Source organism: Psychrobacillus sp. FSL H8-0510, from assembly GCF_038008345.1.
Classification (GTDB): Bacteria; Bacillota; Bacilli; order Bacillales_A; family Planococcaceae; genus Psychrobacillus; species Psychrobacillus psychrotolerans.
Genome location: NZ_JBBOYZ010000001.1, coordinates 3,460,288 through 3,575,630 on the forward strand (window position 1 = coordinate 3,460,288; position 115,343 = coordinate 3,575,630).

At 36.4% G+C, this 115,343-nt stretch carries 122 protein-coding genes, 2 riboswitches and 2 other annotated features (2 of these 126 only partly in view); of the genes, 42 read left to right on the forward strand and 80 right to left on the reverse strand.

Going from position 1 to position 115,343, the window contains the following annotated elements:
- Window positions 1-865 carry the 3' portion of an inorganic phosphate transporter gene (locus tag MHI40_RS17565; RefSeq protein ID WP_340763784.1) on the forward strand. Its footprint begins 134 nt before the window's first position, so the window shows 865 of its 999 coding nt (coding positions 135-999); the start codon falls outside the window, past its left edge; its stop codon occupies window positions 863-865.
- A gap of 71 nt (window positions 866-936) precedes the next feature.
- On the opposite strand, the gene MHI40_RS17570 is transcribed toward MHI40_RS17565, so the two are convergent.
- Window positions 937-1,569 (reverse strand): pentapeptide repeat-containing protein, encoded by a 633-nt coding sequence (locus MHI40_RS17570; protein WP_340763786.1) that lies wholly within the window; start codon window positions 1,567-1,569, stop codon window positions 937-939.
- 105 nt (window positions 1,570-1,674) lie between these two features.
- Between MHI40_RS17570 and MHI40_RS17575 the strand changes: the two genes are divergently transcribed.
- Entirely contained in the window at window positions 1,675-3,804 is a 2,130-nt protein-coding gene (locus MHI40_RS17575) for an MMPL family transporter (protein ID WP_340763788.1), read from the forward strand.
- Window positions 3,805-3,965: 161 nt separating this feature from the next.
- Here the strand turns inward: MHI40_RS17575 and MHI40_RS17580 are convergent, their stop codons facing one another.
- From MHI40_RS17580 to MHI40_RS17615, 8 genes are all read right to left on the reverse strand, one after another.
- Window positions 3,966-5,519: a histidine kinase N-terminal 7TM domain-containing diguanylate cyclase gene (locus MHI40_RS17580; RefSeq protein ID WP_340763790.1), complete on the reverse strand. Its 1,554-nt coding sequence runs from the start codon at window positions 5,517-5,519 to the stop codon at window positions 3,966-3,968.
- A 172-nt stretch (window positions 5,520-5,691) separates the two neighbouring features.
- Complete coding sequence (locus MHI40_RS17585) at window positions 5,692-6,297, reverse strand: alpha/beta hydrolase (protein WP_340763791.1); 606 nt, start codon at window positions 6,295-6,297, stop codon at window positions 5,692-5,694.
- 57 nt (window positions 6,298-6,354) lie between these two features.
- On the reverse strand, window positions 6,355-7,395 hold the full coding sequence (locus MHI40_RS17590; protein WP_340763793.1) for a beta-carotene 15,15'-monooxygenase: 1,041 nt from the start codon (window positions 7,393-7,395) through the stop codon (window positions 6,355-6,357).
- Window positions 7,396-7,527: 132 nt separating this feature from the next.
- Entirely contained in the window at window positions 7,528-8,700 is a 1,173-nt protein-coding gene (locus tag MHI40_RS17595) for an MFS transporter (RefSeq protein ID WP_093537481.1), read from the reverse strand.
- A 119-nt stretch (window positions 8,701-8,819) separates the two neighbouring features.
- The gene (locus MHI40_RS17600) at window positions 8,820-9,197 is read right to left on the reverse strand and encodes a YobA family protein (RefSeq protein WP_340763795.1); all 378 of its coding nucleotides are present in this window, start codon (window positions 9,195-9,197) and stop codon (window positions 8,820-8,822) included.
- A 13-nt stretch (window positions 9,198-9,210) separates the two neighbouring features.
- Complete coding sequence (locus MHI40_RS17605; protein ID WP_093537479.1) at window positions 9,211-9,684, reverse strand: hypothetical protein; 474 nt, start codon at window positions 9,682-9,684, stop codon at window positions 9,211-9,213.
- 154 nt (window positions 9,685-9,838) lie between these two features.
- Window positions 9,839-10,777, reverse strand: coding sequence for a dipeptidase (locus tag MHI40_RS17610; protein WP_093537478.1), 939 nt, complete (start codon window positions 10,775-10,777; stop codon window positions 9,839-9,841).
- A 27-nt stretch (window positions 10,778-10,804) separates the two neighbouring features.
- Complete coding sequence (locus MHI40_RS17615; RefSeq protein WP_340763798.1) at window positions 10,805-11,305, reverse strand: DinB family protein; 501 nt, start codon at window positions 11,303-11,305, stop codon at window positions 10,805-10,807.
- Window positions 11,306-11,446: 141 nt separating this feature from the next.
- On the opposite strand from MHI40_RS17615, the gene MHI40_RS17620 reads away from it, so the two are divergent.
- Entirely contained in the window at window positions 11,447-11,821 is a 375-nt protein-coding gene (locus tag MHI40_RS17620) for a nucleotide excision repair endonuclease (protein WP_093537476.1), read from the forward strand.
- A 173-nt stretch (window positions 11,822-11,994) separates the two neighbouring features.
- On the opposite strand, the gene MHI40_RS17625 is transcribed toward MHI40_RS17620, so the two are convergent.
- The 3 genes from MHI40_RS17625 to MHI40_RS17635 all read right to left on the reverse strand — a co-directional run bounded on the left by MHI40_RS17625 (window position 11,995) and on the right by MHI40_RS17635 (window position 14,085).
- Window positions 11,995-12,987: an NAD(P)/FAD-dependent oxidoreductase gene (locus MHI40_RS17625; protein WP_340763801.1), complete on the reverse strand. Its 993-nt coding sequence runs from the start codon at window positions 12,985-12,987 to the stop codon at window positions 11,995-11,997.
- Window positions 12,988-13,048: 61 nt separating this feature from the next.
- Complete coding sequence (locus MHI40_RS17630; protein ID WP_093537474.1) at window positions 13,049-13,438, reverse strand: thiol-disulfide oxidoreductase DCC family protein; 390 nt, start codon at window positions 13,436-13,438, stop codon at window positions 13,049-13,051.
- A 161-nt stretch (window positions 13,439-13,599) separates the two neighbouring features.
- Entirely contained in the window at window positions 13,600-14,085 is a 486-nt protein-coding gene (locus tag MHI40_RS17635; RefSeq protein WP_340763804.1) for a TraR/DksA C4-type zinc finger protein, read from the reverse strand.
- A 263-nt stretch (window positions 14,086-14,348) separates the two neighbouring features.
- On the opposite strand from MHI40_RS17635, the gene MHI40_RS17640 reads away from it, so the two are divergent.
- Both MHI40_RS17640 and MHI40_RS17645 read left to right on the forward strand, forming a co-directional pair.
- Complete coding sequence (locus MHI40_RS17640; protein WP_093537472.1) at window positions 14,349-14,975, forward strand: YfbR-like 5'-deoxynucleotidase; 627 nt, start codon at window positions 14,349-14,351, stop codon at window positions 14,973-14,975.
- Window positions 14,976-15,062: 87 nt separating this feature from the next.
- Entirely contained in the window at window positions 15,063-15,707 is a 645-nt protein-coding gene (locus MHI40_RS17645) for a GntR family transcriptional regulator (RefSeq protein ID WP_340763807.1), read from the forward strand.
- Between the two features lie 252 nt (window positions 15,708-15,959).
- On the opposite strand, the gene brnQ is transcribed toward MHI40_RS17645, so the two are convergent.
- The 8 genes from brnQ to MHI40_RS17685 form a co-directional block, all read right to left on the reverse strand.
- Window positions 15,960-17,315, reverse strand: a complete 1,356-nt coding sequence (gene brnQ / locus MHI40_RS17650; RefSeq protein ID WP_340763809.1) for a branched-chain amino acid transport system II carrier protein — start codon at window positions 17,313-17,315, stop codon at window positions 15,960-15,962.
- 420 nt (window positions 17,316-17,735) lie between these two features.
- Window positions 17,736-18,095: a Na+/H+ antiporter subunit G gene (locus MHI40_RS17655; protein WP_093537469.1), complete on the reverse strand. Its 360-nt coding sequence runs from the start codon at window positions 18,093-18,095 to the stop codon at window positions 17,736-17,738.
- Window positions 18,073-18,357, reverse strand: coding sequence for a Na(+)/H(+) antiporter subunit F1 (locus tag MHI40_RS17660; RefSeq protein WP_093537468.1), 285 nt, complete (start codon window positions 18,355-18,357; stop codon window positions 18,073-18,075). The genes MHI40_RS17655 and MHI40_RS17660 overlap by 23 nt, the downstream gene beginning before the upstream one ends.
- On the reverse strand, window positions 18,357-18,839 hold the full coding sequence (locus tag MHI40_RS17665) for a Na+/H+ antiporter subunit E (RefSeq protein WP_093537595.1): 483 nt from the start codon (window positions 18,837-18,839) through the stop codon (window positions 18,357-18,359). Before MHI40_RS17665 ends, MHI40_RS17660 begins: the two co-directional genes overlap by 1 nt.
- Before the next feature lie 17 nt (window positions 18,840-18,856).
- Window positions 18,857-20,341: a Na+/H+ antiporter subunit D gene (locus tag MHI40_RS17670; protein WP_340763813.1), complete on the reverse strand. Its 1,485-nt coding sequence runs from the start codon at window positions 20,339-20,341 to the stop codon at window positions 18,857-18,859.
- Window positions 20,334-20,672, reverse strand: a complete 339-nt coding sequence (locus MHI40_RS17675; RefSeq protein WP_093537466.1) for a Na(+)/H(+) antiporter subunit C — start codon at window positions 20,670-20,672, stop codon at window positions 20,334-20,336. The genes MHI40_RS17670 and MHI40_RS17675 overlap by 8 nt, the downstream gene beginning before the upstream one ends.
- A gap of 3 nt (window positions 20,673-20,675) precedes the next feature.
- A complete protein-coding gene (locus MHI40_RS17680) occupies window positions 20,676-21,101 on the reverse strand; it encodes a Na(+)/H(+) antiporter subunit B (protein ID WP_093537465.1) in 426 nt (141 codons plus the stop codon).
- Entirely contained in the window at window positions 21,088-23,499 is a 2,412-nt protein-coding gene (locus tag MHI40_RS17685; protein ID WP_340763817.1) for a Na+/H+ antiporter subunit A, read from the reverse strand. Before MHI40_RS17685 ends, MHI40_RS17680 begins: the two co-directional genes overlap by 14 nt.
- A 340-nt stretch (window positions 23,500-23,839) precedes the next feature.
- Here MHI40_RS17685 and MHI40_RS17690 point away from each other — a divergent pair, with 340 nt between their 5' ends.
- A complete protein-coding gene (locus MHI40_RS17690; RefSeq protein WP_093537463.1) occupies window positions 23,840-24,523 on the forward strand; it encodes a histidine kinase in 684 nt (227 codons plus the stop codon).
- 46 nt (window positions 24,524-24,569) lie between these two features.
- Here the strand turns inward: MHI40_RS17690 and MHI40_RS17695 are convergent, their stop codons facing one another.
- Window positions 24,570-25,778, reverse strand: a complete 1,209-nt coding sequence (locus tag MHI40_RS17695) for an MFS transporter (protein ID WP_340763820.1) — start codon at window positions 25,776-25,778, stop codon at window positions 24,570-24,572.
- 144 nt (window positions 25,779-25,922) lie between these two features.
- On the opposite strand from MHI40_RS17695, the gene MHI40_RS17700 reads away from it, so the two are divergent.
- The gene (locus tag MHI40_RS17700; protein WP_340763822.1) at window positions 25,923-26,630 is read left to right on the forward strand and encodes a DUF421 domain-containing protein; all 708 of its coding nucleotides are present in this window, start codon (window positions 25,923-25,925) and stop codon (window positions 26,628-26,630) included.
- An 81-nt stretch (window positions 26,631-26,711) separates the two neighbouring features.
- Here MHI40_RS17700 and MHI40_RS17705 read toward each other — a convergent pair whose 3' ends face one another.
- Complete coding sequence (locus tag MHI40_RS17705; protein ID WP_340763824.1) at window positions 26,712-27,488, reverse strand: alpha/beta fold hydrolase; 777 nt, start codon at window positions 27,486-27,488, stop codon at window positions 26,712-26,714.
- A gap of 4 nt (window positions 27,489-27,492) precedes the next feature.
- Complete coding sequence (gene nagZ / locus MHI40_RS17710) at window positions 27,493-29,136, reverse strand: beta-N-acetylhexosaminidase (RefSeq protein WP_340763825.1); 1,644 nt, start codon at window positions 29,134-29,136, stop codon at window positions 27,493-27,495.
- A gap of 146 nt (window positions 29,137-29,282) precedes the next feature.
- Here nagZ and MHI40_RS17715 point away from each other — a divergent pair, with 146 nt between their 5' ends.
- Entirely contained in the window at window positions 29,283-29,441 is a 159-nt protein-coding gene (locus MHI40_RS17715; RefSeq protein ID WP_340763827.1) for a hypothetical protein, read from the forward strand.
- Between the two features lie 47 nt (window positions 29,442-29,488).
- On the opposite strand, the gene MHI40_RS17720 is transcribed toward MHI40_RS17715, so the two are convergent.
- Window positions 29,489-30,079, reverse strand: a complete 591-nt coding sequence (locus MHI40_RS17720) for a histidine phosphatase family protein (protein WP_340763828.1) — start codon at window positions 30,077-30,079, stop codon at window positions 29,489-29,491.
- A gap of 115 nt (window positions 30,080-30,194) precedes the next feature.
- Here MHI40_RS17720 and MHI40_RS17725 point away from each other — a divergent pair, with 115 nt between their 5' ends.
- Complete coding sequence (locus MHI40_RS17725; RefSeq protein WP_340763830.1) at window positions 30,195-30,950, forward strand: MerR family transcriptional regulator; 756 nt, start codon at window positions 30,195-30,197, stop codon at window positions 30,948-30,950.
- Between the two features lie 274 nt (window positions 30,951-31,224).
- On the opposite strand, the gene MHI40_RS17730 is transcribed toward MHI40_RS17725, so the two are convergent.
- Complete coding sequence (locus MHI40_RS17730; RefSeq protein ID WP_340763832.1) at window positions 31,225-31,653, reverse strand: NUDIX hydrolase; 429 nt, start codon at window positions 31,651-31,653, stop codon at window positions 31,225-31,227.
- A 20-nt stretch (window positions 31,654-31,673) separates the two neighbouring features.
- Entirely contained in the window at window positions 31,674-32,003 is a 330-nt protein-coding gene (locus tag MHI40_RS17735; RefSeq protein WP_340764582.1) for an MGMT family protein, read from the reverse strand.
- 152 nt (window positions 32,004-32,155) lie between these two features.
- Here MHI40_RS17735 and MHI40_RS17740 point away from each other — a divergent pair, with 152 nt between their 5' ends.
- Window positions 32,156-32,479: a PadR family transcriptional regulator gene (locus tag MHI40_RS17740; protein ID WP_093537455.1), complete on the forward strand. Its 324-nt coding sequence runs from the start codon at window positions 32,156-32,158 to the stop codon at window positions 32,477-32,479.
- Window positions 32,472-33,518: a DUF4097 family beta strand repeat-containing protein gene (locus MHI40_RS17745; RefSeq protein ID WP_340763834.1), complete on the forward strand. Its 1,047-nt coding sequence runs from the start codon at window positions 32,472-32,474 to the stop codon at window positions 33,516-33,518. The genes MHI40_RS17740 and MHI40_RS17745 overlap by 8 nt, the downstream gene beginning before the upstream one ends.
- Before the next feature lie 272 nt (window positions 33,519-33,790).
- Here MHI40_RS17745 and MHI40_RS17750 read toward each other — a convergent pair whose 3' ends face one another.
- The gene (locus tag MHI40_RS17750; RefSeq protein WP_340763837.1) at window positions 33,791-36,880 is read right to left on the reverse strand and encodes an efflux RND transporter permease subunit; all 3,090 of its coding nucleotides are present in this window, start codon (window positions 36,878-36,880) and stop codon (window positions 33,791-33,793) included.
- A gap of 99 nt (window positions 36,881-36,979) precedes the next feature.
- On the opposite strand from MHI40_RS17750, the gene MHI40_RS17755 reads away from it, so the two are divergent.
- Both MHI40_RS17755 and MHI40_RS17760 read left to right on the forward strand, forming a co-directional pair.
- The gene (locus tag MHI40_RS17755) at window positions 36,980-37,822 is read left to right on the forward strand and encodes a TetR/AcrR family transcriptional regulator (protein WP_340763839.1); all 843 of its coding nucleotides are present in this window, start codon (window positions 36,980-36,982) and stop codon (window positions 37,820-37,822) included.
- Between the two features lie 93 nt (window positions 37,823-37,915).
- Window positions 37,916-38,491 carry a hypothetical protein gene (locus MHI40_RS17760; protein ID WP_340763841.1) on the forward strand — a complete coding sequence of 192 codons (576 nt, stop codon included), beginning with the start codon at window positions 37,916-37,918 and terminating at the stop codon, window positions 38,489-38,491.
- 78 nt (window positions 38,492-38,569) lie between these two features.
- Here the strand turns inward: MHI40_RS17760 and MHI40_RS17765 are convergent, their stop codons facing one another.
- Both MHI40_RS17765 and MHI40_RS17770 read right to left on the reverse strand, forming a co-directional pair.
- Entirely contained in the window at window positions 38,570-39,589 is a 1,020-nt protein-coding gene (locus MHI40_RS17765; protein ID WP_340763842.1) for an STAS domain-containing protein, read from the reverse strand.
- A gap of 112 nt (window positions 39,590-39,701) precedes the next feature.
- A complete protein-coding gene (locus MHI40_RS17770; RefSeq protein ID WP_340763844.1) occupies window positions 39,702-40,553 on the reverse strand; it encodes a GNAT family N-acetyltransferase in 852 nt (283 codons plus the stop codon).
- A 68-nt stretch (window positions 40,554-40,621) separates the two neighbouring features.
- Between MHI40_RS17770 and aroD the strand changes: the two genes are divergently transcribed.
- Entirely contained in the window at window positions 40,622-41,377 is a 756-nt protein-coding gene (aroD, locus tag MHI40_RS17775; RefSeq protein ID WP_340763846.1) for a type I 3-dehydroquinate dehydratase, read from the forward strand.
- Between the two features lie 104 nt (window positions 41,378-41,481).
- On the opposite strand, the gene MHI40_RS17780 is transcribed toward aroD, so the two are convergent.
- Window positions 41,482-42,903, reverse strand: coding sequence for a stalk domain-containing protein (locus MHI40_RS17780; protein ID WP_340763848.1), 1,422 nt, complete (start codon window positions 42,901-42,903; stop codon window positions 41,482-41,484).
- Between the two features lie 129 nt (window positions 42,904-43,032).
- Between MHI40_RS17780 and MHI40_RS17785 the strand changes: the two genes are divergently transcribed.
- The 4 genes from MHI40_RS17785 (at window position 43,033) to asnB (ending at window position 49,088) form a co-directional block, all read left to right on the forward strand.
- Window positions 43,033-43,932, forward strand: a complete 900-nt coding sequence (locus tag MHI40_RS17785; protein ID WP_093537446.1) for an ABC transporter ATP-binding protein — start codon at window positions 43,033-43,035, stop codon at window positions 43,930-43,932.
- Window positions 43,925-45,163: an ABC transporter permease gene (locus tag MHI40_RS17790; RefSeq protein WP_340763849.1), complete on the forward strand. Its 1,239-nt coding sequence runs from the start codon at window positions 43,925-43,927 to the stop codon at window positions 45,161-45,163. The genes MHI40_RS17785 and MHI40_RS17790 overlap by 8 nt, the downstream gene beginning before the upstream one ends.
- A 285-nt stretch (window positions 45,164-45,448) precedes the next feature.
- A complete protein-coding gene (locus tag MHI40_RS17795) occupies window positions 45,449-47,134 on the forward strand; it encodes a methyl-accepting chemotaxis protein (RefSeq protein WP_340763851.1) in 1,686 nt (561 codons plus the stop codon).
- A gap of 109 nt (window positions 47,135-47,243) precedes the next feature.
- Complete coding sequence (gene asnB / locus MHI40_RS17800; RefSeq protein ID WP_093537443.1) at window positions 47,244-49,088, forward strand: asparagine synthase (glutamine-hydrolyzing); 1,845 nt, start codon at window positions 47,244-47,246, stop codon at window positions 49,086-49,088.
- A gap of 112 nt (window positions 49,089-49,200) precedes the next feature.
- Here the strand turns inward: asnB and MHI40_RS17805 are convergent, their stop codons facing one another.
- A complete protein-coding gene (locus MHI40_RS17805; RefSeq protein ID WP_340763853.1) occupies window positions 49,201-50,325 on the reverse strand; it encodes an N-acetyldiaminopimelate deacetylase in 1,125 nt (374 codons plus the stop codon).
- 11 nt (window positions 50,326-50,336) lie between these two features.
- A complete protein-coding gene (gene dapD, locus MHI40_RS17810) occupies window positions 50,337-51,050 on the reverse strand; it encodes a 2,3,4,5-tetrahydropyridine-2,6-dicarboxylate N-acetyltransferase (protein WP_093537441.1) in 714 nt (237 codons plus the stop codon).
- Between the two features lie 435 nt (window positions 51,051-51,485).
- Here dapD and abc-f point away from each other — a divergent pair, with 435 nt between their 5' ends.
- Both abc-f and MHI40_RS17820 read left to right on the forward strand, forming a co-directional pair.
- Window positions 51,486-53,141, forward strand: coding sequence for a ribosomal protection-like ABC-F family protein (abc-f, locus tag MHI40_RS17815; protein WP_340763854.1), 1,656 nt, complete (start codon window positions 51,486-51,488; stop codon window positions 53,139-53,141).
- Window positions 53,142-53,306: 165 nt separating this feature from the next.
- The gene (locus MHI40_RS17820; protein WP_340763856.1) at window positions 53,307-53,729 is read left to right on the forward strand and encodes a DUF4395 domain-containing protein; all 423 of its coding nucleotides are present in this window, start codon (window positions 53,307-53,309) and stop codon (window positions 53,727-53,729) included.
- A gap of 151 nt (window positions 53,730-53,880) precedes the next feature.
- Here MHI40_RS17820 and MHI40_RS17825 read toward each other — a convergent pair whose 3' ends face one another.
- The 5 genes from MHI40_RS17825 to MHI40_RS17845 all read right to left on the reverse strand — a co-directional run bounded on the left by MHI40_RS17825 (window position 53,881) and on the right by MHI40_RS17845 (window position 57,672).
- A complete protein-coding gene (locus MHI40_RS17825) occupies window positions 53,881-54,255 on the reverse strand; it encodes a DUF5412 domain-containing protein (RefSeq protein ID WP_340763858.1) in 375 nt (124 codons plus the stop codon).
- On the reverse strand, window positions 54,252-54,704 hold the full coding sequence (locus tag MHI40_RS17830; RefSeq protein WP_340763860.1) for a hypothetical protein: 453 nt from the start codon (window positions 54,702-54,704) through the stop codon (window positions 54,252-54,254). Before MHI40_RS17830 ends, MHI40_RS17825 begins: the two co-directional genes overlap by 4 nt.
- Window positions 54,705-54,814: 110 nt before the next feature.
- Window positions 54,815-55,534: a YebC/PmpR family DNA-binding transcriptional regulator gene (locus MHI40_RS17835; protein ID WP_093537437.1), complete on the reverse strand. Its 720-nt coding sequence runs from the start codon at window positions 55,532-55,534 to the stop codon at window positions 54,815-54,817.
- A 100-nt stretch (window positions 55,535-55,634) separates the two neighbouring features.
- On the reverse strand, window positions 55,635-56,063 hold the full coding sequence (locus tag MHI40_RS17840) for a DUF1801 domain-containing protein (protein WP_340763864.1): 429 nt from the start codon (window positions 56,061-56,063) through the stop codon (window positions 55,635-55,637).
- Between the two features lie 22 nt (window positions 56,064-56,085).
- A complete protein-coding gene (locus MHI40_RS17845) occupies window positions 56,086-57,672 on the reverse strand; it encodes a DUF2339 domain-containing protein (RefSeq protein WP_340763866.1) in 1,587 nt (528 codons plus the stop codon).
- Window positions 57,673-57,827: 155 nt separating this feature from the next.
- Here MHI40_RS17845 and MHI40_RS17850 point away from each other — a divergent pair, with 155 nt between their 5' ends.
- A complete protein-coding gene (locus tag MHI40_RS17850; protein WP_093537434.1) occupies window positions 57,828-58,217 on the forward strand; it encodes an NUDIX hydrolase in 390 nt (129 codons plus the stop codon).
- Between the two features lie 75 nt (window positions 58,218-58,292).
- Window positions 58,293-59,156, forward strand: coding sequence for an AraC family transcriptional regulator (locus MHI40_RS17855; RefSeq protein ID WP_340763868.1), 864 nt, complete (start codon window positions 58,293-58,295; stop codon window positions 59,154-59,156).
- Window positions 59,157-59,579: 423 nt separating this feature from the next.
- Here MHI40_RS17855 and MHI40_RS17860 read toward each other — a convergent pair whose 3' ends face one another.
- Window positions 59,580-60,524, reverse strand: a complete 945-nt coding sequence (locus tag MHI40_RS17860) for an ABC transporter substrate-binding protein (protein ID WP_340763870.1) — start codon at window positions 60,522-60,524, stop codon at window positions 59,580-59,582.
- Window positions 60,525-60,528: 4 nt separating this feature from the next.
- Window positions 60,529-61,068, reverse strand: a complete 540-nt coding sequence (locus tag MHI40_RS17865) for a hypothetical protein (protein ID WP_340763872.1) — start codon at window positions 61,066-61,068, stop codon at window positions 60,529-60,531.
- Window positions 61,069-61,237: 169 nt separating this feature from the next.
- Window positions 61,238-61,425, reverse strand: a riboswitch (cobalamin riboswitch).
- A gap of 93 nt (window positions 61,426-61,518) precedes the next feature.
- Between MHI40_RS17865 and MHI40_RS17870 the strand changes: the two genes are divergently transcribed.
- Entirely contained in the window at window positions 61,519-61,986 is a 468-nt protein-coding gene (locus MHI40_RS17870) for a VanZ family protein (protein WP_340763874.1), read from the forward strand.
- A 7-nt stretch (window positions 61,987-61,993) separates the two neighbouring features.
- Here the strand turns inward: MHI40_RS17870 and MHI40_RS17875 are convergent, their stop codons facing one another.
- From MHI40_RS17875 to MHI40_RS17890, 4 genes are read right to left on the reverse strand one after another with little or no spacing between them, the layout of a single operon-like run.
- Entirely contained in the window at window positions 61,994-62,320 is a 327-nt protein-coding gene (locus MHI40_RS17875; protein WP_340763876.1) for a nucleotide pyrophosphohydrolase, read from the reverse strand.
- Window position 62,321: 1 nt separating this feature from the next.
- Window positions 62,322-62,645 (reverse strand): hypothetical protein, encoded by a 324-nt coding sequence (locus MHI40_RS17880; RefSeq protein WP_340763879.1) that lies wholly within the window; start codon window positions 62,643-62,645, stop codon window positions 62,322-62,324.
- Between the two features lie 19 nt (window positions 62,646-62,664).
- Window positions 62,665-63,123 carry a methyltransferase domain-containing protein gene (locus MHI40_RS17885; protein WP_340763881.1) on the reverse strand — a complete coding sequence of 153 codons (459 nt, stop codon included), beginning with the start codon at window positions 63,121-63,123 and terminating at the stop codon, window positions 62,665-62,667.
- 54 nt (window positions 63,124-63,177) lie between these two features.
- A complete protein-coding gene (locus MHI40_RS17890; protein ID WP_340763882.1) occupies window positions 63,178-63,684 on the reverse strand; it encodes a GNAT family N-acetyltransferase in 507 nt (168 codons plus the stop codon).
- A gap of 222 nt (window positions 63,685-63,906) precedes the next feature.
- Here MHI40_RS17890 and MHI40_RS17895 point away from each other — a divergent pair, with 222 nt between their 5' ends.
- Window positions 63,907-64,755, forward strand: coding sequence for a DegV family protein (locus MHI40_RS17895; RefSeq protein ID WP_340763883.1), 849 nt, complete (start codon window positions 63,907-63,909; stop codon window positions 64,753-64,755).
- A 10-nt stretch (window positions 64,756-64,765) separates the two neighbouring features.
- On the opposite strand, the gene MHI40_RS17900 is transcribed toward MHI40_RS17895, so the two are convergent.
- The 4 genes from MHI40_RS17900 to MHI40_RS17915 all read right to left on the reverse strand — a co-directional run bounded on the left by MHI40_RS17900 (window position 64,766) and on the right by MHI40_RS17915 (window position 70,955).
- Window positions 64,766-65,515 (reverse strand): GNAT family N-acetyltransferase, encoded by a 750-nt coding sequence (locus tag MHI40_RS17900; protein WP_340763885.1) that lies wholly within the window; start codon window positions 65,513-65,515, stop codon window positions 64,766-64,768.
- Window positions 65,516-65,587: 72 nt separating this feature from the next.
- Window positions 65,588-66,835, reverse strand: coding sequence for a threonine--tRNA ligase (thrS, locus tag MHI40_RS17905; protein ID WP_445678332.1), 1,248 nt, complete (start codon window positions 66,833-66,835; stop codon window positions 65,588-65,590).
- A 5-nt stretch (window positions 66,836-66,840) separates the two neighbouring features.
- Window positions 66,841-67,066: a binding site (T-box leader), on the reverse strand.
- A 37-nt stretch (window positions 67,067-67,103) separates the two neighbouring features.
- Window positions 67,104-67,329: a binding site (T-box leader), on the reverse strand.
- 53 nt (window positions 67,330-67,382) lie between these two features.
- Window positions 67,383-68,723 carry an FAD-dependent oxidoreductase gene (locus MHI40_RS17910; RefSeq protein ID WP_340763887.1) on the reverse strand — a complete coding sequence of 447 codons (1,341 nt, stop codon included), beginning with the start codon at window positions 68,721-68,723 and terminating at the stop codon, window positions 67,383-67,385.
- Between the two features lie 195 nt (window positions 68,724-68,918).
- Window positions 68,919-70,955, reverse strand: a complete 2,037-nt coding sequence (locus MHI40_RS17915) for a catalase (protein WP_340763889.1) — start codon at window positions 70,953-70,955, stop codon at window positions 68,919-68,921.
- A 162-nt stretch (window positions 70,956-71,117) separates the two neighbouring features.
- A riboswitch (SAM riboswitch) is annotated at window positions 71,118-71,217 on the forward strand.
- A 103-nt stretch (window positions 71,218-71,320) separates the two neighbouring features.
- On the opposite strand from MHI40_RS17915, the gene MHI40_RS17920 reads away from it, so the two are divergent.
- The 5 genes from MHI40_RS17920 (at window position 71,321) to MHI40_RS17940 (ending at window position 75,639) form a co-directional block, all read left to right on the forward strand.
- Window positions 71,321-72,484, forward strand: a complete 1,164-nt coding sequence (locus MHI40_RS17920; RefSeq protein ID WP_340763891.1) for an acyl-CoA dehydrogenase family protein — start codon at window positions 71,321-71,323, stop codon at window positions 72,482-72,484.
- Window positions 72,485-72,503: 19 nt separating this feature from the next.
- Window positions 72,504-73,355, forward strand: a complete 852-nt coding sequence (locus MHI40_RS17925) for a transporter substrate-binding domain-containing protein (protein ID WP_340763892.1) — start codon at window positions 72,504-72,506, stop codon at window positions 73,353-73,355.
- A gap of 81 nt (window positions 73,356-73,436) precedes the next feature.
- On the forward strand, window positions 73,437-74,144 hold the full coding sequence (locus MHI40_RS17930) for an amino acid ABC transporter permease (RefSeq protein ID WP_340763894.1): 708 nt from the start codon (window positions 73,437-73,439) through the stop codon (window positions 74,142-74,144).
- Window positions 74,145-74,156: 12 nt separating this feature from the next.
- A complete protein-coding gene (locus MHI40_RS17935) occupies window positions 74,157-74,870 on the forward strand; it encodes an amino acid ABC transporter permease (protein ID WP_340763896.1) in 714 nt (237 codons plus the stop codon).
- A gap of 13 nt (window positions 74,871-74,883) precedes the next feature.
- On the forward strand, window positions 74,884-75,639 hold the full coding sequence (locus tag MHI40_RS17940; protein ID WP_340763898.1) for an amino acid ABC transporter ATP-binding protein: 756 nt from the start codon (window positions 74,884-74,886) through the stop codon (window positions 75,637-75,639).
- A gap of 190 nt (window positions 75,640-75,829) precedes the next feature.
- Here MHI40_RS17940 and fabI read toward each other — a convergent pair whose 3' ends face one another.
- The 4 genes from fabI to MHI40_RS17960 all read right to left on the reverse strand — a co-directional run bounded on the left by fabI (window position 75,830) and on the right by MHI40_RS17960 (window position 80,380).
- Window positions 75,830-76,609 carry an enoyl-ACP reductase FabI gene (gene fabI / locus MHI40_RS17945; protein ID WP_093537418.1) on the reverse strand — a complete coding sequence of 260 codons (780 nt, stop codon included), beginning with the start codon at window positions 76,607-76,609 and terminating at the stop codon, window positions 75,830-75,832.
- Window positions 76,610-76,801: 192 nt separating this feature from the next.
- Complete coding sequence (locus tag MHI40_RS17950; protein ID WP_340763901.1) at window positions 76,802-78,514, reverse strand: GMC family oxidoreductase; 1,713 nt, start codon at window positions 78,512-78,514, stop codon at window positions 76,802-76,804.
- Between the two features lie 23 nt (window positions 78,515-78,537).
- The gene (locus MHI40_RS17955; RefSeq protein ID WP_093537416.1) at window positions 78,538-79,278 is read right to left on the reverse strand and encodes a gluconate 2-dehydrogenase subunit 3 family protein; all 741 of its coding nucleotides are present in this window, start codon (window positions 79,276-79,278) and stop codon (window positions 78,538-78,540) included.
- 199 nt (window positions 79,279-79,477) lie between these two features.
- Complete coding sequence (locus MHI40_RS17960) at window positions 79,478-80,380, reverse strand: MerR family transcriptional regulator (RefSeq protein WP_340763903.1); 903 nt, start codon at window positions 80,378-80,380, stop codon at window positions 79,478-79,480.
- Between the two features lie 154 nt (window positions 80,381-80,534).
- Between MHI40_RS17960 and MHI40_RS17965 the strand changes: the two genes are divergently transcribed.
- The 4 genes from MHI40_RS17965 (at window position 80,535) to MHI40_RS17980 (ending at window position 84,328) form a co-directional block, all read left to right on the forward strand.
- Window positions 80,535-80,990, forward strand: a complete 456-nt coding sequence (locus MHI40_RS17965) for a hypothetical protein (RefSeq protein WP_340763905.1) — start codon at window positions 80,535-80,537, stop codon at window positions 80,988-80,990.
- A gap of 124 nt (window positions 80,991-81,114) precedes the next feature.
- Window positions 81,115-82,185, forward strand: a complete 1,071-nt coding sequence (locus tag MHI40_RS17970; RefSeq protein WP_093537415.1) for an ABC transporter permease — start codon at window positions 81,115-81,117, stop codon at window positions 82,183-82,185.
- Window positions 82,186-82,189: 4 nt separating this feature from the next.
- Window positions 82,190-82,888 carry an ABC transporter ATP-binding protein gene (locus MHI40_RS17975; protein ID WP_093537414.1) on the forward strand — a complete coding sequence of 233 codons (699 nt, stop codon included), beginning with the start codon at window positions 82,190-82,192 and terminating at the stop codon, window positions 82,886-82,888.
- Window positions 82,889-83,152: 264 nt separating this feature from the next.
- Window positions 83,153-84,328, forward strand: a complete 1,176-nt coding sequence (locus MHI40_RS17980; RefSeq protein WP_340763906.1) for an aminotransferase class I/II-fold pyridoxal phosphate-dependent enzyme — start codon at window positions 83,153-83,155, stop codon at window positions 84,326-84,328.
- A 69-nt stretch (window positions 84,329-84,397) separates the two neighbouring features.
- On the opposite strand, the gene MHI40_RS17985 is transcribed toward MHI40_RS17980, so the two are convergent.
- From MHI40_RS17985 to MHI40_RS18040, 12 genes are all read right to left on the reverse strand, one after another.
- Entirely contained in the window at window positions 84,398-86,065 is a 1,668-nt protein-coding gene (locus MHI40_RS17985) for a diguanylate cyclase domain-containing protein (protein ID WP_340763908.1), read from the reverse strand.
- A gap of 97 nt (window positions 86,066-86,162) precedes the next feature.
- Window positions 86,163-87,548 carry an MATE family efflux transporter gene (locus MHI40_RS17990; RefSeq protein ID WP_245762704.1) on the reverse strand — a complete coding sequence of 462 codons (1,386 nt, stop codon included), beginning with the start codon at window positions 87,546-87,548 and terminating at the stop codon, window positions 86,163-86,165.
- A 160-nt stretch (window positions 87,549-87,708) separates the two neighbouring features.
- Complete coding sequence (locus MHI40_RS17995) at window positions 87,709-88,059, reverse strand: hypothetical protein (protein ID WP_340763910.1); 351 nt, start codon at window positions 88,057-88,059, stop codon at window positions 87,709-87,711.
- 92 nt (window positions 88,060-88,151) lie between these two features.
- Window positions 88,152-88,628 (reverse strand): glutathione peroxidase, encoded by a 477-nt coding sequence (locus MHI40_RS18000; protein WP_340763912.1) that lies wholly within the window; start codon window positions 88,626-88,628, stop codon window positions 88,152-88,154.
- Between the two features lie 5 nt (window positions 88,629-88,633).
- On the reverse strand, window positions 88,634-89,071 hold the full coding sequence (locus MHI40_RS18005) for a MarR family winged helix-turn-helix transcriptional regulator (RefSeq protein WP_340763914.1): 438 nt from the start codon (window positions 89,069-89,071) through the stop codon (window positions 88,634-88,636).
- Between the two features lie 19 nt (window positions 89,072-89,090).
- Window positions 89,091-89,513: an organic hydroperoxide resistance protein gene (locus MHI40_RS18010; RefSeq protein WP_093537408.1), complete on the reverse strand. Its 423-nt coding sequence runs from the start codon at window positions 89,511-89,513 to the stop codon at window positions 89,091-89,093.
- Between the two features lie 133 nt (window positions 89,514-89,646).
- Window positions 89,647-90,168, reverse strand: a complete 522-nt coding sequence (locus tag MHI40_RS18015) for a tubby C-terminal domain-like protein (protein ID WP_340763917.1) — start codon at window positions 90,166-90,168, stop codon at window positions 89,647-89,649.
- A gap of 181 nt (window positions 90,169-90,349) precedes the next feature.
- Window positions 90,350-91,252 carry an NAD-dependent epimerase/dehydratase family protein gene (locus MHI40_RS18020; protein WP_340763919.1) on the reverse strand — a complete coding sequence of 301 codons (903 nt, stop codon included), beginning with the start codon at window positions 91,250-91,252 and terminating at the stop codon, window positions 90,350-90,352.
- Window positions 91,249-92,208, reverse strand: a complete 960-nt coding sequence (locus MHI40_RS18025; protein ID WP_340763921.1) for an NAD-dependent epimerase/dehydratase family protein — start codon at window positions 92,206-92,208, stop codon at window positions 91,249-91,251. The genes MHI40_RS18020 and MHI40_RS18025 overlap by 4 nt, the downstream gene beginning before the upstream one ends.
- 165 nt (window positions 92,209-92,373) lie before the next feature.
- Window positions 92,374-92,937: a hypothetical protein gene (locus tag MHI40_RS18030; protein WP_340763923.1), complete on the reverse strand. Its 564-nt coding sequence runs from the start codon at window positions 92,935-92,937 to the stop codon at window positions 92,374-92,376.
- Between the two features lie 49 nt (window positions 92,938-92,986).
- Window positions 92,987-94,240, reverse strand: coding sequence for a glycosyltransferase family 4 protein (locus MHI40_RS18035; RefSeq protein WP_445678333.1), 1,254 nt, complete (start codon window positions 94,238-94,240; stop codon window positions 92,987-92,989).
- 69 nt (window positions 94,241-94,309) lie between these two features.
- A complete protein-coding gene (locus MHI40_RS18040) occupies window positions 94,310-94,669 on the reverse strand; it encodes a DUF4183 domain-containing protein (protein WP_340763925.1) in 360 nt (119 codons plus the stop codon).
- 164 nt (window positions 94,670-94,833) lie between these two features.
- Here MHI40_RS18040 and MHI40_RS18045 point away from each other — a divergent pair, with 164 nt between their 5' ends.
- The 3 genes from MHI40_RS18045 (at window position 94,834) to MHI40_RS18055 (ending at window position 97,135) form a co-directional block, all read left to right on the forward strand.
- Window positions 94,834-95,205 carry a DUF4183 domain-containing protein gene (locus tag MHI40_RS18045; protein WP_340763926.1) on the forward strand — a complete coding sequence of 124 codons (372 nt, stop codon included), beginning with the start codon at window positions 94,834-94,836 and terminating at the stop codon, window positions 95,203-95,205.
- A 288-nt stretch (window positions 95,206-95,493) separates the two neighbouring features.
- The gene (locus MHI40_RS18050) at window positions 95,494-96,117 is read left to right on the forward strand and encodes a DUF1796 family putative cysteine peptidase (protein ID WP_340763928.1); all 624 of its coding nucleotides are present in this window, start codon (window positions 95,494-95,496) and stop codon (window positions 96,115-96,117) included.
- Window positions 96,118-96,169: 52 nt separating this feature from the next.
- Window positions 96,170-97,135, forward strand: a complete 966-nt coding sequence (locus MHI40_RS18055; protein ID WP_340764586.1) for a polysaccharide biosynthesis protein — start codon at window positions 96,170-96,172, stop codon at window positions 97,133-97,135.
- Window positions 97,136-97,201: 66 nt separating this feature from the next.
- Here the strand turns inward: MHI40_RS18055 and MHI40_RS18060 are convergent, their stop codons facing one another.
- The 11 genes from MHI40_RS18060 to MHI40_RS18110 all read right to left on the reverse strand — a co-directional run bounded on the left by MHI40_RS18060 (window position 97,202) and on the right by MHI40_RS18110 (window position 106,598).
- Window positions 97,202-98,104 carry a DMT family transporter gene (locus tag MHI40_RS18060; RefSeq protein WP_093537402.1) on the reverse strand — a complete coding sequence of 301 codons (903 nt, stop codon included), beginning with the start codon at window positions 98,102-98,104 and terminating at the stop codon, window positions 97,202-97,204.
- A 108-nt stretch (window positions 98,105-98,212) separates the two neighbouring features.
- On the reverse strand, window positions 98,213-99,658 hold the full coding sequence (locus MHI40_RS18065) for a hypothetical protein (protein ID WP_340763929.1): 1,446 nt from the start codon (window positions 99,656-99,658) through the stop codon (window positions 98,213-98,215).
- Between the two features lie 121 nt (window positions 99,659-99,779).
- The gene (locus MHI40_RS18070) at window positions 99,780-99,992 is read right to left on the reverse strand and encodes a hypothetical protein (protein ID WP_340763931.1); all 213 of its coding nucleotides are present in this window, start codon (window positions 99,990-99,992) and stop codon (window positions 99,780-99,782) included.
- A gap of 53 nt (window positions 99,993-100,045) precedes the next feature.
- Window positions 100,046-100,510, reverse strand: coding sequence for a YndM family protein (locus MHI40_RS18075; protein WP_340763933.1), 465 nt, complete (start codon window positions 100,508-100,510; stop codon window positions 100,046-100,048).
- A gap of 31 nt (window positions 100,511-100,541) precedes the next feature.
- Complete coding sequence (locus MHI40_RS18080) at window positions 100,542-101,477, reverse strand: cytochrome c oxidase assembly protein (protein WP_340763935.1); 936 nt, start codon at window positions 101,475-101,477, stop codon at window positions 100,542-100,544.
- A gap of 6 nt (window positions 101,478-101,483) precedes the next feature.
- Window positions 101,484-101,903 (reverse strand): DUF2243 domain-containing protein, encoded by a 420-nt coding sequence (locus MHI40_RS18085; RefSeq protein ID WP_340764588.1) that lies wholly within the window; start codon window positions 101,901-101,903, stop codon window positions 101,484-101,486.
- Between the two features lie 478 nt (window positions 101,904-102,381).
- Window positions 102,382-103,353: a hypothetical protein gene (locus MHI40_RS18090; RefSeq protein WP_340763937.1), complete on the reverse strand. Its 972-nt coding sequence runs from the start codon at window positions 103,351-103,353 to the stop codon at window positions 102,382-102,384.
- Window positions 103,354-103,420: 67 nt separating this feature from the next.
- Window positions 103,421-104,197: a hypothetical protein gene (locus tag MHI40_RS18095; RefSeq protein ID WP_340763939.1), complete on the reverse strand. Its 777-nt coding sequence runs from the start codon at window positions 104,195-104,197 to the stop codon at window positions 103,421-103,423.
- 45 nt (window positions 104,198-104,242) lie between these two features.
- A complete protein-coding gene (locus MHI40_RS18100) occupies window positions 104,243-104,659 on the reverse strand; it encodes a hypothetical protein (RefSeq protein WP_340763940.1) in 417 nt (138 codons plus the stop codon).
- Window positions 104,660-105,498: 839 nt separating this feature from the next.
- Window positions 105,499-106,056 carry an isochorismatase family protein gene (locus MHI40_RS18105; RefSeq protein ID WP_340763942.1) on the reverse strand — a complete coding sequence of 186 codons (558 nt, stop codon included), beginning with the start codon at window positions 106,054-106,056 and terminating at the stop codon, window positions 105,499-105,501.
- Between the two features lie 23 nt (window positions 106,057-106,079).
- Window positions 106,080-106,598, reverse strand: a complete 519-nt coding sequence (locus tag MHI40_RS18110) for a GNAT family N-acetyltransferase (protein ID WP_340763943.1) — start codon at window positions 106,596-106,598, stop codon at window positions 106,080-106,082.
- A 332-nt stretch (window positions 106,599-106,930) separates the two neighbouring features.
- Between MHI40_RS18110 and MHI40_RS18115 the strand changes: the two genes are divergently transcribed.
- Window positions 106,931-107,221, forward strand: coding sequence for a YiaA/YiaB family inner membrane protein (locus MHI40_RS18115; protein WP_340763945.1), 291 nt, complete (start codon window positions 106,931-106,933; stop codon window positions 107,219-107,221).
- A 41-nt stretch (window positions 107,222-107,262) separates the two neighbouring features.
- On the opposite strand, the gene MHI40_RS18120 is transcribed toward MHI40_RS18115, so the two are convergent.
- Window positions 107,263-107,811, reverse strand: a complete 549-nt coding sequence (locus tag MHI40_RS18120) for a histidine phosphatase family protein (protein WP_340763947.1) — start codon at window positions 107,809-107,811, stop codon at window positions 107,263-107,265.
- Between the two features lie 215 nt (window positions 107,812-108,026).
- Between MHI40_RS18120 and MHI40_RS18125 the strand changes: the two genes are divergently transcribed.
- The 3 genes from MHI40_RS18125 (at window position 108,027) to MHI40_RS18135 (ending at window position 109,999) form a co-directional block, all read left to right on the forward strand.
- Window positions 108,027-108,572 carry a GNAT family N-acetyltransferase gene (locus MHI40_RS18125; protein WP_340763949.1) on the forward strand — a complete coding sequence of 182 codons (546 nt, stop codon included), beginning with the start codon at window positions 108,027-108,029 and terminating at the stop codon, window positions 108,570-108,572.
- A 117-nt stretch (window positions 108,573-108,689) separates the two neighbouring features.
- Window positions 108,690-109,073 carry a potassium channel family protein gene (locus tag MHI40_RS18130; protein ID WP_340763952.1) on the forward strand — a complete coding sequence of 128 codons (384 nt, stop codon included), beginning with the start codon at window positions 108,690-108,692 and terminating at the stop codon, window positions 109,071-109,073.
- 146 nt (window positions 109,074-109,219) lie between these two features.
- Window positions 109,220-109,999: an ABC transporter substrate-binding protein gene (locus MHI40_RS18135; RefSeq protein ID WP_093537387.1), complete on the forward strand. Its 780-nt coding sequence runs from the start codon at window positions 109,220-109,222 to the stop codon at window positions 109,997-109,999.
- Between the two features lie 218 nt (window positions 110,000-110,217).
- Here the strand turns inward: MHI40_RS18135 and MHI40_RS18140 are convergent, their stop codons facing one another.
- Both MHI40_RS18140 and MHI40_RS18145 read right to left on the reverse strand, forming a co-directional pair.
- Window positions 110,218-110,523: a DUF3817 domain-containing protein gene (locus MHI40_RS18140; protein ID WP_093537386.1), complete on the reverse strand. Its 306-nt coding sequence runs from the start codon at window positions 110,521-110,523 to the stop codon at window positions 110,218-110,220.
- Window positions 110,524-110,547: 24 nt separating this feature from the next.
- Window positions 110,548-110,889 (reverse strand): zinc ribbon domain-containing protein YjdM, encoded by a 342-nt coding sequence (locus tag MHI40_RS18145; protein ID WP_340763957.1) that lies wholly within the window; start codon window positions 110,887-110,889, stop codon window positions 110,548-110,550.
- Between the two features lie 151 nt (window positions 110,890-111,040).
- On the opposite strand from MHI40_RS18145, the gene MHI40_RS18150 reads away from it, so the two are divergent.
- A complete protein-coding gene (locus MHI40_RS18150) occupies window positions 111,041-111,190 on the forward strand; it encodes a hypothetical protein (RefSeq protein WP_175454042.1) in 150 nt (49 codons plus the stop codon).
- A 163-nt stretch (window positions 111,191-111,353) separates the two neighbouring features.
- Here the strand turns inward: MHI40_RS18150 and MHI40_RS18155 are convergent, their stop codons facing one another.
- The 3 genes from MHI40_RS18155 to MHI40_RS18165 form a co-directional block, all read right to left on the reverse strand.
- Entirely contained in the window at window positions 111,354-112,961 is a 1,608-nt protein-coding gene (locus tag MHI40_RS18155; protein WP_340763961.1) for a thiamine pyrophosphate-binding protein, read from the reverse strand.
- 149 nt (window positions 112,962-113,110) lie between these two features.
- The gene (locus MHI40_RS18160; RefSeq protein WP_093537383.1) at window positions 113,111-113,743 is read right to left on the reverse strand and encodes an FMN-dependent NADH-azoreductase; all 633 of its coding nucleotides are present in this window, start codon (window positions 113,741-113,743) and stop codon (window positions 113,111-113,113) included.
- Window positions 113,744-113,873: 130 nt separating this feature from the next.
- Entirely contained in the window at window positions 113,874-115,025 is a 1,152-nt protein-coding gene (locus MHI40_RS18165; RefSeq protein WP_340764590.1) for an MFS transporter, read from the reverse strand.
- A 98-nt stretch (window positions 115,026-115,123) separates the two neighbouring features.
- On the opposite strand from MHI40_RS18165, the gene yeiL reads away from it, so the two are divergent.
- On the forward strand, window positions 115,124-115,343 hold the beginning of the coding sequence (gene yeiL / locus MHI40_RS18170) for a transcriptional regulator YeiL (RefSeq protein ID WP_340763965.1). It continues 446 nt past the right edge of the window; only the first 220 of its 666 coding nucleotides appear in the window; it begins with the start codon at window positions 115,124-115,126; the stop codon falls past the right edge of the window.

Here is a 115,343-nt window from a genome sequence, read left to right on the forward strand (position 1 = left end):
AGTATTAATGGCAGCTGCTATGAACTTTGTAGGTGCTTTAACCTTTACGGGAGTTGCTAAAACAATAACAAAAGATATTGTAGATCCTTTTGCTCTGCAAAATGGCTCGCTAATCATTTTAGCTGCATTACTCTCTGCAATTATCTGGAACCTAGTTACTTGGTATTACGGAATTCCTTCCAGTTCGTCACATACGTTAATCGGCTCTATTGCCGGTGCTGCAGTGGCATCTTCTGGTTTTGCAATATTAAACTGGGAAGGTTTCATAAAAATCATTCAAGCATTACTTATTTCACCATTTCTAGCCCTTGCTGTCGGATTCTTAATGATGTCATTATTTAAAGTAATATTTAAAAACGGGAGTTTATATGGGACAAACAAGAAGTTCCGTATATTCCAAATTGGGACTGCTGCCCTTCAATCCTTTACGCATGGTACAAATGATGCGCAAAAAGCAATGGGGATTATTACGATGGCTTTAATCGCTGCAGAATGGCAAACAAATGACGATATTCAATTATGGGTTCGAGTTGCTGCAGCTACTGCAATGGGACTTGGTACTTCTATTGGTGGTTATAAAATCATTAAAACTGTTGGTGGTAAAATCATGAAAATACGTCCTATTAACGGAGCGGCAGCTGACTTGTCTTCTGCAATGATTATTTTCGGAGCTACCACTATTCATTTACCAGTTTCCACTACACATGTTATATCCTCTGCTATTATGGGAGTTGGATCTGCTCAACGTGTGAAAGGTGTAAAATGGGGAGTTGCGAAAAAAATTGTTTTAACATGGATTATCACTTTACCAATTTCCGCTGTAATGGCAGGCATTATTTTCCTAGCATTAAATTTATTCTTTTAATATAAAAAATGATCCTTTGTCTTTTTGGACAAGGGATCATTTTTTGTTCATTAGAACTCTCCTAAAACAACTTATTCTTTAATTTGTAAACCTAATGATTTAGCAAAGCCGATTGCTTGTTCTGTGGAGACAGTACAACCTTGCATTTTATCCAATGATACGGTTAGTTGTTCGTATGTATTCGAGCTTAAGTCTACACCGTTTAGAGCTGTGCCATTGAAATTTGCTTCATTTAATTCACAGCCTTCAAAATTTACTTTATCAAACGTCGTCTCTATAAAATCTGCACGATTGAATGACGTTTTAGTGAAGGAGACTTTTTTCAATTTGGAAAAACTCAAACTTACATAGTTGGCAACCGTGTCTACCACTTTTACATCCGTCATCCTGCTTTGTGATATGTTAGCTCCTACTAACTTCGAACTAAGAAATTCTACACGATGGAATACAGCATTCCCAAAATCCACATTGGATAAGTCACACTTTTCAATAATACAATCAATAAACTCTACTTGTTGAAATCGAACACCTTCCATAGAGATATCCCGAAAATGTATTTGATCGAAAACGATTTTATCTTCTTGCTCCTCGTCTAACTCTAGCTTAGTGACCAATCCATCTGATACATAATAATCTTCCAACAGTGCTTGTCGCACATCTAGCTCTTGTAATGATTTTGATATTTTTGGTACTGCTATCTTCAATGAAATCCCTCCTGTGGAATTGCTCTTCATATTCTACCATTATATTAGTATTTTAGTCTTTGTTTGCTTTACAATGTAACTAGGTTTTAATGGAGGAGGAATTACATGAAAGGCTTGTCTAAAATAGTGACTCGTCACTATAAGGTAATACTAGGTATTTGGTTATTATTATTTGCCGCTTTAGCTGTATTAGCTATTCGTTTGCCTGGTCTATTGGAAGGTGATGGATTTAGTACCGATGGGGAACACGCAGAGGTAATGGAAGAATTAACGAAAACATTTGATTTTCCTGCTGAGTCCCTTTTCGTGGTTTTTGACCAAACATCCGATGATACCATCAAAGAAACGTTACAGGAGATAGAAAAACTTGAGATTGCAGAATCTATTCAATCTCCTTTAGAGGATGACTCTTTATATAAAGATCACGTAGCCTATGCCATGCTTCACTTCGACTCAGATGCCGATATGACAGGTGCAGTCGATGACATCAGAGAAACTATTGACGGGGAGAAAGGCGTTACGTTAACTGGTGGTGCGGCAATTAACAAAGATATTAATAGTGCTAGTCAGAAAGACTTAGCGAGTGCAGAGGCAATTGGATTACCAATAGCAATTATTGTATTACTTCTTGCGTTTGGTAGTGTCGTTGCAGCATTTATCCCACTTGCTATAGGAATTGTCACAGTGGTATCCGCTTTCGGTGTGATGACCTTATTTAGTGAGACGATGGATTTATCCATTTTTGTTATGAACATTATTCCAATGCTCGGATTGGCATTAAGTATTGATTTTGCTCTACTACTTATCAATCGCTACAAAGAGGAACTTGCCAAGAATTCCACAATCGACGCTGTACAAACCGCTATCCAAACTGCTGGTAGATCCATCATCTTCTCAGCAATTTGTGTATTTATTGGTTTGGGAGCTATGCTCGTTATGCAAGTAGAGATATTCCAAAACATTGCACTTGGTGGAATGCTTGTCGTAACGATTGCAGTACTTTCGTCTATTACTTTGCTTCCTTCTATATTAATGCTATTAAAAGAACGTATAAACAAATGGACAATTATTCGTGTTAAACCAGGTGCTACAACTAAATGGCGTAACTTCGCTTCATTTGTCATGAAGCGTCCCGTGACATTAATACTTGTCGCACTAATTTTGTTAGGTATCGGAATAATTCCTGTGAAGAATATGGAATTGACAATTCCACAGGTCGATTCACTTCCAAAAACTTATGATTCTAGACAAGCATATGAACTAATGGACCAAGAGTTTGGTCTAGGTGATCAATCGACTGTCTATATGATTGCTGAGAGAACAGATGGCTGGGATAGTACTGCTGGCTTAGAAGACATTAAAAAAATTGAAGAGAGACTACTTGAAGATAATAATGTCACGACGGTTGACACTATCTTCACAGCAAGTGAGATCCCAACTGTAGAGCAGTGGGAACAGAGTCTAATGGTTCCAGAGGTGGAAGCACAGCTCACACCATTACTTGATACTTTTGTTCAAGACAACAAATTACTAGTACCAGTAACCTTAAACTTAAATGGATCTTCCAATGAAGCACAAGATTGGGCACGAGAGTGGTCTGAAAAAGATTTAGGTGTCGACTTTAAGCTAGGGGGCCAACCTAAATTCAACCAAGAAATTTTCGATGAGATATTTGATAAAGTTGGATGGTTATTAGCGATTATTTTAGGCTCTACTTTTATCATCTTGATGATTGCATTCCGTTCCATTTTAATACCATTGAAAGCAATCATTATGAATATTATTGGTCTTGCATCGACTTTTGGAATTCTCGTCTATATATTCCAGTACGGTCACTTTGGAATCGAGGAAACTACAATTGCATTAATTATTCCTGTTATTGTATTTAGTCTCGTATTTGGTTTAAGTATGGACTATGAAGTTTTCTTAATCTCCCGCATTCAGGAAGAATACATGAAGCATCAAAATAATACTTTGGCAACCGTTGACGGTTTGACCTCAACAAGTAAGATTATTACATCCGCTGCCTTAATCATGATTGTTATTACAGGGGCTTTTGCATTTACTGAGGTAATGCCTGTTAAACAAATTGGTGTCGGCATCGCAATTGCCGTAGCGATTGATGCTTCCATCATCAGGCTATTACTTGTACCAAGTCTTATGAAACTATTTGGCAAATGGAATTGGTGGCTACCTTTTAGAAAAGGACCTTATAAAGCCAAAAAGCTTCATTAATAGTTGCAGTTCACTTATGTCGAGCACCGTAAAAAAACGGTGCTTGTTTTTTTAAAAAGGTTCTATTAAAGAAAAAAGGTTATACCCATCTAAAAAAGCCTAGTTCATTATGAACTAGGCTTTTGCTGATGTACACTTAACCTTTTGAAGAGTTATGTATACTAAAATTCTACCAAATGTTCGTTTGCCTCATAAATCTCCACTCGGTTTCTACCTTTATGTTTGGCAGCGTATAATGCTTGGTCAGCTTCTCTTATTAGTTGTGGGATGGAGTAGCTATCGTTCCATACTTCTAGCATAACATTAGATATACCAAAACTTGAAGTCACGACAATTTCCTCCCCATTCACAATGGTAGAATTCTCTGCAATTGCTTGTCTAATAATATTCGCTCTATTCGTCGCTTCCATTAAAGAGGTTTCCGGCATACAAATAACGAACTCTTCTCCGCCATATCGTCCTATACAGTCTTTCACTAACAAGTATTCCTTTACTACGCTTGTAACACGAGTCAACACCCTATCCCCTGCCTCGTGACCAAACGTATCATTTATCCTCTTAAAATAGTCAATGTCAAACATGACAACGGAAATACTTCCGCCACTCCTCATTAACTTATCAAAAATCATTTCTGATTTTCTCATAAAAAATGTGCGATTAAATATCTGTGTTAATCCATCCATACTTGCTAATTGTTTTAGTTTTTCTTCCATTTGCACCTTTTCCGTAACATTTACAAACGTAATAATTTTACCTACCTGTAATCCACTTTTATTTATCACCTCTGAGAAATTTACACGGAAGTGTGTAGCTCGACCTTCTAAGGTGCTAGTATAGTCACACTCCACTTCTTCATCTAAATTTGACCAAAGTATAGGATTTTTACTAAGAACTTCTGCAATTGGTTTACCAATATGATGTGCCATTATATTCGGAATGACATTGAGTATAGCTTTATTAAAATCGACGACCACCCTGTTTTGATTTAATACTATTATGCCCTCTGTTAAACTCTCAAATACACTTTCTCTAGCAATAGGTGCCACATTGAACATTTTCAATGATAAAAGAGCCACACCGTGAAACAGAAAAGTAATACTCAAAGATATTGGTCCAACATCAATTCCATTACTTGAACCATTTAGATAAAAGTAATTCGCTATTATCGGAGTAAGTAATCCCGCCACCATCAATGCAGTTTGCATACGAAACAAAAACAAAGACTTACGGTATTCCTTTAGCAATACCAGGATGGATATTGTTAAGCATAATAATAGGGAAATAGCATGAACATAAAACCAGGGCCCCCATTCTAACTCTAAAACAGGGAATGGACCATTATTATTAATCCTCATCGATTTATAATAAAGATGATGTAGGTCATTTGTTTGCATCATAAATACCGTAGTGATCGGAATAACGAAAAGTGTATATATCCAGGTTTTAATTTTGTATCCAACATACTCCAAACACATGAACAGGACAAATACTGGTATAAAAGGCATTGCAAGATACTCGATCCCAAGCCAAAATTTCATCTCCGTTAAGGAGGTACTTGCCAATTCAAAAGCATAAGCAAATGTGAAAATCGATGATAAGAGTGTAACTTTAATATAAGATTGTACACCTGGAGCATCCTTAGCTTTTACTCGTAGAAAAAAGCTAAGAAACAAACTTATTGTACCTGCCAATATGACGATCAGAATGTGTGACAAGAATATTTCTCCATTTCCATTTTATTCATTTAATAACATTTATTATATATAAATTATAAACGCCTGACTAGAGATGATTACGGGTAACTGTCATCTTTTATTATCAATATATCTTCACTTTTAACCAATAAAAAAGCCAAACAGAACAATACTTTCTGCATGGCTTTATTTATTAGAATTTGGACTGGTACCATTGTTTCGCCGCTTGCACTTCATCTTGTGTTAATTGATGACCGTAGGCATGCCAGTATAATTCTACCTCTGCTCCTACTCCTTGCAATAAGTCCCGTAGATCCTCTGACTCTGTGGCTGGACACATATGATCATTCTTACCAGCACCGATGAATACTGGTGTTTCTTGCATTTCTGGGATTTCTACACCACGTCTAGGAACCATTGGATGATGAAGAATAGCACCTTTTAATACATTTTCAAATTCAAATAAAAGATTAGCTGCAATATTAGCGCCATTCGAATAACCAATAGCTACTATATTATCTCGATCTATTTCATATTTTACAGCTGCATCATCGATGAAACGTTTTAACTCTTCCGTTCTTAGCTGAAGATCCTCTAGATCAAAGACCCCCTCTGCTAAGCGTTTGAAAAATCGGGGCATGCCATTCTCCAATACATTGCCACGGACACTTAAAATACTCGCAGCTGCATCTATTTCTTTACCTAAACCTACTAAATCATGCTCATTTCCACCTGTCCCGTGTAAAAGTAAAAGTGTCGGTCTAGAGGAATCTTCCCCTTTATAAAATACATGGTTCATATTATAACTCCCTCTCAATTATCTTGAATTTGAGATAATTATAACGGATGCTTATTTCTAGGTCAAACTATTAGGATCGTCCCGATTCGAGAGGATTAATTTTAGTTGCTCTGGTTCATCAATCCTAATAGCAAATTCCGAAATGCTTTTTTTCATACCCATGAACATAGTTGTCTCAATAGGATTGCTCAGGTGAATAATGGCATCTGGTTCAACAGTCTCAAAATCTTTATAAACAAACTGTACTGTATGCTTATTTGGAACTTTTGCTCCCCACTCAACTTCATGTATCAGATTAAGCGGGACAATAATTCTAGTGCTAAGCCCTTTAGAGATATATAGATTCCCATTTTTCACTTCCAACGGGTGTAATTTCATAATTTGAATTTCTGCTATAAAAAAAAGTACTGAGTATATATTTAAGGTTAATAATATTATTGAAAGAACGATAGATTTATCATGTAACCACCAATGGAGCCCTATTGTCTCGATTACAATTCCATGGATCAACATCAAGTGGAAGGCTACTGCACTGTTTTTTTTATGCATTGTTACAACACCTTCGTGTTGAGGGGCTTTCTTCTTCCACGTAAAAAACGCATAATATAGCATTAAAAGCTCCGACATGAGAACCCGAATTAATATATTTTTAGTCACTACTTTTTCGACTGCAGGAAGTAAACTGTACAATGCTTTCTCATTCATTTGTTTCATCTGCAATCGAATCTTGGGTATTTTCCAAATGACTAAAAAGATTAAGGCTATTTCTGCGACTATTAAGAGTATCTCAATTGTGATACCAGCATATAGTATTCCAGTAAACGGAGTGAACAATTCGTTGGGTATGAGTAATCTTGCTATAACTAATCCTGCTACCATTATTCCAATAGTTTGCTTGATAGATAATTTAAAAGCTACAAACATTAAAAGTGGCACGATAATGGCTAAATCAATTAGTGATCCTACTACAGCTCCAGTATTTAGTTGTATAGAGAAAAAGTCTAGAACTGTGGACTGATAAATAAGAAAATTGCTGGAAAGAACTAGGAAAAGTAAAGCAACGGCCATGTTTGCGTATTTGTTTTTACGATAAACCATAAAATCCCCTCCCTTATATATCCTTTCTTAAATTATATATTTCTTTTCACCTGGAAATCTATAGCAATATTCTAAATAATGGCACACTTTAATGACAAAAAAGCTGCTCCCTCATTTTAGGAGCAGCTTCTCTTAAGCTATTTTCTTTGGACCCTTCCAAATAATAGAACCAATCGTTGTAATTACTAGTACAATAAGTCCTAACACGAATGGATAAATAATATTCACATCATATAATGCCCCAGCAAGCAATGGTCCCAGAACATTCCCTATACTCATATACGCATTGTTCATACCCATCGCAAATCCTTGCTCATTTCCAGCTAATTTAGAGATTAAGGTTGTCAGCACAGGACGCAGAATCGAAGTGGACAAGAAAATAATCATCGTAATGACAAAGAAAAATGCATAGCTAGAAATTAGAATAGACAGAAGGAAGCCAAATGCTGCTACGCCTAGAAAAATTCTTAACACATTTGCTTCACCGAAACGTCTAACAACTTTATCCACCACGAATACTTGAATTATTACACTTACTATTCCAGTGGCTGTGATCATCCACGCAATATCCTGTGGTGAGGCAGCAAACTGATCATCAACAAACAGTCCTAGCACCGATTCATAAGCAAGTAGTCCAAAGCTCATCACTAATGTAATAACAAGTGGGATGAAGTAAGGCTTTTTAAATGATTGAGCAATCTCTTTTACCATAGTTTCAGATTTACCATCTGGTGTTACTACATCCGCTGGTTTACTTTCTTTCAGTACTAAGGTAGAAAAGATTACCGCAACAACTCCAACTAGCGCAGAAATTAAAAGCGGCATTTTTAAGCCGAATTCCGCTAAAAACCCACCAATCCCAGGTCCCACTACTATACCTAAGGACATGGCCGCAGATATTAAACTATTTCCTTTAGCACGTTGTTCCATAGTGGTGATATCCGCTACATATGCAAAAATAGCAGGCACCAATAACGCAGCTCCAACTCCACCAATTGCACGCGAAACATATAAAACTCCGATAGAATCCGAGAAATAAAACACAAACATCGACAATGCTAGTCCGCTTAAACCTGCTATAATCATAATTCTTCTTCCGTACTTATCAGCCCATTTACCTGCAATCGGAGACATAATAAGTTGCGCTCCAGCAAATATAGAAATCATTAGACCAGCTGCTATCCCACCTTGATCGATAGATTTTAAATAGGCTGGCAAAATAGGAATAACAATTCCAAAACTTGCAATAGCTATAAACATATTAATCATTAATATAAATAATTTCTTTCGTTGTTCTTTCGTCATCCTATCCCTCTTTCTTCCATCATACTAATACATAAGGAATAGATTAACATGATTTATTCTCATAAACAACAAAGCTACCTTACACCAAGAAAAACTGGTGGAAGATAGCCTTGTTTTATTTACTCATTTAACTTTTCAATCGTTCTTGCAGTCCCTTTAGCAGAATATGATTCGTTGAGAGTAGTATATCCAACCCTCACTTCATCATGTAACTTTAGTCGACTACGCTGATCCATCGCCAAAGAAAACCATATAGCATCTTTACCAGCTTCTAATGCCTCTTCTACCGACATAATTTTTGCATCGTCAACTGATAAACCACTAATTACTAAAACAGAAGTATCTTGCATATCGATAATAATTCCCTCTGTAAAACTTGTCGGTTGTTGAGGTTGATTTGGATTATCTTCAAAAAATTGCATGATAAAATAAAAGCTAGCACCAATCGCTGTTAATAGAATGGCTATTAATATTCCTACCGTATATTTCCCTCTCATAGTAGGAACCTCCTTATCTTTTGCTGTCTAGGCGGAAGCCTTCTGCTAATAGATAAGTTTTTGCTTCGCTGTATGAACCAAAGCTTTCTTCTAAGTTATATCCATGATAGATATTCCATAGTGTATCTTCTTGTAATAATGTTAGTGTAGAATCTTCTTTGTTTTTCCACACTTCTTCTATTTCTTCATCTTGCAGCTCTTCTTCCTCTGTTGAAAGATAAGCAATCGAATCTTTAATAATTGCTCTAAGTTCATCAGCAGAAGCTTCACGAATATTCAACAATCCTTTGTCATCAGCTTCTTCATATTGAGGAAGATCTCCTACATAAACAAAGCCATTTCCATTCGGATGGAGATGATAAACAACTGTTGTTTTTTCATATAAGCTCTTTTCGTAATGATAATTTACTCGTTTCATCGATACTTCTTTACGAACTAGCTCCGAAAATTCTTGGATAATTAATTCTTTTTCTTCAAATGTTAACATGCGATTCCTCTTTCTATACGTTTTTTCATTTACCTAGTATAGCACACTCTTTACCCTCTTCGCGTCCACCATTCTGCTAAAATAACGAAACAAATAACAACTCCAATCACTACTGCAAAAAACCAATCGGGTAAACTCCCCAAACTTATACCTCCTAACTAATGCCCATCACAAATCGTTCGAAATTCTGTGATGTGATTCCTACGACTTCCTCTGTTGTATAGGTTTCTAATAACTTCATAACTAAATTTTGTGTTTTGGATGCATCCTCTAATCCTAAAATAACTTCACTGATCCCGTCAAAATCAGAACCTAATCCTATCAAATGCTTACCACCTAGTGAAACAATATGTTCAATATGTTTTACTAAGTCCTCTAACCCTACTACTGACTTTTCTGCACCATTTATAAAAGGTGGGTAATACACCACATGGATTGGACTATTTCTGGCAATAAGTGCATTTATCTGTTTGTCGTTTAAATTTCTGGCTGAATCACATAGAGTCCTGCTATTAGAATGACTTGCCATCAACCATTTTGCTTTAGGAAGAACATCCCAAAAAGATTGTTCGCTCAAATGGGAGACATCCACAATTACTTTTTGCTCGTTCAACAAAGACAGGACCTCTTCTCCAAATGGTGTTAATCCTGTACCCGATTCTTCGAAAGAACCATCTGCTACTTTGTTTGCTCCGTTCCAAGTAAGACCTACTAACTTCACTCCATGGGACAAGAGTAGTTTTAGCTTATAGAGGTCCCCACCTATCATATCTAATCCTTCTAGAGATAACACGGCCCCAATCTGTCCATCCTTTAATGTTTTAAGTTGTTCCCACTCATATATTGGAATGATGTTGTCATGCTTTCCTACAATTTCCGTGTGGAAAAATTCAATTTGACGAATTGCCTCCAGGAATAGTTGTTCCTTAGGAAAGCCTTCAGAGACAAATACAGCAAAAACTTGAAGAGCTATTTCCCCAGCTTCTAAATTTTTTTTACTAGCTTGTAGTTTGGGGGAGTCAACAAATGACATAGGACCCTCTGCTTTCGCTAATTTATACAGCACATCACAATGTAAATCATAAACTTTCATTTCATCCTCCTAAATCTCGAACTTCTATCATTCCGGTGCTTCTTCACCAAATGCTAACCATTCGTCTTTCGATGGTCCGTACATTCCCGGCACCGTTAATCCCGCTTGTCGCATTAATATCGTCATCTGCCCACGGTGATGAATTTGGTGTTGGATCAAAGTTTGCAATACGGTCGCAATGGTCCATTGCTCCCCGTACATATCTTTTTCTACTAACAGGCTCTCATCCGTCCATTGTTCCTTCATCGGCTTTACGATAGAATCTCTAGACTTTCTGTAGGCATCCGACATTTCCTTCACCGTGGAAGGTTGAGGAGTTTCATGTGGAGTTGCCGAAAACTGTAATCCTGTTCTGCCGATCATTTCATCGATACTTGTAACGAGATGCCATGCAATTTTCCCAAGTGTCCGACCGTCTTCATTTACTCTTTGTTGTAACGACTCATCTGTCAGTGCTTCCAAAATTTTCAGGGTAGAATCACTTTCATGCTGCCAATCCATTACAAAGTCTTCTAGATTTCTAATCATGACCATTCCTCCAAATTATATGATGTAATTTATTTCGTCATTAGTTTAAAATTATCCTGCTGTAGGTAAAATACCTTTCGAATAGATATTGCAGTGCAGTTCTGATATACTTAAGGATAGACAATAAGAGGACGTGAGCGAATGATCAAAATTGAATTACCAAAACCAACTGTAACAATCACACAACGTGAACAAGTACTAAAAGAGGGCGAACTAGAAATTCCAGCAATTCATGGATTTATCGACTTTCATCAAATCCCTCGTGATAAAGGTGGCATTTTCTTTTTCTACAATAAGAATAATGAACTTTTATTTGTAGGTAAGGCTCGTAAAATTAGACAGCGTATTAAAAAACATTTCGAAGATAATGTCTCGCCAATGATTAAACATCGTGATGAAGTGTACAAAATTAGTGTTTGTATCGTAGAAGAGGCAATGGATCGCGAAATTTACGAAACATATGCAATCAATACTCAAAAAGCGAAATACAATATCGATAAAGCGTTTTTTAAATAAGATGAAATCCCATGTTCTTCTATTGAAGAGAACATGGGATTTTTTTATTTGTCTAGCTCCAGCACCTAGCCCCTCGAGTCGCTTCAGGGCCCACAGGATGTGGGTCAGTCAGTCGTTGCGACACGATGTCGCGAACCTAGACTGACTTCCAATACATAGGCGTTTGCGCTTTTCTACTTTACTTCTTCAAAGATACTTGTGCTGTGCTTCGGCTGAACGCGTGCTTTTGGATCAATGAAAGCTTTAATATGGCTGATAGCAATTGGAACCTCACCAAATCCTACAGCAATCAGCTTTACTTTCCCATCATGTGTGGATACATCGCCAGCTGCGTATATACCTTCTACACTAGTTTCCATTTTTCCATTGACTACTACTGAATTTTTTTCCATCTCTAAACCCCATTCTTTTAAGGGGCCGAGGGATGCAACATTTCCGTAATTCACTAGAACATGGTCTACGGAGATTGTTTCCTCGATTTTGTCTTTGCCAACAATCACGACTTCATTAACCTTTTCCCCATCACCTATTACTTCTTTTATGCCATAAGGTGTTTTTATCTTGACCGTAGAGTTTTGGAGTTGTTGAATGGTCATCTCGTGAGCAGTAAATTGCTCTTTACGATGACAAATAGTTACACTCGAAGCAACCTCTTCCAACATTAATGACCAGTCGAGTGCAGAATCTCCTCCACCCAATACAAGAACATCAGAATCTCTAAATTCCTCCAAGCTTCTCACTTTATAATGAAGGTTTTTGCCTTCATAATCAGCAGCACCTGGAACATTTAACTTACGTGGTTGGAAAGAGCCAATTCCTGAAGTTAATAAAATCGTCTTAGAATAATGCACATTCTTATCCGTAGTTAGCGCAAAATAATCCGGTAATTTTTCTAGTGCTATTGCTGTTTCCTCTAAGCAAATCGTTGGATTACTATAGGCCGCCTGCTCTTCTAAATTAGCCACTAAATCTTTTGCTAAAATTTTCGGAAGACCACCAATATCATATATATATTTATCAGGATAGAGCTCCATCAATTGTCCACCTAGTTGTGGGAGACTATCAATAATCTTTACTTTTAAGTCACGTAACCCACCATAGAAGGAAGCAAACAGACCTGTGGGACCTCCACCAATAATCGTTACATCGTATAATTCGCCATCCATGTCATTTCACCTCATACCTATTTATATATATTATTTGTTGCATACCATAAAGCATTAATTACTATAAAAAACGCTTTCTTATCTCGGGAGGTGGAATCATACAGCTATCTTTTTTCCCAAACCATGCATAACGATTTTTGGCTATAAATTTATATGCTACATCACGAAGAGGTTTAGGAGTTGCCTTTAGCATATATAAATAGCTCCAAAGTCCATTTAAATGTTTGCTAATATGAAGTGCAGCATCTGAAGAATAATACACCTTATGTTGGTCAATAACTATTATACTATCCATACTATTAGGTACTTTATATTGATGTTTAAGCGTTTCCCCAATATCACTTTGCTGAGCTGCAAATTGAAAATAGCCCTTCGGATCTCGTTTAATAATAAACTGGACACTTGCATCACAAAAATTGCATTCTCCATCAAACAAAACGATAGCTGCCATAGGATTCCCTCCTTTCCCCTAGTGTACTATAATGACCTCTGAAAAGCGCTTAATCGGTTTCTAAATTACACATATTAAGTAAAGTTTCACGCTATACGTTTTCCTCTCTAGACAAAAAAAGATGCCCAAAAGTCCAGAAGGAACTAATAGGACACCTCTATTCATTGCTTGTCTTGTGGCGTATCAGAAGAACCGACTTCTTCTAGTACCTCAAAGCTGTTAGAATAATCACGAAGTCTATCGTCTTCATCTTCTACCGGTTGATCCGTAGTGGAATTTAAGAGTGATTCTTCTACTGGTCGAATATCTTCATTGACCTGTTGATGAGCATGCTCTACACATGTCAGAGCTGTAGGAACAGCTTCTAAACGAGCAAGCGGGATTTCTTCACCACACTCTGTACATTTCCCGTAAGTACCTTCCTCGATAGCTGCCAAGGCCTTTTCAATATCTACCATTTCTTCATCGAAGTGTCTATTTAATGCCAGTCGAGTATGCTGATCAGTTAAATCTGTCGCATTATCCGCTGGATGGTTATCATAATTGGATAACTCAGTAGTCTCGAATTCTTCTTCATTTTGCTTTTGATGTTCTAATTCTTTAAAACGTTTTTCCAATGTATTTTTTAATTTATCGTATTTTGTCATTTAAATTCCTCCTTGGGTTATTTAAGGATTACCCAAAAATCAGTGAAATAAAACAACTTACCTGTTTCTATTTAATCCGCAAACAACATTTAACAACTATTAAATTTTCGGTTGGACGTTTAGAAAACAGCTTTTCGTCTATATAATCAATTAGTTGGATTCAGGAATCTAATGCTAAGTAATTTTTCCCCTTCAATTCAGAGTGTTTTAGTATGGTATTTTTTATTTTTCCAGTATGATTAATATTAAGGGAGTGATTGTTAATGGGTATACATAAATTTTTTATGAGCATGAATGATTTAGAAAGAATTATACGATGTCCTGGACGTTTTAAATTTGAAGAGCATAATGTAGCTGCGCATTCATGGAAAGTTTCACAATACGCTATGTTTTTTGCGACACTAGAAGAAAATAATGGTGCAACGATTAATTGGAAATCCCTTTATGAAAAGACAATTAATCACGATTTTGCTGAAATTTTCATCGGAGATATTAAAACACCTGTGAAGCACGCGTCTCCCGAACTTAAACAAATGTTATCGCATGTAGAAGAAAAAATGATGGAGAAGTTCATAATGGATGAGATTCCAAAAGAATTTCAACCCATATTTTTTGACCGCATGAAAGAAGGAAAAGACGAAACTATTGAGGGTCGTTTACTTGAATTAGCAGACAAATTAGATCAAGTATATGAAGCTTTTGCTGAATTACAACGAGGAAACACGGATATTGAATTTGTGAATATGTACGAAACTGCCTTAAGAAAAATTCTCCATATCCCGTTAGAAACTAGTATCAGTTATTTTAAAGAGGTAATTATGCAAGACATTATGAAGGAAAAATCAGTCATTGATGTAAAATCTATTACTGTACAATTACTTGTAGAATAATTTTTTCCATTTTTATACGATATATTGTATAATTTGTTGTATACTATTTTGGAACTATTAAGACAATTGAAGGGGGGGAATCTTTTCATGCCTATTCCTGTTAATCACACTAAACCTGTTCGTACAACTGCTAAGTTACACGCTTTTAACCAGTTACAACAATGGATTATCGACGGAACATTACAACCAGATGAAAAGCTTAATGATATTGAACTTGCACAAGCCTTGGGAGTTAGTAGAACGCCTATTCGAGAATCCTTACAACTTTTAGAGTCTCAAGGTTTTGTTACCATGCAACCAGGAAGAGCAACTCAAGTCACACCCGTTGAAAAAGAAGATATAAATAATCTATTGCCTCCATTGGCAGTATTACAAGCACTTGCGGCGGAGCTTGCAACTCCCCATATGGATGAAGAAATTCTCAGTCTACTAGAAGAAAAAAACAGACAATTTTCCGATGCTCTCCAAGAGAAAGAATTTACTACTGCTCTAAGAGTAGATGAAGAGTTTCATCAGCTCATTGTTGATACAGCTAATAATCCATACATACATTCCATGGTAGAAATGCTTCAAGCACATGTTCGCAGATTATTTTATTATGAAAAAATTGTTTTGCGAGAATACTCCGTTATCCAACATGAAAAACTAATTTCTGCATTCCGCGACAAAAATACGCAGGAACTCGCAGAAGTGATGCGCGCAAATTGGATTTATACTATTGAAGAATTTTAAAAAGAGATAGGTAAACTTATAGATTACGGGTGAACCAATAAGACACCCGACTTCTTTTTGTCCAAATCTATTCCTAACGTTTGCAAAAGGCTTTGAAAAGGAATTTCTATATGATTATCGAGTGAATTTTTAGGGCTAATGGTTATTTGTGAATTGTCACAAATAACAACAGCCCTTTTTTTCAGTTGGAAACAGAAAAAGTGATCAGAAAAGTTGTTGTTCACAACTTTTCTGATCACCTTTTTATCATACTTAAACTGATTTTACTTCCTTTTTTTCAAACCTTGCGATGACACCTGTCACTAGCGTTACTATTACAAATGGTATTAACCATCCTAAACCAACACTATAAAACGGTAATACATCCTCGTAAAAATCTACGATTGGTTGTAGCCATCCATAATACTCAATGTCTAATGAGCCGCAAAGAGCTTTGAAGCCATCTACAATACTTATTAAGAACGTGACGAACATTACACTAACATATACAATTCTCGCATGATTAAACAGTGGCGATAGGAAAGTTAAGAAAATAAGCACTATTGCTAATGGATACAATAACATTAATACAGGAATAGAATACGTAATAATATTAGATAATCCAAAGTTTGCAATAATACATGTAAATATACTAAAGAAAATAACAAATGCTTTATAACTAATCTTAGGCATTAATGTGTGGAAGTATTCACCACATGCAGTAGTTAACCCGATACTTGTAGTTAAACAAGCTAAGAAAATAATTACGGATAAAAGTATAGCACCAAATGAGCCAAAGTAATGCTCTGATGCAGCACTTAATACTGGCCCCCCATTAGCAAATAGACCATATTCGTTCACACTAGTAGCCCCTAAGTAGGCGATGCCAGCATAGATTAAACCTAAAAACAAAATGGCAATCCCACCTGATTTGGCAGTCGCAACTAAAATTCCCTTAGTTGATGTTACGCCCATAGATCGAATTGCTTGAATAACGATAATACCAAATACCAACGAGGCTAATGCATCCATCGTATTATAACCTTCCGTAAACCCGGTCATAAATGCATTTGATACGTAATTCCCTTGTGGCGCTTCGAAGCTACCCATTGGCTTAATAATTACAAATATCAATAAGAAGAACAATCCTATTATTATTCCTGGAGAAAGATATTTCCCAACATTGTCCACAATTTTAGTGGGATTCAATGACAGTAGTAACGTAAGTCCGAAGAAAAGAATTGTAAATATCAATAAACCAATTTGTGCATTATCTTGACTCATAAATGGTAAAATTCCAATTTCAAATGAAACAGCACCTGTTCGTGGTAGAGCGAAGAATGGTCCTATTGTTAAGTAAAGTATTGAAGTGAAGATAACCGCAAAGACAGGATGGACTCTACTAGAAAGCTCTTGCAAGTTTTTACTTCCCGAAAATCCCATTGCTAAAGTTCCTAAAAATGGCAACCCAATTCCTGTTAGTAAAAAACCAGTGATTGCTATCCAAACTTGTGTCCCGGCATTTTGTCCTAAACTTGCTGGAAAAATTAAATTCCCTGCTCCAAAAAATAATGCAAACAGCATAACTCCAATCACTAAATGATTAGAAAATGACAATTTGTTTTTCATTTTGTTGTTCCCCCTGTGATAAGAAATAATCATTTCTTTTGTTTTCTGGATGTTTTGTTATGAATGCTATACAAATGATTTGTTCTAATCACGTAAGTATGCAATATATCAATGTTGATAATACTATGGAAATTGGTAGAATGCAATATATTACTCGAAATTAATTGAACATTTATTTTATTTAAACAAATTAATTTATTTTGGTAATCATATTTTCAGTGAGGAGTTTTGACTATAGATTCCTTGTATATCAACGAATCGCTCACTTGACTCTTGATTATGAAATTACTTTCCTTCCGCAAATATTAACAATAATTACCATATTTTTTAAGGCAGATACACACAATATTCAAACTCCAAATCTATTGTCTTACTAAAAAAGCTATGCAATCGGAGAACTCTCCCACTGCATAGCTTTTACTATTTATCCTCAGGGAACAATACCTCTTTTAAAGCATCATCAGAAGAATTTTCCGTTAACTTTACTTTAGATCGATACGCTGCCCGGGTAAGCAAGTGCCCTGATACAGGAGCAGTTAAAAACACAAATAATATACCGAGTATTAGACGAACGCTTATTAAGTTCTCACTAACCCAAAAGTATATAAAGGCACCAGTTAGAGATAATAATACTGCTACAGTTGAGCTTTTAGTAGCTGCATGTGAGCGAGTATAGACATCTGGAAGACGTATAATACCGAAAGCACTAATTACACTCATGACACTTCCCAAAAAAATGATAATTACCGCAACGTACTCAATTATCTGACTTATGTTCAATGATAGCGCCCCTTTCAATATACTTAGAAATGGCAATTGTACTTATGAAAGCAAGTATACCAAGTATAAGAATGGCCTCTAAAAAAGCCTTAGTCTTCAAGACAATTGAAATAATAGCGATCATCGATATTAAATTTACACCAATCATATCCAATGCTACTGCTCTATCTGGCATAGAAGGACCTTTAATGATTCGAAAAAGAGCAATTGCAATAGAAACTGCAAATAGAGTTAATGAGATCAACAGTATTTTTTCTACCATTAGCGGGTCACCTCCATAATTGCTTTTTCAAATTTAGTAATCGATCGCAATACATCCGCTTTAGACTGCTCTATATCCATTGCATGTATATAAAACATATTTCCTTCTGGGTTAACTTCCATCACAACAGATCCTGGAGTTAAGGTTAACAACATTGCTAACGTGGTAATTTCCCAGTCCCCTTTAAGTTCTGTCTTATAAGTGAAAATCCCTGGCTTTAAATCCCAGCGAGGATTTAATATTTGCTTACTTATCAACAAACTAGACTGAGCTAACTCGGATATAAATATGAAAACTAACTTAATAACCGAGAATAATCTCTTCAAATAAAACTGGGTTCCAAAAAAGCGATGCATTAAGAAGATGATGAAGATACCTACGATGAAACCACTAAAAAACGTCGTTAGTCTCAGTTCATCTTCGTCCTGTAACGTTGTCCACAAAAATGCAATGAATAGGTTTAGTAAAAATTGTGCAGGCATATTTCTCACCTCTCCCATTACTTATCCCCTCCCATTACTGCATCAATATATACAGATGGATTAGATAGAGTATGAGCTGCATCAGCTACATAACCGGATAGAAACTCTGCTCCTAAACCTAAAGAAATCGTCGCTATTCCCAACAAAACGATTGGGATAATCATTCCCATCTTCATTGGTTTTTCATCTTCTAGACTAATAATAGTTTCCCCAAATATTGTATTTAAGAAAATTCTAAGAAGTGAATATAACACAACAATACTCGAGAGAAATGCTAGCGTTAGAAGTACGTAAGATCCTGATTCAATAGCACCTTGTCCAACTAATATCTTACCCACAAACCCACTTAACGGTGGAATACCTGCCAATGAACAAGTGACAAGGAAGAACATCCATCCAAATAGAGGATAATTTCGTATGAGTCCACTCATTTCATCAATTTTAGACTTTCCAGTCAAATAAATCATTGTACCAGCTAGCAAAAATAACATTGCTTTTGCAATCATGTCATGAATTATATAGTAAATAGACCCTGCAATAGACGTTTCCGTTCCAACCGCCAGGCCAATTAGTATAAACCCAACAGCAATTACTACATTATAAGAAACGATTAAACGGACATCCTTAAAAGCAATGGCTCCGATACATCCCACAATTAGTGTAATTCCTGCCATTATCCCAATCAGTGTTTGGGATATTAATGGGTCATGGTAGAAGATGAGTGTGAATGTACGAAAGAGTGCATATATCCCCACCTTTGTCAGTAAAGCTCCAAACAAAGCAGCAACTGCAGTCGGTGGCACAGAATAAGATCCAGGGAGCCAAAAGAATAATAATAATCCCGCTTTTAAACTAAAGACAATTAAAAACAAAATACTAATGGTAGTAAGTAGAGGTCCCTGCCCTGCCTCCGCCACCCTTTCTGATATATGAGCCATATTTAAAGTACCAACCGTACCATACAAATAGGCTAGAGCTACTAAGAAGAACCATGAAGCTAGAATATTTATCACTACATACTTAATCGATTCTCTTAGCTGAGGCTTGGTCCCACCTAAAGTAATTAATACATATGAAGCTAATAACATTACTTCGAAACAAACAAATAAGTTAAACAAATCGCCTGTTAAAAACGAACCATTAACTCCTGCAACTAAAAATAAGACAAATGGATAGAAGTACATTTTTTCATGTCTTTCTCCTATAGAAGAAAATGCGTGGATTAGACAGATTGCTGTAACTATACTCGCCGTCAGTACTAGTAACATCGCAAAGGAATCTGCGACAAATAGTATTCCAAAGGGAGGTTGCCATCCTGCAAAATCTAGTCGAATAATTCCATCTGTCTGAATTCTATTTAAAGTAAATATACTTACCACAGCAATACCAATCATCGTTATTAAACAAATTGCACGTTGTAATTTCACATATGGTCTTAAAAACACTAAAATAATTCCAACCATAATTGGAATGATCAACGGTAATACAATTAAATTATTCATTTTTTGCCCCTCTCAATTCATCGAGATCTTCCGTACCCACATCCTGATAGGTACGGTAGGCTAGTACAAGTATGAAAGCTGTTACTGCAAAGCTAATCACGATAGCAGTTAATATTAATGCTTGTGGTAAAGCATCTGCATATGGTGCATCTGCTTCCTTCAGTAAGGGAACGTTACCTTGCTTTAACCCTCCCATTGTTAATATGAGCAAATGGACGGCATGTGAAAACACAGCTGTCCCTAAAATTATCCGAATTATATTTCTGGAGAGGATTAGATATGTGGCAACCGCAACTAGAATCCCTATTAACATAATTATTAATGTTTCCATTCGTTATCCACCATCCTCACTTATGCTTAAAATAATCGTTACTAATACACCGACAACTGTTAAAGCTACACCTGCTTCAAATATGGTCACCGTTGTCAGTTCTGTTACACCGAAAATCGGTAAATCAAAATAGGCAAAGGTTTGGGACATAAATGGAACTCCAAATAATATAGACCCAAAGCCTGTGGCTGTTGCGAGTAATACACCAACTGCTGCAACATATTTAAAATCTAACGGAAGACTCTTCTGTACTGTTTCAATATCTGTAGACAAGTATAGGAGTACAATGGCACTTGCTAACACTAGTCCACCTATAAATCCGCCACCGGGTGTATTATGACCTGAAAGAAATAAATACACACCAAATGTCAAAATGATAAATACAACAATCCTACTAATTGTCCGGAGTATGACATCATTGATCTTCAATGTTTTCATCCTCCTTTTTTGCTCTAAGCTTTATCATGGAGTACACACCTAAACCTGCTATAAATAGGACTACCACCTCAAGCATTGTATCAAAGCCACGGAAATCTCCCAATATAGCATTTACAATATTGGCTCCTCCAGCTAGTTCATAAGCATTCTCAAAGTAACTTGAAATTGGATCGAATTGATTGAAATCTACAACTGACAATCCTACTAAAACAACTACTAAGCCCACTGCCACAGATATTATTCCATTGATCCCTTTTGTACGTTTGGAAAGCTTTTCCTTCTTCCAATCTGGCAAGTGAGAAAAAGCTAATAGGAATAAGGCAGTAGTTACAGATTCTACGACTAACTGAGTTAAAGCTAAATCTGGTGCTCGGAAAATAACAAAAAAGATAGCGATAGAGTATCCTAATACTCCATTCAATAAGGTCGCTGTCATACGTGATTTTGCAAATAGCATTGATACTGCAGCAACCGCCATAATAGCCACTAAGCATACTTCATACACTCTAAATCCTGCATTTGTTGAAATATCGAATGCAAACGCTCTTGAATAAAACAAGTAACCACCTACGGTCACTATAAAGAATACGAATATATATAGTAAATAATGTCGTAATAATCCGTTCATATATCGATTAGTAATGAGATTAGATTTGCTCACTGCAGAAGCCAAAAAGTTACTATAAAGTGCATTAAATGTAAATCGCGAAGAAAACAATCCATAGATTGGTTTCCACAATTTAAGAAATTTAAAGAGAATTGCACCTACTATAATAACTCCAATAGTCATGAGTAATTCAGGATTTACTCCATGCCAAGCCGATATTTTTGGAGTTAAATCTGCTGAATCTCCAAAAGTAGGATAAATACTACTCATCGCAGGTTGCAATATATATTGACCTAATAGATTTGGAAAAAGGAATATACCAATAACTAAAGCGGCAAGAATCATTGGAGATATTAACATTCCAATTGGAGCTTCGTGAATAGGTTTGTCCAGTTTCTCTGGCTGAGGTTTCCCAAGAAATGCTTTAAAAATAATTATCATACAATATACAAATGTAAACACACTAGCAATCCAAGCTACAACTGGGAATATAATTCCAAAAGATGACAGATCAAAGATATCCACATTCATAATATGAACAGTTGCCGCAAAGAACATTTCCTTACTTAGGAATCCATTAAATGGCGGTAAACCAGCCATCGACAAACTTCCTATTAATGCTACCGTAAATGTAAAAGGCATTAATGTCATTAATCCACCAAGTCTTCGAACATCCCTTGTTCCTAACTCGTGATCGAGAATTCCTACTACCATGAACAATGCACCCTTAAAGGTTGAGTGATTTATCAAGTGAAATAAAGCAGCAAATGTTGCTTGCGTGTACAGTACTGAATCCGCCGAATAGCCAAACTGCAATGCTATTGAACCTAAACCAAGCAAACTCATGATGAGTCCTAGCTGACTAATAGTAGAAAAAGCTAGTAATGCTTTCAGATCAGTTTGTTTCACTGCATTAAAAGAACCCCAAAATAGAGTAATCATCCCGACTATACTCACTACCCAAAACCAAACCTCATCAGCTCCAAAAACTGGTGTGAAACGAGCCACCAAATATATACCTGCCTTAACCATCGTAGCCGAGTGTAAGTAAGCACTAACGGGTGTTGGCGCCTCCATGGCATCTGGCAACCAAATATGGAAAGGAAATTGTGCTGATTTCGTAAAAGCTCCTAGCAATATTAAAATCATCGCAGGTATGAACAAAGAGTGGTCACTAAACTCACTTATACTTGAAATTATTTCTCGAATACTGAAAGAACCAGTCATTGTATGTAGCATGATAAATCCAACTAACATAGCAATTCCACCGCTTACTGTGATTAACATTGCTTTTTGTGCACCGTATCTCGATGCTTGTCGATGATTCCAAAAAGCGATTAACAGGAATGAGGAAACACTTGTTAATTCCCAAAAAACATATAACACCATTAAGTTATCAGAAAAGACAACTCCAAGCATGGCTCCCATAAATAATAATAAATAACAATAAAAGTGTTGTAAGGATTCTTTAGATGAAAGATAAAAAATGGAATATAAAATAACTAAACTTCCAACACCCGTAATTAAGAGAGCGAAAATCATACTTAATCCATCTAAATACGTCGTGAAGTTGAAATCTAATGTGGGAATCCATTCATATGTATGGACATAAGTTTTACCACTTGCTACCGAGGGAATTAGCCTAGCAAGTATGACGAATAAAACAAAAGGTACAATTAACACAAACCATCCAAGGTGAGCCTTTTTAAATCGCCTGTATGTAAAAGGCAGAAGTGCGGCCACGATAAATGGGATTAATATTACTAAATTTATAGAAAACAAATTTTAACCTCCTATTGGTTAAGCAAGAATTAGGATTGAGTGTGGGGGGAAATACTTTTTCTAACTATAAGCTTGACTATCCTAACAACTAGTAGCATAATAGGATTCCATATGAGACCCTTCAAAATACATTAGTATTTAGGATATTTAACTTGCTTGTAAAAATACTTGAAGCATATTATGTATAGAATTGAAGTAGTTATGTTACTATACATGCACTTAATAATTATACATGAATGTAACGTACAACGCACTTTTAGTGTTTTGAAGCATATAATCTAACCCGATAAAATTACTCGAAAAATATATATAGGAATACAAAAAAGAGGTGTGTACAACCGTGAAACGCGTAAAAGGTCGAATGGATGAGAGTATACTTGTCTGCGTATACTACGGACCAAATGGAGAACGACTAATTAGAAGAGGACATAAGATGGCAAGTATGTTAGATTGTCCACTCTATATTCTAACAGTTGATCCCCTTCCATATGATGCATTCAATGCTGAGAAATCTGGGTATATTGAACATTGGAAAGCTTTAGCTGAAGAGTTAGAAGTGGAAGAATTTATCATTCGTGACAACGAGAAACGTCCTTCACCAAAAGTTATTCAAGAAGTTGCTCATGGATTAAATATAACTCAAATTATAATAGGACAAACTGCACAAAGTAGATGGGAAGAAATAACAAAGGGATCATTCATGAATGTCTTATTAAAAGAAATTCCTTTTGTTGATTTCCATGTGGTTTCAGTGGCTCGCTACATTAAAGATGAAGAAGATGGCATCTTCGAAAAAGGAGTCCGTGCTTATTTGGTTACAGACGGAGAGTCTTACAAAGTTTCTTTCACTTGTGCGAAGAATATGTGCCAAGAAGGAATTTTCTTCAAAGAAATTGGAACTGATTTTGATAATGGCATTTTCAAATTTATGCATAATAACAAAATGCATCAAGTTCATATACAAGAAAATCTTGTTACTGACCCAACTCAAGTTCCAGACAGTTGCAGCTTAAAAGCAAGATAAAAAGGAAACTCTTAGAGTTTCCTTTTTATTGTTGTTAGAAAGCACTTTAACTGGACATCGTTATTTTTCGGTCCTTCGGTAACGCCAAAGCCACTAATCCTATTATGGGCAATGTAGATACGACAATCATCGTCGTATAAACGCCTATATAATCCATCAATATACCAATTACTACTGCTCCTATTGCCCCCATACCAAATGCCAGGCCTACAGTTAAACCAGCCATCGTACCTATTTTACTCGGCACTAGCTCCTGTGCGTAGACTACAGTAACAGAGAAGCTTAGCATGATGAAAAATCCAATCGCAATAAGTAATAATATAATTGCCCAAACAGGTACATAAGGCAGTAGTAGACATAATGGAATAGGGACGGCCATCGACAATATAATGACATTGCGTCTACCCATCCGATCTGCCATTGGTCCACCAAATAATGTCCCAACAGCTCCTAATGCAAGGAAAACAAAGATAATTAACTGCCCTTCTTTAATGGTCATGCCATAGTTCTTCATCAAATGGAAAATATAAAAGTTGGTCATATTGGTCACATAAAAAGATCGCGCAAAAATTATTACCATAAGAAGCGCCAAAGCCACACCAATTTGTTTTTTAGTTAGTGCAGGGAGTGAAGAAAGAAGCGTTCTCTTTCGGTTGGAAAGTTTCTCTTCCTCCAACTGTTTTTTATACCAAGCAGAAATCTTAGCCAAAAGAAATATCCCGACTGCCGCAACTACCAAAAAAAGTGCTGCTCCTTTTTGACCTAAAGGTACTAATATAAAAGCGCTAATAAGTGGCGCAAGAGCTTGTCCAGAATTCCCCCCCACTTGATAAATTGATTGTGAGAGACCTCGCTTTGAACCCGCTGCCATAAAGGACACCCGCGAACCTTCTGGGTGAAATACTGCTGAACCCAACCCCAAAAATATGACCGATACGAGAATCATCCAATATTGTGGCGCTAGTGCTAATCCTGCCATTCCAACAAAGGAGCTCATCATTCCAAGTGGCAATGCATAAGGCATCGGTTTTTTATCACTTATGTACCCTACAACCGGTTGGAGGAGTGAGGCAACAATATTTAATGCGAATGAAATGAGCCCTAATTGGGTAAATGTAAGCCCTAATTCTAATTCCAATACAGGAAACATCGCAGGAATTACTGCCTGCAACGTATCATTAAATAGATGACACACACCTATTGCGAACATTATAGGATAAACTGGATTGCCCATTTTATGTTTCTCTTTAGACATACACTCACATTCTTTCTTCATATTAACGAATAAAGTTATTATAGCGTAAATTTGACAAATTAATTAATAATGAGTGGAATAACGACTTAATTCATGGAAACACTAAGTTCTAAGTTGAACATGAAATGAGGTTAAAGAGAAAATATGGATACCTTTTTCGAGATGAACTTTTGGGAAATGATTTTGAGATCCACTCTTTCCTTTATTGCTTTGCTGATATTAGCAAGAATATTAGGAAAGAAACAACTGAGTCAACTCACATTTTTCCACTATATCACCGGTATAACAGTTGGTTCTATTGCCGCAGAGATTGCCTCTCAACATGAAACACCTTTTCTTGATGGGTTGATTTCACTTATTTGGTGGACATTACTTACTTGGTTAATGAGTTATGTATCATTGAAAATCCCTAAAATTCGAACAATGATTGATGATGAACCTACCATTATCATAAAAGATGGTGAAATTAGTGTGAAATCTTTAAACTCAGCACGTTTACATACGGACGATTTACTAATGCTGCTAAGAGAGCAATCTATTTTTTCTATCCAAGATGTACATTATGCTGTCCTCGAAACAAACGGTCAACTTAGCGTCATGAAAAAGGTTGGTCAGCAGGGAGCAACCAAGCAGGATGTAAAAGTACCTCTTACTCTTCCTTTATTCATACCCTCTGAAATTATAGCGGACGGCAAAATTGTACAAAAGAATCTACAAGAATTAGATTTAACCGAAGAGTGGGTTATGAAGAAACTGAAAAAGCATGGGGTTGACTCGGTAAGTGACGTGTTTTATGCACAGATACAAACAAATGGCTCGTTGTATATTAGCTTAAAAGATAATGGCATATAAAATAATCTTCATACGTCATTAGTAAATGTTTTAAAAGAAACGACAACAAGTGACATAATCACTTGTTGTCGTTTCTCTTTATTACGCTTGATTTAAATAACTTAGAATGGCACTACTCAACTTTTCTGGTGCCTCATACATACTCATATGACCTGCACCCTTTATAACTACATGTTTGAAGTTTTCGCCACTTGCTGTAAATGTCTTGTCTGCAGGAATAAGTTGATCACTTTCACCAGCTATTAATAGTACGGGTAACTTAGTATTCGCCAAAACTTCAGTACGATCCTTCCTTACTTTCATCGCGTTAAGTGCGTCTTTTGCCCCTTCTGGACTAGTTTCGTAGCCAATCTTCTTCACCTTTGTAAGAGACTGTCTATGAGTTTCTACATTTTCTGGGGCAAACAGCTTCGGAACCAGACCATCTATGAAAGGATCGATACCATCTTTGTCTATTTTACCTGCTGAAGCAGTTCTCCCTTTCTTCGCTTCTTCCGAATCCGGAAAACCTGTGGAATGAATCAATGAAAAGCCGTTTAAATATTGACTATAGCTTTCTGCGAATGCCAGTGTAATATAACCTCCGAGTGAATGGCCAAGCATCGTCACCTTCTCTATTTTCAGTTCTTCTAAGAAACGCTTTATAACGGATGCATATTGGTCAATATCTAGCACACCATCATGATTCTTCGATTCTCCATGACCAGGAAGGTCAATAGCAATTACTCTATAATCAGCAGAAAGTTCGTGGATTACTTCATTCCAATATTCAGCGCTTCCACAAAACCCATGGATAAATAGTAATACTTCTCCTTGACCTTCTTCTATATAAGCAATGTTTGAATTAGTAGTCTTCATAAAGTCATCTCCCTAGTATCTCATTAATCGATTGGTTCAACTCTTGAATGTTTACCCCATCTAGTTGTGTATTACTCAAATTATATTTCTTTTTTATAGAAAGAATTCTGTTCACACTTTCATCAATTCTTTGTTCGGAAATTTCTCCTGTTTTTACCGCTTGGAGAATTGCATCTTTCGCTTTAATAACATTTGCATAGTCATGGGCTACTAACACAATGTCATTTCCAGCTTTAACTGCGGATACTGCTGCTTCTCCTATCTCAAATGTATTTACGATTGCTTTCATCGTCATATCATCTGTGATAATAATCCCCTCGTAACCTAATTGTTTCCTCAAAATACCCTTAATAATCTTCTCAGATAAAGATGCCGGATATGTAGGGTCAATTTTAGGTAGCAAAATATGACCTGTCATTACAACTTCTGTCCCTTGATTTATAGCTTTTTTAAAAGGTATTAACTCTAAGCCCTGTAAATCCTTTAAACTCTTTTGAACGATTGGAAGCTCTTTGTGAGAATCTACTGCAGTATCCCCATGTCCTGGGAAATGCTTTATAACAGGAATAACTTGCTCACTCTGAATACCTTCCATCGTTTGTATACCTAGTTCACTTACCTTCTGAGCATCTTTGCCAAAGGAACGGTCTCCAATTATAGGATTTTCTGGATTGCTATTTATATCAAGAACAGGTGCAAAATCTAAGTTAAAGCCAAATGCACTTAATTGTTTCCCTAAAAGCTTTCCGATGCCATAAGAAAATGATGCGTCATTTCGAAATCCAATTTCTTCGTTTGTTGGTAGTTTAGTTAACTCTGGCAGCCTCGATATTCTCCCACCTTCTTCATCAATCCCTAAAAATAATGGCACTTTATTATTAGAGTTTTCTTGTTTGATGGCGTTTAGTAAAGTAACTGATTGATTGGCTTTCTTTAAATTGTCCTTGAACAAAATAATACCGCCGACTTGATGTGTAGATATAATTTTCTCTGTTTCATTGGTCATGACTTTCCCTTTTATACCTGCAAATATCATTTGACCCACTTTTTCTTCTAGACTTAAATCGGATAAAGAGACTTCTTTATCTTCTTTCACTTCCGTGAATACGGAAATGTGATGAACAGTTGGATTAGGATTTTCTTTCGATGGCTTCGGCAATATCCATTTCATTTGAAAGTCTTCAGTGACGTTATATATAAGTATCGTTTGATCTACTTGATCGTCTTTATAGCTTCTAATATCGTCAGGCTCACCTTTAATAGCTATAATATCTTCCAGATGTATTTGTTGTATCTCGGTGGAACTAGAGCGTATATCAAACACAATCTCGGATTGATGACCAACCGTTACATTGTTTAACAAAAATTCTTCATAAATAGCACTACCATTCTCACTTTTCCGCTCTGGGGCTCCCCAGAGTTCACGCACTTTTTGAATGTTGGTTTCTCCTATGATAAAAGGCGTATTAATCGTTTGCCCCTTCTCCGCTAGTTCGAACAATAGGGATACAATGGACACCGTATCCGAAGACACCTCCAATGACACGTCCTCTTGAATTTTGTTCTCCTCCTTAGATTCTTTAAGCATTACAAATACGGCAATTACCAAAAAGAACAGAAGAAGTATTAACACTTTCTTCGTCATCATAAAAACCTCCAAACAAATGATGATGTAATCTCTACTTCCATAAGCCTAACCAATATATCGTTAATTTAACTGCATTATGTTTGATATATTTGTATTTCTCCAATATAGTACTAGATAAATACTAAAACTAGAAAAGAGGAATAGTTATGTCCATTAAAGATGCTATGATATGTGATATAGAAACGGGTATTTGCGGACCAGCAGAAACAGAGGAAGGTAATTCTGTTATAGGGCTAGTCGACTTAACTAACCTTTCTCCTAATAAGAATCCTGACCCAATTGAACAATTAGAAAAAGACAAATAAATAACCTAAAACGCCCTTCAGTAGTAAGTACTTAAGGGCGTTTCCTATTATCGTACTTCCTTCACCTCTAAATGCTTCATACAATTGTATAAATGACAAACATTTACGTCATCCTTGAGTTCTACAATTGTAATGGCAGTGTTACCGATATCCCGAGAAAATTCACCATCTGGAACTAAAGCGTATAATAATCTACTGATAAAGCCTCCATGACTAACTACAAGTACTCTTTGACCTAAATGTTTTTCCTTTATTTCTTCTATAAAGGACATTCCACGAGATATAATTACATCTTCCGCTTCAAACCCCAGTTCTAAATCCCTCCAGGCCGGTCCCCACTTTGCAATCCGTTCCTCTTCAGTCGTACCTTCTATAATACCTCCGCCAATTTCCCCTAAGCGTTTATCTTCGTAAAAGTCGACTCTTGGATATTTCTGCGCTATAATTTCAGCTGTTTTTTTCGCACGGATGAGCGGACTTGTATATATAACGTCCCACTCCTCGTTCTGTATTCTTGTTGCTGCGCGCTCCGCCATACGTATTCCTTCCTCATCTAACGGTATATCTGTGTTTCCCTGCGCTCTACCTTCTTTGTTCCAAGCCGTAACGCCATGTCTTACAAACCCTATCGTTGTCATGAAATTTCCCCCTTACTTATTGTTTCATTATACTCAAAGTAAAATAGTTGAACAAATATCGCTTGACCTTCACGCAACGTCAAGGTTTAAGCTAAATGTATGAGGAGGTAATGAAGTGGAATACACAGTACAAACGCTTGGGCAGCTTGCTGGTATTAGTACTAGGACACTTCGGTATTATGATGAAATTGGTCTGCTTAAACCCGCACGTATCAATTCATCCGGCTACCGTATATACGGGGCTACTGAAGTAAATCGTCTGCAGCAAATTCTGTTTTATCGCGAACTTGATGTAAGTTTAGATACTATTAAAGCAATCCTAAATTCCCCTACATTCGATGGAACTACTGCACTTAAACAACATCGGGAGAAATTACTAGAAAAAAGAGCACAATTAGACGCACTTATCAACAATGTGGATAAATCGATTGAACATACGGAAAGGAAGGCAAACATGACAGATAAAGAAAAATTTGAAGGCTTTAAACAAAAGCTTATCGATGAAAATGAGGGAAAATACGGAAAAGAAATACGAAAAAAATACGGAGAAAATGCTGTAAGCTCATCTAATGCAAAAGTAAAAAATATGACCGAAGAGCAGTATGCAGAAGTACAGAAGTTAGAGGAGCAACTGTTTACCAACTTAAAAGCTGCTATGAAAAGCGGAGATCCTGCCGGGGAACTAGCTCAAAAGGCAGCAGATTATCATAAACAGTGGCTTTGCTTTTACTGGGATCAGTACTCTAAAGAAGCTCACGCTGGCCTAGCTGAAATGTATGTCGCAGATGAACGTTTTACAGCTTATTACGATAAAGTACATCCAGGTGCAACTAAATTTTTACGAGATGCAATTGTAATTTATATAAAGTAAAGCTTCAAACAGTGGGGTTTATTTATCCCCACTGTTAGTTAGTTAAACCAATCGGCTTGTATGGGTAGTTGTCTCGTACCTACGTTTTATTACTTTTCGACCAATGTGGATATCCTCTGAATAACTTATCTATACCATAAACACCAACCAGTAACAAAAAGAAAGCTATGATATAATTGAACAAACTTTTCTCTATATCGAGGATATTTAATGAATATAGAAAAACAACAGCCCAGATAATTATTAATCCAATTTTAATACTATCCAACCTCCTTTAGTTTGGAAGTTCATCCATCGCGTTTTTTATTACTTTCTCTATTATGTGGATATCCTCTGGATAAGCTAAATCCAAGGTTTGAATTTCCTCCAGTGACTTCCAAGCAATGTCATGAATAAACTCATCTGGATCCTGCATCGTAATTTCTCCACTTATAATCTCTACTAAAAAGTATTCTACAGAATAGGAAATCCCATGTTCACTTATAACACCATTTTTGTTATGTATTTTATCCAATGTTTTTACTACAAATCCCGTTTCCTCTACAAATTCCCTTATACAGCATTCTTCTATCGTTTCATCCTCTTCAAGCGTCCCAGATGGAACTGTCCATTTCTTCTCTTCTCCTGGAGCCGCTTGAAGTACCATCAACACTTCCTTCTGTTCGTTTACACAAATACCAGCCGCACCTTTCCAGCTAAACATTAGCATTCACTCCCTCTCTCTTATATCCAATCTTCCTCCGCTACATTAAGATCATAACGTGATTCCTTCAAATCCACACGTCCATTGGCAAGGAATTTGACCCCTTCTTCTTTTAACATGACTTTTTGTGAGTATGCCGATTCTTCATCAGCTATCACAATCTCTCCTTTTGCATTAATAACACGATGCCAAGGAAGATTATAATTGGCGCTCATGGAGTGTAAAACGCGAACTACCTGTCTTGCTCCTCTAGGACTTCCTGCAACTTTTGCAATCTGGCCATACGTCATTACCTTTCCTTGCGGGATAGACTTTATAATTTGAATTGCTTTTTCAGTAAAAGGATTCATCATGCAACTCCTTTCATTTCAACTTATTATAACTGACAATTTATAAAATTATAACTATATTTAGTCTAGTACCTTGCATAAGATAATACCGTATGTTATATTCTATCCAAGGTACTGCACATTAACTAGTAGTGTCAGGGGGGAAAGAAAAGATGAATATTCAATTTAAAAAAGGAGTATTAAATTTATGTGTGCTTGTTTTATTGGATAAGCAAGATCGGTATGGATATGAGCTAGTTCAAAAAATATCCGATCAAATCTCAATATCGGAAGGATCTGTCTACCCATTGTTAAGACGATTGACGAAGGAAGGCTATTTTACAACGTATTTACAAGAGTCCACAGAAGGACCCCCTCGTAAATATTACAAGCTAACTGACTTAGGTCGCTCCTACCTACATGAACAAATAATAGAATGGCAAAGTTTTACTAACGGTGTAAATAATCTAATTGAAGAGGGTGTAAAAAATGACTGAGCAACAATTTTTATATGAATTAGAACTTGCATTAACAAGCTTACCTGCTGAGGAAAGAAATGATATTCTTTCTGATATTAAAGAGTATTTCTCGAATGGAAGAGAAGATGGAAAGTCTGATAGGGAAATCGCAGCTTCTTTAGGATCTCCAAAAGAAATTGCAGAGGAGCTTTCCGAAAACCAAATTCAAATTCCAGATAAAATTACACCGAGCAATAAAATCATTAAAGTACCTCATGCAAATTTCTCGAATGTAATGATGGATATCGACTTCGGTTCATTACACGTGACCTCTTCAGATACTGAGGAAGCAACTATCGAGTTAGTGGGAGAAAACGACAAATTACAATTGACAGCTGAAGTAGTAAACGACACATTATCGATTCGGTTAAAAACTAAAAAGTATAAATTTTTTAGTTTTATATTCTTAATAAAAGAACTGAGAGTAAACGTTGCTCTACCTAAAAAACTGTATACGACTGTAATCATGAAAACCGATAATGGTCGTATTCGCGCAGAAAAAATACTCGGGAAGAATATTAAGATAACATCAGATAACGGCAGTATTGGACTGAAAGAATTTGCTGCAACTATTCTAGAAGCAGAAACGGACAATGGACGGATTGAGATGGAGAAAATTCAAGCTGATAAACTTACCGCTGAAACGGATAACGGCAGAATAGAACTTCAAAATATTGATGCGGAGCAAGTTCACACGGAGACCGATAACGGTAGAATTATGATGCAATATGTTAACGGCAGTATTACTGGAAAAACAGATAATGGTAGAATCGAGCTATTAACTACTAGCTTGGATCGAATGATTGATTTGGAAACGGATAACGGAAGTATATTAGTAGAAACAGAAACAGATCCTACAAATGTATCGATTCATACAAAAGTGGATTATGGCAAAATAAGTGTGTTCGGCGAAAAAAATTCTCGCACTGTATTTGGTGCAGGTGCAAACAAAGTACGCCTTTCTTCAGATAACGGAAAAATAATAGTTGAGAAGAAGAAAGTACCTATGTTTGAATGAACAAAAGGAGGAGATTCGTGACTAACGTCATGGATTCTCCTCCTTTTATATATTGGAAGTATTAAACGATTCTAACGAACAAGATCAATTCCCCAACTAAACTGTTCAACATTCCAGCTAAAGACAATTTTTTAATGAAAAAAACCCTTCAAGACAACGAATGTCTTGAAGGACTTTGAAATAAAACTTTTCTATTTGTCCAGACTTCAACGCCTAGCCCCTCGAGTCGCTTCACACTTGCGGGGCTTGCAAAGGCGCTTGTGCTTTTCTTGTTAGTTTTCTTCTACTTCTTTACGGTTTTTCTTGAATAATTTCGATAAAATCTCATAAACGATTGGTACAACAATTAATGTTAATAACGTTGAACTTGTTAAACCACCGATTACCGTAATACCAAGACCTTTCGAGATTAATCCACCGCCACCTGAACCTATTGCTAACGGTATTAATGCACCAATCGTTGCGATTGCTGTCATTAAAATTGGACGAAGACGAGTTGCCCCAGCTTCCAGAATTGCATCACGCATACTCATACCATCACGTTCCATATGAATGATTCGGTCCACTAATACAATTGCATTTGTTACTACGATTCCTATTAACATGAGCATACCCATCATTACCGATACAGAAATAGTTTCTCCTGCGATCAATAACCCAACGAATGATCCGATAACTGCAAACGGTAAAGAGAATAGGATAGCAAACGGTGCTACACCCTCACGGAATGTTACAACTAAGATAAAGTAAACAATTGCGATAGCCGCAAGCATTGCAATTCCAAGTTGTGTAAACGTTTCTTCCATGTCAGCTGCTACACCAGCAACACCAACTTCAACACCCTTAGGTAAGTCTAATTTATCAATTGCTTTATCTACTTCAGATGTTGCGACTGAGATATCATCTCCAAGGATTGTTCCTGCTACAGTTGCATAATACTCCCCTTTACTACGTGCAAGCGTATTAAGCGTTGTTCCTTCTTCTACTGTTACAAGCTCAGAAAGAGGCATTGTTGTTCCCAATGCTGTAGGAATTTCTGTAGCTAAAATATCATCTACAGACTTTGGTTGTTCTGCTTTTTCTTGTTGAACTATTACATCTAATGTATTGCCTTCTTTTTCAATAGTCGTCAATACATCTTTTGTATTTGTTGGACTTAACATCATGACAATTTGGCCTGTCGTTAAGCCATATTGTAGTAATTCATCCTGCTCTACTTTGAATGTATATTCAACATAAGCATCTTCAGTACTAGAAGAAACGTCTTCTAAACCGTCATTTTTACTCATTACATCTTCTACCATTTTTACAGCTTCATCTAATTTGTTTAAATCTTCACTATAGAATGTGTAGCTAACTTCATTTGAAGACATTGACATAGCGGAGAAGTTTTGGCTCTTCCACTCGCCTGATTGCTCAAGATTAAATACGTATTCTTCAATTTCTTCACGAGCTCCTGGGAAATCTTCCATTTCTGGATCGAAGATAAGGTACATTAATGCACCACCTGCTCCGCCACCCATCATCGCAGCCGCTGGATCTATACTATCGCTATCTGTTACAGACAGTTGAAGAATATCGATATCTTTACGCTTTAATAACTCTTCTTCTACTGCAGCAACGTTTGCTAATGTATCATCTTTTAATTCACCAGCTTCTGGTGTATACGTTAAATACATAACCTTTTCTTCTTCACTTCCTAAGAAGCTAAAACCGATTAATGGAGTTAATGCTATACTTCCAGCCAGTAAAACGATAGAAACAATTGAAGTAATTACTTTATGGTTTAGCGTCCATTCCAATATACGCTTATAACCATTTGCTAGCTTACCAGCCTCTTTATGATTACTTTCTTTCTTCTCACCATATAATTTCTTCTTAAATAAGAAGTGAGACAATGCTGGAACGATTGTAATTGCCACAAGTAAGGATGCCAAAAGTGCAAACGACATCGTTAATGCGAAAGGTAAGAACAATTCTCCGACCATGCCACCAACAAATAGTAACGGTGCGAATACTGCAATCGTAACTAAGGTAGAAGATAGTATTGGTTTGAACATTTCAATAGTCGCTTCACGTACAAGTGCACGACCTGATAACTTCTCATCTTTTAAGTGAATACGACGATAAATATTTTCCACTACTACAATGGAGTCATCTATTACCCGTCCTATCGCAACTGTAATAGCCCCGAGGGTCATAATATTTAAAGTAATATCCATCCAGTTCAATAATAGTAATGCCATGAATATAGAAACTGGTATAGATATGATTGAAATTACCGTAGATTTAAAATCACGTAAAAACAGTAATATGATTAATACAGCAATCAATCCACCAAATAAAGCTTTTTCAATCATTGTAAAGACCGACTCTTCAATTGGCTCACCTTGGTCTAACGATATATCAATAACAAGACCATCAATATTTTTTTGTTCTTCTTTAATCAGTTCTTTCACGCTATTAACAACATCAACTGTATTTGCTTCCTGCCCTTTAACAATCTGAACAGAAATTGCATCTTCTCCGTTTGTACGGGATACAGATTGAACTCTTCCTACTTCTTCAATAGTAGCAATATCACTAAGTTTCACAAATGGAGATGGATTTGTTGCTGATGGTGTTACTGGAATCAGCATTTCTTTTAACTCATCTGAAGTCATGAATTTACCATCTACAGAAATAGCTTCTTCGCCTTCTTCAAATTCATAAAGGCCTAGTGAAACAGCTAAATCACTTGCTTGAATCATTTGCTTGACGTCGTCTGTTTTTAAACCCAACTCAGTCATTTTTGCTTCATTATAGGTAAGCTCAACTTCCTCGATATGCTGACCTGCAATAGTTGCAGAGGCTACTCCATCGATTTTCTCGATTTTAGGAACTAAAAGCTCTGAAACTGTAGATGTTAACTCTACAATGTCCTCTGATTTACTACTAACGCTTAACGCCACAACAGGCATCATATTCAAGCTAATAGCAGTGACGATTGGCTCCTGTGCACCTTCTGGTAATTTAACAGCTTCCAATGCAGATTTTAAAGCTCGATTTGCTTCGTCCATATCTTCGCCATACTCGTACTCTACTTGAATACTAGCCATATTAGAGTTCGAATTTGAATATACAGATTTTACACCTGCTAGGTTTTCTACTGCTTTTTCTAAAGGCATGGATACGTCTTCCATAACCTGCTCAGGTGTTGCACCTGGATAGACATCCATAACCATTAAATACGGAATGGAAATATCCGGAATTGTTTCCATGTTCATACGTGTTCCAGAATAAATACCCGATACAGTAATAATAATTGTAAGTAACCATACCGCTAATTTATTTTGAAGAACAAAATTGACTAAACCTTTCACACTTACACCTACCCCTAATTGACTTTAATTTCTCAATTACTTATAATAATGACTAATTAGTCAGTTGTCAACAATATGAACTAGGAGCGATTGTTTTAAATGGGTAAAAAACAGTTAATTATGGAAAGAGCATTAGAGCTTTTTGCAGAACAAGGATTCGAACCAACCTCTGTTCAACAAATTACAGAACGTTGCGGTATTTCTAAAGGAGCATTTTATTTGTCTTTTAAATCTAAAGACGAATTGATAGTAGCATTAATCGATCAATTTATGAGTCAAATGATTTCAAATACTGACTACCAGGTCACTAACATGCAAAATAATGAATTATCATTATATAATTTTTACTTTACAATGTTTCAAGCCTCCCAAAAACATTCAAATTTCGCTAAAATTTTAATGAAGGAACAGTCACATTCTTTTAATAGCGAGCTTGTATTAAAGTTTCATGATTATGATAAGTTATTAGAGAAAACTATCCTAACCATGACAGAAAAGTTATTTGGAGAAAGAATCGAAAATACCAAATATGATTTAGTCTATTGTATTAAAGGTTTTATAAGTATCTATTCAGAGTTGATATTATTCAACAATGTTCCGGTAGATTTGGAACAACTTGCACAATCTTTAGTTGAAAAAACAAATTTACTTGCATCCGAGGTCACCATTCCATTTGTCACTAAAGAAATTTTTCAGCTCAGACGGTTGTCTAAAACAGAAATTACAAACGATCAATTGTTAGAAGTTCTAGAACAAAGTTTAAATGAAGCGGAAGAACCACTTGAACAAGAGTCTCTGAGTTTGTTAAAACAGCATTTATTGGAGCCCTCTCTTAGTCCCGCCCTAGTAGAAGGCCTGTTAAAAAATATTCAAGATTACCCTAATTGTAAATGGATTGCATTTTTGCTTCGTAATTATTTAAAGTTAAACTCTATTAAATAAGCATGCTTTATTGGAGATTATTACAAGGTTCGTACTGACATAAATCGGGTATTTTATACACAACACTTCAAATAATAAGAGAGTTGCGATAAAATGTTTGGTTTTTCAGATTTGCTTTCTTTAATAATTTCAGCTTTTATCATCTTGCCTATTGTTGTATTTTTGCGAGAAACGGGTTATTTAATAGTAAGTGAGATTTTCGGTGTAAAGAACCCCAGATTGACTATTGGATCTGGACCAAGACTTTTCAAATTTTGGATAATTGATGTACGAAAACATTATCATCTATTTAGTTGGTTTTCATACGATGCTCTAAAAAGAGAAAGTAAACTAGCGTATATATGTATATACGCAGGTCCTATTCTGATGAATCTGTCGGTAGCTCTAGTCCTAAACGCGTTATTGGCAAACGGTCTGTTAGAAGAATATCGAACATTTTGGGATCGCTTTGTGTTTTATGCGTTTTATTATGTTTTGTTCGATATTATTCCTATGAGAACTATAAATGGGATGCCAAACAATGGAATGATCATATACGAAATGCTTCGTTATGGAAAACGAACAGATTACAACCATGAACCCTTTATATACAAGACAACCGATATTGAAGAAGAATACCAAGAAACTCAAGAAGAAATAAGGCAGAAGTATAAAGACGAAAAATGGTAAGGAAATACGAAGAGCTAGACAAAAGGGTACTTACTTTACCCCAAACTTTGTCTAGCTCTTTTTGTATGACAGTAGAGTTTAAATTATCTTTCTTCCCATTTGCGCTAACGCATAGTGTATACCGTGCTGTAATGTTTGGAAGCAATCGAAGTTAGATAATTGAACATTTGACTGAGTAATAATAATACTTAACTGCGGGGAGATACCCACTAGTATCGTCGTCACACCTATTAAAGTGGAAGCTGACCCGATTTTTTCGATAAAACTTGCTGTATGTTGACTGATATTTTCATTCAGCCCTGTTAAATCAAGTACTACATACTTTGCCTTGTGTGAAGGTAAATTAGTTAATGTTTTCTCTAGTAATGCCTCTGAACGGTCTTCATCATACTTACCGATCAACGGTACCACAACTATTCCATCCAACACGGGAATAATAGGTGATGAGAGTTCCTGTACTAATTCAGTTAAGTCCCTTACTTTATCCTCCACTACTGCTTCTAAATGAAGAATCTCATCCATTTCTGTTTTTCGAGCAAGCTGACCAATATTATGATTTACTGTAATAGTAGATGGGAAGTACTTTACTTCTGTAAATTCATGACCTTGTATTTGATCTTTTACTACCTCATACCACATATTTTCATTTAGAAGTCCAGAGAATATGCCAGCATAATGAGCAGGCATGTATTTTCCTCCCACCGACTTTTCTTGTGCTTTATTTATTTTGTATTCCCAGCTATTTTTAAATTTTGCAGTGAAGGTCTTTTCTTCGATATTTAGATTTTCTACTTTAGCTAATCCCCAGCCAGCGGAAGAATATGTGTTTGTAATAAGATCAACTGCTTCTGTAACACTTACGTTTTTCATATTTTGAAAGTACTCACCCACCACTATCCCCTGGCGAAATCCTGTAGCTTCAAAAACTAAGTTTGATGCTTCATCCCCAGAAACCTCTTCAATTGTATCGAAGAAGGATTTCATCGCAGAGGAAACCCAGAAAAGAACAGCGTCCTGTTGTTCAAATAGAAACTCCCCTTTTTCCAGATCCCAGTTAAAACTAATTCCACCTATATCAATACCTGCCTGTTTGTCCATTTATAAGACCCCTTTATATTTTCGAAATTATGTATGTACCAATAAACTTCCTACACAAAAAGAGATTCTACTATAAATTTAGTTTACTACTACAAGGTATAAAAGGACAAAATTATATAGTTTCCAGCTTCAAATGAACAGAATCTACTAGCTTCTTATACCCAATTTCCTGATAAATTTTATTGGAGGTTGGATTGAGCATATCTGTATACAACACACAAAACTCAAATTCCTTTAATAACTCTTTACTCCCTGCCGCAACCACAGTTCTTCCATACCCTTTTCCTCGTTTTTCTGCTGGTGTAAAAACAAGTGAAACCGTAACCCCTTTTTTTGTTGGCCTAGCCTTTTTCATCATGGATACAACTTCCCCTTGGTTTTCCCAAAGAAAGACTTCATTACCCTCTAACATTTTATTCACACGTTTTTTTATTTCTACTGGAGCTGTCGTTGATAATCCAGTATCGCGTTCAAACTGGCTATACCATTTCTCTATTAGAAGTGCATCGTTAAGAGTTGCGTAACGCCATGATCCTGGACTCATTTTAAGGGACTCCTCTACTTGGTCCAGTCTATAAAGTCCTTGATCCATCATGAAAGAGTATGTTCCTCCTGTTTTTTCTTTCCACTTTTCCGCAAACATAATAGCCCATTCCTTTACACTGATGATGGATTCTACTCGTATGGAATGTTTAATCAATTCTGCGGTACATAAGTCAATACAAGCAGATATATGCTTTTTATCTACAAATACAATATTTAGGGGATGGGGAGGGGTCATTTGAAAAATTGCTAATAACTCACCTTCCTCTTCAATAGTTGCCATGTAAGGGTTATTGTATGCACCAGCTTTTATCCCGTTTAAAACACCAAGAAATAAGCTGAACTTATCCTCGTTTGTTTCCAAAAAAGGTGTTACTTTGCCCGCAAATTTCTCTACACTTTCATAATGCTGAAAATTCATATAATTGACCTCCTCTATATCTTTGTATGTTAATATTACTTAAAACACTAAGGAAGGGGTATACTTTTATGAAAGTTGTATCAATTCGAGATATCCATATAGGAATGGGTATTCCAAAAGTCATTGTTCCCCTGATAGGAAGAACAATAGAAGAGCTTCTTTTAGAGATAAAAAGCCTTCAAACTAACTTCGAAATTATTGAATGGCGAGCGGACTTTTTAGAGGGAATTGAAGATATTAATAAAGTAAAAAAAACACTTTCCACATTGCGAGAAGTACTATATCCCACCCCTCTTCTATTTACTTTTAGAACACATCGTGAAGGTGGAAATAAAATAATAGAAGACTCCTACTACGAAACCCTAATAGTAGAAGTGATGAAAACAAAAGAAGTTGATTTGATAGACGTGGAGTTGTTTTCCCCGAAAGTGACGGAAATAATGCAAGCAGCAAAAGGAACGGACGTTTTCATCATTATGTCTAATCACGACTTCGAAAAGACTCCCGCCAAGGAAGAAATCATATGGAGACTTAAAAGAATGCAAGAGTTAGATGCACATATATCTAAAATCGCTGTAATGCCAAACAATCCAACAGATGTTCTGACATTGCTAGATGCAACCTACACAATGTACTCCTTATATGCAGACCGTCCAATTATTACTATGGCTATGGCTTCTACTGGTGTAATTAGTCGACTCGCTGGAGAAGTTTTTGGCTCCGCCGCAACATTTGGTTCTGGTGTAGCTTCTTCTGCTCCAGGGCAAATTCCAGCCGTTGACCTTAAATATATTTTAGGGTTAATACATACAAAACAAGAGTAGCAGCTGTATCTCATTGTGCAGGAGTCACCGCCGGTAATTAGAAATTCATCATTAAATACTAATAAAACCCCGTCCTTTTCTACTAGAAAAGGACGGGGTTTTGTTTATTTTAATATATCTAGGATTTCTTCTGATACATATGTTGTCTTATCTTTTAACACCGGTTTTTCTAAAAATAATTGTAGGCTCTTATTGTAACTAAAAGCTTTTGTATCGCGAAAAATCTGGAAAGAACTGTTGCCTTTTAAAAGTGTTACTAACTTTTGCGTAGAAGTAGAATAGCTTTTTACTTCATATCCAAGTTGCTCTGCTACTTTACGAAGCGGAATCATTTTTGTCCCATTTTGTATAAAGTGATCATTTTCAATAATATGTTTTAAATCAGGCGAAAGATAATTTAGAGCAACAACCTTCAATGGAGTTGTTTGGTCGGGTACGCCTTCCATCCCTCTTTTAGTAACAGCATAAAAGACAATAAGCTCTTTTTCCACTAAATCCTCTTGAGTTATTACTTCGTTTTTCTCATTACGCAATTCAGTTTTTTCCGAAATAGTTAACTGAAGTTCTCGATCTAAACTAATCATATCTTGGTCAAACTTCGCCACTTTCACAAAACTAAATTCTTCTTTGCCAGGAACAAAGAGAAGTTCCGGAGTTATTTGTGCTGGATAAATTAAAATCATTGGCTTGTTTTTATCATAATAAGCCTCTATTTTCTGCCCTATTTGGAAAGACTCTTTTTTAACTGTCTCTGCGTTTTTTCCTTTAAACAATCGTACATTTTTATCAAGTGTGAAGATAGTCGTAATTGGCTCATCCTCTTCTGTCACTACCGTAAGCGCTAACTTATTTTTATCGTTTGTTATTTCTGTTATAACACCTGAAAATTTTATGAAGTCGGACGTATCACTAACTTCACCAGGTGAGGACATAGCTACTATTTTAATAGGAGATGTTTGAGCAGGAATGCTTTTAGTAGCCATCGTATAGAATACAATAAGCTCTTTTCCGCTTAAGTCTGCTCTTGCTATTTTTTCTCCGTCGGTATTTTCTAGAATTGTTTTGTCATCTACATTCAAATTCAATTCATTGTCTAAACTACGAAGCTCTTCATCAAATTTCCCTACTTTAACAGAACCGAATGTTTTAGCATCATGCACAATAACTAATTCGGGTGAAATTTGTGCTGGATATATCATAATCATCGGTTTATCTTTATCATAATAGGCGTCTATTTGTTGACCTTTTTGAAACGCCACTTTTTCCACTTCCTTCGTGGATCCACTACTGTATACCATTGTTTCATCCGTTACGTTGTAAAAAGTAATCTGCGGCTCTTTACCATTTGTTTCTACCGTTAAAGTAACAGTTCCCTTTTTTTCTTCCACTTTTGTTATAACCCCGGTTGCTTTTATAAAGTTAGTCGTTTCTACTTTTGCTTCATCACTTTGTGCAAAGGCAGAACCTTGGCTCCATACAAGCCCGAACATTAAAATCATTACGAAAGCTCCGTATATTTTCTTCATCCAATCACTCCTCTTTTTTCTTCTCTTTCCATTTGACGGAGTAATTTACAAAAACGTTACAAATTAAATGAAACATTCTTTAAGTTGTTTCGTATAAAGTTTAAAGAGAAAAAAGATAGGAGTTTGAATATGACGTTATCAATAAGCCAAGTAACTAAGAAATATCAAGACTTCGTAGCTGTTAACAGTTTGTCCTTTACAATTGAAAAGGGAGAAATATTTGGACTGATCGGTCAGAATGGTGCCGGTAAAACTACAACATTTCGTATGATTTTAGACTTACAGGAAACAACTGAAGGTAGCATTATGTGGAATGGCCAACATATAAATTCCATTAATAGAGATATTCTAGGCTACTTACCTGAAGAACGAGGCATCTTTCCTGCCATGACTGTGGAAGACCAACTATACTTTTTTGGCGAGTTAAGAGGAAAGCTTAAAAAAGATCTAAAAAAAGAAGTAGATTACTGGATTGATCGTTTTGAATTAGACGATAAACGAAAAGCAAAAGCAGAAACCTTATCCAAAGGAAACCAGCAAAAAGTCCAATTAATCGCAAGCTTTATACATCAACCAGAGTTCCTTATATTAGATGAGCCTTTTAGTGGCTTGGATCCAGTAAATATGGATTTGCTAAAGTCTGCAATTCTAGACCTAAAGCATAAAGGAACAACTATATTATTTTCTAGTCACCAAATGGATAATGTCGAAGAGCTTTGTGACCATTTATGCCTACTAAAACGTGGCGTATCCTTGTTTACTGGAAGTTTACTAGATTTGAAGAAACAATACGGAAAAACGAAGTTAACTATACGTACAGAAATTCCTAAAGAAGTACTAGCAGGACTACATGGTGTACGAGATGTTCAAACAGGCAGAGATCAATACACACTAACACTTGAGGATGAATCGTATGCACAGCCTATTTTTGACTATGTATCTAATGGCAAATACATAGAAAAATTTAGTTTGGATTATTTATCATTAGATGAAATATTCAAAGATAAGGTAGGTGCTAAGCATGTCTAAGTTCTGGTTGTTAGTTAAGCAACTTTACGTTCAAAAAGTCAAAGCAAAATCATTTATATTTTCTATCATTTTATATGTGGCGGTGATCAGTGGTGTTATGTTCTGGTCAGACATTAAGGAAGCATTTTTCCAAGAAGACGCACTACAAATAGCTCTTATTAACGAAACAGATGTGGAAATTGAGGCATTATTTGAGTCGACTAGCGATCTAGAATTTAGCTTTCCAACCGAGGATCTTGAAAAGGTAGAAAAACAAGTAGTTGACGGGGACTTTGCGGCTGTCATTTTCGTGGAAGATCAAGATAATTCACTCACAGCAGAAATTGCCACCTTCGAACCGCTGACATTTAATGATCAGCTAAGCCTTTCTTCTACCCTTCAATACGCTGGGAAAATATATGAAGTGCAGCAGCTAAATTTAACTGCAGAAGAAGCGGATAAAATTCTGCAATCTGAAACTATCATTACGATGAAAAATCTGAATGAACAATCTGTCTCAGGTAAAAGTGAGGATGAGAAAGCTGCTGGAATTGGTGCTTCCTTTTTAGTAGGTTTTCTAATTTATTCATTTGTTATGACCTTCTTATCGATGATTACAACGGATGTTGCTTCCGAAAAAGGTTCGCGTGTTCTCGAAGTTTTACTTGCTAGCGTGAAGCCAGCTACACATTTTATGGCGAAATTAACTGGAACGTTTCTTTTAGCGTTAACACAAATTGGAGGATTATTAATCGTTCAAGGGTTGTTATTCGCATTTATTGACGGAGGCTCAAAATGGGATGTTGTACAGGAAATTGCCAATGAACTATCTCTTGCATTTATCGGATATTCAGTAGCCTTTTTATTGATCACAATCATTTTATATTTGATATTGGGTGCATTATTAGGGTCGTTAGTATCCAAAGTAGAGGAATCGAGTCAAGCTATGATGCCAGCGATGATGGTTGGAATTATTGGTTTTTACGTGCTAATCTCTGGAATGGCTAGTCCTGATACGATGCTCATAAAAGTATTCTCCTATATTCCGTTTACGTCGGGTATGGTCATGCCACTACGAATTGGCGCCACTGACATATCTACATTCGAACCAATTTTGTCCATGGCTATATTAATAGTAACAGTAGTTCTTATGTTCCTACTAAGCTTGTCCTTCTATAAACGAAGTGTACTAACTTATAGTAGTGGAGGAATAATCCAAAAAATTAAGACCGTGCTTAAAGTAACAACATAAGAAAAGCGTCGCAAAAGTTAAAACTATTGCGACGCTTTTTTGTGTATACAGTTGAAGTGATATAGGTAAAGTAGTGCATTTTTTAAAGTTAATAATATAGACCTATTACCTAATTATCGTCACGCATATGGAAATTTACAGTATTCCTTTGAAATTTCACAAATAAATCTTATTTTTTTATTATTAATACTATTCTTAAATAATCTTATTGACCTACCAATTAAGACATATATAGTATATAAGTAGCAAAGAAATATTTTGCAGATCATATTGGAGGAAACTACTATGTCTATTAAGACAAAACTTTATTCTGGCTTTGGTATTTTGGTCGCTATCCTCATACTAACTTCAGTTTTGGCATTTACTCAGTTAACTAAGGTTGACAATCAATATTCTAATCTTATTGAAGATAGAGTATATAAACTACTTCAGGTAGACCAAATTTTAAATGCTTCATCGTTACAAGGTGTATACATACGTTCATATATCCTTGACCCCTCGGATGAAACGTTAAAAAACTTAGAAGAACAAAAAAATCTTATTCACGAGAAATCGAAGGAATTAGAAGAGTTATTTTATGATCAAGCCATGCTAGACCATCTTAAGCTGTTAGAGGAAAACCAACTTAAATTCGAAGAAGCCTCAGACGAAATCTTAACTACCTTCTCAACGAACGATTTAGATTCTGCCGTTCAATTATTAGCTGATAAAGCGCGTCCTGCTAACGAAGCAATCGAAAGTGCGGTAAATGCAATCGTAGACTTTCAAACAGCTGAAGTTGACAAGGTCAACCAAAAGTCTACAGAGACAGCTGCGTTCAGTAAGTTACTTATCATAGTTATCGCTATTATCGCTACTATTTTTGCCACCGTAATCGGAATATTTATTACTTCCTCAATCACTCGTCCAGTTAACCGTTTAGCTTCTGCAGCAGCAATTATTGCAGGAGGCGATCTAAGTCAAGAGGACGTTGTTGTTAAAACAAAAGATGAAATCGCTAAGTTAGCTGATTCATTTAACTTAATGAAAAAGAATCTCCATGGTCTTATTGCTAACGTATCAATCAATGTACAACAGACAACTGCAGCTTCAGAAGAGTTAGCAGCAAGTACAGATGAAGTTTCTATTTCTTCTAACGATGTTGCTACGCGTATAGAAACTATGGCTGAAGTTAGTAGTCATTCCGCTGAAATGGGTATAGAAAGCTCTCTAGCAATGGATGAAACTGCACACGGTGTACAAAGAATTGCTGAAGCGACGCAAAGTCTTCACTCGAAAGCTATTGATACGCAGACTGTTGCAACTGACGGCGAAAAAACATTGAAAACTGCCGAGGAGCAGATGGCAGTTATCCAAAAATCTTCTCGCGAAACAAGCGAACGTATTAAGCAGCTAAGTATTCAATCAGCTGAAATTGAAAATATTACAAAAGTTATTACAAATATAACCGAACAAACAAATTTATTGGCATTAAATGCAGCTATTGAAGCGGCTCGTGCAGGTGAACATGGTAAAGGATTTGCAGTAGTCGCAGATGAAGTAAGAAAACTTGCGGAGGAATCGAAAAACTCTGCTAGTCAAATTACAGAGTTAACTACTTTGATCCAACAGGATACAAAACTAGTGGAAAATGCAGTTAACATTACTGTACAGAATGTAGATCAAGGAGTTAACTATATTCAAAATGCACAAAGAGCATTTGATAATATTATGGGCTCGATACAAGAAATGTCTTCTCAAATTGAAGAGGTCTCTGCTTCAACTGAGGAAATCTCTGCAAGCACAGAAGAAGTTTCTGCTTCCGTTAATGAAATGTCTTCCGCGGCAACTAATGCAGCTGAACAATCTGAAATGATTGCTGCTGCTGTAGAGGAGCAAACTGCAACTATCCAAGAGATCACTTCCGTTGCGAAGTCTTTAAGTGAAGGTGCAATGGTAGTTCAGGAAGAAATTAATAAATTTAAAATTTAATTAATATACTAAAGACAATCGTTAGGTGTGAAAAACCTGTGCGATTGTCTTTTTTGATACAATTTTCCACCTCTTGCATAAAATAATGGATGAAAGAAGGGATGCATATATGTGTGGAATTACTGGTTGGATTCATTTTCAAAGGGATTTGAGAAACGAATTATCAGCAGTTGCTAAAATGACGGAAACCTTAAAGAAGCGTGGCCCAGATGACGATAATATTTGGAATTCTCCGCACGCCATATTTGGACATCGCCGTTTAACAGTAGTAGATCCAGTCGGCGGAAAGCAACCGATGACTAAAACCTATCATTCTAATGAATATACACTTACGTATAATGGAGAATTATATAATACAGAGGATCTCCGAAGAGAATTATTGAAACGTGGGCATAGCTTCTCTGGTCATTCAGATACAGAGGTATTATTGACCTCCTATATAGAATGGAAGGAAAATTGTGTTGACCATTTTAATGGAATATTCGCATTTGCTATATGGGATGAGTCGGAGCAAAAAGTGTTTATAGCGCGCGACCGCCTTGGAGTGAAACCACTTTTTTATACAGAAAAAAACGGGGGCTTCCTATTTGGTTCTGAGCAAAAGTCGCTCTTTGCCCATCCTGCTATTTCCCCTATCATTAATAGAAATGGTCTAGCCGAAATCATTGGATTAGGTCCCTCACGTACCCCTGGTTCTGGCGTGTACCAGGATATACATGAATTACGCCCTGCCCATGCACTCAGTTTAACTCGCAACGGCATTCGGACTTGGCGTTACTGGAATGTAGAAAGCAAGGAACATACAGATTCTTTAGATGAAACTACGGAAAAGGTTCATTCATTAGTAACCGATGCTGTAGAAAGACAACTTGTATCAGACGTTCCCCTTTGTACATTCCTATCTGGAGGTTTGGACTCCAGTATTATCACTTCAATAGCAGCCAAATCCTATTCTCAGGATTCCAAATCCCCACTGCATACGTACTCCATCGACTATCAAGATAATGACCATCATTTTAAAGGTAATACTTTTCAACCTTCAAGCGATCTTCCATGGATACAAAAAGTGACGGACCATTTAGAAACGGACCATCATTTTTCTATTATTACCCAACAAAAACTAGCAGAGTATTTAAGAGAGGCTGTTCACGTAAGGGATCTTCCAGGCATGGCCGATATCGATTCTTCTTTACTATGGTTCTGCCGAGAAATAAAACAGGACTTTACGGTAGGTTTATCTGGAGAATGTGCGGATGAAATATTTGGTGGCTACCCCTGGTTTCACCAAATAGGAAATGCAGAAAAAGGGTTTCCTTGGATACGATCTACTAGTGAACGCTTCCAGTTATTGAATGATAGTTGGCAAGGTAAATTAAATATTGAAGAATATGTACAAAATGCATATGACACTACTTTAGCTGAAACTCCTCTTTTGGAAGGCGAATCAGAAATTGACGCAAAAAGACGCGCATTATTTTATATGAATATGACGTGGTTTATGACGACCTTGTTAGATAGGAAAGATCGTATGAGTATGGGGGCTAGCTTAGAGGTGCGTGTACCCTTTGCGGACCATCGTCTGGTAGAGTATGCATGGAATATTCCATGGGAATACAAGATGGTCGGCAATCAGGAAAAAGGCATATTACGAAAGGCATTTGAAGGCAGTCTGCCATTTGATGTACTTTATCGTAAAAAGAGTCCATACCCAAAAACACATAATCCTGTTTATACAGCTATTGTGAGTAATTTGTTGAAAGAGCAATTACAAGACAAAAACTCTATTCTACACGAACTGTTCCAAAAGCAACGCTTAGCTGATCTTGTCGAATCCAACGGAGAAGCATTTAAAGTACCATGGTTTGGCCAGTTAATGTCTGGACCGCAGCTTCTGGCATACTTGGTACAGATGGATATTTGGTTTAAAGAATGTAATGTTCAACTAGTGGATTAAAAGATACTAACCAAATAGAATGGAATGTATTTACCGGCTCCTTGAGTAAGTGCATAATGAAAGCAAGCAAATTAAAAAGGATTTACTCTGTACTAAACAGAGTAAATCCTTTTTAGTTTGAAATTTTACGGAAATAGGCATCTATAAATGGAACTAGATAGTCTATCACAGCTTCATCGGGACTGAGCTTCGGATGATGCAGTCCATATGATGAGTTAACTCCAGCCCAAAATAGCAGGCCTGGTATTTCTTGAAGGAAATAACCAAAGTCTTCACCAGTCATAGCCGCATCACATAAAATGGCATTCGTTGCTGAATGTACTTCCGCATAGGCTAAAAACTCGTTCGCAAGTAGCTCATCATTTTTCACCTGATAGTAGGACGAACCGTAGTCTATCTGAACAGAGCATTCAAAAGCAATTTCTGTCGCTCGACAAAACGACTCGACCTTCTCTTTAATAATCGCCATCGTATCTGCATCCATCGTACGAATAGTTCCCTCTAGCCTAGCGTGACCAGAAATAATATTTTGTACTGTTCCAGAAGTGAACTTCCCAATCGTAAGAACCGCTGGGTCCATAGGATTGATAGAACGACTTACAATCGTTTGTAATTGCAATAATAGTGTAGCTGCTGCAACAGACATATCTCTCGCCTGATGCGGAAATGCCGCATGCCCTTCCTTTCCAATTACATCAATAAATAATTCAGATGTATTAGCAAAAAGTAAACCTGGACGAGTGGCTACTGTTCCAACAGGATATTCAGGTGCTACATGAAAGGCAAATATTTTATCGGGCATTAAAGTCGTTTGTTCTTCTTTTAACCATTCTCGCATTGGAAGTGCACCTCCGGGACTTTCCTCTGCTGGTTGAAATAGAATAACTACATGATCCTTGATAGGGTTTTCTACTAGTTTCCTAAGTAAACCAAGGGCCACCGTCATATGAACGTCATGACCACAAGCATGCATTTTACCAGGATGGCTAGATTCAAATGGAAGTCCAGTCACCTCCGTAATCGGTAGACCATCTATATCCGTCCTCCAACCAATCGTTTGTGTAGGTTCTGTTCCCTCTACTTTTACGACAATCCCTGTTTTCCAAGTAATTATGGTTAGTCTATCTTGTGGAAGCGCACGAATTTGTTCCAATAAATAACTTTGTGTTTTTACTTCTTCAAAACCTAATTCAGGTATGCGATGTAAATCTCTCCGAATATCTTGTAAGGTTTTCATCAGCCACCAACTTACAACTGACGTAATTCTTGCATGATTTCCGTTTTCGATCTTGTTTGATCATCTATTTCTTTAATAACTTTTGCAGGTGCTCCTACAGCTACCGTATATGGAGGGATATCCTTAGTAACGATGGCACCCGCAGCTACAACTGCACCTTTACCAACTCTACATCCTTCAAGAACTACCACGTTCGCACCAATCATTACGTCATCTTCTATAATTACCGGAGTTGCAGAAGGTGGCTCAATTACCCCTGCTAACACTGCGCCAGCACCAATATGACAGTTTTTCCCTACAGTTGCGCGTCCACCTAGAACTGCGCCCATATCAATCATCGTACCTTCACCAATAACTGCACCAATATTAATAAGTGCGCCCATCATAATAACACTATTATCTCCAATACTAACTTGATCTCGAATAATTGCACCTGGCTCGATACGTGCGTTTATCCCCTTCAGGTCCAAAAGTGGAATAGCGGAGTTACGACTTTCATTCTCCACGACTACATCATCAATTTGATTTTTATATTCATTTAAAACGGATTCAATTTCAGACCATTCTCCAAATAATACTAGAGAATTTCCCTCCCCAAAAACTTTTGTATGTTCCCCGAAAGAAATCTGATCTATGCCGTTTCCTTTTATGTATACTTTCACTTGTGTTGATTTTTTAGCGTGTTGAATATATGAAATAATTTCATGTGCATCTAATTGTTTCATTCTCCATACCTCCTCAAATATGTATTCATTCTACAGGATTTTTTATTAAAAATCACGAATTTAAATACATTTCACGAAATATAATGTAAAATTAATATTTTCAATTAACTCTTTCCATATGTCACTTGTTTCTACCCGTTTTCTAGGCAAATCAGGTAAAAACATGCTATAATTCAATTAACAAATTTGAAGGGACGATGGGTGGACTATGATTATATAATCTTATTTCTTGCATAATATTCGCTGCTTCATGCAGAAAAAATATTTTATACGCAAACGGAAATAGGATTAGTCTGCCCATTATTCTTACAATACGTACGGTATTCTCTACATAGCACTGAATATGTAGTGTTTTTCGTATATGCTTTATGGTCAGCAACATCCTTCCGTATTATTCGGAGGGATTTTTTTATTCCTCCAAAAGGAGTTGTTTGTATGACACTATTAGGAAAACTAAATGATATAAGCATTATTTTTGGCGACGATGTAATCTTAAAGAATGTAAAAGGAGATATACAAGCAGATGTAGTTATTGGAATTGTTGGTGGAAACGGACAAGGTAAGTCTTCGTTACTCACGATTCTTTCCAATGAAGTCCTTCCTACTAGCGGAAGGGTGGAATGGATCGGAACTCCCCCTTCTATAAGCTACTTTCAGCAAGAAGATGAGCACTTTAGTGAAAAAGAAGATGAAATTGATAAGCTAGCCGCTTTAAGTAAATGGACTGTTCCAGAAGGAAGAGAATATGCACAACTGAGTGGCGGCGAAAAGATGAAAAGAAGATTATCTCGTGCATTCGCAGAGAATTCTCAAGTCTTACTTTTAGATGAACCAACAAATCATTTGGATCAGGAGAGCTTATCCTACTTAAGGAAACAGATTCTCACTTATAATGGCACGATCATTCTAGTTTCTCACGATCGGTACTTCTTAGATGAGGTAGCGGATTATATTTGGGAAGTTGAAAATAAAAAACTGACGGCATACGCTGGGAACTATTCGACTTATAGGGATAGAAAAGCAGAAAAAATCCTGACACAACAAAGACTTTATGATGCGCAACAATCAAAAATACAGCAAGTGGAAAGGCAAATTACCGAACTGAAAAACTGGTCATCCAAAGCACATGCGGATTCTACCAAGCATGAATTCAACAAGGAGTATTATCGAGTTAAAGCTAAAAAAATGGATGTGCAAATACGCTCCAAAAAGAAAAGGCTAGAACTGGAACTTACTAAAAACACTGTCGATAAACCTGATAAAGAAAAAGATGTGTCTTTTTCCATTGAAGGGAACAAGAAAAAAGGTAAACGCATCATCGAAGCAAAAGGTCTTAGAAAAGACTTTAAAAATAGCACCCTCTTCCAACCTACTTCTTTCACCATACAAGCTCAAGAACGCGTAGGGTTATTAGGTTCTAACGGTAGTGGAAAATCAACATTTTTTCGCATGCTATTAGGAGAAGAAAGTTATCAAGGAGATCTTTGGAAAACCGAATCTATGAATATTGGCTATTTACGCCAAACCGTGTTCGACTTACCTGAAAACCTAACACCATTTGAATTTTTTGGACCGACTGACTTTGAGATAAGAGGACTTATCCAAACACTAATGACTAACTTAGGCTTTTCAAAAGAACACTGGACACGGCCTATATCAACAATGAGTATGGGAGAGCGGGTGAAGCTGAAGCTAATGGAGTTCATGCTCGACCAAAAAGATGTCTTACTATTAGACGAACCAACAAACCATTTAGATCTCCCTTCTCGTGAACAGTTAGAAAAAACACTGTCTACTTTTCCAGGCACTATTTTACTTGTGACACATGACCGATATTTCTTAGAAAAATTAACAAATAAATTGCTGATTTTTGAAAATGAATCGATTCGAAAGGTAGAAATGAACTATAACGAATGGGTGCGTAGAAACAATGAGTCTTCACTTGAAAAACAACTCTTAACACTAGAAACGGAACGGCAGGCAGTTCTCGGCAAACTCAGTTTCCTAAAAAATAATGACCCTAAGTATAGTGAACTCGATGTACAATTCAATGAACTAACTAAGAAAATAAACGACTTAAAAAAGAAATAATATAGAAGGCAGCTCCTATCTTTAAGTTACTTTTATTGTATTTGTCGTTTCAAATCACATCTTATCAATTTCCCAGGAAATATGATTATATATGTCCCTCTATTTACATTCATGGACTATCAACATATAATAATATAAAATCCGATAAGAAAAGTAGGTTTTAAAATGAAAACAATTCCTAAACCACTTGTAATGCTCAACCAATGGACTATTGTTTTATCTGTAATCATTGCTCTTCTAACTCAATCTGCATGGATATTACTTATTCCGTTAGTTGCAAATTTATCCAGTCTATTAACAGGTTTCCATCCAATTCTAGTTGTAGCCAAAAGGTGGTTCTTGTCTAAACCTGCCTCTCAATATATTCAAGAAGATTATGCACAACTAAGATTTAATCAGTGGCTGGCAGTTGGTTTCTTGTTAGTAGCTACAATTAGCTTCTTTCTAAACTGGTCGTTATTATTTAATATCGCAACTATTATGGTTGGCCTTGCCGCTTCCATTGCAATAGCAGGATTTTGTATTGGTTGTTTCATCCGATTCCAGTTTCAACAGTGGAACTATCGTAGAAAGAAATCGATAGCTTAACCAGAAGGACAGAAACGCCTAGGTCAGCACCGGAGCTAAACAGACGCTGGCTTCGCTATTAAGAAAAACAGCCTTTCCATCGAAAATGGAAAGGCTGTTTATTTGTCTTCCAATCCGAACATTTTTAATATGTTAAATACCTCCACTAACACTAATGATATCTAAAATCATATTTTTCCTTTGGGACATTTAAAGTATGATTATTGATAATTACTGTATCATTATCCACCCAAGAAATTTCTGCATCTTCTTCTCTATAATTCCAATATATATTTTTGGTTTTCCCATTTTTTTCATTGAAAACGAGTTCTCCACGAACTGCATAGGAAGTAGTAGCTCCGCCGTTTGTAACATAGGCTTTTAACGTGAATTTCCCATCTGGTGATGACTCCTCCACTAAAAATTCTCCTTTCGGTAGACTTTCCATACTAACAAAAAACGTATAAAGGAAGATTCCTAATAGAACTAGAATCAACGTAATAGGTATACTTGTTACGAGGAGAATTACTTTTACTTTTCTGTTCATCCTTCTCTCCTTTTCCCATAATAATTAGTTCTTACAATTGAAATAATAACTAGTAAAATTGCTCCAATGAAAGCTAGAGTAATAACATTATCTATTCCATATTTGTTTCTAGCGTATTCTCCATCTCTTGTAGCTTGAATATATGTTCCATCGTCCTCCTGTATAGCAATGGCTTCCTCCGTATTTATCCCTTGGATGCTATAATACTTCGTCCCTTTTGGATAGACATTGGAGAAATTCCCAGAATAGGTTCCTTCCCTATCTGAATACTTCGTTACATGACCAATTTCTCTATCTACCTCTTCGACTTTTACATCGGTGATAACATATACGTAGTCATCCCACACAACAAATGCATACGCCCAACTTGCCGAAGACTTATTTGGAAATAAAATTGATATAGAAAGAATAAAGACAATAACAATTCGAAGAATTATTTTACTATTCAAGTAATAACCCCCTCTTCACATTGGACGTATTTGTTAAATTTCTGTTCCATCACTCAAATAAAAAAGCTGATCCAAAGTAGAAAACTACGTTGGATCAGCTTTTTTCACTATTATTCTCCTAAATCTACATTATGGTAGACTTGTTGAACATCTTCTAAATCTTCAATAGCATCAATCATTTTTTCAAATTGCGCTTGAGCGTCTGCATCTAATGCAATATCGTTTTGAGCAAGCATCGTTAGTTCTGCAACTGTAAAGTCTGTAACTCCTGAAGCTCTGAGTGCTTCCTGAACAGCATGGAATTGATCAGGATCCGCATAAACGATTACTGTATCTTCCTCTTCTAAAATATCGCGTGCGTCAACGTCCGCTTCCATCAAAATTTCCAGAACGTCATCAGCCGTTTTTCCTTCTAAACCAATAACGGCTGTTGCATCAAACATATAAGCAACTGAACCACTGACACCCATATTACCACCATTTTTACCAAATGCAGCACGTACATCGGATGCTGTGCGGTTTACGTTATTTGTAAGTGCATCAACGATTACCATTGAACCACTTGGTCCAAAACCTTCATAACGAAGCTCATCGAAACTTTCTTCGGATCCACCTTTTGCTTTTTCAATCGCTTTATCAATAATATGCTTAGGCACACTGTATGTTTTTGCACGTTCCAATACTACTTTAAGCGCTTGGTTAGATGTAGGATCAGGCTCACCTTGTCTTGCAGCAACATATATTTCACGACCAAATTTCGCATAAATACGACTAGTATTAGCGTCTTTGGAAGCTTTCTTTTCCTTAATATTATTCCACTTACGACCCATAAGTCCCACTCTCTTTCGCTAAGCTAAGTTTTATACTGTAACATTATACATGAAACCCTTATAAACTAGCAAAATAAATACATTAACTTCCATTAATATACTATTGATTTGGATATAATTCTTGTATAAATGCTATGGCATTTCTAATCATTTCCTTCAAAACATCTTCATTTATATCTTCGACTTTATTTATATACACGCATGATTTTCCCGCTGTATACTTTCCCAGTCGTTTAAGTGTTTCATCTCGCGTCGTCTCTCCCGATGCAATATACAAACTGTGCTTTGCTTTTCTCGGCGAGAAGCCCACTAAAGGAGCATCCCCTTCGTGACCTGAAGCGTATTTATAATGATAAGTTCCAAAACCTATAATGCTCGGCCCCCACATTTTAGCCTCATAGCCTGAAGTCTGTTCAAAAATTTTTAAAAGCTTGTAAGCATCTTCTCGTTTTTTCGGATGATCGACAGCCTCTATAAATTCAATTACATCAGCATCTGTTTCTTTCATCTTAGCTTCGTATTTAGCCATTTTTTCTATCCCCAATCTATAACTACTTTTTATAATAAGCCCGTGATACGAGGAGTCCAACCACGCCTAGAACTAAAAATAATAATGCCTTAATAGCTACAGAGACAAATGAAATATCGAATAATATAATTTTTGCTAACGTTACAAATAAAATACTGACACCGACGTATTTACCTTGAGGCAACGAAATACGATTAAAGACCATAAATAAAATAGCGGTGATAATCCACAACGAACTAGTAACGACCCGTTCCATATTGCTTCCACTATCCCCAGAAACTAAGACAGCAATCATGTGCAAGTAATATAGAAGCATAATTGCAACAAAAGATACGCCGATATTTAAAATAGTTTTATCTTTAAATAGCCTTGTTAACAAATAGATTCCATACCCAGTACCTATTAAAAACACTGTCCAGTGTAGCATTTCCCAGGATACCCAGCCCGTAATAGAAAAAGATAGAACTTTGTAGAAAGCCACGATATAACTAATACTCAAAAGAATAAGGTGTAATATATGTTTGAACTTTTTATAGATGAAAAAGTAGATGAAGATAAATCCAATAATTCCTTCAAATAATAAATTGTCTATTTGAAGTTGCATTATATTTAGCAAAGTAACAGATGCATTTGCGATAAAAATAGGTGCTCGAACAGAGTCCTCACGATATACATAATAACAAACCCCATAGATGAGAGTAATAATGGTCATTAAAACCGTTGCTTCGTTATCTGTGAATATTATACGAATCCATATAGCAGTTATAAGCATAATGGAAAATAGAGTGTATGCTTGTTCTTTTAGCATCTGATTTGTTTTCAAAAGAATAGCCAATAATACACCATGTTGTACGAATATAGGAAGCATTGCGATCCATTTATATCCATCAGGTACGTTTGTAAAAATAAAGAATATTAATATTGCTACCTGTAAGAAAACGATCGAAATAAAATATAATACCTTGTAGGAATATTTTAAGGCAATCCATAAAAATACCGTAAAAAGAACTGTTTCATATACAGAAAATAAAGGGATATTCGGTGAAGTACTCTTTATCAAAAATGGAACAAATACGCCCCCTACTATAGCAACAATACCGATCCCTTGCGAGCGGTATTTAAAAGTAAGAAATACCCCTAATATTATCCACATAAGATTGAGAATAAAAGCTATGGTTGGTCCAGATATATCATATAGTTGATGCATTGCAAAAGTGGTCAACATTAGGATCGGAATAGACCCACCAAGAAGCATATGCCCTAAATTCTTGCGACCTTTATTAATTTGCCATATACCTAACACGATTAATGCAAAACCAACAATGTACCCAATAATTACTTTTACGATTGGTTGTAAAAAGCCATAATCCGACACTGCTTTGAATCCCCAAATTACTCCCATTATAAATACGATAATAAATAAAGGGGGAAGTATTTTCTGAAAGATTAACACATCCCATTCCACAGGTTCCTTCGCTTGTTCTTGTTGTTGAATGACAGGTCGATGAGGTGGTGAGGTAGATGGTTTAATATGTATTTGGTCTTCTAAAAATAGAATCCGTTTCTCTAACTCCTCTATTCTCTTTTCAAGAAGTTCGCTCTTCTCCATTCAATCCCTCCTTTTTGAATAATATGTTCTACTCATACTATTAGACAAACATTCAAAATATCCTTTAAACAAAAACCCACTCTTCCATACCTCTTCTTTGTCTTCTTTCATATATAATATAAAATAACTTAATCTTTATAGGATGGTGAGAAAAAATGAGAGATCGTGGAGCAACTATCATTATTGAAAACGGACGAGTAGCACTCATTAAGCGCACGAAACCTCATATGACTTATTATGTATTTCCTGGTGGGGGATTAGAAAAAGGCGAAACTCCAGAGCAAGCAGCGATCCGGGAAACATTTGAAGAAATTGGGGTACATGTAAGAATCCAGCGCCCCTTTAAAGTTATTGAACAAAGCGGCACTCAACATTTTTTCCTAGCAGATATAATTGGAGGGAAATTTGGACCAGGTATTGGAGAAGAATATACGGATCCTTCTCCTCATAGGGGTGGCTATGAACCAATATGGTTGGACGTTAAAGAGCTTTCCTCTTTAGATGTTCGTCCTAAAGAAATTATCGAGCTAATTACAGAAGAATAGGCAGTCCCATAAAAGCACAAAATGACAGGATTGCCTCTATGTATTCCACTAAGATACATATAAGGAGTGAAGTCAATGGGGTGGGTAGAGTCGATTCAACAGGCAATAAGCTATATAGAGGATCATTTACTAGAGGGTTTATCTATGGAACAAATTGCTAAGGAAGCTAATTCTTCTGCTTTTCATTTTCAACGAACGTTTTCAATCTTAACGGATATGTCCCTAGGAGACTATATTCGAAGAAGACGACTAACTTTAGCTGCACAAGAACTGCTGAATACGGACAATAAAATAATTGACGTCTCCTACAAATACGGCTACGACACTCCTGAATCATTCACAAAAGCGTTCCGTAAACAACACGGAATTACGCCTAGTGAAGCAAGAAAAAATATAGGGAAAATAAATTCCTATAACCGCTTGATCATTCAGGTAAATTTAAAGGGGGCAGAACCAATGAAGTATAAAATTGTCGAAAAAGAAAGCTTTCAAGCTGTTGGAGTGAAAAGAATATACAACTGTAAGAATGGAGAAAATACACAGGGTATTCCTTTGTTTTGGAATGATGTACATGCAGATGGAACAAATGATTTATTATTTCAATTAAACAACGGAGACATTGAGGGTGTACTCGGTGTTTGTGTTGCAGACGCAGCTTATCGAGAGAATAGCTTAATTGATTATTGGATTGCAACAGATTATGTAGGTGAAGTACCGGAAAACTTATCAGCTATTACAATCCCTGCTTCTAAATGGGTTGTATTTGAGGTGCACGGTCCGATGCCAGATGCTATGCAAAATACCTGGAAACAAATATATGCGGAGTGGTTCCCCTCTAATCCATATGAACCCGCAGGGACACCGGAGCTAGAAGTGTATTCCGATGATGATCCTTCCAGCGAAAATTGCTATTCAGAAATTTGGATACCGATTAAATAATAGGAACGATCTGCAGAGCACAAGTACTACTAGGTGAGTCATGTAGCAGTATACTATTTTCAATATAAAACCCAAAAAGCCTCATCCTAAATTAGGGTGAGACTCAAGACTGTAGACAACCTCATTTTTAGGTGTATAGAGTTGAATATTAAATACTCGGCAAGGCCCACCACTACGCTTTCCGTGGGCTTAGCTTCAGCCTCCTCGTCACTACGTTCCTGCGGGGTCTTCAGCTCAAGCTATTCCCACTGGAGTCTTCGTGGTGGACCTTGCCTTATAAACAGTTCCAATAGAGTAATCAATATCTTACTTTTAATAAGATGAATAAACATCCTTAGGAACATTCATTATTCATAACCGTTTATAAAAATACCTTTGTCGTCAAACTGAAGCCTCATCCTAAATTAGGACGAGGCTTTAAGTTTATTGAAATAATTCTGGATACACTGTTTTAGCAATCAATTCCACTGCTTCACCAATACGAGGCCCTGGTCGAGAAATAACGTCACCATCTACTAAAAAGACTGAATCGTTTTGTACGGCTTGTATTTTGTCCCACCCTGCACGAGATTTAATCTCTCCAGGTGCATCATCTAAATAATTTGCAGTTGTTAAAATAATTTCTGGGTTTTTGACCGTAACATCTTCCTCTGACACACTGATCCAACCTTCTTGATCGCTAAATACATTGTCGACCGATGCTGCTGCTAAAATTTCTTGTTGGAATGTTTTACTACCAGTTGTATAAATATCTGGAGATGGGCTAATTTCATAATATACCTTTTTTAATGGAGTAGCAGATTTTACTCTTTCTTGAACTCCTTGAATAGTATCCTGAATAGAAGAAATAACTTCTTGCCCTTTTTCTTCAATGCCCATTACAGTAGCCAATTGCTCGATATCTCCGTATACATCTTCAAAAGAAGTTGCAGACTCAATTACAAAGACTTTTAATCCGGTATCTTCCAGAAGTTGCAATGCTTCTTCTTGGCCAATTGTATACGCTATTACTACATCTGGGTTCAATTCTGTAATTCTTTCCGCATTAAATGCAACTGAATCAGATACTCGCTCTATTTCGAGTGCTTCTGCAGGATATGTATCATAATCTGTTGCTCCTACAATTTTATCGCCTACACCTAAAGCAAAAAGAATCTCTGTATTGCTCGGTTGAAGAGAAACAATCGTTTCGGGTACTTCTTCGAATGTAATTTCATTTCCTACATCATCAGTTACTGTGTATTCTTTTACTTCTTCTACTACTTCCTCTTGTTTTTCCACAGTTGTCTTCTCTTCCGCAGAACACCCTACAAGCAAGAATGAAAATAGCAGCACCGACAACCAATTAAATAAATAATTTTTCTTCATAGTATTATTCCTCCAGTTGTTTCTTTTTTCTCATTGGATATGATTTACTGACAAATTGAATTTCTTCCACTCCATGATGTTTGTTCACATAAACTGCCATCGCAAACAACACATTTGCTAATAACTGTGCATAGTCAAACAAAATCTCAGGAATTTCTCTTTCTAACGAAACTTTATGAAGAGCTCTAACTGACTTTTTTGCTTCACTTCTACAAACATGTAATTCACAAGCTGCAGTCGTACCCTGTGGTAGTACAAATATATTTACTCTACCTTTTACTTCCTCTACATAGAAATCGTACATATCACTTAGAACTTGTAAATCGTCTTCTGTAATGGCTATCTTCCCTCGAACAGACCCGTTTAAATGGTAAGCCATTGGTGCCAAATACATCAAATCCTCGTAAATCTTTGGTATATCCTTTGTTAAAGAAGCTGCTAGTCCAATACGAGTAGTCAACGAATCTGTACGGATTTCAAAATCTACAGCAGAAGGTGTTTCACGCATAAACGGATAGCAAATATAGCGAATATCTTTTTTCATTACTTCTCCTCCTTTCCTTTTATTGGTGAATTTTCAAGCATATAGTACTTTTTTAGTTAACAGCACAAAAAAAACGCCACCCAAACAAGGGCGGCGTGATACCTATTTAACGATAAAAAAACAGAAAAATAGAAACGTGCCGTACAATCCCTTAACTTCCGAAGAGTATCTATACGTTCAAGAAAAGGCTGGTCTCCTGGCTTATGCATCAATTTACTCTAAGAACCTTCCCATTGACTAGTCAACAGTGGTATTTTTCTTATTTCATCAGCATTTACAGTTGCGGAAACAGCTTCGGATTTTAACCGAATTCCCAAATTAAGCTAACAAGTTAGCACCTTTTCCCTGCGAAAATTATTCACTTACAATTAGTTTACCATAGCCATCTCCCTAGCATGCACAATAATTTTCACGCATGTAAATTCACCGCTTTTGTGCTAATGTCAGTATATGAAAAAACTTATCCCGTTTTTAATATTACTTGTTATTGTATTTTTGGCATCAGGGCAGCCAGCTGAACAGCAATCTATGCAGGATGTCTTAAAAGCATGGCTTCCTAACAAACCATTAGAATCTTTTCTTCGTATTTTTCAAGTTCCATACTGGGGCATTCTCGTTTCTGTGGAAGAGCGTGGCTACTATGCTTTTGTAGAATTTTTGATAAGAAAAGGTACCCATTTTGTTTATTTTGGAATCATTGCTTTAGCCATTTATATTGCGTTACCTCCATTTAAGTATCGTAAAATTACAACAGTTGTGATCACTATGCTTCTTGCTGTTGCCGATGAATTTCGACAATCGTTTACAAGTGGTCGTACAGCTTCTCTTCAAGATGTCTTGTTGGATACAACTGGGGCTATTACTGCGCTATTATTAATGTCATTTTTTCAATGGTTTCAACAAAAAAAAGTTGACTGATAACGAGTCAACTTTTTTCACTTATAAGTACAGTGTTGTCTTCAGGTAATGGATATTTCAAAGCATTTTTCTTCATTTTTTGCTGTGCAGCCTCTATTAAATCAATTCCGAGCACATCAGCAAATTGCAAAAGATAAATAAATACATCTGCCGCTTCGTCAGCAATTGCCTGCTTGTCTTTTTTTATCGCATCCTCTGCAGTAACCCATTGGAAATGCTCTAATAACTCACTTGCTTCTAATGATACTGAAATAGCAAGACTACGAGCATCGTGGTTTCCTCCCCAACCTCGATCGTCCCGGAATCTCTTTATCTCTTCTGTTAACTCTTTCATTTTATTCTCCTATTCTTGCTGTGAATGTGTATTTGTTTTGACTTCTTGCTTCCTCTAATAGATGCATTTCTGATTGTATTAAAGCTTTATATTTGATAGGTAAATGGTCGGCAGCTTCTATTAATTCTTTATAATCTGTTAATGTATATTCTATTTCCCATTTGCCATCTTGAAGATGAGTAGAGTCGATAATTTTTTCCGTTGTAATTTCGAAACCAGCTTTTTCCGCAATTTGTTGAATGTCCTTAGGTGTAAATAACGTTCGAACATTAACTAAACTGTTTTCTACAAAGCACTCATATTGAGCTTGGATGAGTACTGACAAGAAGTGTGGAAGCTGCTCATTAGTCTGAACTCTCGTGTCCCACTCGGCAAAGCATAATACGTTTGTCCATTTTTTGATTTTCTTTAACATACCCAGGAATTCTTCGGGTGATTTTAAGTACCAAGAACAATGAGACAGCACAATATAAATCAAAAGATTTTTCAGGGAAATCCACTTCTGCTTGAAGGATATCCAATTCAAAATTTACCTTAATCCGATTTCCTAGGGGCGAGTTCTTCAAGAAGGCCATTGAATTACCTAAAGTAACTGGGCTGCCATAGTCCGGTGAAGCTATATCGATTCCATGAACAAATCCTGTCTCTCCAACTGTATAAGCCAAAACTGCTGTCGTATCTCCTTGTCCACAGCCAATTTCTAGCACTTTGCTACCTTCTTTAATATTCCAAAAGTCTACTAGCTTTAGTCGATGCTCTGTCTGCACCTTCTGAATGGTCGAATCAAATTCGTTTATTGGCATACATTTTACAATTTCTTCGATGATGTGAGAATTAATTTCGTTTCCTCCTTCCACTCAATTCAATATTAGTGACATATGATGTTCACCGTAATAAGTATCCCCAACCTTTAATGCCATGTCTTCTGTCCCAAATACTTTAAATCCTAGTTGAAGATACAGATTCTTTGCCGCCTCATTACTTGTTACTACGGAGAGGTTTATCTTTTCAATTTCGCGACTCTCTCTAGCTTGTTCAATTGCCAATCTCATTAGTGCTTTGCCTGTCCCTTGCCCCCTGCCGATTGGACTGACATACATAGCGAAAATATTTGCACGATGTTTCATTTTTAAGTTACTCTCCTGTGCAAGAGTGACCATTCCTACTAATTTAGATTGATCAAACGCCCCAAATGTATAATTTCCCTTTACGCTTAAATTCCCCTTTACTCGTTCAATTGGATTGTCTCGCTGCATTGCCTCTTCATAGCTCGCACCAAAGGCTTCTGGGCTTGTTTTCAATGCTTCTAATCTTAACTCCCAATAAGCACTCGCGTCTTCTGCTACTAGTTGTCTTAACTCCATTCTCATACCTCCAAGAAATATCTATCATTATATAATTCATGCACATGTATAAGCTCTTTACAGGAGAAGGCCCCCTTCATAATTCACTTCCCTACGTAATTATGTTCAAAATATGTACTAGATTCCGAAATATCGACAAAACATGACATATAACACTATTGCTAATATAATGTCTCCTGTAAATTAGCACTAATAAGATTGCACAAAAAGGAGTTCTACATTATGAAGAAAAAAGTTGCTTGGATTACTGATACTGCCGCTTTATTAGACTCAACTTTCATTGAAAAACATAATATATATGTCCTTCCCTTAAATATCGTATTTGAAGATGGTGCTTTTAAAGAAACAATTGATATGACTCACGACGAATTTTATGACAAGTTACGCACAGCAAAAATTCATCCAAAAACTTCTCAACCTCCAATTGGAGAGATGGTGCAATTATATGAAGATTTAAAAGCAAAAGGATACGACTGTGCCGTTGCAGTGCACACATCCAGTGAATTATCAGGAACCTATAATAGCTCACAAACTGCTTCTAAAATAGCAAATTTTAAAGTGTATTCGATTGACTCTAAAATAGGATCTTATCCAATGGTCAAAATGTTAGAAGTCGGCAAGCATATGCTAGAAGCAAATCATGACATAGAGGAAGTAGTTACTCATATTGAGAATATGACAAATAACTCCGAGTTATCCTTTATTCCATCTAGTTTGACGCAACTTCATAAAAGCGGTCGTGTTTCAGGTACCCAAGCTTTTCTGAGCAATCTTCTAAATATAAAAGTCGTCATTTCTTTCGATAACGGCAAAGTCGTAATGAAAGAAAAGGTTCGTGCAGATAAGCGAGCTAAGAAATATGTAATGAACTTACTTCGTAAAGACATGAAAATATCCAATGTTCCAGAGGTTGCGGTTATTAACTGCAATAATACGACCGATGCTAGAACTTGGAAAGAAGAATTGCTACAGGAATTCCCTAAACTAAAAGTGATCGTTCTTCCCCTTAGCGCTTGTGTAGGAGTACATGCTGGGGAAGGAACAACAGGACTTAGCTGGGTTAGATATTAATGAGTTTGTGCTACTGCACAAACTCTTTTTTTAATAAGGAACAAATTGCCTCATCACAAAAGTGTCCTTTTTCAAACGCAGATTTTCGAAAAGTACCTTCATAGACAAAACCAGCTTTTTCTAGCGTTTTTTTAGATGCTATATTATCAGGAGCAAAGAGGGCTTCAATACGATTTAAATCCATTAACTCGAAACCGTAACGTAAAATGGGCTGTAACACCTCTATCATAATGCCTTTACGCCAAAACTCTGGTGCCACTTCAAAACCAATCTCTGCTTTAAAGTGTTTCTTTTCCCAATTATGATATCCACAACTACCGATAATCTTATTCTCTTCCTTCGTAGCAATCCCCCAGCGAATCCCCTCTTTTTTTAAATATTTCTTTTGCCAATTTCCTATTAATACCTTTGCTTCTTTAACGTCTTCAAATGTGTCCAAATCATAATACTTCGTAACCTCATCTTTTGAAAAATAATAGAAAACCTCTTTTGCATCACTAATTTCAATGGGGCGTAATATAAATCGTTCTGTTTCTAATGTTGGAAATCTTTTTTTATGATTATCATGGATAAGTAAAGCTACAAATTGGGCAATTGCTATTACACCAGCTAACGTACTGAAAATAATACTGACCCAGACATAATTGGCAATTTCTCCATTCCCAATTGGCCCCACCTTTGGCTGATACATTGAATATATTCCCCATGCATTTCCAACTATAATAGCGATTCCTGCAAACAATAACATCCATTTTGCCATTATACGACCTCCATAGAGTTTCATTCGTTATATATAGCCGAAAATCCTTTTAGTATGACAATATTTAATATTTCACCCTTTCCTAGCCTCTTTTAATTTCTCTATAAATGCTGAAACACTCATTTCTCCCAATACACCTACTTTATGTTGTCGAACAGAAACTTCGCCATTTTCCATTTCATGATCCCCAATAATGAGCATATACGGATGTTTTTGCATTGCAGCTTCACGAATTTTCAATCCGATTTTCTCTACCCGGTTGTCTATCTCTACTCGATACCCATCTTGCTCAAGTTGCCACTTTACGTTCTCTGCATACTCTTTATGTGCATCGGCAATTGGTAATATTTTAACTTGAACCGGAGATAACCACAGCGGAAAGCTACCTTGATAGTGCTCCAATAGAATAGCCATGAATCGCTCAATAGAACCGTAAATTGCACGATGAATCATAATGGGTTGTCGCAATAGATTGTGTTCGTCGACGTACTTACAGTCAAACTTTTCAGGCATTTGAAAGTCTAGTTGAACAGTACCGCACTGCCAGCTACGTCCCAATGCATCTAATATATGAAAATCGATTTTCGGACCATAAAATGCTCCATCCCCTTCGTTTACCTGATATTCTACCTGCTTATTCTGAAGAACTGCTTCCAACGCTTGCTCTGCTTGATCCCAAACCTCTACTGATCCCATATAATTTTCTGGTCGAGTGGATAGCTCTACTTTATAGCTAAAGCCGAACTCCGAGTAAAACTCATCCACAAGGTCTAGTACCTTCGCTATCTCACTTTCAATCTGCTCCTCCAATACAAACAGATGAGCATCATCCTGAGTGAAAGCTCTGACTCGTAATAATCCATTCAATGATCCAGAGAGTTCATGGCGGTGGACTAATCCAAGTTCTGCATATCGAACCGGAAGCTCCCTATAGCTTCTTCGTTTGCTATTGAAGATTAAAACAGCTCCAGGGCAATTCATTGGCTTAATCGCATATTTTTGGTCATCTACATCTGCAAAATACATATTTTCATGATAGTGATCCCAATGCCCTGATTTTTCCCAAAGCTCCTGTTTCATCAGAATAGGAGTTTTAATCTCTTGATATTCTGCTCGTTGATGCTTTTCTCTCCACAGGTTTTCCAGTTCGTTACGTAGTATCATCCCTTTTGGTAAATAAAACGGCATTCCTGGTGCTTCCTCCATCGACATGAACAATTCTAATTGTTGCCCTAAATTTTGATGACTTACTCTTTCTTCTGCTTTCACTTTAATTCCTCCATTTACTATTTTTCTCCTAACAAAAAAGACCACACCCATCCCAGTAAAGGGACGAGTGTGGTCGTGGTTCCACCCTAATTTGCAACACAAAAAAATCTGTTGCGCTCATACAAGATAACGGTTTCCCGATTATGGATAATTACATAAATGTGTTCCCCATAATTGCTCCAAGGTGGTAAATCATTTGCATTTCTTTAAGGGCTTTCAGTCGGTGACCCCATTCTCTGATAAGAAAGTTAAAACAATTCATATCCTTTTCTTCGCTTGAATATTAAATTTATATACAAAAAGACCACACCCATCCCAGTAAAGGGACGAGTGTGGTCGTGGTTCCACCCTAATTTGCAACATAAAAGTTCTGTTGCGCTCATGTAAGATAACGGTTTCCCGATTATGGATAATTACATAAATGTGTTCCCCATAATTGCTCCAAGGTGGTAAATCATTTGCATTTCTTTAAGGGCTTTCAGTCGGTGACCCCATTCTCTGATAAGAAGTATTTAAATGATCCATGTCCTTTTCTTCGCTTGTTACTAATTGATTTTTCTAAGTATATGCAACAAAATTCAAATAGTCAACATTACTGTTATATTTTTTTGGTAGTACTTCGCTTTGCCATTTGCTGCAGGGGATCCCAAACCCCATTAAATGGTGGGGCATATGCAAGATCAAGATCCAATAACTCGGAAAAGGTCATATGGTGATAAAGTGCAGTTGCTAATACATCAATCCTTTTATCTACGCCATTTCCTCCAATAATTTGACCCCCTAAAATTTGTTGGTCATCCTTCCTGTAAATCAATTTCATATGCATCGTTTCCTTACCTGGATAATACCCTGCAATGTCCGTGGCTTCCTGCGTATGCACGTCATAGGAAATACCGAGCTGCTCCGCTTCTTTCTCAGACAACCCAGTTTTTCCAAGAGCCAAATCAAAAAATTTCATGATGGATGTGCCAACGATTCCTTTAAATTCATTCCTTTGACCTATCATATTTAATCCAGCGATTCGCCCTTGTTTATTAGCAGTTGTTCCTAAAGGAATATAATCTTTCAGTTGTTTAATACGATGAAAATGAGTTGCACAATCTCCTGCTGCGTAGATATCGTCCAAATTCGTTTCTAAAAAATTATTTACTACAATCGCTCCATTATGGTGCAATTGAATGCCAGTCCCCTCTAAAAAATCCGTTGTAGGTTTAACCCCTGTGGCAACTAAAACTAAATCGGTAGGGTAACTTCCTTTATCTGTCCTCACATCACTTACTCTCGTATCTCCCGTGAAAGATTGAACCTCTTCATTTAATATCACTTCTACATTATGAGCCTTTGCATGTTCATGTATGAAACATGCTATATCGTGATCAAATATACCGGCAAGCTGATCTCCTCTTTGTATAATACGTACTTTTTTTCCAATACTAGCAAAGTTTTCGGCCATTTCTAGTCCAATATATCCTCCACCAATTATAGTAACTTGTTGAACATTTTCTAAATCCGCGATAATTGCCTCTGTATTTGGAATGGTTTTAATCGTATGAATCCCTAACAAATGCCCACCGTTCCAATTAGGAACAACTGGAGTAGCACCCGTCGCAATAAGCAAGCGGTCATAGCTTAAGATGAAATTATCTCTCGTTTGCAGAATATTCCCTGACACTGTTTTATTGTTAGGGTCCACATGGGTCACTTCATATCCTGTCTTTGCATCAATTCCGTATTTACTACGGAACATTTCTACACTTCGTGCTATAACGTCCGTTGAAGATACTACTTGTTTTCCTACTACATAGGGTAAACCACACTGTCCATAGGAATAAATATGTCCTTTTTCCAATGTCGTAATTCGAGCGTCAGGATCATTACGTACAATTTCCATTGCTGCACTCATCCCCGCAGCGTCTCCACCTATTATTACGTAGTGCATGAAGTTTCCTCCTTTGACTTTCCTTATTACTCTTTCTATACCCAACAATAACTTCCCTTCAAGTATTAGTGAATAGTTATGTTTGTTATACGCTTAAAATTTTTCTTTTTATTTCCTTCTAAAAGTTAAAGTTCTTCATTATCTTATTCTATGTAAAAAAGGCATGCCCTAATAGGACATGCCCAAAATAATTGTTTATACTGCTCTATTCCAGAAACGATGGGCAGCAATAGCATTTAAGAAACTATCTACAAAGCCTTTACCAGTTTCTTTAGTGAGAACACCAGCCTGACCAGTGAAGTGCAGATTATCAACTAGTTGCTCTCCACTAAATGTAGCACCAATCGGTTTAAAATGGGCATATGCTTCCTTAATGAAGTACGAAGCCTCTTTTTCAAACATGGCCGTTTTGCCATGTGAACTTGCTACATATACTGCATCAAATAATACAGAATCAGCAGTTAAGAAAGTATGGTCAACTGGTAACAGCGTGCCATCCGCTCCCGCAACAGATCCATGATGATCACTCACTATTTCAGGCATTGTTCCGCCTGCTTTTAAGTCTGCTAGAATCGCAGGTAAATCCTCTTCAAATCCTTCTCCGACTAAAACAGCAATTTTTCGTGTCTGAGGTTTCATAATAGTATTTAACTGACTAAGTGCTGGAGAAGACTTAGTATTCGTTGCAGTACTTACACCTTGCACTACTAGTCCTAGGTTTTCTGCTACCTTACTCGCTAGATCCAAATCTACTTGTGCAAACATCTCTAATACTTGCTGACGAACAGTAAGTTCCTTACATTTACCAAGTTCAAAGCTAAATGCATTAATGATATGTTCTTTTTCTGTATCGCTCATACTATTCCAGAATAATGTAGCCTGAGTGAAGTGATCTTTGAAACTCTCACTTCGCGCTCTAACTTTACGCGCATCTATTTTTTCCTCATAATGCGTGTATCCACCTTCCGCTTCGCTAACAGGTGTTGGAGTATTGTTAGCAAGAGAGTTTTTATGGTAGCTCACTCTTCCTACATTAATCGATTGTCTACCATATCCGTCACGTTGGTTGTTATGGAATGGGCAAACCGGTCTGTTTATCGGAAGCTCATGGAAATTAGGTCCTCCAAGACGTATTAATTGTGTATCTGTATATGAGAATAATCGCCCTTGAAGTAGAGGATCATTAGAGAAATCAATTCCCGGTACAACACTCCCTGGATGGAATGCTACTTGCTCGGTTTCAGCAAATACATTATCTACATTGCGATTTAATGTCATTTTCCCTAGAATTTTAACTGGGATTTCTTCCTCAGGCCATAGTTTAGTAGGGTCTAAAATATCAAAGTCATATTTAAACTCATCTTCCTCTGCGATAAGTTGTACGCCGAATTCATACTCTGGATAGTCCCCATTCTCAATCGCCTCATATAGGTCGCGACGGTGAAAGTCTGGATCTTTCCCATTTATCTTTTGCGCTTCATCCCATACAACTGAGTGGGTACCAAGCAACGGCTTCCAATGAAACTTCACAAAATGGGATTTACCCGCATCATTAACGAAACGGAATGTATTTACACCGAACCCTTCCATCATTCGGAAACTACGAGGAATGGCACGATCAGACATTGTCCACATGACCATATGTGCTGACTCCTGATTGTTGGCAACAAAATCCCAAAACGTATCATGAGCACTAGCAGCTTGTGGAATTTCATTATGGGGCTCTGGTTTTAAAGCATGTATTAGGTCTGGAAATTTAATAGCATCTTGTATGAAAAAGACAGGAATATTATTTGCTACTAAATCATAATTTCCTTCTTCCGTATAAAATTTCGTTGCAAAGCCACGAGCATCGCGTGCTAACTCTCCAGAACCACGTGATCCTGCCACAGTGGAGAACCTCACGAATACAGGAGTCTTTTTACCCGGTGTTTGCAAGAACTTCGCTTTTGTAAATTCACTTGCAGATTCATATACCTCAAACTCCCCATGAGCCGCATAACCTCTAGCATGTACTACTCTTTCTGGTATACGTTCATGATCAAAATGAGTCATTTTTTCACGAAAATGGAAGTCTTCCATTAAAGTAGGGCCTCGTTCTCCTGCTTTAAGGGAAAACTCATCCTCCGAAACTTTAAGTCCTTGATTTGTAGTCATTGCTTGTCCTTGATCGTCCACTCGAAATTCTTCTAATTGTTCATTTTTACTATTTCCAGCTACTTTCTTATCCAAACAAATTCCTCCTCTAATTATCTCTTCCCTATTGTTAATACCCAGGATGACTTTCTAAAAAACCTATAAATTCAATTACATATTTAAATCCTATTAAAGCAATATGAATTACTATTGACTTCACCTAGATGAAGTAGTAAGATTATTTCAACAACTACATACTACTTATTAAGAGAAGCGAAGGGACTGGTCCGATGATGCTTCAGCAACCGCCAAAGCTATGGTATGGTGCTACTTCCAGCAAGAAATTGAGAGATAAGTATTTATTTAACCACTTACTCTTCTCATTTTGAGATGGGTTTTTTATTTCCTCTTAATACCTACTTAACTAATCGGAATAATTTAAATTAAAGGAGATAGCAACTGTGATAAATTTATACATCAAAACAGAAAAACAGCAGCAATGGATTAATCGTTTGGAAGAATTAGAAGACAAATTTAAAAGTAAATCAGCAGATATTGACGAGAATTCTATTTTCCCAAAAGAAAATGTGGAGGATTTATTGAAACTAGGTTATGCAAGTCTAACTCTACCGGAATCGTATGGGGGCAAAGGTTTTTCTGTCTACGATATGGTTCTTTCACAGGAAATTCTTGCTAGCTTTGATGCAAATACTGCCTTATCGGTAGGGTGGAGTTTAGGTGTAGTAGGCGAACTATACGAAAAAAAATTATGGACACAGGAAAGATTAGACTTTTTCGCTACAGAAGTATTAAATGGTGCACTCATAAATCGTTCCGTCAGTGAAGCACAAACAGGTAGTCCAACACGAGGTGGCAGACCTGGTACTACCGCTATTAAAAAGGGAGATTCTTGGGTACTAAACGGATGTAAAATATTCACAACCGCTTCCCCCGTACTATCCTACTTTTTAACATCTGCTTGGATTGAAGAAGAAGAAAGAATTGGTTTTTTCCTTATACCTCGTGATACGGAGGGGCTTTCCATTGAGGAAACGTGGGATGTAGTTTCCATGCGCGGAACTAGCAGCAATGATTTAGTACTAAGCAATGTAACCGTTCATAAATCCAATTTAGTAGAGCTTCCTGAATTCGCTAGTGGCGGGAAGATCAATGGTTGGCTGCTTCATATACCTGCAACTTATCTTGGAATTGCACAGGCTGCAAGAGACTATGCAGTCCACTTTGCTAATACCCATTCACCCAATAGCTTGAATGGCTCTATTGCACAGCTACCAAACGTGCAGCAGCTACTAGGTGAAATAGATTTAGAGCTTACGAAGGCTAGACTCGTCATTTACGGAGTTGCATCCGCTTATGACAATGAATCTACAAAAGAACTTCTAACCAACGAAGTAAGCGTGGCAAAGCATATCGTTACTAATTCAGCAATCACTATTGTCGACAAAGCGATGCGATTAGTTGGTGCCAAAAGCTTACAAAGAACAAACCCCTTGCAACGTTATTACCGCGATGTTCGAGCAGGACTCCATAATCCCCCTATGGATGATATGACGATAAAAAAACTTGCACTGACTGCGTTAGAGGAAGATAACAATAAAAAATAGTGAAATGAGGAGATTAGATATGAATAAGTACTTTAAATTGGCTGCAATAGGGTTAGCCTCCGTGACAATTTTAGCTGCATGTAGTTCTGGAAAGGCTTCAACAACTTCAGAAGATGGAGATGTTCGAAAAGTAAAAGTTGCCTATGACATGGCATCGAAGCCTATCTCTTGGTTAGATGATAAAGGAAATGCTACGGGATACGATGTAGAAGTTATGAAATTAGTAGATGAACTACTTCCTGAATACGAATTTGAATATATAGGAACGACAAGCGATGATCTATTAATCGGAGTAGAACAAGGTAAGTTTCAAGTAGGTGTAAAAAATGCATTTTGGACAGAGGAACGCACAGAGAAGTTTATTTCCCCTAAAGATTTCCTAGGTCTAAGCAGTGCCGGTCTCGTATTGAAAAAAGAAAATGAGCATATTAAATCATTAGAGGATTTTGCCTCTGCTGGCTACTCTTTAGCTCCTATTGCAGCAAACAATGCGCAATATACGGTAATTGACGAATATAACAAGACCAACCCAGATAATCCAGTCAAACTAGATGCCGGAGATGCTTTCACAGTGGATGTAGTCCAATGGGTCAATGAGGGTCGCGTGGACGGCGGAGTAATAATCGAAGGACCATTCCAAAAACAAGTATTAGATGAAAGCGGCCCTTACTATAATCTAAAAGATGAAGTTGTTTACAATGAATTTGCAGTGATTAAAACATGGCCTTTATTCAATAAAAAAGAACAAGACTTTGCAAATGCGTATGACAAAGCTATTAAACAGTTGCAAGAAGAAAAGAAAACAAATGAACTTAGTAAAGAGTTCTACGGTCGAGACCTTTTTGAGGTGTTAGATAAAGTAGAAAGATAAACTTCGTATTTCCATCAAGGCTGCCTAGCGTTGGATACCTGGGCAGCCTTTCAAATTTAAAAGGGAGGAATATTGCACAATATGGAAAAATATTTTGATGTATCGTACATATGGAGCTCACTTCCTATATTGCTTCCGTTCTTAAAAGTAACTTTTATGGTTGCTGGATTATCCATTATTTTCGGGACTTTTCTCGGGTTAATCCTTGCTGTGATGAAACTCGGAAAGAATAAAATTGCTCAAAAAACAGCCCATTTTTATACGACGATTTTAAGATGCACTCCATCTATCGTCTTATTATTTTTAGTATATTATGGCGTTCCTGCCTTAGCAGACAACTTTGGGTTATATTTACATGATTTAAATACGGCAGTATTTGTAGTTATTACCTTTACCCTTCAATTCGCTGCGATTATGTCGGAAGTTATTAGATCCGCCTTCGAATCTATTGAAAAAGGACAATTTGAAGCCGCCGTTAGCGTTGGGTTAAGTCCATTTCAAGCGTATAGACGAATTATTTTTCCGCAAGCATTGGTTGTCGCACTTCCTAACTTTGGAAATGGACTTATCGCATTACTTCAAGAAGGGTCTCTTGCTTATACCATCGGGCTAATCGATATAGTTGGGAAAGCAAACTTAATCATAGCAGCGAACTACAATACCCATGCATTAGAAATTTTCATCGCTCTTGCTATTGTGTATTGGGTCATCTCTATACTAATCGAGAAATTTTTTGGAAAGCTGGAAAAGATTTTTAGTAAGGGAAAGCAAACAATTAATACGAACTAAGGAGTGTAAATAATGTCGGAAGGTTTAAATTATACGTTTTTAATTGATACATTTTTCATCGCATTATCCGGTGTCCCAATAACACTTCTCGTAACAATTGTTGCTTTGCTTATCGCATTACCTTTAGGTTTTTTATTGGCATTAACACGTATCAATCAAGTACCCGTATTGAACTGGTTCTCCAGAATATATGTTTCCTTCGTTAGAGGAACACCGATCATTATTCAAATTTTCATCGTTTATGCAAGCGTACCCTTAATACTTTCCCTATTTTTCGAAAAGTATAATATCAATATAAATGTCTACAATATCAACCCTATTTGGTACGCGTTTATCGTATTCTCTTTCAGCACTACTGCTATATTGATAGAAGTATTTAGATCTGCTTTAAGTACGGTCAACAAAGGACAACTAGAAGCGGCCCAATCAGTTGGTCTTTCAAATTTCCATGCCTACCACCGTATCGTAATTCCTCAAGCGCTAGTCGTAGCTCTACCTAATATTTGTACTGCTACCGTGAATTTGATAAAAGCTACATCACTTGGCTATGCAATGTCCTTACAGGAAATTACATTAAAGGCAAAAGTAGCGGCAAACGTAGGTTATAACTATGTGGAAGCTTATATAGATATTTTCCTTGTATATATTATTTTGTGCAGCCTTGTAGAATACGGGTTCAAAATATATGAAAAACGACTACGCAGATACAAATACGTGAGTGCATAAGGAGGATGAGTGAATGTTAAAAATTAATGATATCCATAAATCATTTGGAAACAATGAGATATTAAAAGGAGTCGACCTATCCATTGATAAAGGAGATGTAGTAGTCATTCTTGGTCCTAGTGGCTCTGGAAAAACGACGTTATTACGCTGTATTAACTTCTTGGAAAAAGCAGACAGCGGTCAGGCTGTTTTTGGCGATTTAAAGGTCAATTTGCACGGTGCCTCAAAAAGAGATATACACACAATCAGACAAAAAACAGCCTTCGTTTTTCAGAATTATAATTTATTTAACAATAAAACAGCATTAGAAAACGTAACAGAAGGACTCATCGTCGGTCGAAGAGTACCTAAAGCCGATGCAATTGGTATTGGGAAAAAAGCTTTAGACAAAGTAGGTTTATCAGACAAATATGATTCCTATCCGAGTCAACTTTCTGGCGGACAACAGCAGCGCGTTGGAATTGCACGAGCCGTAGCCTTAAATCCCGATATTATTCTCTTTGACGAACCTACTTCTGCATTAGATCCAGAATTGGTTGGCGAAGTACTGACAGTGATGAAAAATATTGCTAAGGAAGGAACGACCATGTTAGTGGTGACCCATGAAATGTCCTTCGCAAAGGATGTAGCTAACCGGGTTATTTTTATGGACGGCGGAGTAGTAGTGGAAGAAGGTTCTCCTCATGATATTTTCGTGAGCCCTAAAGAAGAACGCACGAAGAAATTCTTAAAACGAGTGTTACCTGAAGATTACACATTTTATATTTAGGACAACAAGAAAAATCAGGCCCAGTTCATAAAGGACCAAAGCTGTTTCTATCGTTTTCTAAGGACTTCAGACAAACGTTTTGCTATGTTAAAAGTTCGATAATACCAGTGTTCACAGTATATTTATAGGAATTTATTAAAAAGCGGTGAAAAATGACCAGGTCATCTTTCACCGCTTTTATGAAATCAAATTAGCCCATAATATTGTAGCCAGAATCTACGAAGATGACTTCGCCTGTTACACCGCTGGATAAGTTACTTAATAATGCCACCGTCATATCTCCTACCTCTTGCTGAGTGACATTCCGTTTTAAAGGAGCCTTCTCTTCAATTTGGTGCAAAATTGTATTAAAAGAAGATATCCCTTTTGCCGCTAATGTTCTAATCGCTCCTGCTGAAACAGCATTTATACGCACATTGTTTTTCCCTAGGTCTAATGCCAAGTACTTAACGGATGCTTCCAGAGATGCTTTTGCGATTCCCATTACATTGTATCCCTCTAGTACTCGTTCTGCCCCTAAATATGTCATAGTTACGATAGATCCACCTTCAGTCATAAAGGGTGTTGCTTCTCTCGCTGCAGCAATAAGTGAATACGCACTTGTATCTTGTGCGAAAGCATAGCCTTCTCTTGAAGTTTGTAAAAAGTCCCCTTTTAAATCTTCTGCGTGCGCAAATGCAACAGAATGTACTACACCATGGATCACTCCAACCTCTGATCCAATTTGCCCGAACGCAGATTTAATACTATCATCGCTATTTACATCACACTCTACTACTAGTTTTGCCTCTAAATTATTATCCTTCAGTAACTTTTCAATTTTTCCAAGGGAACGTTCTTTACGGTAAGTAAATATAACATTTGCACCCACTTCAAATAATGACTTCGCCACTCCCCATGCAATACTACGTTCATTGGCCACGCCCATAACAACAATATTTTTGTCTTTTAGTTGAATTAAGTCTCTCATAAATACCTCCAAATTATTATCTTAGTATATTACACCTGTTATTAGTACCTGGTTATTATTTTAATAATAACATAAATCCTTCTTTTTGTAATAAATCATTTTGTGTTTTTGGACTTAATTACACATCAAAAAACCAACTATCCCAGAAAAAATAGTTGGTTTCTTTATATGAATGGGGTCTGATATTACATACTATACGAGCGAGCCACCCGATTTACTATATTTAATAATTCCTTCTGCACTTCTATAAGCCAGAGCTGCAACTGTTCCTGTAGGATTGTAACCCCCATTATGCGGAAAGTTCCCAGCTCCTACTACAAACAAGTTTTCTGCATCCCAATGTTGTAAAAATGGATTTACTACACTATTTTCTGGACTTGCTCCCATAATAGTCCCACCCGTATTATGAGTCGTCTGATAACCTACAATATCATAATCAGTTATAGGTGCTTTTCCTTCTACCGTTTTTGCTCCCATTTCCTTCATGATATTTACAGTTTTTTCTGTAATAAACTTATGCAATGCTCTATCCTGATCTGTAAAATTATAGGTCATTTGTAAGAGTGGAAGACCATAGACATCCTTATATTTAGTGTCTAGGGATAGATAGTTCTCCTTATGGGGCATCGATGCACCCTGAGTTCCGATGGATAAAGACCGTGTGTAATTGTAGATAGAATTTTTCTTGAACTCTGCTCCCCAAGTTGGTGTCCCTTGTTGTATTGGATTTGTTTCAATAGGTCTATATCCAGTTTGCGTTATGGAAATACTACCACCATGTATAAAATCTAAGTCGCTATGATCAAAATTATCTGCGTTAAAGTCATCAATTGTCATTCCAAGGGCACCAGCCCCCATAAAGGTGTTCATTTGTTCTTCAAAGTATCCATTTGCACCGGGTAATATTTGATAACAATAATTTTTACCAAGCGTTCCCTTACCAGTTTCCGGGTCATATTGTTGACCAATATTAGATACCATGAGCAACTTAGCGTTATTCATAACGTAACTTGCTAGAACAACTACTTCAGCTTCTTGGATAAACTCTTCTCCAGACTCCGTGTCCAAATACCTTACACCGGTAACCTTATTTCCGCTTTTTATGACCTCTACAACATTTGCATGAAATTTTGTCTCAAAATTACCGGTTTTGATTGCGGTCGGAATAACGGTTATTTCCGGCGATGTTTTTGCTCCATATTCACAGCCAAATCGTTCACAAAAACCACAGTATTGACAAGCATTTATGACTTCTCCATCGGGGTTTGTGTAAGCTTCTGATAAATTAGCTGATGGGAGCATAAACGGAGAATACCCTAGTGATTGGGTTGCCCCTTCAAACTTTTTCAAAATAGGCGTTCTTTTCATAGGAGGGGTAGGGAAATCCTGCGCTCTCTTCCCCCAAAAAGGATTTTTATCTTCTCCTGAGATTCCAGCGGTCTGATCATATTTATAAAAATAAGGTTCCATTTCATCATAAGTAACGCCCCAATCTTGAAGCAAATAATCACTAGACAATTTGTTTGGACCATATTTTTCATCTGTTATTGTTTTAATTTGAAAATCATATGGATAGAACCTCCATGTATGACCATTCCAATGTGTTCCCGAACCACCTAACCCATCACCGAGTAGGAATGAGCTCATCTGCCTCATCGGCAACGCTGGCATCTTACGGTTATTGCGAATAGTAATGGTCTCTTTTGCTACGTCCTGCATTAGCTCATAACGAACGGCATATCTATATTCGTCATGTATTTGCTGAAAGTCTTCTGTACCGCGTTTTCTTCCTCTTTCTAAACCAATTACCTTCAAACCGGCTTTTGCACATTCAGCTGCGATGATTCCTCCGGTCCAACCCAAACCAACGACAACCACGTCAACTTTTGTTAATGTTGTAGCCATAAATTTTATCCCTCTACTTTCCTTTACATTCCACCAAGTGGTTGTGGTGCAATTTTTTGGAACTTTTCCTTATCAATTACGTTAATATAGGACATTTGGTGACCAGGAAACTCTTTCATCTTCCAGCCATCCATATTTCGATTTCCACCATACATTGGATCTGCATAAGCACCCTCCAATGTCGCCGTGCGAAGTAGACGGAAGAAAAATGCGGAAGTAACTCCTGTCATGGGAATTTCATCATTTTGAAAAGCTGTTAATATTTCATCCATTTGCTCAGCTTCTATACTGGAAAACCCTTTTTCAAATCGTTTGTTTGCTTCTTCATCCAATACGGCAATTCCCTGTCTAAAAATAGACGCTCTTGTCAATCGACTCTGATAACCTTGAGTTTTAGCACCTACAGCAAACGGTCCTTGCATGTATTCTTTCGTATTACTTCCATATTGTCCCGCCAGCTGACGATCAATAAAATAAGGGACCCCTAAATCTATTGCCCCCGGCCCTATATCATCCTTTGGAAAGATACGTTCCGTTGCATTCGAGATTACATTAAATTCTCTTTGATTTTGAAAGAACTGAAATCCCCCATTAGTGCCCATTTCATGATTGGTATTGCCTGTATCAGATACATGCTGATCATCCTTATCGACATTTAACCCAACTAACCCACCTATTAACCCGCCACCTATTAATGCACCAGTTGCAATTCCTGTAGTCTTAAGAAAGTCTCTTCTTGAATAGTTTTTTGGTTTTTCTGTCATTTTCACTGACTCCTCCAAGATAATGATCTTACTAGTAACTGCTTACAAAAGGATATACAAGTTTATAAATTTCTAAACATTAATCCACCACGATAATGCTCTATTAAATTCCCTATATTCCACCACATCATCAATTGTCCCATGGTACTAAATACAAAAAAACGTCACTAACTCTCTTCTGAGGAGTTAGTAACGTTTATTATTTCTTTAGAATTTCTTCCAAATCTTTACTTAAGTGAATGGATTTTAATTTTTTTTCTTTTAAATACATATGAGAACCCATTCCCCCCAAATAGAAGGTAATATGTTCCTGTTCACTTGCAAAATGATCGAGCCTTCGGATTAACTTAGGATCTTTTTCAAATGGCAAAGTAGTTGAAGCAGATAGTAACACTAATTTAGGCTTTAACTTTTGGACTAATGACTCTATCGCACCTGGCGCTGGTGAAGCACCAACTAATACAGTTTTCCAACCTCTTAGCATGAACTGAAGCAATACTATATGCATAGGCAGCTCATGATGCTCATCCGGTAAGCATGCACCAATAACTAAAGGTGCATCATCTCTTAATTGAAACGTTTTTCTTATTTGTATCAAATAATCACGAACACTCATACTAGAAACTGCCTCTTGGTATTCGTCCCACTCATCTCTTTCCCATCTATCCCCTACTTCTTGTAAAAAAGGAATAATGACCTTACTAATGAATAACTCTAATCCTAAATGGTGATAAGCCTGTTGCAGTATTAGGTTTATCTCGACTTCATCACAATAAGTACCTTTTTCCAGTAACTGAATCACATAATCATTAAATTTTTTATAGTCAGATGGTTCCTCTAAGAAGAGTGACTCTGTTTGCTCCGGTTCTTTTTCTAACATATCCACAGCTTGCTTGATAGAGTAGCCTTTTTCTGAGAGAAGCTTAACTCGTAATAATGCATTTACATCCTTTTCGCTATATACTCTATATCCGTTTTCTAATCGTTCAGGTTGTATAAATTCATAACGCTCTTCCCACTTACGGATAACTTGTTTAGACAAACCCGTGACATTAGAAACTTGTTGGATCGTATATATTCCAGTCATCCCTGTTTGGCTCACAAATGTTACCCCCTCTCTTGCCATTAATTTGTATCCATTAATAATGTATATATGCTACATTATAATAAAAAACAGTATAACACACAATAGACAAACACTATACAATGATTTGACGAATAGAATAATAAACTATTTTACAAGGGCGTGAACTGTAATGAATTTACACACTCACAATAAATTCTTACTAAGAGCTGCTGTATACGGAATGATTGCAGGCTTAGTATTAACCTTATTTTTAAAAGTAATTCAATTTATGACGGGTTATAAGGTTTATACCTTACTATTAAACATTGACTACATACCTATTTTAAATGAGTTTAAGTTCCCTGAAGTAGTCGAAATTATATTTCATTTGATTGTTTCTGTAGTACTTTCTATTGTTTTAATATTGATAATACGGCAACTTCCAACGATATCTGCTATTACAATTATTGCCCTCTGCGTCTTTGTTAGTTTTATCATAGGAGGTTTATACTTTCCAACTACTATTTTATCGGAAAGAACTCCACCCATCAGTAGCCTTCCATCTTTTATTTATTGGATGGTAGGACATGTTTTGTATGGTTCTATTCTGGGTATTTTATTGTCAAGCAGGTACTGGAGCAGATAACCTCGTGTGCAGAGGCATTATCTGCTTTTTTATTTAACTAAAAAAGATTAGACAAAGGTTAGACAAAATTGAATTAATATGTTATGATTCATTTATCAAATTAACCTACAGGATGTGACAAAGTATGTTTTTAGCGTGGAATGAAATTAAAAAGAACAAACTTCGATTTGCATTAATCGTTGGAGTATTAATGCTAGTATCCTATTTAGTATTTTTCTTATCTGGTTTAGCAACAGGCTTAGCTAGTCTAAATAGAGAAGCCGTAGACAAATGGGATGCTACGGCAATCGTATTAACCGAGGAGTCCGATAAAAGTTTACCTCAATCTTCTCTAACTACCGAAGAAGCGGATAACATTAAGGACAATGACACTGCCACTCTTGGACAGTTAAATTCAATCGCTAGAAATGGCGATGCAAAACAAAATATCGCTCTTTTCGGTATTGATTCGGAAGAATTTATAATGCCCAAAGTAACAGAGGGTGAAAAGTTTGCAGGCGACAACGAAGTGATTGCTAGCGATACGCTTAAAGAGGACGGATTTAAACTGGGTGATGAACTTGAACTATCCTCTACTGATGAAAAGTTAACCATTGTAGGATTTACAGATAGCGCACGTTTCAATGCCGCTCCAGTCCTTTACGGGGATGTAACTACTTTCCAAAAGGTCAAGTTCGGTGAAGGCGCCGCAGAAAATGAAACACAAATAAATGGGATCGTTGTTCGTGGTGACGACTTCTCTTCCATCTCAACATCGAATGAAGATTTAGAGGTTATTGAAGTAGAAGAGTTTATAGAAAACCTTCCCGGTTATACAGAACAAGCCTTAACTTTAAACTTTATGATTTATTTCTTATTTGGGATTTCGTCTGTTATAGTGGCAATCTTCCTTTATGTATTAACAGTTCAGAAGATTAGTATGTTCGGAGTTATGAAAGCACAAGGTATTTCCAACGGCTATTTATCTCGTTCGGTAATTGCCCAAACATTCTTATTGGCCTTCATTGGTGTAGTTGTTGGCTTTGCTCTAACTCTAATTTCTGGAGAATTCTTACCTAGTGCTGTTCCGGTCGCATTTGATATTCCAACCATGATTATTTACGGAGTAATATTAATAGTCGTGGCAATTCTTGGAGCTGTATTCTCCGTGTTAACAATCGTAAAAATTGATCCGCTTAAAGCGATAGGAGGTTAATGAATTGGCTATTTTAGAACTTAATAATGTAAAAAAATCATTTGGCAGTGGACATATGAAGGTAGATGCTTTAAAAGAAACGAATTTTTCTGCTGAACCAGGAGAGTTAATAGCAGTCATTGGTCCTTCAGGATCAGGGAAAAGTACCTTTTTAACAGTTGCAGGTGGACTACAAACTCCCACAAGTGGAGCAATATTAGTAAATAACAAGGATCTTGCGGATTTAAATGAAAAACAACGCTCCAAAATTAGACTAAAAGAAATAGGTTTTATCTTGCAAGCGTCTAATCTTGTACCATTTTTAAATGTCGATAATCAAATGAAATTATTAGATAATGTAAAAAAAGATAATATGAGCAAAGAGGAATTGAATGCGTTATACGATAATCTTGGCATAAAAGAATTACGCAAAAAATATCCTGCTGATTTATCTGGTGGTGAACGTCAACGTGTTGCTATTGCTAAAGCCTTATATAGCAAACCTTCCATTCTCCTCGCAGATGAGCCTACCGCATCTCTAGATTCGGAGAAGGCTTATGAAGTGATGGAATTATTGAAAAAAGAAACAACACAAAATAAAACAACAACAATCGTCGTGACGCATGATACTCGTCTAATAGAGTATTGCGATAAGGTTTATGAAATGACGGATGGTGTACTAAAATTGAAGGAAACATCTAAAAAATCGCAAGCAATCCTTTAAAGAAAAGCCTTTTCTATCGCTTTCGAATCTGGATGGAATCCCCACTATAAGACTACCGAATTTCTAGGAGTATTGGCTGTGACACCCGTCACAACCAATACTCCTTTTTATCTTGAATTTGATACCTTTGGTTGAGGTGACAAATCGTGGGACTCTTCTTTTTTTACCATTTGTAATATATCGCATTCATCTTTATCACAATTATATTGAAAATTGTGATATCATAAAACATAAAATTTTATTAATGAGTTAGGAGTGCTTATATTGAAAGTTCAACCATCTACTAAAATGTCGTTATTTGAAAAAGCTATTTTTGGAGATTTGAAAGCCGCAGCTGCTGCAAAGCAAGCTCAAGGTTTTGACTTATATGATTTAAGCTTAGGCAGCCCTGACCTTCCACCAGATGAACGTGCTAGAAAAGTATTATCAGATCTTAGCTTTGCAACGGATTCATACGGTTATACACTTACCGGAACTAAACGTTTCAATGAAGCTGTTGCAGATTATTATAAGCGTCGTTCCAATGTTATCTTAAATCCAGAGACGCAAATTGTTCAAACAATGGGTTCCCAAGAAGGACTCGTTCATCTACCAATTGCCTTTTGCGATGAAGGAGATATCATTCTTACGACAAATCCTGGATATGTAGCCTATGATGCTGGCATTAAACTTGCCGGTGCTAAACCCTATTATATGGAGCTATTAGAAGAAAACAATTTTTTACCTAATCTAGATGCAATACCAGAAGAAGTTGCGGTAAAGGCAAAACTAATGATATTGAATTTACCTGGAAATCCGGTTCCAGCAATGCCTGATCCGATTTTCTTTGAGAGAGTCGTAGCTTTTGCTAATAAGTACAATATTATTATTTTGCATGATGCGGCTTATTCAGAATTCTATTTTACTGGCGATGCACCGAACAGTTTCCTCTCAACACCAGGAGCTCTAGAAGTAGGTATGGAGATTAACTCTTTATCGAAGAGCTTTAGTCTAGCAGGAACACGCATTGCTTATATTGCAGGAAATGAAGAGATGATTAATATTATGAAACAATTAAAGTCGAATTTAGACTTTGGGATTTACGGCCCTATTCAAGAAGCTGGTATTGTTGTCTTAAATCACGCAGAGGAAATAACAGATCGACTACGTAAGATATTTTCCGAGAGATATCATTTCCTAACCCAGGCTTTAACTGATCTGGGTTGGAAGGTTGCACCTTCTACTGGAGGGATGTTCATTTGGGCAAAGTATCCCTATGAAATGAATGACAAGGATTTTGTATTTGAAGTAATCGATCAAACTGGTGTTGTAATGGTACCAGGCACTGTTTTTGGATCCGCTGGTGCTGGTTATGTTCGCATTGCATTAGTACAAGATATTAATATACTGAAACTAGCAGTGGAACAATTAAAGAAGTTAAAAGCACTTTCAATTTGCTGAATATCTTCGTTTCTAGATCTAAAAAATAAAAAAGCAATCTCTAGTCATTTCACGACTTGAGATTGCTTTTTAATTGGGATGATTAAAACGAACTAAATTTTTACCGGAATTTTTAGCATCATACATAGCCTTATCCGCTTCTTTAAAAACGGATGTAGCCGTAGAACCACTTATAGAAGAAAATGCAATACCAATACTTGCAGAGATATTCAATACATAATCATCGATTGACCAAGAAGCCTGGATAGCTTGCTGAATATTTTCTACCTTTTCCAAGATTTGACCTTCCTCGTGGATATTGGCGATTAAGGCGATAAATTCATCTCCCCCTAATCTCGCTACAAAATCTTCGGAATCTAGGACTTCCCTTAATCTGCTTCCAAACTCTTGAATAACATCGTCTCCTGTTTCATGTCCAAAGTTATCGTTGATTTGTTTAAAGTCATCAATGTCTAGAAGGATTACCGCAAAGCCTTCACCCGTTTTTTCTTCTTGCTCTAAAATTTCCTGAAGGCGATTTGTAAAATAACGCCTGTTTGGTAATCCTGTTAAAGAATCGTGGTAGGCATAATACTCTAATTGGTCTACATTCTCTTTTTGCAACGAAATATCACGAGCAATTAGTAGCATGTATTTAAACTTGCCACTGTCATCAAATACCGGGGTACCATTTAGTTCAGTCCATATCCACCCCTTATTTACATGCATCGCTTTTAGCTCAACTTTGTAAGATTTCTTGTCTTTAATAGCTTGTTGAAAACGGTCTTCTAAAAGCACTACACCACCTGGATGTATATTCAAAAATGGATGCTTTTCCCCAATTTGTTGGTCATATTCAAATATTTCTTTGCCAGAAGGTGAGACATATAAATACTCTTGCTTATCGTTCAGTAAAATAATAACGTCTTGTACATTTTCGGCTATAATACGAAACTTTTCTTCACTATCAATATAATTGCTTGCAAGCTTGTCTAACTCTCTCATATCTTTTACTCCGACGAAAATGCCCGTTTGCCGTCCGTCTAATATAATTGGAGTTAGTTTTACTAAGCAGCCCATTAAAGTTCCCGATTTGCCCAAAAAGTTTAACCGATAGTCCCTCAGTTCACCGTTTAATGCTTGAGCAAGACATTCTTTCGCTTCTTCTTTGTCTTTTGTTTCTACAAAGTTGATAAAAAACTCTCCAATAAGTTCGTTTACTGTATAACCACTCAATTGTTCCAGTGCACGATTTCCACTAGTTATATATCCTTCCAAATCAATTTTAAATATAGCATCGGGATTATGGTCATAGAGAGATCTATATTCGGATTCTGTTGCTGCCAACTGACTTTGACTTTTCATCTTTTCGATTTCTATTAATCTCTCAGTTGTTATGTCCTTTGCTAGAGCCACGATATGCGTACATACTTCATCCCCGTTTAGGATTGGTGTTAAAGTTATTTCAACATAAATTCTGTCACCCGTTTTAATCTTAATACATTCCTCAAACAAGTGAATTTTCTTCTTCTTGATCACTTCCATACATTCTTTTTGTAGCTTGTTTGCAGGTTCTTCAGAGAGAATGCCATGTAACGATTTTCCAACTGCTTCATGAGTTAGGTTCAATCTATTTTTCAAAGATGTATTTAAAAACTCACATATAAATTGTTTTTTTTCTTCGACCCTCAATATAAAGACCATTTCAGGAATTCCATACATAAGCGCTTTAACTAATGATAGATTTTCATTCGCCATGTTCATTCACCTCTTGATACAATATTTATATTTAAATATACACTACTAAGCTTATTGATGGAAAAATAGACCAAGAATGAGCCAGATAGGAAATTATCTAGCTACCTCTTGGTCTGTCTTCCCCTTTTGAAGGTTGTATAAGCGCAAACTTTTCCCAACGTCTGCTTTTCCATCTAAAGAACATAATTGTAGCGCGGGTCCATTCATCTGCTGCTATGGCTAACCAAACTCCAACTAACCCTAGATCGAGTACAAATATTAAAAAGTATCCTAACGGTAAACTCATCATTACCATTGACAAGGCTCCCACAAATACAGGGAAAGTTGCATCACCTGCTGCACGTAAAGAATTGATAATGACTATATTTATCGTCCGACCAGTTTCTAAAAGAAAACTTAATAATAGTACAGATGCACCTATCTCAATTATTTCTTTATTGTCAGTGAATAACCCCATTAATGGATAGCGTAATACTATGACAATCGTCACCATTGTTACTGTAAAAATAACTGCCCATTTCACACTAAACCAGACGGACTTATATGCTTCCTCTTTTTCACTTGCACCTACAAGTCGCCCGACGATAATTGCTGTTCCCATTCCAATAGCAATTGCAAACAAGTATGTGAACATCGATATATTTACTGCATATTGTCTTGCAGCCAATGATTCGGCTCCTAAATAGGTCACATAGTACAGGAACACAATTTGACAACCCTGATACAAAATCTGCTCAAATGCAGACGGAAGACCGATCCGTAAAATTTTTGCAATATATTCTTTCGACAGAGTGAAATAATAATGCACTTGCACACGGTACTCCATTACCCGATAAAGCAACCAGAAAAAGACAAGCAAAGCTAGAAAACGACTTAATACAGATGAAATAGCCGCACCTTGTACTCCTAGTTCTGGAAAACCAAATTTCCCAAAAATTAAAGCGTAATTTCCTATTACATGAAAAACATTCATACCAAGAGAAACAAGCATGGTCTGTTTTGTATATCCATGTACACGAATAATAGCTGCGAGAGCATTAATAATGGCTTGTAAAAAAATTGCTCCACCAACAATTGTCAAATATTGATTTGCGTGTGCTAAAACATCGCCTTGCAAATTCATCGCAACCATCATTTTTTTGGAAAATAGAACAAAACCAATACTCAGGATTACTCCTACACATAAATTTAATGTCACTGCCAAACCTGATATCTTTGATGCTTCTACATAACGTTTCGATCCTAGATATTGAGAAACAACAATCGCCGCACCATTACCGACAACTTCTAATACCAATATTGCTATGTGAATATACTGATTTGCCGCTCCCACTCCTGATACTGCATCATCCGAGAGTGCACTGAGCATAAAAGTATCGGCTATCCCCATTAACATAAATAAAAATACTTCTAAAAATATCGGCCAAGTCAAAGTAAATAAGCTTAACTTTTCCCCTAAATTGTTCTTTTTAGTGACTACCACTGCTACTCCTTCTTTATCCTGAAATTTTTAATAAGAAGAATCTTACCATAGAAACTGATTTTCTCCTATTGGTTTTATTGACTTAATACTAAATTTCTCCTGATCCTTCATACAAAAATACACGTTTGACTATTGAGGAAGTCAAACGTGCAATTATCTATTATTCAATCCCTATATGTTTATGAATATACTCTTTAATCTCTGGAACAGATAACTCTATTTCATATGTCAAAAGATTATCCTTTACATAAGCTAATTTATTTCGCTCTACAGCATCAGATTGAATGTGTAAAATATTGTCTATATATAATATTCCTTCATTAGTAATCATTTGGTCATGGTCACTCAGCAAACCTTTGTTGTTTAGTGCCTCCTGAATACTAGTCAAATTATCTCCTAATGCCTTTGTTAAAACTTCCCCTAATTCGTCAGCATTTTTATCGTTTTTTTCCAAGAAATTACAAACATAGTAAGCTAAAAGAATCTGTTCTTTCTCTACTAATCTCCCCATAGGTTTTCCCCATTTCATCTTTTTCACTATTATTCCTTTTTTCTCTCAAGATTAAACATAAAAAGTTAAATGGAGTCTTGTTTTGTTGAGGGTTATTCTGCAACTACTTTTGCAATGTCGGCTTTTATCGATTCCGGACTATCCGTTGGTGCATATCTTTTTATGATATTACCATTTTTATCGACAAGAAATTTAGTGAAATTCCATTTGATGCTTTTTGACAATATCCCTTTACTATTAGATGTTAAATGTTGAAATAGCGGGTGCGCTTCTTTACCATTTAACTTAGTCATTTCATGCATTGGAAATGTAACACCATAGCTCATTCGACATGCTTGCTCGGCTTCTTCCGCGTTACCTAACTCTTGTTTAAATTGATTCGACGGGAATCCTAAAACAACAAGCCCTTCTTCTTTATACTCATTATATATTTTTTCAAGTCCATCAAACTGACCGCTTAAGCCACATTTAGTTGCTGTGTTTACGATAAGCATTGGTTTTCCCTTATACTCATTTAATTCGTACTCTTGGCCGTCCGATTTTTTCACTTTAATATCATAGATACTCAAATTACTCACTCCTTAAGTTGATTTAGAAATACATTTAACTCTTTAAGGTTAGTCATTAAAGTCTTGGCGTTAATATCTAAATAATTGCAGCTAGTAATTTTACTAATAATTGCCCGTTCGATTGGTTTTTCTTGCTCTAATGCCTTTTCTGTCAATGAAATGACGAATGCTCGTTTATCCTTATCAGACTGTTCTTTGTTAAGCCATCCATTTGCAATCATTCGGTTAATAATTGGATTTAATGTTCCAATTCCTAGACCTAATTGATTTCCGATATCCTTCACTAACAAGTTATTCTGTTCCCATAACGTGAGCAATACTAGATATTGAGAGAATGTTAAATGGAATGGCTCCAAAGTTCGTGCATACAACTTAGAAAAGTTACTAGATGCTTTATAAACCTCGAAGCATAGCTGCTGTTCCAACTTGGAAGGATTGTTCATGAAAATCACACCTAAATTATTATTTTACGATTATTTCTACATCAATGGAATTTTTTACTGCTTTTGAATATGGGCAGTAATCATGCGCTTTTTTCACATACTTTTCTTTCAACTCATGATCGTCTAACCCAAAAATCTCTACTTCTAGCTTCGCAGCTAATTTCACTCCGCCATTTTCTTTGTCCGCGATCAATGAAATAGTAGCAGTAACTTCACTTTTTTCTACTTTTACTTTATCCTGTTCTAACACAAGCTCTAAAGCACTGTTAAAGCAAGAACTGTATCCCGCAGCAAAAAGTTGTTCTGGATTTGATGCTGTAGTCGCTTCCCCGCCTAAAGCTTGTGGTTTAGCAATGTCCAAATAAAATATATTATCTAATGAATGTACCTCACCTTGTCGTCCACCAGTATTTACAATAGTTGTTTCGTATAATGTTTTCATATTCTTTCCTCCTCTAGTTTGTATAGCGTTCCATCTAATTATCAGATTAAACTATATCGTGTACGATGTAAAATAATATGCATTACAAAAAAGTGTATGAAATTTTCCATCAGAAAATTCCACACACTTTTATTTAAGAACCTATAAACAATACACACTGACTAATCGCGATAAAAAGTCCGACATTATTTACAGGGGAGTTATCATTCACTTCAAGCTGAATTTTAAATAAATCATTAAGCTCTGCCTTCCACTTCGCGATCTCACTATCATTATAGATAAACTTAGACCAGTCTTCCATTTCCTTATCCAATTTTATCTGTACATTACCATCTGATATTAGTAAGTCTGGAACGAGCTCTTTCCATTTATCATAAGCAACTAAGTATTTATTCTCGTTAATATAGTCATAAACCTCAAAATAAACCCTACCTTTTCGAGATAGTTTTTTACACATGCAAATTAAATTCTCGTTACTATCGTAAACGTTATAGATAAGAAAGTAACGGTAATCCATTATTTTATCTAACCGTTTTTTTAAACCATTAGAATAATATCGTTGAAATATAAAAACAACTTCTCCTCTTTCATTGTAAACAGGGGTTTTCGGATTCTCTGCAATATTAACCGGTTGTTCGTATGTATAGTTAGCCATGTTTATTCCTCCTGTGAAAATTACTACATAACTCGACTAAATTATTTCCCGGGAAACAAATCCCTATTAAGGTCTAATAGATTTAGGCCCTTCTGAATCTATATGTAACAAAGCAATGCTCATGAATCATATTAGCTCATGAGCATTCAACAACATTATCTGCACTTATAGATTTTATCATCTATGCTAGCGATTTACGCTGGTAATTTAGAATATCTTCCATTGATTTATCGAATGGGATAAAAGATGACATATTTTCTACTATAAGATTAGAAGAATGCATAATCTCTTTTTCTTCTAGTTTATCTTCAATAGACTCCACTGTGAACTCAACACTAGAAATGGCCTGCAAACTACTAGTAATTTCTTTTAGGTATCTTGGCAGTCCCGAGGTTACATTATGCATACTACCAGATTGACTTTTATTAAAAATAATTTCATATCCACTAACTGCATCACGCACATCTAGAAAATCGCGTTGGGCCAACAAATTGTTTATCTTGAGAACTTTTTCTGATCCTAGTAATTCCATCTCTGCAACCTTTTTAGCTAAAATAGAGCAAACCCCGTTTGATTTTCCTGGACCTATTAAATTCGATGGGTTTGCAATGACAATATCCATTTCATATAATAACTGCCAAGACCTTGCTACCAATGCTTGTAAGGTTTTACTTAAGCTATATGGATGTTCCAAAGTTGTAATATCATTTATATCAAATTGAAGAGTAGACCCCACGACTACAACCCTACATTCAGGAATTTCATGTCTAATCGCTTCCAGTAAATAAGCTGTGGACATTGTATTTACTTCTAAAGAAGCGATTGGATTTGTCCAGGATGAGGGTACATGATTTTGCCCTGCCAAATGGAGGACTCTGTCTGGATTGTGCTTTTGTATCAAGTCCATTATTTCATTTTTATTTGTTAGATCACATGGTTCGATTTGCATTTGACTACCTTCTAAAGTAAATGGCTTTCTAGAAACTCCAATTACTTCGTAGCCAGCTTGTTGAAAATGACGACAGGCATGAATACCTGTAAAACCTGTGGCCCCTGTTATTAATAACTTCGTCTGGTTGGTCATCCCATTAGCTCGTTCTCAAAATATGCACTAGAAATATCGCTTTCTAATTGCTTATTAAATGTATAAGTTTCTCTTAAACCATCCTCGATTGTATATGACGGATTCCAGTTTAATAGATTTCTAGCTTTTCCATTGCACAAGCAACTATGTTTAATATCCCCTTCCCTCGGTGCGGTAAACTCTCGTTGAATGGATATTCCATGAATCTCTGTTAATAAGGATAATATATCGTTTATGGAAGTCTTTTGTGAGGTACTTACCTGGATTGTTTCTTGATCACCTAACTCCAATGCCGCAATATTTGCGGCAACAATGTCCTTTACATAGATAAAGTCTCTCGTTTGCTGTCCATCGCCATGTACATTGATAGGTCCACCTTTTTGAAGTCGATCTAAAAATACAGAAACAACCCCACCTTCTCCTTTAGGAAGTTGCCGCGGACCGTATACATTGGCATACCTTAAAATTGTATACGATTGTCTATAGAGCTCGTAGAAAAGCCTTATGTAAGACTCAGCAGTTAGCTTGGACAAACCATAAAATGAAGCAGGAACTGTGATTTCTTCTTCTGAAATTATTTCATTGTTTAAATTTCCGTATACAGCGGAGGTGCTGGCAAATATAAACTTCCCCACTTTTGCCCTACGACAAGCCTCTAGTACATTAAGAGTGCCGATAATATTTATATTTCCATCATACTTAGGGTATTGTACAGATTTTCCCACATCGGCTTGTGCAGCTAAGTGATAAAATGCATCTGGTCTGATATTCATAATGACTTTACTTGCTTCCTCGCTACATATATCAACGACGTGTAATTGTGCTTGTGGATTGATATTTCCCTTCCGCCCAGACAGCAAGTTATCTATAATATGAACCTCAATCCCTCTGTCTATAAGTGCATCAACAAGATGAGAGCCTATGAAGCCCGCCCCCCCTGAAACTATTACTTTCATATTCAATCTCCTTTTGGCTTTTTCATAATATATGCAGGATGAACAGAAAAATGGGGACATGTGCCTGAGAAAAGTGTGAAAGTCCAAAAACAGATTAGACAATTCGTTCGATAAGCAATAAAAAAATGAATGAATCATTAAAGAATCATTCATCTGAAAATTTTTTTAAGAAGAATTGCTGAAATTATGTTTCATAATAATCGGTGCAGCCGTATTATGTCGTTTTGCCCATATACCTATATCTGTTTTAGTACTAGGAATCAAATAAGAGCTGGGGAGATTTTTCATAATTTCTTCCCAAATACGATTATCCACAAATGTCTTAGAATTACCTGCTAATGGAGAGAAAATATCCTCGTAATACTCACTACTCATAGGTTTCATTAATTTTATCGTTACAGTTGGTGGAATCTCATACCCCTCTGGCAAATTACTCAGTATATCTGTCCATACACCCCGATCTACAAATAAGTTTGGAGTTATTGGCGAATATGGAAACAACAAATTATAATAATCTGATTTCATCGGTTTCAGCAAATTGATTGTTGAAGGATTTGGAAATTGCGTTTCGTTTGGAATCGAACTATCTATCTGATCCCATACCTCTTTAACAATAGCTACTTCTGAGTTAAATCCATTACTAGAAAACCTAGAATTGTAATTTTCTGATGAAACAATGGTTTCTTCTTTTATGGACGAATCTGTCACCGATTTCTTATGGTTCCACAACCCTCTCCACCAAGTCTGACTCTTGTAATATATGGCCAGAAAAAAAAGGTTAATGTAGTGGATTATGCGGGACATCTTCTTCACCATTCTTCCTCATGGAAATGGCATCATTGTAGACTTCCAGTAAACTTTTTACCCCTTGATCAATCGACCAATGTGTCATACCCCATTTTTTCGCATTTGTTCCTAGTTTCTTTCGCAACTGCTCATTATCTAAAAGTAAATTTATGTTTTCAAACAACATATTAGAATCACCAGGAGGTGTTAATATACCCGTTACATTATGCTGGACCATTTCAGGCAAACCTCCAACGTCGCTGACTATTGTTGCTTTCCCAGCAATCTGCGCTTCGATTAACGACAATGGCTGATTTTCTAACAATGTTGGCAATATATAAATATCAGCCTTTCCTAATAAAGCTGGAATATCATCACGTTTCCCTAGAAATTGAACGTAATCATCTAAACCAAGCACCTTACATTTAACTCGTAGTTTAGATTCACTATCCCCTGACCCCACTATCCAACAAACCCAATCTTGTCGTTCCTTTTTTAGTTTCCCTAAAGTGTCTATCAAATACTGAATTCCTTTTAGATCAATTAGTCTTCCTGTATAGATAAGCACCTTTTTGTTTTTGGGTGGCGTAATAAGAGACTTCACTTTCATTTGCTTAATGAAGCTTTCAGTATCAAAACCATAATGGAGTACTTTTATTTGTTCCTCTGCTACCTTAAATTCATCTATTAATATATTCTTCAACCAATTGTTCGCTACAACAGTTATTTCCGCAGTATTTGCTCCTAATTTTTCTAAGTCATCGTAATACGCTCTAGCAATATAAGAATTGGGCGTTTTGTGAATGGTGTTTAGTTGGTGATGGATTTCATGTGCGACAGAACCATGTAAAGTTGCAACGAGCGAAACATGTTTAGGTCGAATTCGATCGATACAAGCTGTAGAAATAACATCTTGTGTGTGTATCAAATCATAATCATCTAACCCAAAGTAAGCTGTTCCCAGTTCGAAAATATATCGTTGAAACTCTGTATATTCAACTAATTTATTTTCATAAATTTCTGGATAATTTTCTTTATTTATCTTCGCTTGAAGTAATGGCAACAACTTGTCTCTAGTAATCTTTTGATCGGAACCTATCATATGGATATTCAAATTATCCTCATCATATCCAAGTACATTTACTTCATGTCCAAGCTGTTCCAACTTCTTTTTCAAATGAACCATATAGTTCCAAACTCCACCTAAATGGGGAATAGGCCAATATGTGGCTAGCAAGATTTTCAAATTATACATCTCCCCGTTTTAACCGCATGTTCTATACTTATTGCCGTTGATGTCAATTGGTGTGGGCTTTTAAATTTGAATCATTTGAAGAACAATTGGACATCCCTTTTCAGGTACATCTTCCGTCAATAACAAAAGTCTTCCTTCCGATACTAGGTAATTTATTTTCGGCTGTAAAATCCCGTTTATAAAAAGGTTCATATAAGACGCATTTGCTGGATTCATCATTTGTTGAAGCCCACAATCAGCAATAGCATCTTGTTCGGTATATACTTTCTTCACACCATCCGATAATACAAAAAGTTCAGTTGTCACAACCGTTCTATGGCTCACTACTTTGGACTCTGATTTACTTACTTTTAAAGGAATGATTAAAGGCTCCGAAAAGTATGCAGTCGCTTTCCGCGGGACGTACGGTTGGTTTATCATTTCTTCCCCCCTAACATATAAATAAAGTTAGTGTATCCATGAAATAATAAAAATGTGTATACATTAGGCCCTTCTTCTCATTTTCCGAAAAAATACTCAAATGCCCATATCTCTCTCTGACTTTTAGTCATATGTTGAAAGAGAAATGAAAAGGAGGAACACGTTTGGCTTTAAAAATTGTTAAATTAGCTATCACACCAAAACAAACGATTTCAACTTCACCCACTGTCGCACGCTACTTTCATGAGGTACCAGAAACTATCACAGAGGTTACCACTCATAAGATTAATGCATCTGATTTTCTAAATGATCAGGGGGAAATAGCTCAATCGTTGCCAGTGCTAAATCTAAACAACAGTTACTTTAATGTATATATAAATGGGGTACTACAAATGGATGAAAATTTCTCATATACGGCCGGAGAAGACGGAATAGGCTCCTTACTTCTCTCTCTCCCTGATGATTCGGAAATCCCTAAAGGTACTCCCATTATTATGGAGACGGTCAACTTTCATCCAGAGATAGTATCAGAATAGACAGGGAAACCTGTCTTTTTTTATTTGTACTTTCTCTGTCAATCTTGTAATCGAGAATAGTATAGACTATCACTGATAAAAGTCGGACATTGATAAGACAATTACAGACACAATACCAATTTTCTTAGTGAGATAATCTCGGGGAATCTCTAGGCAATCTTTATTATCTATCCTTAAATTATTTTCTACTTATAGGAAACTCGCCCCTGCTCTATTTCATTCTCTAGCATTAACTATTAATAAGGTGCATGTACGCCTTGACGCTAGAGAATGAAGGAGGTGAAATAATTGAATTTAAGTCAACTTAAAGGAGAATATGATGCCATATTTAGCCTTGGGGACCTTTGCTTAGCATCTATACAATTGAAAAAACACAACTTGAGACCATACTCAGGCGTACTAGATTGGATGGCTAGTCCTGAGCTATCTATGGTAAATGAACTATTAGAAAATCGTTTTATAGGCTTCCTTGAATATGATAATCTACGTGTGATCGGTTACGCCGATGATTTTATATGCGTTTCAGATGATGGCTATAATTTTGTTTCCAATCATGATTTTGATGGAGAAAAAAATACACTAACTTATTTAGGCGGCTATGCAGAAGTAATGGAGAAGTATGAACGAAGAATTCAACGCTTTCTTTCAGAAATGGAAAATGCTAAAAGAATATTATTCGTTCGAACAGAAGGTACACTCGAGGATGCAGCTGTTTTACAAGACGTGCTTTCCAGAATAGTAAAACACGACTTCAGTATCCTACTTATCAATCACACATATGTACAAGGAATTGTAGAAAAAAGTTGGCCTTTAGAAAAAGTTTGTTCGATTGAGTTTCCTAATAAAGATAAATGGGAAGGAAATCACGACTTATGGGAAGAGGTGTTAAGCGGGATTCGTTTGCGTACGTAGCTTAATGTACAAAACGTCTCTAAAATCAAACAATTATTAGGGAGGAAAAATGGTGTTTACCAATGCAACAATATTGATAACCGGGGGGACAGGCTCATGGGGAATTGAACTAGTCACACAACTTCTTCTTCTTGACCCTAGGAAAGTTATTATTTTTTCAAGAAACGAAAATAGACAAGTCATGATGCGCCAGAACTTTGAAGATACAAGATTACAGTTTAGTATAGGGGATATACGAGACGAAAACGCTCTATCTTCCGTATGTGCTGGTGTAGATTATGTCTTTCACTTAGCCGCACTAAAACATGTCCCCGTATGTGAGGAAAATCCTTTAGAAGCTATTAAAACAAATATAGTCGGAACGCAGAATGTAATTGAAGCTTCCATTAAGAACCAAGTCAAAAAAGTAATTTATATTTCTACTGATAAAGCTGCAGATCCAGCTAATACGTACGGAATGACAAAAGCACTTGGGGAAAAGCTGATTCTTGGTGCAAACGAATTAGGTTCGCACACTAGGTTCTTATGCATTCGAGGAGGGAATGTGCTTGGAAGCAGCGGCAGCGTACTACCAATTTTCATCAGACAACTAGAAGAAGAAAACAAAATCCGGATAACCGATAAAAAGATGACACGTTATTTTGTCACACCAAAACAAGCGATTAAAACGCTACTTCAAGCTACAGAGTTGGGAAATGGAGGAGAAATTTTTGTCATGCATATGAATGCTTGTAATATACTCGACTTGGCAGAAGTTCTCATCGAGTATTACAACAAAAAAAATGTTCATATCATTGAAACCGGTGCTCGAGTCGGAGAAAAGACTCATGAAGTATTAGTAGCAGAAAACGAAATACCAATGGCCACCGTATTTAACAAGGATCTGATAAAAATTACCCCTGTGAACTCTACCAGCAAAACTTCTTCTATACCTTCTATTCTAGTAGATACAAAACAAAATTTAATGACAAAACAAGAAATTAAAGAACTATTAGTAGAAGGAGGCTTTCTAAAGTAAGTAAAAGTACATTTCAAATTGCCTTTAAAATAGTAAATAACAAAAAACTAGACTCGCCTAAATTGTCTAGTTTTTTTGTATTTCACTTTTAGGATACCTTTTCATCTGCTGTAGGATAAACAAAAACACACCGACTAGCACTAGAATACCACCAACAATTTGCCAGCCTACTAATCGTTCTCCTAGGAAAATAGCAGCAAGGATAGTTGCTCCTACCGGCTCTCCTAAAATACTCATAGATATCGTAGTAGCTGTTACATAATTCATCAACCAATTGTTTATCAAATGAGAAATAGTCGGTACTACCGCTAACAACACAAAAATTCCCCACTCTCTTGAATCATACCCTCCCATAGCAACACCTGCGAGTAGGTTATAGACAATGAGTGCAATAGCGGCAAAGCCAAAGACAGTGAAACTATAAATCCAATGGGAAACTACTTTCACTGCTTTTTGCCCGATCAATAAATATCCAACAACCGCAATCACACTTAGAAAAGAAAGTATATCGCCAAGAATGGCATTTCTACTTAGACCAAAATCGCCCCATCCGACCATCACTGCTCCTATTACAGCAATCCCCATGGTCATAAGTGCGGATTTCGTAGTTCTCTCTTTAAACAAAATGACACCACCAACCAACGCGATAATCGGCTGCAATGCCAGAATAATTGTTGAGCTGGCGACTGTCGTTAGTTTTAAGGATCCAAACCATAGAGCAAAATGTAGAGCTAAGAACATACCTGCAACAAACAGTAATAACCATTCTCTGTTTGTAAGTTTTTTAAACTCTGCCCTTTTAATCCATACAACTGGCAGTAATAGCAGGGTTGCTAAAATCATGCGATACATACTTAATATAGTTGCGGGCGCATGAGACCACTTGACGAAAATAGCAGCAAACGAGATTGCTATTATGGAAATGATTAATGGTAATACAATTGATTTGGATGCATTTGCTTGATTCACTAACTTACCCCGTTCTATTAATTTTCTTTGCTTATAAACTAATCTTAATATACTGGATAAAATTAAAATAAGAAATACAAAAAACTTCTCATTTTACAATAAGAAGTTTTAGGACTTATCTCTTTTCCACTTTCTGTATCTATCATAAATACCTTTACAAGTAGTGTAACCTATTATAGCGATCGCAAGACCAATTCCTGTTAATGCTGTAATAAGTGATATCCACTCAAAAAAGGAATATCCCGGTACCTTTGACCAATCTGTTTTTCCCTTCCAATCCTCAATAACAAGATTCATCCCATAGATACCCGAAACTACTGTGAATATAGTTAACATAAACAGCAATGAGTTACGTCGTTTGCTTGCTTGATTGTTTTGAGCCTTATATAGATCATCTACAGTTTGTCTTACTTCATCAAAAAGATCTTGTAAACGAAATACTTCCCGCAACTTCTGGGTAAGCTCTTTTCCTTCTGTTCTAGCCGAAACCTCTTCAAAATAATAGCGTGAATAGAATTTTGATATGAGTTCTATTAACTCCTCTACATATCTTTTATCCTTTGCCCAACTGACTTCACTATGTTCATAAGAAACTTTTAACAATATAATTTTATAATAGTAATGCAACATTAAATTATAATAATGCACACTCATAAATTGAGAAACACTTTGTTTTAACTGTTCTTTTTTCTTGTTAGAGATAGTGACCTGAGTATGTTCAGAAGAAATTGTATATGTATGCGGTGCCCAACGATCATGAATACGCGCATCAACATAGCGGTTCACATATTCTGGGTTGGAACTAGAGATAAATGCATTTCCGTCTATATCCTTACCATCTAAATGCGCCAAGCGGAACAGCTGATCTTTTGTTATTTCAGTTTTATCATCCGCTATCAAGAAAACAGAAGTATGCATTCGCTCATCCTCAAAATAAGGAAGACTCCCGTAATAACCCGCTAATTTGTCATTATGGATGATATACGGCTTTAACGGTAAACAAATATAGTCAAAAACAAGTTCATTTGTATTATTGAACACTTTACCATCATGGTGGATTTTAGCACCTTTATCCTTGGGAAGCTTGGGTTCAAGCACACAAAAATGATCGATGCAATCCAATAAATTCGTCAATGTTTCCTGCTCTTGATCCATTGCTACCCGGATCGTAATTATACCGATACCGAATGGACATAAGACAATATCCATACTATTAATGATAAAATTTAATGTATGGTCATGTACTTCGTATACAAATGAATCTTTAATTACTTTGGAGTAACGCAAAAATCCCCTATTTTTAATCGAAGGAGGGAAGAGCTTATCTTCAATAAATGGTAGAAAAAATTGATCCAATTCCTCATTTGAAATGTTAATATTTTCTCCATAGTACTTATCTTGTAGCTCTTCATTATCTAAAGTAAAAAAAGTGTAATGATTCTTTTCAAGTTGTGCCATTAGCTCTTTCCGCTCTTTTTCTCGAAAAGAAAACGGAAAAAAATACGTCATATATGCATCAGTAATATTCAAGGGTTGGATTTCTATTTTATCCATTTAAGTTCTCTCCCTTGTTTGTCATTATTATTCTTTACCACCGTACATTCATCTATAAACCAAAATACAGTCATTCCTAAAGTTTACTTTAGGAATAACTGTATTAGCTAACTAATTATTACTAAAGATTGTTGTTGTTGTTATTGTTGTTGCGGTTATTGTTACGTTGGTTTTGATTGTTGTTGTTTCTGTTTTGTTCGTTTTGGTTTTGCTCGTTTAGATTGTCAAAGTTGAAATCTTCACCGAACTCAGCTGGATTGTTTTGGTTATTGTTATTGCGATTGTTGTTGTTATTATTGTTGTTATTGTTATTTCGGTTATTATTGTTTCCCATGACTGCTCACCTCCCTGACTGTATTAGATTGGTCCAAATAGTGAATTATATACTTACTTTTTTAACTTTTTATCAGTGCTTTTTTCTTGTGCTATCGAATCAGTATCGAACTCCTCAGCAAACTCCGTTTGGAGATTCGTTCGATTATAGTATCCAACCTTCTCATCAGGATTAGCTTTCTTTGGTTCAAAGATATTTGTGTCCATATATCGATGCAACAAGAATTCTCCTATCATTAACAACAGTGCAGATATAAAAGAAGCTGTCCCTAGAGCAATTGGTTGCTCATAAAAATATGATCCCAACAAGTAAATGACGGCATAGGCAATGACAAAGTCACTTATCCCCGCCCAAGTATTTCCTATTCTAGGTAATATAAAGACATCTCCTACATATCCTACCGCTGTTAGAACCACACTAGTAATGAGTATATCTGTAAAAGAAACGTCATAAAAAAGACTTAAAACAATCCATAGCACCGCAGTTATCATGACAAACTTCATTAATAATGCTTTCATATACACTATTTAAACCCACCTTCCAAACGCTTTACCTTTTTTTAGTTAATGGATCGGCCTTAGACTGTTGCTTTGCAAACCATTCATTTATTTCACGATAACTCATCCCCGCATTTGCATTTAACCTCTTTACTTCCTCAATGTCTGTCCCTGCAACTGTAAATTTTTTATTATTACTTATAGCAAACCCTTCCTTCCCATTATTGAATGTAGGTCGACTTTTTTTGTACCATTGATAAAACAAGATTATAAGTAGCCCTACCTCCACAGTGTCCCCACCATAGTACATAATCATGCTACCTAATTCCGCTTGATCAATTGGCACTCCCGTTGGAGGATTCGCATAAATATATTTGGAAAGAACGGAATGACCCGCTAAAGCCAATACAAAAATAACAGTCCGGTATAAGTAACTTTTTCTAAAGGGTGTCACATCCACATAAATGATGGAAATTGTAAATACATACCCAGCTAAGAAAATATGTGTATGAATAATTACATATAGGAGCATATTTTCGTGCATCATAAGAAATAAATCGGTTGTGTAAAGCACCCACAAGCCACCAATATTTAATATAGAAGCAACAACTGGATGCTGAACAAGATGTAGAGGACGGCTACGTAAAATTTTAGTTAGTTTCCTTGCTGTTGGGATACTAATCGTACGGAGGAGTAGCGTCACTGGAGCCCCTAAAACCAACAAAAGTGGTGCCAGCATCCCCAGTAATACATGCCCAATCATATGAGCAGAAAAATCTGTGTGCGATAAATCTGCGATGGGGCCAACTAGCGAAAGAAGCGCACATAATATACCAAAGCTCCAAGCAACCATACGGTACCCTGGCCATGTTTTTTTCTTTCGATTGGACAGAACTACCGCCAATATATATATAACAAATAACAGGATAAAAGGAATTGCTAAAAAAATTTGGAGAGTAGCAGCTGAATACTGTTCATGAGTATGCACCTAAAGTCAGCCCTCCTTTTTATGATTTGTCTGTTGTATTAAAATAGCTCCGATCAAAATCATTAAGGCAGCCAAAATATTCCACACCAAATCATAGGGTAGTATATCTACGCCATAGCGAATCTGGTGTAAACCCATCCATTTATGCTGAATAATACCGTCATACAGTTGAAATACACCTGCGCCTAAAAGAATTCCACCAATCCATCTCTTTAACCAAAACGCATGTCGCCTATGAAGGTCTGCTAGTAGAAACGATGCTCCTATCGTAGCTATAAAACTAAACGCATGAAAGAGACCGTCCGACACTAATCCAATATCCGTAGTAGATTTATCATAAAAATGGTGCCAATGAAGAAGTTGATGAAAAACTACTTCATCTATAAATGCCACAATCCCAAGTCCAAATAAAATGCCCGTCCACATATTCTGTTTGGCATATGCTTTTTTGTTCGGATTTTGTTTAAAATCAGAGGTAGCGCTTATTGAATTGGTCATTTTAAAACCCCTTTTTAGACTAGCTTTTCCTTTTCCATAAGGAATTAAACTTTTCACCAATGATTCATGACTAATGTGAAGCGAAACAGAGATATTTTTGTAAGAATAAAGCTGTTATTAACAGGTTATCCACAGAAATTTCTGACAACTTAAAAATTTATTACCATCTGTACATAGCTCGCCTAACCTAGGAAGAGCCTCTCTTTCAAAGTATATCCCGTTGTGTTTTAGTCCATAAAAATTATCGTTAATTTAAACCCTGCCTTTAAATATGTGTATAAGTTTTCAAGAATTACTAGCTACCAATTATTTTTACTCTCAGTATAAAAAAATAAGACTTATTCTCTTCTAAAAAATAAATACCAGGGAAATCAACAATGTTAGTTGTTAATTTCCCTGGTATTTTTTATTTTTTAACTGCACTTAACTTTTGGTTTAATAAATATAAAACAGATTCAGTAAAATGCACTGGAGCAACTCGTGACATCTCTTCGATTGTTTTATATTGTATTAGATGAAAGTGCTGATGTTTTTCTAGACCCGGTAAAATACTATTCAAAATTCCTCGAGCTTGCGAGTTCATCAGAATATCCGAGAAAGAGGTATTAATAGAGAATACGTCATCTGTAACTGCCAGTTCTTCTATTTGTACGTTAGAAGTGTTCGGCTTAACAAACCAATCCGTAACAGCGTAAATATCAACCTCGACAGGAGGAGACACAACAGGTTCTTTTTGCACAGGCGACGATGCGGCTTTAACTTCTTTTTCAGGAGCTTTTTCTGTTTCAGGAATCACTTCTGTCTCAGGTTTTGGCGTTGGTGATGTTTCTACTGCAGGGGCAGGAGTTGTTTCAGGGACCACTACTAGATCCGGAGCCGATGCAGGAACAGGTGCTGTTACGGGCATTGGAACGGTCACTAACTTTAACTGCGCCGCTTGACCATCTAATTGTGCTTTTGCATTTTCTAAAATAATATCTATATTTTTCATAACTGCAGCTTGTTGCTCACTACTATCAATAGTCATTCCTGCTTTTATGTTATTAGCATATTCTTGTAAAGCTGCAATACGTGTTTGTTTTTGAGTTGCAGTAAATTCAGCCAATTGTTTTTCTGCTAATTGCATCTCCGTACTTAGTTGCCCTTTCAATTGTCCCATTAAAATGTCTCTCTCACTATCAATAGCTTGATCTATTTCTTTTATAGAGGCATCTTGTTTTTTGGAGAACCAGTTCACCATTACCTGTTGAACATCTACGTCCGCCAACGCTGATTTCATTCCAGTACCTAGACCTATACTTAAAACTAATATTCCACTTATTATGAGCATCTTTTTAATACGTCTAGTTTTTTTATACTTTTCCATTCTGCTTAACATGTTTTTACCTCCTATTAGAAGAATAAGGACCTCATAAAATGAGGTCCTTATTTAGTAGTAAAAGAAATTATTTATCAATATTGCCCACGATAGTATCTAATTCACCAATAGCTAATCCTTCTAGTTCAACTGCTTTTGCAGTAATTAGAACTTGTTGAGCAACCACTAGGTCATCTTTTTTCTTAGTAATAGAAGTTCTTAATGAATTAATTTTAGCATCGATTGCAGCTTTAATTTCTGCTGTAGTCGCGGATTTTTCATTGTCTAACTGAGTTTGTAACGCTGTTTTGGCAGCTAAAATTTCAGCAGATAACTCATCTGTAGCAGTTTTTGTTGCCGCAGTTAATTCTTCAGTTAACTCATTACGAGCAGTAGTTCCTTTTGTTCCAGTATGATTCTCTAAATCTGTATTGGCATAATTTGTAGCAGTTGTTCCCGCTTGATTGATAAGTATATTAGCCGTACCTAACAATATATCAAATTGCGTTGCCATATATCCTGAAATTTGTGCTTCTTTAGCATTAATTGAATCAATATGCGCTTGTGCTTCTGCATCAATTGAAGATGATTTTGCAGTACTTTCAGTCGCTTTTGTTTGATTAATACTATTTGTAGCAGCGGTTTTCAAGCCTTCATATTCAGTCGCTAATCCATTAATTCTTCCAGTTACATCAGCTTCTACATCACTTACCATTTCACCTGTAGATTGACCAAACTTTCCATCATACCAAGCTTTTAACTTTTGTCCTGCATCTAATGATGAACCAAAAGCCGCTCCAGTTCCTGCTAATAGTGTTACTGCTACAGTTCCTGCGATTACTTTACCTTTAACTGTTTTCAACATATGAATATCCCCTTAGAATTATAGTTTTTTTATGAATGAGTCCTACTACTTACCGAAAACTTCAATTAACACTTCATCGATGTCTTGATCAATTTCTTTTTCAATTGCTTCATTGTTCATATACTCATCGATTTCTTCTTCTTTGAGCTCGGTAACTATTTCGTCCAACTGGCTTTTAGTTTCCTGTTGATACTCTTCGATACCAACCTTTGATTCTTTTACCTGATTTTCAATTGCCTTTTGAATGCTAGATTGATAACTTTCGAATGTTTCCAATATGAAAGCATTTACTCCATCAAAGGTCTTTTCTACTTTAGCTAAACTAGCTTTTCCTTCACTCTCCTTCTGGAACGATTGATCATACCATTTAGAAAGGGAGGTTCGCGGTAAGCCGCTAGCGTAAATGGTACTGGATCCTAGTAGAATAAAAAACACTAAAATAATTCCTACAACTTTTTTCATTGTTTACAACCCCTTTCGCGCTGCCCTCAACCATTATATCCATATACCTACATTTTTATACCTAAATAATTTGAAATAATAACCTCCCATTAGTTCTTTAGTTTATTTTTCCTTCACTTCTTTTTCACATCTGATTAGTTAGTGACAGAAGATTAACATAATTATACTTTTGCTAAATTTGCGGACAACATCTTCTTCATAACTTCTACTTTTTCTACAAACAAAGTCATAACTTCTACAGTTGCGACTTATTGTAGGGGTATAAAGTTACAAAAAGATTCCTCCCTTCTTCAAAATATCCCTAAAAACCAGTCCAATTACTTATTACCAAATAAAAAAATACATAAGATTAATTTTACGCATTTCTTTTTACCTATATTAGATTCATTTCTTCCCTCATAATCAAATCCCTCTATGATGAATTCATCTTTTAGTGATGTCTAAATAAAATATATTGATTCCTTACGTTGCAGCCAATGCTTCTTCTATAAATTGAAGTATTTTCTGACTTACCGGATAAAGACTTACCGCTTCCGAATCTTTTTGCGATTTAAGAAAATCCCATAACTTATCTGTTAGTTCTTCATTAGCAAATGTAGTGTTGGATATGTTGCGGAGGTTTTCTATCGAGGATTTCTATATAAATGGATTAGAGTAAAGTGGAGTGCTTTACTAAGTTCATTTGTGTTTATGCTTGTACTCATTCCTACCTAGTCTTTAATGCTATAGTTGTAGCATTAACTGCTTAAGGTCAAAAAACTCCTCACCAAGTTTGAGGTGAGGAGTTTTATATTGTTATACGATTTGATTAATAATGCCATAAACACTTTTACTTACTCCTAGCGATGCGTATCATGTTGTGGCTGAAACAAATCCTCTTCAGCATTTCTAACCATTGAAAAGTTATCTACATTATAATGTCCATGCAGTATTTTATTGTGGTGATTAATAATCTGCTCCGCTGAAAGAACAGATGACCCAGTTGTTGAATGCCCATCTCCAACTAATGTAACATCTAATTGTGAAACGGTTGCAGTACGTACCGCTGTATCGATACAATGCTCAGTCTGACATCCCATAATTACTACGTGTTTAATCTCGTGTTCATCAAGATATTCCTTTAATCCAGTTCCATAAAATGAGTTCGTTGCAGCTTTATCGAATGTCTTCGAGTCTGCTGGTAGATTAATATCTCTGTGTACTTGAAATCCTTCACCTTTTCCTTCTGCCACATCTGTATCTCTTACAAAAATGATCAAAGCGTCTGATTCAGTTGCTTTCTTTATTACTAAATTGATATTTTCAATTATCTTTTCTTTTTGAAATACACTAACCTCTTGGTCATTTCCTTCTATTAACTCCTGTTGCGCATCGATGATTAATAATGCTTGTTTCATAACCACACCTCTTTTTATTTTTTTCAATTCCCGGACGGATGAAGCTCCCATTCCATTAAAAGACTACTATCTTCTAATTCTTTCACAACTCGAAACCCGCATTTTTGATAACACTTAATAGCTTGCAAGTTATTGCTTTTGACATCCAGTACCACTGTATTGATGCCTAGTCTGGAATTTAAATACTCTAACAAAGCACTAATCATCCGAGTCCCTATCCCTTTACCCCATAAATCAGATCTTCCGATAAATTGATCAATTCCATAGATAGGTTCTTTCAATGGATAGCCGTATATTTTTAACTGCTCTTTAGGAACTTTATAATATTGAATATAGCCTACCGATTCTTCTTTATATTCCACAATACAAGGCATTACGTAATGCTCTTTATTAATTCTCGGACCGTACTTTGCAATTATTTGTTCTAATGTCAGCCTCGGACCATAATACTCTATGACCAAATCATCATTTAGCCATTTTGCCATATAAGGAAAGTCGCTTTCTCTCATAATTCTAATAGTCACGTCATATTTATGAATCATAGCGCTTACTTGTCACAAAAATTTGGAAGATCTGCATGGATATAATACCCCTCCGTTAATATTTGCAATTATCAAACAGTGATTCATCTGATTCCACACACTGGATGGTTACTTCAACTCATCGGTGATCAGTGGATTTTGCTTACTACATGAAACGAGTAAACGTGAGATAAGTAATATAAGATAACAAAACATTTTCGGGGATGAAAAAACATAGCTACCTACTTTTCTATAATTATCTTATACTTCTAAATATTTCATATTATCATTCATCTCTGATAGAATATAATTCATACAATAACTATTAGAACGAACCTAAAGGGGAGTATGACATGAATCAAAAACGGTATCGCAGGCGTAATACGATGGCATTTACAGTACTTGCTTACTTTACGTTATTTGCAGGTGTTGTTATGTTCTGCATCGGGCTTTATAACGCAGACAATCTGCAGCTTAATGAAAAAGGATATTATATCGCAGTAATGATTTTGGTTGCAGTTGGAGCCATTCTTACACAAAAAGTTACTCGAGATAATGCTGAGGACAACGACATCATTGCCGAGCAAGAACAGGAACGACAAATGAGCAGCAACCGAATCCCATCGAGTTCTAAAGAGTCTTAATAAAAGTTTAAATCCTGTCGTTATTTTTACACAGGATTTTTTTATTGTTCTATTTTATTTATGTATATAACGCCATTAACTTGCTCCAATAAAAAAATATCTGGGTTTTTCATCTGTTGCCACTGAGCAAACCCAAAAGTTGGATCATAGTGATTAATGAGTAGCGACAAAATATTTCCGTGAGTAACAATTCCTACGCAATGCTTTTGTTTGTGTTCAAACACCTCCTCTAATACTTTTCGTATACGGGAAAGTGCATGATTACTAGACTCCCCACCTAAAAATATTAAATCTCTTTCTATAAACGTTCTCTCTAGTTGTTCTAACCAGTCCTCCATAGGTTCTGCACTCAACCTGCGTTCTTGTAAATTTTCATCTATAACGACAGGAATTTTATTGCTTTCGGAAAACGGTTCAATAGTTTGGATTGTTCTTTTGTAGGGACTTGAAATAATATAATCGATCTGTAATTTCTCTAACAATGGAACTAACTGTATGGCTTTTCCTTTCCCTTCATTCGTTAACTCCGCAGATGGCTCTTGCCCCGTCGCCTCACAATGTCTGATTAAATAAATTTGCTTTCCTACCATTTAATCACCCCTCTACATTAAATTCGCTATTTCTCCTTTTATTCCTGTTAAATATATAAATTTTCAGAATTATTATATATACTTAATTTAACTAACTATTGAGGAGTGATTAAGATGAAAAACGTTATACAGGTGATTGAGAAGTAAAGTATTACACTTTCTCTTTCCAACCCAAAAAACCTATACACTATTACAGGATGAAAAGAGGAATAATTTTGTACCAAGACAATGAACTAGTTATTAGACCTATTAAGCGTGAAGATTTAACGAGACTTTGGGAACTAATGTGCAAGGACGAAACGCCAGAGTGGAAAAAATGGGATGCCCCCTATTATGAATATAAATCGGTACCGTATGACAAATTCATGGAGAAAGCTGATTCATATATAAATAGAGACGACTTTTGGGGGATAGAAGTAGATGGAATATTAAGAGGAATTGTTTCTTACTACTGGGAGCATGAACCTTCAAAATGGTTGGAGATGGGCATTGGACTTCATGAAGCCAGTAATTGGGGGAAAGGACTAGGAACACGTGCTTTCAGACTTTGGATGAATCATCTATTCACTACACTACCACTTGTTCGAGTTGGTTATACCACTTGGTCAGGTAACGAGCGAATGATTCGAGTCGGCGAAAAACTAGGCATGACAATGGAGGCCCGCATTCGAAAAGTACGGTACTATGATGGATATTACTATGATTCCATTCGAATGGGGATTTTACGAGAAGAATGGGATAACTCAGCAGCCAACAATTAATCTAAATTGTGTCAGACAGAGCAATCTAGTAAAGAATCTACACACTTTTTCTAAGTAGAGTGGGACATTTATTGATATACTACTTAAATAACAATCTAATATGTAGGTGGAATCAGTATGTTGTCCTTTATTTTAACCGTTAAAAGATTTATTGAAGCTTTAGTGAAGGCTTTTAAAACTCCGATGTTCTTATCTCTCTTTACCACGTTATTTCTGATCATTCTTTCTGGCACACTCTTCTATACAAATAAAGAAGGTTGGGGTGTCGTAGATGCCATATACTTCTGTGTTGTAAGTCTAATCCCAACTGGTGTAAATACAAACTTAACACCTGTAACCAATTTAGGTAAAATATTCACCATGCTATACTTGGTTGTAGGTACAGGGGTCATGTTTATCACACTACTTACTTTGGGAAAAACAATGATTAATACAAAAGCATTAGAAGAAAGAAAAACAGAGGGTAAAAAGAAGCTTAATGAGTATAGGAAGAAAAAATAACTATATGAGTATCAAAACCAAGGACGTTCAATGGAGCTCCTTGGTTTTTTTCTTTTAATTGTTTTAATTTATTAAAACGTAAAGGAGAACTCTTCTCTTACCACGAACTTATTACTTAGCTGAATAATTAAAGGAGGACCATTAAGATGCATGAAGTTATAGATCACCTCGGTAGAAATGTGATTCTTCCTCATTCACCTAAACGCATTATTTCTATATGCCCCGCCATTACAGAAACACTTTTCTCTCTAGGCTTAGAAAAAGAAGTAATTGGTCGCACTAAATATTGTATCTTTCCTAAAGGGACAGTTGACCAAGTCCCAATTGTAGGAGGAACAAAAGAAGTTGACTTTGAAAAAGTTAAAGCGCTTCAGCCCGATCTTATATTTGCTGAAAAAGAGGAAAACACGAAAGAAATGGTATTGGAACTTGAAAAAATAGCACCAGTTTTCGTGCTAGAGGTAAAATCTATACTGGATGCATATAGGCTCATCACTACACTTGGTGAAGCTACAAAGACTACAGAGACTGCAAACTTCCTTTTAACTTCCTGCCAAAAATCGTTTCAATCCGTAGTAGGTAAAGGCAATGGTAAAGCCGCATATGTTATTTGGCGGAAACCTTATATGGTCGTTGGTGGCAACACTTATATAAATGACGTGCTACATCAAATGGGCTATCAAAATCCTTTTACTAACGAAGGCTCTAGATATCCTGTTGTCACAAAAGAGCAGTTAGCTAATGCTCAACTTGATAAACTTTTCCTAGCTTCAGAACCATTTCCATTTCAACAGAAACATTTAACTGAGTTCCAATCATTTCTTCCCCATACAGAAATAATATTAGTGGATGGTGAGATGTTTTGGTATGGCTCCAGAATGCTGGTGGCTGGGGAGTATTTAGCAGAATTAGAAAGGGACATGTGAATTGGAGTTTATAATAATAATTTGCGGCATTATAATAGTTATTACTTGCCTGGCAATTGAAGTTAGTCTAAAAAAAACAATCGAACAAAATGAAAAAATAATAGAACTCTTAAAACAGTTGGGAGAAAAATAATTTCTATCTTATTATGAAACGGCGGGCGTTAGACTAATTGCAAAATAGGCACCTTCCCAATTCGAGCATTGGGAAGGTGCCTATATTAGTTTTGAAAACGGGTTTCCATTTTTTTAAGCTGCCAGTCATAAATAAAGTTACCAAAAGGAATAAATGCAACTGCCAAAGCTAGCAAAGACCAGATAATATTCCACTTTAATCGAATTTGTACATATAAAATAACAAGTACATACGAAACAAAGATAAAACCATGTACAGATCCAACTATCGTAACTGCCATTGGTATATCCATCCAATACTTTAAGGGCATCGCAATAAACAAAAGGACTACCAAGGATATCCCGTCTAATATACCTGCAATTCTTAATTGTCCAAGTGTGTTTTTCATCATACATTTATACCTACATTTCTATATTTATATCTTCTTCACAAATTCGGATTTTAGCTTCATCGCACCGAACCCATCAATTTTACAGTCAATATTATGATCTCCATCTACTATTCGGATACTTTTTACCTTAGTACCTTGTTTTAACGTAGAAGAACTACCTTTCACCTTTAAGTCTTTAATAACCGTTACCGCATCCCCGTCATTTAAAACATTTCCATTCGAGTCTTTTACAACTTGTTGTTCCTCATTATTCTCACTTACCACCTGTTGAGACCATTCGTGAGCACATTCCGGACAAACAAACATATTTCCGTCTTCGTATGTATATTCAGAGTTACATTTTGGGCAATTTGGTAAAGCTGCCATATTATATTCCCCCATTCACTTATTAGTCTCCATTCTAAAGTATTGCTTCACTGCATTCAACCACATACTTATTCTTTAATGTCTAGATGTTTACCACATTCTTCCGATGGGTACTCAATCTTTAAGACTATAACAGTAGGAGTGAGCTAATATGGAAGAAGAAAAACGTGTAGAGGTTCATCGCGAGGAAAGAACTGACTCAGGAATGGTTGGAGCTACCTTTATCAAATATGCAGCATATTTAATCATATTCTTTGGTGTTCTTTGGTTCTTAATCTCCTATGTGTTCCCGATGTTTTAATTCGAAATGCGTAGCGCCTATGTAAGCCCCAATAAAGGATTTTAGTAAAGGCATACCTTGCCTTTACTAAAATCCTGAAGTGACTCGAGGGGCTAGGCGCTAGAACTAGACAAAATAGAAAAGCGATATCCCCATTCGTATTCCATTGGAGATATCGCTTTTCTTATTCTGTTTCCGGAAAGAAAGCTTGAGCAGTCGGAATATCCACTAAACTTGGCCCCGCATAGGCGATTGCACTCTGAATGACAGATTCTAGCTTATCCTCATCATGGACTCGAAAGGCTTTCCACCCACACGCTTCCGCTATCTTAACAAAGTCTGGATTAGTTAGCTTAGTTCCTATTTCTTTTAAACCTGCTGCTTGAATTTTGTCACTTTCCATTTGTAACGAACCATTATTGAATACAATAACGGTAATATCTAAATTATACCGAGTAGCGGTCAAAAGGTCTGCTAGCACCATCTCGAGGCCACCATCACCTACAATAGCAACAACTTGTTCCTCTGGTTTCTCCATTTTCGCTGCGATTGCTGCAGGCAATCCAAAGCCCATGGAACGCCAATAACCCGAAAAAAATATGTTCTGATTACTTTGCCTAAAATTACGATTCATCCATACTGTTACATCTCCAGTATCAATTGTTAGGATTGCGTTTTTTGCAACTGATTTCTCTATACCTCGTACTATACGTGAAGGGTGTAACGGGTAATCCGTGGCTTTCCCTTCTTGTTCGTTCTCAATAGCCCATTTAGTTTTAATCTGCTCAATACGATTAAGCCAGTCGGTATTCGGCTCATGTCCTGCGATGGTCTCATGAAGAAGTGGAACAACTTGCTCCGTTTTACCTTTAATAGCAAGTTCCACTGGAATACCACTTGTAGCACTTTCTATATGTGTATCAATTTGAATAATTCTCGCCTTTTCCGGAACATAACCTTCTGGCCACCAGGAAACACCAGCAAGAAGTACAACATCAGCGTCTTTAAAAACTTTCGGGGCATGAGGGTTTCCTCCTTCTCCAATCCCTTGGAGAAGATATGGAGTTGTCTCCTCAAAAAGTCCTTTTCCACCGAAGCTTGTAATAATGCCTGCTCCCCATAGTTTAGCTAAACCTTCAATCGCTTCAGTGGCTTTCCAGGCACCTGCTCCAGCTAATATCATCGGTTTCTTTGCTGTTTTCATCAGGCTCGCTACTTTTTCCAAATCATCCCTTTGAAATGTCTCTGCTCCTTCAATTACTTGAGGAAGTGGTCGTGCCTCTACCTCGGTTTCTTTCTCAAATAAATCCTTTGGAATAGAAAGATGGGTAACAGCTCGTTGTTGCAATGAAATTTGAGTAGCTTTCTGTAGTAACTCAACAATTGCATCTTCACTAGCTAAATTTGCCGAGTAGGTAGCAAATGGTTTAAACAGCTCTTGTTGGTCTACATATTGTTGAAAATTGGTACCAATTTTATTTAATGGTGCTTGACCTGTGATAGCTAGTACTGGGGCTCTATCTGCATATGCATCTCCCAATCCATTTAGCAGATTTGTTGCACCTGGTCCCATTGTAGATGTACAAACTGCAAGGTTTCCGGTAAGCTTCGCTTCTGCAGAAGCCATAAATGCTGCAACCGATTCATGTTTCACTGCTATAAATTCAATCTGATCCTGTTTAGCTAATGCATCTAATAATCCAATAATTGTATCCCCTGTGACTCCATAAATACGCTTAACGCCGTAGTAAGATAGCTGATCCAATATCACTTCTGCAACTGTTTTTCTCATAGACTAACCACTCCTTTATATTCTCCTATACTTAAAAGGTGCCCTTAATCCTTATGAAATAAACTTTTATAAATTATATAGAATGGGTCGCAACAAAAAAAGCGTCCATAAAGTCTAGTAATAGACTTCATGAACGCTTATTGATAATTTTATACTAATTGTTTTGAAAGTTTTGTAGCAGCTGCTTTTACTTTTTCTAAGCCTTCTGCAACGATTGCATCTGCTTGTGCAGGCATAGCATTATGGCCTTCAATAATTACTTCGTCCACAATTTGCATACCGAAAACGCCACCTAATACATTTTTCATGTAGTTAACAGCCATTTCCATTGGTGCTGCTTCTGGTGCAGAGTAAATACCACCACGAGCATTTAAGATAACTGCTTTTTTGTCCGTTAACAATTGCACTGCTTGACCATTTTCGTCATATTTGAACGAGAAGCCAGCTTGGTAAATATAGTCAATAAACACTTGTAATGGTGCTGGAATTGTTAAGTTCCAAAGTGGGAATGCGAATACTACTACATCAGCAGCAGTTATAGCATCCATTGCTTTTTGTTTAGCTGCTATTAAACGAGCTTCTAATTCTGTTAACTCTAATCCCTCTGATAATTTACCAAATGCATTAAAAAGATCTTGTCCGATAAAAGGCATGTCTTCTGCAAATACATCATAAGTTGTTACGTTTGCGCCTTCTAGATTTGCCATAAATGTATCATACATTCTGCTAGAAATAGCTTCTGCAGAAGGACGGTTATTTGCTTTTACTACTAAAATATTCATTAATTATTTCCTCCAATGTTTTATTACCTTGGTAATCATAACAACTTATTATACTACTTTCAATTACTTTGAATTCAAAACGAATATAACTACTTTTTTGTCGTCACTAATTTTTCACAATTCCTTTAGCTTAGTAGCTAAATCTTCTACGTGTTACCAGAATAATAATCATTGCTGGAATTGTACATAAAATCATACCTAAAAAAGATAAACCTGGTTCAATTTCATATAGATAGCCACCAACAAATGTTAAGATAGCTGTGCTTAGGCTAAGTGCTAATCCGGAATAAATACCTTGCGCATTGGCAATTTGTTGTTTTGGTAAAGATAAATTCAAGTAGCGAATAAAAGCAATATGCGCCATTCCGAAAGACAGTGCATGTAGCGCTTGAGAAATGATAAACATTCCAACGCTAGGGAATAAGTAAATCATACCCCAGCGGATGGTAGAACCAATCCCTGCTAACAACAATAAGGAGGAAGGTCTCCACTTAGACAAAAAGGTATCCGCCTTCATGAAATACAAAACTTCAAAAATAACCGCAATATTAATAATCATACCGATATAGAAAGGATTTACATTTAAACCCTGCAAATAAATATATCCATAATTGTAATAGGCAGCATGTGCACCTTGAAGTAAAAAAACAACGACGAGTACAATCGGAAAGGTTTTCACTTTCCAAAGCTCCTTCATCGATAGCTTCCCTTTTCTATCTTGTGGGGAGGGAGTTACAAGTAAGACTGGCGGAGTCGGCATGAACTGCTTGATCAATAAAAATAATAATCCTATAATCATACTCCAAAGAATCGCTTGCTCTCCCCAAACCCCTGTTAACATACTTATAATAAGTACTGCAACTACAAACCCAATGGATCCATACGACCGACTTTTTCCGTAGTGCACCTTTCCTTGTCGTACAAGTGAAGAAGCCCCACTTTCAATGGCTGGCATTAACGTCGGATACACTAAACTAAATAATAATGTGATCAGTAGCAAAGACATGCTAGAAGTTGCCGGTATATAGAGAACAGTTGCAAATAAAGCCAGTATAGTAAAGGTAATAATTATTTTTTTGCTACTCATAAATTTAGACATAAAAGGAAATAAAAACATTGTTGCTGCTGCACGTGCAACTAAACCAAATGCCATAATCATACTTGCATTAGCTACAGTTAAATTCTTCCCTTCAACTAACCAACCGGTCCAGTATGGTAAAAAGATTCCCCATGTAAAAAAGAAGACAAAAAAGCTCTGCGAAAGCCAACGCTGATTGTTTATCATTTTACAAAACCTCCATTCGCTAGATTGAATGTTAGCATGAGTCAAATTATAATAATAGGAGATATCTCATATATTTGAAGGGCGGATGACATACCATGAATTTACTAAAGGGGTTAGAAAAGGCATATTACATAGAAAAATATACAATTCAATCACTTTTTTCTTTTGACATTTCTCCCTTTGTACAGGTTTTTCAATTTGAAAAGGGCGATTTTATCATTCAAGAAGGATCAGCACCTGAGTATCTCTTTTATATGGTAGAAGGTAAGGCAAAACTCTACGTGTCCCACAAAAATGGCAAAGTTTCATTGATCA

Bases quoted from the DNA above. Each gene is read 5' to 3' on its own strand.
- MHI40_RS17640 (WP_093537472.1), top strand. From the start codon at position 14,349: ATGGGTATACATAAATTTTTTATGAGCATGAATGATTTAGAAAGAATT.
- MHI40_RS18145 (WP_340763957.1), bottom strand. From the start codon at position 110,889: ATGGCAGCTTTACCAAATTGCCCAAAATGTAACTCTGAATATACATAC.
- abc-f (WP_340763854.1), top strand. From the start codon at position 51,486: ATGACACTATTAGGAAAACTAAATGATATAAGCATTATTTTTGGCGAC.
- MHI40_RS18005 (WP_340763914.1), bottom strand. From the start codon at position 89,071: ATGAACAATCCTTCCAAGTTGGAACAGCAGCTATGCTTCGAGGTTTAT.
- MHI40_RS18065 (WP_340763929.1), bottom strand. From the start codon at position 99,658: ATGGATAAAATAGAAATCCAACCCTTGAATATTACTGATGCATATATG.
- MHI40_RS18070 (WP_340763931.1), bottom strand. From the start codon at position 99,992: ATGGGAAACAATAATAACCGAAATAACAATAACAACAATAATAACAAC.
- MHI40_RS17970 (WP_093537415.1), top strand. From the start codon at position 81,115: ATGTTTTTAGCGTGGAATGAAATTAAAAAGAACAAACTTCGATTTGCA.
- asnB (WP_093537443.1), top strand. From the start codon at position 47,244: ATGTGTGGAATTACTGGTTGGATTCATTTTCAAAGGGATTTGAGAAAC.
- MHI40_RS17985 (WP_340763908.1), bottom strand. From the start codon at position 86,065: ATGGCGAATGAAAATCTATCATTAGTTAAAGCGCTTATGTATGGAATT.
- MHI40_RS17740 (WP_093537455.1), top strand. From the start codon at position 32,156: ATGAATATTCAATTTAAAAAAGGAGTATTAAATTTATGTGTGCTTGTT.
- MHI40_RS17755 (WP_340763839.1), top strand. From the start codon at position 36,980: ATGGGTAAAAAACAGTTAATTATGGAAAGAGCATTAGAGCTTTTTGCA.
- MHI40_RS17995 (WP_340763910.1), bottom strand. From the start codon at position 88,059: ATGGGGAGATTAGTAGAGAAAGAACAGATTCTTTTAGCTTACTATGTT.
- MHI40_RS17695 (WP_340763820.1), bottom strand. From the start codon at position 25,778: ATGTCTAAAGAGAAACATAAAATGGGCAATCCAGTTTATCCTATAATG.
- MHI40_RS17575 (WP_340763788.1), top strand. From the start codon at position 1,675: ATGAAAGGCTTGTCTAAAATAGTGACTCGTCACTATAAGGTAATACTA.
- MHI40_RS17935 (WP_340763896.1), top strand. From the start codon at position 74,157: ATGTCGGAAGGTTTAAATTATACGTTTTTAATTGATACATTTTTCATC.
- MHI40_RS18090 (WP_340763937.1), bottom strand. From the start codon at position 103,353: ATGTTAAGCAGAATGGAAAAGTATAAAAAAACTAGACGTATTAAAAAG.
- MHI40_RS17855 (WP_340763868.1), top strand. From the start codon at position 58,293: ATGGGGTGGGTAGAGTCGATTCAACAGGCAATAAGCTATATAGAGGAT.
- MHI40_RS17745 (WP_340763834.1), top strand. From the start codon at position 32,472: ATGACTGAGCAACAATTTTTATATGAATTAGAACTTGCATTAACAAGC.
- thrS (WP_445678332.1), bottom strand. From the start codon at position 66,835: ATGGGTGTGGTCTTTTTTGTTAGGAGAAAAATAGTAAATGGAGGAATT.
- MHI40_RS17720 (WP_340763828.1), bottom strand. From the start codon at position 30,079: ATGACAACGATAGGGTTTGTAAGACATGGCGTTACGGCTTGGAACAAA.
- MHI40_RS17825 (WP_340763858.1), bottom strand. From the start codon at position 54,255: ATGAACAGAAAAGTAAAAGTAATTCTCCTCGTAACAAGTATACCTATT.
- MHI40_RS17965 (WP_340763905.1), top strand. From the start codon at position 80,535: ATGAATTTACACACTCACAATAAATTCTTACTAAGAGCTGCTGTATAC.
- MHI40_RS17625 (WP_340763801.1), bottom strand. From the start codon at position 12,987: ATGGATGGCGAATTATACGATGTAACGATTATTGGTGGAGGTCCCACA.
- MHI40_RS17585 (WP_340763791.1), bottom strand. From the start codon at position 6,297: ATGAACCATGTATTTTATAAAGGGGAAGATTCCTCTAGACCGACACTT.
- MHI40_RS17875 (WP_340763876.1), bottom strand. From the start codon at position 62,320: ATGAAAGAGTTAACAGAAGAGATAAAGAGATTCCGGGACGATCGAGGT.
- MHI40_RS18115 (WP_340763945.1), top strand. From the start codon at position 106,931: ATGAATCAAAAACGGTATCGCAGGCGTAATACGATGGCATTTACAGTA.
- MHI40_RS17870 (WP_340763874.1), top strand. From the start codon at position 61,519: ATGAAAAAACTTATCCCGTTTTTAATATTACTTGTTATTGTATTTTTG.
- MHI40_RS18075 (WP_340763933.1), bottom strand. From the start codon at position 100,510: ATGAAAGCATTATTAATGAAGTTTGTCATGATAACTGCGGTGCTATGG.
- MHI40_RS17885 (WP_340763881.1), bottom strand. From the start codon at position 63,123: ATGCCAATAAACGAATTTGATTCGACCATTCAGAAGGTGCAGACAGAG.
- MHI40_RS17910 (WP_340763887.1), bottom strand. From the start codon at position 68,723: ATGCACTACGTAATAATAGGTGGAGACGCTGCGGGGATGAGTGCAGCA.
- aroD (WP_340763846.1), top strand. From the start codon at position 40,622: ATGAAAGTTGTATCAATTCGAGATATCCATATAGGAATGGGTATTCCA.
- MHI40_RS17645 (WP_340763807.1), top strand. From the start codon at position 15,063: ATGCCTATTCCTGTTAATCACACTAAACCTGTTCGTACAACTGCTAAG.
- dapD (WP_093537441.1), bottom strand. From the start codon at position 51,050: ATGAAACAATTAGATGCACATGAAATTATTTCATATATTCAACACGCT.
- fabI (WP_093537418.1), bottom strand. From the start codon at position 76,609: ATGAGAGACTTAATTCAACTAAAAGACAAAAATATTGTTGTTATGGGC.
- MHI40_RS17620 (WP_093537476.1), top strand. From the start codon at position 11,447: ATGATCAAAATTGAATTACCAAAACCAACTGTAACAATCACACAACGT.
- MHI40_RS17890 (WP_340763882.1), bottom strand. From the start codon at position 63,684: ATGGAGTTAAGACAACTAGTAGCAGAAGACGCGAGTGCTTATTGGGAG.
- MHI40_RS17940 (WP_340763898.1), top strand. From the start codon at position 74,884: ATGTTAAAAATTAATGATATCCATAAATCATTTGGAAACAATGAGATA.
- MHI40_RS18100 (WP_340763940.1), bottom strand. From the start codon at position 104,659: ATGAAAAAAGTTGTAGGAATTATTTTAGTGTTTTTTATTCTACTAGGA.
- MHI40_RS17765 (WP_340763842.1), bottom strand. From the start codon at position 39,589: ATGGACAAACAGGCAGGTATTGATATAGGTGGAATTAGTTTTAACTGG.
- MHI40_RS17735 (WP_340764582.1), bottom strand. From the start codon at position 32,003: ATGAATCCTTTTACTGAAAAAGCAATTCAAATTATAAAGTCTATCCCG.
- MHI40_RS17615 (WP_340763798.1), bottom strand. From the start codon at position 11,305: ATGATTAGAAATCTAGAAGACTTTGTAATGGATTGGCAGCATGAAAGT.
- MHI40_RS17805 (WP_340763853.1), bottom strand. From the start codon at position 50,325: ATGAAAACCTTACAAGATATTCGGAGAGATTTACATCGCATACCTGAA.
- MHI40_RS17630 (WP_093537474.1), bottom strand. From the start codon at position 13,438: ATGGCAGCTATCGTTTTGTTTGATGGAGAATGCAATTTTTGTGATGCA.
- MHI40_RS17590 (WP_340763793.1), bottom strand. From the start codon at position 7,395: ATGGTTTATCGTAAAAACAAATACGCAAACATGGCCGTTGCTTTACTT.
- MHI40_RS17820 (WP_340763856.1), top strand. From the start codon at position 53,307: ATGAAAACAATTCCTAAACCACTTGTAATGCTCAACCAATGGACTATT.
- MHI40_RS17840 (WP_340763864.1), bottom strand. From the start codon at position 56,063: ATGGCTAAATACGAAGCTAAGATGAAAGAAACAGATGCTGATGTAATT.
- MHI40_RS18160 (WP_093537383.1), bottom strand. From the start codon at position 113,743: ATGAATATTTTAGTAGTAAAAGCAAATAACCGTCCTTCTGCAGAAGCT.
- MHI40_RS17850 (WP_093537434.1), top strand. From the start codon at position 57,828: ATGAGAGATCGTGGAGCAACTATCATTATTGAAAACGGACGAGTAGCA.
- MHI40_RS17780 (WP_340763848.1), bottom strand. From the start codon at position 42,903: ATGAAGAAAATATACGGAGCTTTCGTAATGATTTTAATGTTCGGGCTT.
- MHI40_RS18110 (WP_340763943.1), bottom strand. From the start codon at position 106,598: ATGATTCATAAATATGACGTGACTATTAGAATTATGAGAGAAAGCGAC.
- MHI40_RS17930 (WP_340763894.1), top strand. From the start codon at position 73,437: ATGGAAAAATATTTTGATGTATCGTACATATGGAGCTCACTTCCTATA.
- MHI40_RS17665 (WP_093537595.1), bottom strand. From the start codon at position 18,839: ATGCCTGCACAATTTTTACTAAACCTATTCATTGCATTTTTGTGGACA.
- MHI40_RS18150 (WP_175454042.1), top strand. From the start codon at position 111,041: ATGGAAGAAGAAAAACGTGTAGAGGTTCATCGCGAGGAAAGAACTGAC.
- MHI40_RS17955 (WP_093537416.1), bottom strand. From the start codon at position 79,278: ATGACAGAAAAACCAAAAAACTATTCAAGAAGAGACTTTCTTAAGACT.
- MHI40_RS18025 (WP_340763921.1), bottom strand. From the start codon at position 92,208: ATGAAAGTAATAGTTTCAGGGGGGGCGGGCTTCATAGGCTCTCATCTT.
- MHI40_RS18135 (WP_093537387.1), top strand. From the start codon at position 109,220: ATGCATGAAGTTATAGATCACCTCGGTAGAAATGTGATTCTTCCTCAT.
- MHI40_RS17795 (WP_340763851.1), top strand. From the start codon at position 45,449: ATGTCTATTAAGACAAAACTTTATTCTGGCTTTGGTATTTTGGTCGCT.
- MHI40_RS18085 (WP_340764588.1), bottom strand. From the start codon at position 101,903: ATGTGGACGGGCATTTTATTTGGACTTGGGATTGTGGCATTTATAGAT.
- MHI40_RS18015 (WP_340763917.1), bottom strand. From the start codon at position 90,168: ATGGCTAACTATACATACGAACAACCGGTTAATATTGCAGAGAATCCG.
- MHI40_RS18095 (WP_340763939.1), bottom strand. From the start codon at position 104,197: ATGTTGAAAACAGTTAAAGGTAAAGTAATCGCAGGAACTGTAGCAGTA.
- MHI40_RS18010 (WP_093537408.1), bottom strand. From the start codon at position 89,513: ATGAAAACATTATACGAAACAACTATTGTAAATACTGGTGGACGACAA.
- MHI40_RS17760 (WP_340763841.1), top strand. From the start codon at position 37,916: ATGTTTGGTTTTTCAGATTTGCTTTCTTTAATAATTTCAGCTTTTATC.
- MHI40_RS17845 (WP_340763866.1), bottom strand. From the start codon at position 57,672: ATGGAGAAGAGCGAACTTCTTGAAAAGAGAATAGAGGAGTTAGAGAAA.
- MHI40_RS18040 (WP_340763925.1), bottom strand. From the start codon at position 94,669: ATGATAAACCAACCGTACGTCCCGCGGAAAGCGACTGCATACTTTTCG.
- MHI40_RS17715 (WP_340763827.1), top strand. From the start codon at position 29,283: ATGTCCATTAAAGATGCTATGATATGTGATATAGAAACGGGTATTTGC.
- MHI40_RS17950 (WP_340763901.1), bottom strand. From the start codon at position 78,514: ATGGCTACAACATTAACAAAAGTTGACGTGGTTGTCGTTGGTTTGGGT.
- nagZ (WP_340763825.1), bottom strand. From the start codon at position 29,136: ATGATGACGAAGAAAGTGTTAATACTTCTTCTGTTCTTTTTGGTAATT.
- MHI40_RS17865 (WP_340763872.1), bottom strand. From the start codon at position 61,068: ATGAAAAAAGATATTCGCTATATTTGCTATCCGTTTATGCGTGAAACA.
- MHI40_RS17900 (WP_340763885.1), bottom strand. From the start codon at position 65,515: ATGGCAAAATGGATGTTATTGTTTGCAGGAATCGCTATTATAGTTGGA.
- MHI40_RS17730 (WP_340763832.1), bottom strand. From the start codon at position 31,653: ATGTTTAGCTGGAAAGGTGCGGCTGGTATTTGTGTAAACGAACAGAAG.
- MHI40_RS17835 (WP_093537437.1), bottom strand. From the start codon at position 55,534: ATGGGTCGTAAGTGGAATAATATTAAGGAAAAGAAAGCTTCCAAAGAC.
- MHI40_RS17635 (WP_340763804.1), bottom strand. From the start codon at position 14,085: ATGACAAAATACGATAAATTAAAAAATACATTGGAAAAACGTTTTAAA.
- MHI40_RS17605 (WP_093537479.1), bottom strand. From the start codon at position 9,684: ATGTTAACATTTGAAGAAAAAGAATTAATTATCCAAGAATTTTCGGAG.
- MHI40_RS17705 (WP_340763824.1), bottom strand. From the start codon at position 27,488: ATGAAGACTACTAATTCAAACATTGCTTATATAGAAGAAGGTCAAGGA.
- MHI40_RS17785 (WP_093537446.1), top strand. From the start codon at position 43,033: ATGACGTTATCAATAAGCCAAGTAACTAAGAAATATCAAGACTTCGTA.
- MHI40_RS18120 (WP_340763947.1), bottom strand. From the start codon at position 107,811: ATGGTAGGAAAGCAAATTTATTTAATCAGACATTGTGAGGCGACGGGG.
- MHI40_RS18130 (WP_340763952.1), top strand. From the start codon at position 108,690: ATGTTGTCCTTTATTTTAACCGTTAAAAGATTTATTGAAGCTTTAGTG.
- MHI40_RS17790 (WP_340763849.1), top strand. From the start codon at position 43,925: ATGTCTAAGTTCTGGTTGTTAGTTAAGCAACTTTACGTTCAAAAAGTC.
- MHI40_RS17600 (WP_340763795.1), bottom strand. From the start codon at position 9,197: ATGAGAGGGAAATATACGGTAGGAATATTAATAGCCATTCTATTAACA.
- MHI40_RS18020 (WP_340763919.1), bottom strand. From the start codon at position 91,252: ATGACCAACCAGACGAAGTTATTAATAACAGGGGCCACAGGTTTTACA.
- MHI40_RS18155 (WP_340763961.1), bottom strand. From the start codon at position 112,961: ATGAGAAAAACAGTTGCAGAAGTGATATTGGATCAGCTATCTTACTAC.
- MHI40_RS17860 (WP_340763870.1), bottom strand. From the start codon at position 60,524: ATGAAGAAAAATTATTTATTTAATTGGTTGTCGGTGCTGCTATTTTCA.
- MHI40_RS17660 (WP_093537468.1), bottom strand. From the start codon at position 18,357: ATGGTAGAAAAAATACTGTTGATCTCATTAACTCTATTTGCAGTTTCT.
- MHI40_RS17610 (WP_093537478.1), bottom strand. From the start codon at position 10,777: ATGAAAGTTTATGATTTACATTGTGATGTGCTGTATAAATTAGCGAAA.
- MHI40_RS17770 (WP_340763844.1), bottom strand. From the start codon at position 40,553: ATGAATTTTCAGCATTATGAAAGTGTAGAGAAATTTGCGGGCAAAGTA.
- MHI40_RS17925 (WP_340763892.1), top strand. From the start codon at position 72,504: ATGAATAAGTACTTTAAATTGGCTGCAATAGGGTTAGCCTCCGTGACA.
- MHI40_RS17895 (WP_340763883.1), top strand. From the start codon at position 63,907: ATGAAGAAAAAAGTTGCTTGGATTACTGATACTGCCGCTTTATTAGAC.
- MHI40_RS17595 (WP_093537481.1), bottom strand. From the start codon at position 8,700: ATGACGAAAGAACAACGAAAGAAATTATTTATATTAATGATTAATATG.
- MHI40_RS18140 (WP_093537386.1), bottom strand. From the start codon at position 110,523: ATGATGAAAAACACACTTGGACAATTAAGAATTGCAGGTATATTAGAC.
- brnQ (WP_340763809.1), bottom strand. From the start codon at position 17,315: ATGAAAAACAAATTGTCATTTTCTAATCATTTAGTGATTGGAGTTATG.
- MHI40_RS17700 (WP_340763822.1), top strand. From the start codon at position 25,923: ATGGATACCTTTTTCGAGATGAACTTTTGGGAAATGATTTTGAGATCC.
- MHI40_RS18105 (WP_340763942.1), bottom strand. From the start codon at position 106,056: ATGAAACAAGCATTATTAATCATCGATGCGCAACAGGAGTTAATAGAA.
- MHI40_RS17675 (WP_093537466.1), bottom strand. From the start codon at position 20,672: ATGGAAACATTAATAATTATGTTAATAGGGATTCTAGTTGCGGTTGCC.
- MHI40_RS17670 (WP_340763813.1), bottom strand. From the start codon at position 20,341: ATGAATAATTTAATTGTATTACCGTTGATCATTCCAATTATGGTTGGA.